The sequence below is a fragment of the Natrialba hulunbeirensis JCM 10989 genome (assembly GCF_000337575.1).
GTDB lineage: Archaea > Halobacteriota > Halobacteria > Halobacteriales > Natrialbaceae > Natrialba > Natrialba hulunbeirensis.
Map to the genome: position 1 here is coordinate 1 of NZ_AOIM01000017.1, position 104,409 is coordinate 104,409.

Genomic DNA, 104,409 nt, shown 5'->3' on the forward strand with positions numbered 1-104,409 from the left:
CCTCGCGCCATCAGAGATGTGTATAAGAGACAGGGGCAAACGGGCCAGACACTCCGTCATCCCGCCCAGAACTTGATCGACGACCTCGCTGACGCGGTCGTAGGCCTCCTCGTCGCCCTCCTCGAGTCCCTGCATGATGGCCTCGATTTCCGCTTCGGCGTCTTCGACCTCGTCCTCGGGACCATCCTCGAGGAACGCATTGCCCTTGCGGTAGTAGCGCACCAGATCGTACTCGATGCGGTCGCGCTCGGGTTCGTCCTCGAGATCCTCCTCGTCAAAGGTCTCGTAGGCCCAGGTGAACGTCGCGATCTGGCGACCCGCGTCGTTAACGTAGTAGTGGCGCTCCACGTCGTAGCCCGCGGCGTCGAGCAAGTTCGCGACCGCGTCACCGATGATCGGGTTGCGCGCGCGGCCGACGTGGACCGGCCCGGTCGGGTTCGCGCTCGTGTGCTCGACGACGACGGACTCCTCGCGGTCGTCGAGGTGGCCGTAGTCTGCCTCGGTCGCGGTCTCGAGTGTCGTCGCGAGATAGGCGTCACTCGGCAGGAAGTTCAGATACGGTCCCTGTGTCTGCACCGCTGCGACGTAGGTCAGTTCATCCGCGTCGATTTCCTCGGCGAGCTGGCCCGCGACCTGCGGTGGGGCCGCCCCCGCCTCGCCGGCGAGTCGGAACGCCACGCTCGATGCGAGCACGCTCTCGACGTCTTCCGGCGGTTCTTCGATCCCGAGGTCGTCCGTGGGGTACTCGAGTGCAGCGAGTGCGGACTCGAGTGCACCCTCGACCTCTTCGCGTAGGGCAAGGAACATACCCGCCCGTATTCAGGGCGCAAGTAAAGGAATGTCGGGTTTCGTTGCTGGCGGGTGCTGCGGTTGGGAGTGCTGTAGTTGGAGCGCCGTAGGTGGGGTTGCTGTAGCTGGGGGTGCCGTGGTTGGGGCAGTGCTGTAGCTGGAGTGCTGTGGTTGGGGTACTGTAGCTGGGGGTGCCGTGGTAGGGAGTACCGTAATTGGGAGTGAGAGCGAGAACGAGAGTGTAAGCACTGTGTCAGCGTAGCGCCCCTGTCTACACGGAGACGTATCTCTGCAGTGGTGTAGTGTGTTGGGAAAAGTAAACTTACACGCTATCGTCGGAAGACGACGTCGTGAAGTCGTACGTTAAACGTACTTATGCGCGAACGACGTTCGTTGCGCGGGGACCCTTTGGGGCCTGTTCAATGTCGAATTCGATTTCGGTCCCTTCCGTCAGATCCTCGCCGCCAACGTCTTCCATGTGGAAGAACACGTCGTCGTCAGCATCCTCTGTCTCGATGAAACCGTAGCCGCCTGTGTCGTTGAAGAAATCAACAGTACCGTTTGCCATTACGACTAAACAAATCCCCGGCACACGGGTAAACCTTCCGTATTCGTTTTTAGATTTGAGAACCCAGTATACGAATGTCCACACCATCCCGTATTTGGGGAATGCTTGTCTATCTGTGGTGCTATTCGAGTCATTGTCGCTGTTCCAGCAGAACGTGGCCTGACTTCTGACGTACCATCGGTTTGCTCACTACGACTGCACCGCTCTGCAAACAATATCAGCCGCAAAATGCGCGAAATCAGCACCCGATCGGCCGGCGGGTCGGCAACGTGATTACTCGGTTGGGTCCAGCGGCGAAACGGTGGACTCGAGTTCGTCGCGTTCTGCACGGGCGCGTTCCCGTGGTGTGTCCACTGCGTCGCCGTGCTCACCGCCGAGTTCGGCCTGCACCTTCTCGACGAGCAGGTCGACCGCCATCCGGTTCGCTCCCTCCGGAATTATCACGTCGGCGTCCTTCTTCGTGGGTTCGACGAAGCGCTCGTGCATCGGTTTCACCGTCTCGAGGTACTGATCGATGACGCCCTCGAGTTCCCGTCCGCGTTCGACCACGTCGCGTTCGATGCGCCGGAGGATGCGCACGTCCGCGTCGGTCATGACGTACACTCGCAGGTCGAGCAGCTCACGAATTTCGTCGTCGTGCAGCGCGAGGATCCCCTCGAGAACGATCACGTCGGTCGGCTCGACGCGGACGGAGTCGTCGGTGCGGGTGTGGCGCTCGAAGTCGTACTGAGGCATCTCGATGGGCTGGCCCATGAGCAACGACTCGAGGTGCTCTCGGAGGAGATCCCACTCGAAGGCGTCCGGGTGGTCGTAGTTGACGTCCGCGCGCTCCGCGCGGTCGAGATGCGAGAGGTCCTCGTAGTAGTTGTCGATCGGAATGCGGGTGACGGCTTCGCCGACGGTGTCGGCGACCGTTCGGGCGACGGTGGTCTTGCCGGCACCCGTACCACCGGCGATACCAATAGCGAACGAGGGGATACTCATCGTCCGTTGCTGGTCCGTGTTGGTCATTAATCCCGTGATTCGGACTGACTGCCCTGTGTCGGCAGTTCGGCGGTCCGAGTGCGGGTCGTCGACTGATCAAAAACGGCCGCCGCAGCGCGAAAGCGCTCCTCGTGAACCGGGCGGAACGTTTCCGCTGCCGCGTCGAACTCGCTGGGCGACCAGAACGCCGCGTCGGTCGCGTCGCTTCCCGCAGTTACGTCGCCGGTGGCCGCCGCGCGCTCGACCACGTAGTACGTCGTCATCACGTGCTTGCCGTTTCGTGGCGGGAGCGAGACCGCATCGAGAATCTCGAGCGCCGAGGGGTCGACCTCGAGTCCGGTCTCCTCGGCGAGTTCCCGCGCCGCGGCAGCCTCAGGGGACTCACCAATCTCCATGTGGCCGCCGGGAAGCGTCCACTCGCCGACACCGGGCGGGACCCCGCGTTCGACGCAGAGCACCGCCGATTCGGCGGTGTCGACGACCGCGACGGTCGCACAGGGGACGGGGTTGTGCCAGACGACGCGCTCGCAGTCGGGACAGTACTTTCGCTCACGGTCCTCGATCGTGGTCGTCTCGAGTGCATCGCCACACTGGGGACAAAACGCCGGCGGTCGACTGACCATCTACGCGGTCATCGGGGATGGGGGTTCAAAGCGTTTTCAGTCCGCTGCCGGTGAGCGGGACGACCACGTCGTCGTCTTCGGCGAGCGTGCCGTCCTCGCGGTACTGCTGGAGGGCCGCGGGGGCGACGGCGCTCGTCGGTTCGACGTAGAAGCCGTTTCGATGGAGGCGGTCGAGCGCGGCCTCGATCGGATCGTCGCCGAGCGCGATGGCGTCGCCGTCGGTCTCGCTGATGGCCTCGATAAGCTGATTCTGCCGCGCAGGGAGTTCGATCTGGATGCCGTCGGCGATGTTGGTTTCGCCGGCAGCATCGTCGTCCGCACCGCCCGTCGGATCGCCGCCCACAGCCTCGACGATGGGGGCGTGGCCAGCCGCCTGCGCGCCGAGCAGGCGTGGCATCTCGTCGACGATACCGGCCTCGTTCAACAGCGAGAAGCCGCGGTAGGCGCCGAGTAAGAGCGTTCCGTGGCCGACCGGAAGGACGACCGCGTCGGGGACGGTCCAACCTCGCTGGGCTGCGACTTCGAACGCGAACGTCATCGTCCCCGCGTAGAACGCGGGGTTCCAGGCGTGGCTCGCGTACCAGCCGTCGCCCGATTCGACCGCCTCGATACAGGCGTCGGTCACGTCCTGTCTGCTCCCCTCGATCCGGACCGGGCGGGCGTCGGCGCGCTGGATCGTCATCAGCTTCGACTGCTTGACGTCCGCCGGCACGTAGATATCCGCCTCGAGGCCGGCGCGAGCCGCGTACGTTGCGATAGCCGCCCCCGCATTCCCCGAGGAGTCCTCGATAATCCGGTCGACACCGAGTTCGACCGCCCGCGAGAGCGTCGTCGTCGCGCCGCGGTCCTTGAACGACCCCGTTGGAAAGACGTACTCGAGTTTGAACTGTGCGTCCCACTCGTCGTCGTCGACCAGTGGAGTGAACCCCTCGTGGAAGGTGACGTGGGGTTCGATCGGGAGGAACTCGAAAAAGGTCCAGAGCCCGTCGCTCGTGTCGAGTTGGGAGAGCGGAAGCGGGTCGCCTTCGGGGTGGGGACGCTCGCTGAACTCGAGTGCGCGGCCACAGTGGCAGCGCCACGGTTCGTCGGGACCGGCGTCGTACGTGGTTTCGCACGCGGGACAGATGAGGGTGGATGTCATGTGCGGTAGGTGGGGTAAGTGGGTTGGATGGACAGTAGCGAGTGTGAGTAGCTGTTGCCGACGCGAGTAATTAGTAGGAATCGATATCGGTGCCGACCGAGCAGACGTACTCACCGGTCGCGACCTGTGGGAGTCGGCGGGTGCGCCAGAGGATGCCCTCGTTGTCGGCGGTGACGGTCGCCTTGGTCTCGCCGAATGGGGTCGTCACCTCGAAGAGCGTGTCGCCGCGGACGACGCGGTCACCCAGGTCCTTTGCGAAGCTGACGAGGCCGCCGTTCGGCGAGCCGTACTGGTCGAAGCCGTTGGCGCGAGTCTGGCGCTCGAGTTCGACCGTCCCCTCGAGAAAGTCGTAATGGGTGAGCACGTTGAAGACCCCCTCGACGCCCTTCCGGATGCTGGTCTCGTCCCAGCCGACGCAGCCGCCGAGTTCGGGGTCGATGGTCGGAATCCCCTCGTCGGGGGCGGCACGAGCGAGCTGGCCGTCGGGGCCCTTCTGGTCGAGGACGTAGCCACAGCCGAAGGCTTTCGCGAGTTCCAGACAGTCCTGGTGGAGGCGGTGGCGCTTGCCACAGCGAACGCGGACCTCGTTCAGCATACGGCTGGTCGAGCCCTGGTGGAGGTCGAGCACGAGATCAGCGCGTGAGGCCACCTCGAAGGTGGTGGCGGCGATGCGTTCGCTGGAGGTCCCGTTCCCGTTGCCGGGGTAGGCCCGGTTCATCTTCGTGTCGTCGATCGGGTTCCGATGCTCTGCGACCTGAAACGCGTGATAGTTAACGATGCCGACGATCAGGATCGTTCCCGAAATCTCCGCGGGATCGAGTTGTGGGACGACCCGTTGTACCACGCCGACGCCGTTGAGTTCGTCGCCGTCGCTTACCGCCTGCATGTACAGCGTCTTCCCCGAGTGTGCGCCGTTGATGACGGCGACCGGTAGACCGATCGGGCTCCCATCCCGGGTCTCGCCGACCTCGAGACGGCCCGTATCGATCTCTCCGGGCCCTGCACTCGCCGTTCCGAGCGTCGTCGTCATGTCCCAGTCGACGGACCGGCCGGTCTTTATACTGTCCTTTGATGTCGACTGTCTGGGTGAGTCGAGTGAGAGACGGAGCGGCGGTTGGATGGCGAAACATAATTATACAGCACCTACTGTTCGTATACCAATGGGTTCTGGACAGGAATTGAGTGATCGTCTTGAGCTGGCAGGACCGATACTCGTCGGAATCCTGGCAGTCCTCTTCGTGTATCTGATACTGGCGTCGCGAACCGGCGGGATGCAGTGGGTGGTGAGCATCGCCTCGTTCGCGCTCACGCTCTTCGTCATCTATCTGTTCTACCGACTCGTAATCGCCGTCGAGGAAATCGCTGCGAAACTAGAGTAGCAGGTCGTAGTAGTATGGACTCACGAACCCCTCGATGATACCCGCGACCAGAAGCAGGAGTCCGACACCCACGAGTACCCAGAACGCCCGCTCGAGTTCGTCCGCAAACGCGACCCGCGTGGTCCGCCCGCGGAACGCCCGCCAGCCGGTGAGTCCCAGCGTGACCCCGACTGCGGTCGCGATGAAGATCGCCGGAATCTCGAAGATTCCGTGGGGAACGACGAAGGCCACGAGTTCCATCAGTTCGGCCTCTGTGCGGGCGATAACCCCCATGTAGACGCCGTTGAACACCAGCGAAACGATCGCCGGGATCACGAGTGCGAGGCCGCTGAACGCCGTCGTAATCGCGACCAGCCAGTTGTTCCCGAAGAACTCGAGTGCGGCCGCCGGCGCGATGTGGCCCTCGAGTCGGGCCGCGATCGAGGTCTCAATGCCGGCGTCGACCAGCGGCGCGCCAGCGCGCCAGCCGATCCAGAAGCTGGCGACCGCGAGAACGACGACTCCCGCGTGGAGCAGCGGGGTGTCGCGGACGTAGGCCACCATCTCGCGCCAGCCACGGCCGACGCCGCCGCGGAACTGGGTCCAGAGGGAGTGGTCGGGCATCTCGGGCGGCTCGAGTCGGCCACGGTAGTTGACGTACAGCGCCATTTTCAGCAGGTCGAGCGCCGGCAGGAGGACGATCATCGTCACGAGCGACGTGAACGCGACGACCTCGACGAGCAACAGGATACTCGAGAGAACCCCGACGACGAGGAACGACCCAATCGAGAGCGCGTAGTAGAACACTGCGTCGACTGGCCGGGCGCGGATGAAGCCGGCGGTACTCGAGAGCGACCCCAGCACGCCCGTGTCGTCGGCGACGACGGCGACCGGTGCGAACGCGAACAGCGCGCGGACTGCGGCCAAGAGGACGGCGACGACGAGGAGCGCGAGGAGCACGGCGGGGACGGCGACGACCGACGTGCCGGTGAGCGCCGAAACTGTGCCAACGGTGGCGACGAGACCGACGGTGGCCGCACCGAGGATGCCAATCCAGAGGACGAGTTCGAGCAGCACCAGCCCGAGCAGGCGCAGCCAGTAGCGACGAGCGCCTGCGAGGGCAGCAATCATCCCGCGGTCGTTGCGAGTGCGACCGTAGCAGGCACTGAGCTGTGCTGCCGTCGTGACCGCGTAAAGGACGAACGCGAGGACGACCGTGAGGATGATCGATCCGAAAATCAGGAGGACAGTCGTCGGCGTGAGCAGCAACTCGATGAGCGGTTCGAACTGACTGACCCACTGTTCGACGGCTTCCTCGCTGGCCTCAGGCCCGGGCATGGCTCCCGGGTCGGTTTCCTGGGCGAACGAGATGATGGACTCGAGTCGACCGCTGAGGCTGAGATACAGAATCCCGATCAGCGCGGCGATCATGGGTACGACTCGGATGATCGCGGGGAGTGCGGCCCCGAGGAAGTACACGGGAAGCAGATCCCCTGGGCGACGCCGGAGCGCTGCGACGACGGCGGTGACGGAGTCGGACAGTGACATCGCTATGGGCGGCTTTCGGACCAGTATCAGTTAAGTGAACCTGTCGGAACCGAACAGCGTGTCCGACAATCAGTTGAACGTGCGGTCCTCGAACCCGTCCTCGGACTCGGTGTCGTCGCGGTTGCCGGAGAGCCGCGGGGGGAACCCGCCCGTGAGGATAACAGCGACGACGATGAGCGCGGCCGCGAGAACGACGTAATCGGCGCTTGGCTCGTAGCCGGCGAGGCTAGCTCCGGTCGAAATGACGAACATTGTGACCGCGAAGACGACGGTTGCGATCAGACCGATGACGAGGATTCCGATAACGCTCGCGAGGAGGCCCTTCGTGATGGACTGGATGGATGCCATTGTGGGCCGATTTGGAGCCACCGTACGTAGTGATTGTGACATCCCGTGAGTTTCACGCAACGCAACAGTCGCCGAATCAGCGGCGAGCGTCTGCCACGGCGAGGTTTACAGGACTACTCCGCTTACCACCGCTATGGTCACCACACTCTCCGCCGAGCGTCTCGCGGAACTGCAAGACGCGGGCGAATCGTTCGCGCTCGTCGATACCCGCCCCGAAGATAGCTACGAGGCCTGGCGCGTGCCCGGTGCGCTCAACTTCCCGTTCGGCCCAGAGGAGGAACTCGACGAGAACGGCCAACTCGAGTCGTTCAAAGAAACAGTCGGCGACGCTGAGCGCGTAATCACCATCTGTGGAAAGGGAATCTCGTCGGGGAATCTCGCGACCCAACTCGAGTCCGCTACGGACGAGTACGAGGTGCAGACGGTCGACGGCGGAATGGAAGGCTGGAGCGGCGTCTACGACTACGTCGATCTGAGCGACGAGATTGAAGCGGACGGCCTTACGGTCGTGCAACTCCAGCGCCGCGCGAAGGGCTGTCTCGGCTACCTCGTCGGCTGCGTTGAGACTAACGAGGCCGTCGTCGTCGATCCCACCGCCGACATCGACGAGTTCGAAATCGCGGCCGGCGACGCCGGCCTCTCCATCGTCGGCATCATCGACACGCACGTCCACGCCGACCACATCTCGGGCGGCCGGGACCTCGCAGACAGCCTCGACGTCCCCTACTACCTCGGCGCGCGTGCCGAAGAGCGCGGCGTCGAGGTCGAGTTCACGGCGCTCGAGCGAAACGAGGTCCTCGAGGTCGGCTCCCTCGAGATCAAGGCACTCGCCACACCCGGCCACACCAGCGAGATGCTCACCCTCCTCGTCGACGCCGCTGCACTCCTGACCGCCGACACGCTGCACGTCGACTCGACGGGACGGACCGAACTCGAGTTCAACGAAGATAGCAAGGCGCAGCACGCTTCGGAGGATTCGAACGGTGAAACCGTGAGAGAGGGTGAGAAGGGCGCGCGGATGCTCTACGAGACGCTCCACCGAACGATCCTGGCGGAACCCGAGCGCCTCGCGGTCCTGCCGGGTCACGTGACCGTCACCGAGGAGGGCGAGTTCGAGCACGGCTCCCCTGGCGAGCCGATTATGACCACTGTCCGTGCGGCGCGGACCGGGATCGACCTACTCGATCTGGACGAGGAGGCGTTCGTCGAGCGCATGGCCGACGCCGGCGAGAAGCCAGCGAACTACGAGGAGATCATCGACCGCAACCGTGGAGAACTGGACCTGCCGCCCGAGGAGCGAGTCGAACTCGAGATGGGGCCGAACAACTGTTCGGCGTGAGGGTGGTGTCCCACCGTTATGGAACCCAAAGCGAACGGTCTGCAACCGGCTTCGAAGGAGAGTCAGTGGGAGAACGGATGCAGGCGATTTCAGACAGTTTCAGATGGTTTCAGAGGGTTCAGGCACACGCACTGATGTCCTGGCGAACCTCGTCTGAAAAGGCCATGTCGTGGTCGTACTCCCGAAAGTCGCCGGTGAGAGAGCCACCGTTGTGGCCAATCTCCGCAAGAACATAATAGCAGTCCCCGTCGTACGCATCAGAATACGCGGTTTCACCGTCACCGATTGCCGTCTCGGTATCTAGTGAACGTTCAAGTCCGTGTTCTGGGGCAGTGAATTTGAACGTGTACTCGGCAAAATCACCCAGCCAGTCCGCAACGAGATGAACGGAGCCGGCTGCGGGATAGCCGTGATCGGTCTCCTCCCCTGTCTGGAGCCGTTCGACGGTATGCACTTCGTTGTAGACCTCCGTTCCGTCTTCTGTTACGACCACCTGCAGATCGACTGCATCGTCACTGCGATTACCCAGAACGATCGCTGCCGGTGCCGCGACCGGGTCGGCGTCACCTGTGAACGGGAGAGAATCAAGACACCCTGCAACAGTCGGGACGACCGCGCAGGACGCGAGGACCGCTCGTCTATTCATAGACATATTGTAACCGCCCGTGGATCACATAGCTCTTTTGCTATTTCAGTTGTAGTAATGTGTCCTCTGTCGGTATCGAATCACACTGAGCTGGTTTCAAATCGCTATGGGGGTGCTATAGCGCGGACCAGCGGACTCTGGACAATAGTTCAACGCTACGACTCACCGATACTCGAGTCGCGCGAGTCGAGGTGGCGTGTGATCGCAGCGCTCGCCCCGATATAGGACGCGAGTCCGACGGCGACGAGAAACACCAGCGCGGCGAGCGTCGTATAACTGAAGACGAGTTCCGTTACCATGGTGGAGACAGCATGTCCGCGAACTAAAATTTTTGTACCACAGGGTCGTCTGAAACGACATGATCTCCCAGACGTGGTCCGACCGCATCCACCGGGTCCGGCTGTTCCTCGACGAGCATCCCGCGTTGCGCTGGTTCGCGCTGCCACTCGTCTTTATGGGCGCGGTGATCACCGCGCTCCTCTTGCTCGCGTCAGACGTTACGGCCGTCGAGGCCGGCCAGGTCACCGGCCTCTTTCTCCTCGGGTCTACCGGCGTCATCGCGCTCGGGCTTGGTGCCGAGCGTGCGTTTAGAGCCGTGTTCGCCTGAACGAACGCCCTAGCGAGAGTACGTCTCCAGACGCACCAGTCGCCCTTGCTCGCGGTCAACCGTGAAGAAATCCGCGAACTCGAACAACTCGCCGGACTCGTCGCACACTCGTCCGCGAGCCGCGACCGTGACCGGGGCCGTGAACTCGTCGGCACTCAAGTTCGAGTCCGCCTCCGACTCCAACTCACTTTCGTGCTCGCGCGCGTCGTGATCTGCGAGGACCAACTCGAGTTCGTGCGTCGTCTCCGGGTTCGGTCGCTCTTCCCGCATGAACTCGATGAACGCCGCGCGACCGTCGAAGGTGCGGTCGGGGCGGCGCTGGGTGAACGCCGGGGCGAGCACCGTCTCGAGGGCGTCGTAGTCGTGGGCGTCGAGCGCGTCGTAGTAGCGTCGAACGAGGCCGGTGGCGTCCATAGCGGGCTATTCTGGCTGGAGTGTGAAAAGGGTGCGCGCCTGCGGAGCGGGGTGGTGGGGCGGATTTCACTGGCCGTCAGGAGGTGTCTGAATCCCCCTGCAGAAACTGCTCGAGGAGCCAGAAGCAGACCGCCACAACGGTGACGAGCAACCAGGCGAGTCCCTGCGCAGTGCTGTCCAGAACGCCGGTTCCGAAGAGAACGAATCCGAGTCCGACGAGGAGGGCAACGGTGTAGCCGAGCGACCAGCGACCCATGGCTGGTGTGGTGTTCGATGCCTGAGACGATAGGTGTTCGGAGCAACAGGTGTGCAGCATCGCAACGCGATCGAGTGTCGAACTATCAGACCGCCTACCAAAATGGTGTTCAGCGAACACTTACACACTCCCCCGTCGACACGTCCGCTATGGCAACTGCTGACGAAGACCACTCAGACACCGAGTTCAGTCCGGCCGTCTCACTCGAGGCACTCGAGAAGGCCGGGCGCGAACTGATGAGCATCGACGGCACGCCGCTGGCGATCTTCGCCCACGACGGCGAGGTCAGGGCCGTGAACAACCGCTGTCCGCACATGGGGTTCCCACTGGTCGAGGGCACCGTCGACGACGGCATTCTCACCTGCCACTGGCACCACGCGCGGTTCGAACTCTCCTGTGGCGACACCTTCGACCCCTGGGCTGACGACGTCCAGACGTATCCCGTCGAGATCCGAGACGGGACGGTCTACGTAAACCCGAATCCAGAGCGAGACCTGCCACCCGCCGAGCACTGGGCGACCCGACTCGAGACCGGACTCGAGGAGAACCTGCGACTGGTCGCAGCGAAGTCCGCAATCGGGCTGCTGGATGCGGGCGTCGAACCCGAGGAACCGATCGGAACGACGCTCGCGTTCGGAACCCAGTATCGGGAGTCGGGCTGGGGGTCGGGACTCACGATCCTCGGCTGTATGACGAACTTGTTGGACGATGTCGAGCCCGAGGACCGAAAGCGGGCGCTGTACACCGGCGTTCGCCACGTCGCGGACGACTGTGCGGGCGAGCCACCGAGTTTCGACCAGCCCGCCTTCGACACGACGGAGGTCACCTTCAGCCGGCTAAAGTCCTGGTTCCGCGACTGCGTCGAGGTTCGAGATGCCGACGGCGCGGAACGCTGTCTACGAACCGCCGTCGCCGCGGACTACTCGGCGGCCGAGATCGCTGAACTCGTCGTCGCCGGCGCGACCGATCACCCCTACCTCTCGAACGGGCACGTTCTCGATTTCGCGAACAAGGCCTTCGAGAGCCTCGAGCGCACCGACTGGGAGCACGCCGAAACGACGCTCGCGGCACTCGTCGAACCGCTCGTCACCGCCGCCCGCAGCGACGAGCGCTCCTCGTGGCGACAGCCGATCGATCTCGTTGCGCTCCTCGAGGACACCTACGGTGGGAGCGTCACAGAAACGAGTGGACTCGAGTCCCTTGCTGCTGCGGGAGGGAAGACGGATACCGACGAGCCGTGGACACCACCCACAGACCTCCAGGAAACCCTTCTCGGCGACGATCCCGAAGCCATCGTCGACGCACTCGCCGAGGCGATTCGACAGGGAGCGACGACCGAGGACCTCGCGGGCGAGGTCGCTCACGCCGCTGCGACGCGCGTCGCCCAGTTCGGGACCGCGAACGAGTTCAGCGACTGGAATACCGTCCACCACACGTTCAGCTACGCGAACGCGGTCCACCAGTTCGCGCGCCGGACGGACGCCGTCGAGACCTACCGCGGCGTCTTCGACGGCGCGCTCTCGGTCTATCTCGACCGGTTCCTGAATACACCGCCTGCACCGATTCCGGCCCCCGGCGAGAACGACACCGGCCGCGATCCGGACGCCGTTCGCCAGGCGGTACTCGAGACGTTCGACGCTGAGGGCGAGGTGAACGAAGCGGGTCGACTGGTCTCCGAGTTCTTCGACTGCGGCGGCGATACCGCTGACTTGCGGCGAACGCTCGGCCACGGGTTGCTGCGCGAGGACGCCGGGTTCCACACGCTCCAGAACGTCGAGGCGGCGTTCCGGCAGGCCGAACTCGCGGCCGACTCGTCGGCAGGTCAGGTGGGAGATGGCGACGCGCGCGAGCAGCGCCAGCGCGTGCCGCTCATCGCGACGGCTCGCTATCTGGCGGCGCACTTCCCGACGCGCCGGGAGGCCGAACAGACGTTCACCATCGCTGCGCGGCTCAATCGGGGCGAAGCGATTCACGAGGCTGGGGACTCGAACTGAGAACAGCGGAACCAGCGCACCGACAAAATAGATCGAAGTCGAACGCCGCGTGCAGGGACAAGACCCAGGCGCAACTCCTCAGTCGCCCTGGATCGTGCCGCCGCCCTCCGGACCGTACCGCTCGGCGTCGTCGTACCGGACACACTTCGCCGTCTGTTCCGGTGTCACCTGATACGTCGTGATCTCGCCGCGTTCACAGGGCGAGGCGAACTCGGACTCGATTCGGTCGCGAGCCTGTTCGCGGCCACCTTCGGTCGCCGTCGTGAGTACGTCCGAGAGGACGCGTTCGGCCTCCGAATCGGCGAGTGTGGACGGAATGTCGTAGGACTCGCGAATCGCAGCAGGTGTCTCTTCCGCTTCCTCGCTCGTGAGCGTGAGATCGTCACGGAGCAGGTCCTGGCGGAAGTTCGCGACCGCGCGCCAATGATCCTGGTCCATGTCGTAGCCCTCGGGCTGGACAAGTTTCGGACAGCGCGGGTGGAACCGACAGCCGCTCGGCACGTCGACGGGGTCCGGTACCTCACCGACGAGTTCGATCCGCTCGCGCTCTTCGGTCGGGTCGATCCGCGGGACCGAGGAGACCAGCGCCTGCGTGTAGGGGTGCTTCGGATCGTTGATGATCTGGTCTGCTGGGCCGACTTCGACCAGTTCGCCCAGATACATAATCCCGATCCGGTCGCACATGTGCTTGAGCAGGGAGAGGTCGTGACTGATGTAGACCGCCGTCAGCCCGAGTTCCGTCTGGAGCTCCTTGAACAGGTCGAGGATGCTCGCCCGAATCGAAACGTCGAGCATACTCGCCGGCTCGTCGGCCAGCAGGAACGACGGCTCGAGTGCAAGCGCGCGAGCGATCCCGACGCGCTGGCGTTCGCCGCCCGAGAGCTCGCTCGGGTACTCGTCGGCGTAGGCCTCGGCCGGCCGGAGTCCGGCCTGTTCGATGGTCTCGTAGACGCGCGCGTCGCGCTCCTCGCTGGTGCCGACGTCGTGCACATCGAGGGGCTCTTTGACCCACTCGTAGACCGTGAATCGTGGGTTGAGCGACTTGTATGGGTCCTGGTGGATGATCTGCGCCTCGCGGCGGAACTCGTTGAGTTCAGCGCCGCCGACGTCGGTGATCTCCTTCCCGTCGAAGTGGATCTCACCGCCCGTCGGCTCGAGGAGTCTGATCGCGCTCTTGCCAAGCGTCGTCTTTCCACAGCCGGACTCGCCGGCGAGACCGAACGCCTCGCCCTCGCGAACGCCGAGCGAGACGCCGTCGACGGCCTTGACCGCGTCGTTGCTCTCTCCGTGCAGAATACGCGAGACGAGCCCCGTGTTGACCGGGAAGTGCTTCTCGAGCCCTTCGATGCGGAGCTTGTACGCTTCGTCGCGTTCGTCGACTGTGCCTGCGTCGGTCGATTCGGAGTCGGTCGCAGTGGCGTCGGACTCGGAGTCGAATCCAACCGTGTTCGGATCAGTCATCGAGTTCCACCTCCGCTTCCGCAGCCTGTTCGTCGGCTGTCTCGACCGGTTTGCGTTCGCCGAGGTCTTGCTCGCGCCAGGTTTCTTTCTTGCCGGCTTCCGCCTGCAGGTGCTCGATTTCGTCGGCGCGGTGGCACTCGACCTGGTGGCCGTCGCCGTAGGACTCGGGCTGGGGCGTTACCTCCCAGCACTCCTCCTCGGCGAACGGACAGCGGGGTGCAAAGCGACAGCCCTCGCCGGGGTCGACCAGTTCCGGCGGCGTGCCGGGGATGGAGATGAGCTCCTGGTCGTCGTCGCTAATGTCGGGGAACGCGTTTCGCAGTCCGAGCGTGTAGGGGTGGCGCGGGTTCGTGATGATCGTCTCGGCGTCCGCGAGTTCGACGATTCGGCCGCCGTAGACCACGGCGATGCGGTCGCAGGTTTCGCTGACGACCGACATGTCGTGGGTGATCATGATCATCGCGCTGTTCAGTTCCTCCTGCATCTCTTTGATCGTCTCCAGGATACGGTCCTGAATGACCACGTCGAGCGCCGTCGTCGGCTCGTCTGCGAGCACGAGCGACGGCGAGAGCGCGAGTGCAAGCGCGATCATCGCACGCTGGGCCATCCCGCCGGAGAACTGGTGGGGATAGTCGTCGATGCGGTCAGGATCGATCCCGAGGTCGTCGAACAGTTCGCGACCGCGCTCGCGGGCTTCTGCCTTCGAGGTGTCGTCCTCGTGGTGTCTGATCACTTCGACGATCTGGTCGCCGACGGTGTAGACGGGATCGAAGCCGTTCATCGCGTTCTGCGGAATCATCGAGATTTCCGACCAGCGGATCTGGCGTCTGAGCTCCCTATCGGAGAGTTCGGTAATCTCGGTTCCGTCGAACTCGATCGAGCCGTCGACAATTTCAGCATTGTCGGGCAGCAGCCGGATGATCGACTTCGCGAGTGTCGTCTTTCCGCTCCCACTCTCGCCGACCAGACCGACGGTCTCGCCGCGCTCGATCGACAGCGAGGCGTCGTCCGTCGCACGAACCCAGCCGTCGTCGGAACCGTAGTACGTCTTCAGTCCGTCAATATCGAGTAGCGTCATTATTGGTGGTTGAGTTCAGGGTTGACCTCTTTCTCGAGCGTGCGGCCGATGAAGAACACCGACATCACGAACAGCATGATGCAGATGCCCGGTGGGAAGACCCACCACCACGCCTCGCGGATCGCGTTCGCGGTGTAGACGTTGTAGATCATCTCACCCCACGAGAGCATGTTCGGGTCACCGAAGCCGAGGAACGAGAGGCTGGCCTCGGCGATCACTGCCCACGCAACTGCGAACGCCGCGTACAGGAACGTCAGCGGCAACACGTTCGGCAGGATGTGGCGGTACATGATCCGCACGTGGCCGGCACCGATGGCCTGTGCACTCTCGACGTACGGCCGTTGCTTGTGGCTCAACACCTGCGCTCGGATCACCCGCGCTGTCGAACGCCACAGAATCAACACGATCGCCGCAATGATGTTGACGATACTGCTGCCCAGGATCGCCACGAGAACGATCGCGAACGGCAGGAACGGCACACCGTAGACGATGTCGGTGATCCGCATCAGCACGTCGTCGACCCAGCCGCCGAAGTAGGCGCTGATGAGGCCGACGTTCGTGCCGATAAAGACGGCCATGAACGCCGCGAGACTGCCGACGATCAACGTCACGCGCGTCCCTGCAATAAGCTGGGAGAGCACGTCCCGGCCCATGTCAGTCGTTCCGAGCGGGTGCGCTGCCGAGGGGGACTCGAGTCGGTCGCCGACTGCGCGCTCACCTGGATCGTACGGTGCGAGTCCGGGTGTCGAGAACGTGAAGTCGAAGAGTTCGATCGTGTACGGCCGAGCGAAGATCCCGATGAAGATGAACAGCGCGAGGATCGCCAGCCCGATCTGACCGAGCCGGTCGCCTTCGAATACCTCGAATCGCTGTCGGAGAGATGCAAGTCGCTCGCCGGCGCTGGTCGTCGTGCTGTCGGTCGGTGACGGTTGTTCGGTGCTCATTCGTACTCCACCCTCGGATCGAGGTAGACGTAGGCGAGGTCAGCGACGAAGTTCATGATGATCACGACCGATCCCATGAGGAAGAACGCCGCCATCGCCAGCGGATAGTCGTTGTTGTTTACCGCACTCACCATCTCACGACCCATTCCGGGCCAGTTGAAGACGGTCTCGATGACGACCGAGCCACCCATCGCAGTGCCGGTCGCGATCGCTGCAACCGTCACGATCGGCAGGATCGAGTTGCGAGCGGCGTGCTTGTACAGCACCGTCCGCTCTGGCAGCCCCTCTGCCTTCTTGATCTCGATGAAGTCGGCGTTCAGGACGTCGAGCATCGTCGAGCGCATGAGCAGCGTCGGCGTCGCCAGATAGGCAATCGCGCCGGTCAGCGCCGGCAGGAACAGGTGACGCAGGAAGTCGAGCGAGCCGTATCGGGCGACGAAGCCGCCGCCGAGCTCACCACCCGTCGTGCGCATCCCACTCGAGGGGAACCAGCCGAGCCAGAAGACGAACACGGACAGCAAGACGATGCCGACCCAGAACTCCGGCGAGGAGCGGGCGACGAGCGTCACGACGATGCCGCCGCGTTCGAATCGCGAGTCGCGCCACCAGCCCATGAGGGCACCGAACGTGATGCCGATGATGTAGGCGAAGATGAGCGCCGTCGCCATCAGAACGATCGTGTTCATGAACCGGACGGCGATGATACTGGTCACCGGATCGTTATAAATGAACGACTGGCCGAAGTCGCCGGTCAGCAGCTGGCGAACGTATTCGATGTACTGTACGTGGAGGGGTTCGTTTAAGCCGAGCTCTGCGATCCGCTGTTCGCGCTGTTCGGGCGTCATGCCGTCCATGATGAACATCGACGTCGGATCGCCCGGCATCATCCGAAAGAGAACGAACAGGAGCGTAAAGAACGCCCAGAACGTGACGACGAGCTGGAGACATCGTCTCACGACGTAGGCTCTCAGTCCCATCGGTCACCACACCCAGTGTCGCTAATGAATATCATGTATCGTATCGTATAGTCGTTAAATACCGTAGTGGAGGGTCGCGCCGGTCGGTTACTGGTCTTCGCCGTAGTGGAGTTGGCCGTCGTCGTCCCAGCCATAGCCACCGTCTGCGAGCTCCTGACGTGCGGCGTCGAGATCCTCGTAGAACTCCTCGACGTCGGGGTTGTGCCAGAACTCGTTGTGCTCGGAGATGGTCGAGTGAGTCACCGTGCCCATACCGTCACGGATGAACTCGACGTACTCCTCCTTCGGGACACCGTAAGACAGTGCCCGGCGGACGTGGCGGTCACCGAACGGTTCGCGACGCGTGTTGTACTCGATCATCGCGTACCCGATGGCCTCGAACTCGGAGAGATCGAGGTCGTCGTCGTCTCTGACGCGGTTGACAGCCGTCGGCTGTGGCACCGCACCGACCATATCGAGCTGGCCGGCCTCGAGGTCGTTGACGAGCTGTGCGGTGTCTGCACCGGGGACGCGGATGAGGTTGTCCGCGTTCGGTGCCTCGAAATGGTCGTCGAACGCCGACAGCTGCAGTTCGGCCTGGCGCTCCCAGTCGACGAACTCGAACGGACCGCTGCCGATCCAGTCCTCGTCTTCGAAGTCGACGAGTTCTTCCGGAGCGACGTCGCCCCAGATGTGTTCGGGGAAGATGTACACCTGACCGAGGACGTTCGCGACGAACGGTGCGTACTCCTCTGCGAGGTGGAACGTGATCTCGTTTCCAGAAGTTTCGATCTCCTCGATGTCCTCGACGAGCGAACTGTAGGTCGGCGAGTCGGCGTACAGATTGTACGTAAACTCCACGTCGTCGACCGTCACTGGCTCACCGTCGTGGAAGGTGTGGCCGTCCCGAATCTCGACGGTGTAGGTCATCCCGTCGTCTTCGATCACCGGATCGTCCGTCGCCAGCCATGGCGTCGGCATCCCGTCCTCGCCGATCCGGTAGAGCTGATCGTAGAGGAGGCGGACGAACTGCCGGTCAGGCGTCGCCAGGTCCTGCATCGGGTTCAGCGAGATAATCTCGGATGGGTAGCCAAAGCGGACCGTGTCGTCGTCCGTCGGCGTCACCGACGTCAGGTTCCAGAACGAGTTCAGTCCTTCACCGAGCGTCGGGTTGATGTCCGTAACACGGGAACTCGCGTACGGCTCGTAGCCACCTTCGTTCGCGATGTACGTTCGCGGCTGCGCTTCCGCGATCATCTCTTGGGCCTCGTAGACAGTCTGCTGGCGCTCGTCTTCGTCGACCTGCGTCACCTGCAACTCCGCCAGTTCGTCGTACTCGTCGCTCTCCCAACCAGGCGTGTTTCGACCGCCCTCTCCCGTCGTCGAGGAGTGGTGCATGTCGAAGATGAACGTGTGCGGGTCGATCCGCTCCGGCGTGCCGCCCCAACCGAGCAGCGACGCGTCGTAGTCCTGCTGGACGACCACCTGATCGACGTGCGCGTTGAACTCGAGTTCCTCGAGATCCACGTCGAAGCCGATCTCTTCCCAGTTGTCAGCAACGATGTCCGCGAGTTCGTTGCGGAACGGGTTCGCACCGGCCGTCGGTGCGACGAGGTGAATCTCGGGCACTTCGTCACCGAGATTTTCCGCACCGTCGACATCCGATTCTCCATTCTGACTCACACAACCTGCGAGACTGGTCGTCAGTCCCGCTGCACTTGCAGCCCCAACACCCTTCAGCACAGTACGCCGCGATTTGCTATCGTCTCCCATTCTACAGCAGTACCTCTGATCAGAGATATATAAATATGTGTGATTCAAAAACAACAGAACAAGTAGCATACCATTTGCAAACGTTTCACTCTTTGTTGGATAGTCACATATTCACAAATAGGAGAACGTGGTAATTAGCAACTCTTACAGATTCTGGCACCCGCCATACGAGGAAGCTTCTTATATAGTGGGCGGCAGGTGTGACCTGTGGAGTGTCACGTCTACTACGAGGGTGATGACGACCCCAAAAAGTGCACCGCGCGCCGACTCGAGAAGTTCGACGAGGCGACGCTCTACCGGACAATGCGACAGGTGCCCTACGGCGTCGTGCTCAACCCCCACGCCGAGCAGGCGCTCTCACCGGCCGACGTCGACGACGGATTGGGCACACTTGTGGCCCTCGACTGTTCATGGGAGTCAGCAGAGGAAGCGGCGTTCAAGATGAACGGTGTTCACCGGGCACTCCCCTTTCTCGTTGCCGCGAACCCGGTCAACTACGGCCGGCCGTTCCAACTCACGACTGTCGAAGCGCTCGCCGCCGCCTGCTGCATCTTCGACGACTGGGACCGCGCCGAGGAACTGCTCGCTCACTTTCGCTGGGGCGAGACGTTCCTGACGCTCAACGAGGAGCCACTGCGCCGGTACAGCAACTGTGCCGACTCGACCGAGGTCGTCGCCGTACAGGAGGAGTATCTGGCCGACGAGGACGACGACGGCACAACAACCGAGTAGCCCGCCAGCGCACAGGACCACAGCGGTTATATGCACCACGGGCCAACGGAGCGACATGCCAAGTTTCGACGCCGCCGAAGACCGGATGCTCAACAAGATGATCTGCATGCGCTGTAACGCACGCAACTCCGCCGAGGCCAAGCGCTGCCGCAAGTGCGGCTACAAGAACCTCCGTCCGAAGGCGAAAGAGCCCCGCGCCGCATAAGACGACATTCGTCCGATTTGGCCACGCCAGCTCGTGGCCGGTGGACGACCCGTTTCTACTTCGCTTTCGATGTCGCTTAGTTGCATTTTTCTGGACCGGCACTGGCACCGTCCTCAGAACCGAAGGTTCTGATGGGGCACACGAGAACTTCGTTCTCGTAGACGCTGCGGGGCCTCGCTCTAGCTCGTCTAGAGACGTGGTTCCTGCAAGTGCCGTCGTTGACACAGGAAGCCCCACCCTCAAGGAGCGAACCGCGAACGCGGTGAGCGAGTAGGGTAGGGTAGTTCACTCTGGGACTTGTTGGCTACCTTTCCTACGCATCAGCGGGCCCTACGGCGATTCACCGAGACCTGCTACGAATCAAAGGGACTAATTAGATCGATTATCATTCACAACTATGGATAGGTCAATTTCCATGAGTGTACAGCTCGATAACTGGTCCAGACGACGGAGGGCAAACTGATGCACCCGCTGCTCGTCGACGCGCTTCGACTCGAGTTCGAATCGAGTGCCTACAGTGTGATCGAACTGCTCCCCTCGTTGCTTGCGGCAGTCCTGTTCGTCGCAGTTGGTATCTACGCGGGTCGGAAGATTCAGCCGGTCGTGAACGACGCTTCACAGCAGGCCGGTCTCGACGACCACGTCCGGGAAACACCGTTTGGAACACTGGTTCCAGACGACACAGCGGCAGTCTCGCGGGTAGTTGCCGTCCTCGGAAAGTACTACGTCGTCCTACTCGCCGTGTTCGGCGCCGGGTCGCAACTCGAGTTGCAGTTTGTCACAACCTGGAGCGAGTATCTCCTCATCACCGTTCCATCAGTCCTCATCGGAATCACCATCCTCGTCGTGGGTGTCTTCGTTGCCGACGCCGTCGGCGATATCGTCCACCAGTCAGGGCCGGTCCAGTCGTCCGGATACGCCTCTCTCATCGCTGGGGCGACGACGGCGCTCGTCTACTTTGTCGCTGCAGTCATCGGCCTCGACATGATGGGACTCAACGTCGCTATTCTCTACACGTTCGGGCAGGCGTTCGCCTTCGGTGCCGGCCTCGCCGTCGCCCTCGCCATCGGTATCGCGTTCGGGCTGGGTGGAAAGGAGTACGTCGAAGCGAACGCCGACGACTGGTTCGACGGGGCCGAGAAATCCACTGCCGATCCGACGCCTGCAGCCGACGACTGAACCGGTTCTAAGAACCACAACTCACCCATTCTTACCACCAGATCGTGACCGGATCAAAATGCGAGGAAGGGCACTGCGATTGTACCGGAAACGATGGACAGAAGGTTCGTATGCGCGTGTTGAGAACAGACTCGGCGCTGAGACGGAAACAGAAACGAAAGCGGCCGACGCGAAGAAATCGTGCGGTCAGTTGTCTGAATACTTCGGCTCGCGCTTCTCGGCGCGCCCGAGTGCCGTCTCGACGACGTCGCGAACGTCACCGTGGAAGACATCGCCGTGGCCCGCATACATGTGCTCGACGGTATCCGGGAACTGCTCGAGCAGGCGCTCGATACTCTCGATAAGCTGTTCGCGGGACTGGCCAGCCATGTCGGTGCGTCCGAAACTGCCGTAGTCGAACGCGCCGTCGTCGTGGACGACCACGTCACCCGAGAACAGCGTCGTCTCCGAGACGAACGAAACGTGATCGTCCGCGTGTCCCGGCGTGTAGACGATGTCGAACGTCTCGTCGCCAATCTGGACCGTGTCGCCGCCGTCGATCGAATGATCCCGCTGTGGGTGGTGGTCGTAGGCGTACACCGTCGGATCGAACGCCTCACAGACTGCGTCGAGTTGACTCACGTGGTCGCCGTGCTGATGTGTCAGAACGACAGCGTCGAGGTCGTCCGTCTGCTCGCGGATCGCATCGACGACGCCGTCCCACGCGCCCGCGTCGACCAGGGTCGTCTCCTCGCCGACCACGAGAAATGCGTTACAGGTGAACGTCTCCGCGTCTTCGGTGACGTGGTGTACCTCCATAGGAGTGTACTCGAGTGCCGGGATCAAAATCGTCCCGTCTGATTTCGTAGACCACCAGCCGGGAAACTGATCACGTGGCTGGCCAAAATCAGAATATCGTGCCGCAGAGACACTGTAAGTCCACTCTCACACAATTCATAAACGAATATAAACGAGTGACCACGGAATTTTTGAACGCCGGGGTCCAAGGAGATACTGTATGGGATTCGGAAGCTACGACGAATCCGAGCAGCAGGAAGTGGACGCTGATTTTGATGAGGATGACGCCGTAAAATCAGGGGAGAACAGCCACAATGGAACGATCGAGTTCGAAAACGGGGCGTCGAGCGACGAACTCCTCGACCGTCTCAAGGATATCAAGGACGAAGACGAAGCCGACAACGGCTAACACCGAACTCGATTTCGATCGCGGGCAGCGTCGATGAAATCCGGGGTACGGGCGCTGGGCATCGCCGAATCGTACCGCGGCCGGCGTGAGCACGAGCGACGAGGACAGTGCCGACATGGTCGGTGTGCGTGTACTCGAGACGCAGCCAGTGACGACGCTGCCCGAAGCACCGACAGCAGTGAAAGCGATGACAGGAGCAGTGCCGACGACAGCGAGGATGCTGTCCACCGGAACAGGAGCACCCTGGCTGGTGCCGTCGTCCGCGCCGATCGAGTCGTCGATGACCTCACCTACGGCCAGTGTACGGTCGGCGGAACCGACGCGACCGACGCCGTCATCTCGCTCCTGACAGACCTAGAGCGGCCGGACGTGCGGTACGTTCTGCTCGGTGCCATCGCCCCAGCCTGGTACAATATGCTCGACCTCGCGCGGATACACGAGGCCGCCGAGCGGCCGGTTCTCGCAGTTACCTTCGAAGCGAGTCCTGGACTCGAAGACGACCTTCGAGAGGCCTTTTCGGGTGAGGCGCTGCAGCGCCGACTCGCGGTCTATCGGAGTCTGGCGCCGCGAACGGAGGTGACGGTCAACGACGAAGCGGTCTACGCCCGGTGGCTCGGCTGTGCCCGCGAAGAGGCCGTCTCAGTGATTCGGGCGTTCACGCCGGTTGGCGGGCGACCGGAGCCGATTCGCGTCGCACGGCTCGCGGCTCGGGCTGGTGATGCCTACGAGCGGGCTTCGGGAAACGATCACGACGACTAAGACTTACGAAGACGCTGGCACCGTCTCCTCGAGATCGAACGCCAACACGTCGCCCTCGCTCACGTCGTGTTCTTCCGTCCACTCGTAGACTACCTCGAGGACGTACTGTCCGCGTCCGGGATACTCGTGGTCGGCACCGTCCTCGTCCGGGCCGGGTTCTGGCGCGTGGTGAATCTCGGTGATCGTGCCCTCGTCGTCGGCGTAGATGATGTCGATGCCGTAGTTCATCTCCGGCATGTAGAAGACGTGGTCGTCCACCTCGTCGAAGACGAACAGCATACCGTACGTCGGCGGCAGTGTTTCGGTGCCGCTGAGTCCCTGCGAGGCCTTCTCCGGTGTATCGGCGATGAGTGCGGTGACGGCCGCGAGTTCCGTGCCATCCGGGTCCTCCGCGCGGACCTCGGTCAGCTCGTAGTCGCCGTGGACCGTCACCCCGTCATCGGTGGTCGTCGTGTTGTCGTCGCCACTCGAGTCGGCAGTGTCGTCGCCATCGGAATCACCATTGCCACCGTCACCCTCGGACTGCTCCGTCTCAGAATCGTCAGTCGACTCGGGTTGCTCTTCGACGTCCGCGTCGAGACAGCCAGCGACTGCACACACGCCGGCGACGCCGAGCAGGTGTCGTCGGGACCACTCGCGAGACATACGGTGGGAGTCATCGGACCGGAGTAAGTGAGTTCTGTTCGTTCTCCTGAGAGTTTTTGAATGAACGTGTGATGGTCCGATCCGAAATCAAGTGGCAACGACCTCGTGTCATGCCCATTGCCAACATCAATCATACCGGGCGAAGAGTTACGTGTTCGCCGTCGAATCACACGGTAGCCAGTGAGTGACGGATGACCCAGTAATTCGCCTCGTTTTCCGGCCCTGCACCGCTTGCACACCGCTCCGTCACAACATACATGACAGATTATCCGACACGCGACGAACTGGACGACCAGTACACCTGGGACCTGACTCGTCTCTACGAGACGCCGGCCGACTGGGCACGCGCCGCAGACGAACTCGAGTCCCAGCTCGAAACGCTACACGACCACCAGCAGCCGACCGACTCACCCGCCGCGCTGGCAGCCGCACTCGAGTCCATCGAGTCTGTGCTGGTTGCCAAGAGCCGGCTGACCCTCTACGCGCAGTTACATCGAAACGAGCAGCCAGCAGATGAAGCGCGGCGCGACCGCCACAGTCGCGGACAGCGGCTCGCCGCCAGCGTCGACGAGGCCGTTCGCGGGCTACAGCGACGGATTCAGCGCGATGCGGCGAGCGTGCGCACCGTCCGCGAGGAGGGGGATGACGCACTGGACGGCTGGCACGCCTATCTCGACGACCTCCTCGCGCAAGCGCCCCACACCCGCGACGCCGACACCGAATCGGTCGTCGGCGCGTTTGCGCCAGTCGTCGAGGCCCAGACGGACACGATCGCCGCGATCAAGACTGGCGATTTCGACCCGCCGACCGTCGAGGGACCGAACGGCGATCCGGTCGCCATCGACCACGGCACGTATCGAGAAGTACTCGAGAACCCCGATCGGTCGGTCCGCCGACGAGCACACACGGCGTACATCGACGCGCTGGCCGACCACGATCACGCGCTCGCGGCGGCGCTCACCGAGAAGGTGCGCGCTCACGCGGCCCTTGCAGCGGTTCGAAACTACGACTCAGTCCGCGAGCTCGCGCTCTCGGAGCCCAGCTATCCCGACACCGGGATGCACACCTCGTTCACCGACGCCGCTCACGACGCGGTCCTCGAGAACGTCCGCGATCACCTCGAGGCGTATCACGGGCTACTCGAGAGCCGCCGCGACCTGCTCGGCGTCGAGACGTTGCGTCGGTGGGACGAACGGCTGCCGGTGGGTCCCGACGACGCGGACGCTCCCGAAATCACGTTCGAGGAGCTGTGCGACCACCTCCTGGCCGCGGTCGAGCCACTCGGTGACGAGTATCGGAACCGACTCGAGTCGGTGCTCGACGAGCGTCGGATCGATGTCTATCCAACGGCCCGCAAGCGGACGGACATTCCGGCCTACTGTCCCTCGAGTCCGGACGCCGGCCCGTTCGTGCTCGCGAACTTCCGCGAGGACGTGCGGACGGCGTTCTATCTCGCGCACGAACTCGGCCACGCGATGCATATCGAGTGTATGCGCGCAACCCAGCCGCCGCGGTACGTGAACAGCCCACGGCCGATCAGCGAGGTACCGAGTCTGGTTCACGAACTGCTGTTGGCCGACCATCTCCGTGAGGAGGGACGACCGGAACTCGTCCCGTTCGTCCGCGAGCGCCGAGCGCAGTTCCTCGCCGGCAACGTCTACGGCGCTGGCGAGAGCGCGACGTTCCTCCACGAGGTGTACCAAACAGCCGAGTCGGAGACCGACCTGACGCCGGATCGGCTCTCGGAACTGTACGCGGACGTCGCCGCCGAGTTTCGCTCGCCGGTTACGCCACCGGAGGGTGACACAGCTGCAGCGACGCGCGGCGCGTCCTGGCGACAGCAGGCCTTCACCCGCGATCCGTACCACAACTACCAGTACGTCACCGGCACCGTCGCGGCCGTCTCAGTCGTCAGGCGGCTTCAGTCGGGTGCGCTCTCGGCCGAGGCGTATCTCGAGTTCCTCCGGCACACGGGCCGGCGTGAGTCGAGTACGTCGTTCGACGCGCTCGGCGTCGACGTGACGGCGGCCGCGCCGTACGAGCGCGTGGCGAACGCACTCGAGTCGGTCCAAGCTGCTCGGCTGGGCTAACCCGGCTCCAGCCCTATCGCAGGGAGCGCCAACGGCGTGCACCTGCGACCCGAAAGACGTAGTAGGCGGCCGTCTGAGCCACACCTATGGGAGAGATGGAGGACCTCTGTGTCAGCGAGTGTACGCGCTGTCCCGCACTCGTCGACTCTCGTAGCCAGATCGTCAACGGCACCGGCCCCGAAGACGCCGACATCCTGTTCGTCGGTGAAGGCCCCGGCGCACAGGAAGACAGCCAGGGCGAGCCGTTCGTCGGCCGTAGCGGCTCCGTGCTCGACGACCAACTGCGAATCGTCGGGCTGGATCGCGACACCGTCCGTATCACCAACTGCGTGCGCTGTCGCCCGCCGGAGAACCGCGACCCGACGGCGGACGAACTCGAGAACTGCCGTGGCTACCTCGAACAGGAGATCGAACTGCTCGACCCCGACGTGATCGTCACGCTCGGGAAGGTTCCCACCGAACACCTGCTCGACCGTGACGTCGCGGTGACCAAGGAAGCCGGCTCCGTCGAGGACGTCCGTATCAACGGCACGCCCCGACGGCTTCTGATCTGTGTCCACCCCGCGGCGACGCTGTACGATCGAAGCCAGGAAGAGACGTTCGCGTCGGCACTCGAGCGCGCCGCCGAACTGGCGGGGGTCGACGGCAGCGAGAACGCGAGCGGGCAGACGCGACTCGACGGCTTCTGAACCCCTTCAGACTTCGTCTCGGTCCGTGAACGTATACCGCCGCGCAATCCGGCCGTCCTCGAGTTCGTGGAAATCTGCGAAGCCGAATTCGACGGACTCGCCGTGCTGGACGCCCGAGAAACTGCCGCGGACTGCTGCCGTGTTCGTCTGTTCGTTGACGACGACGTCGTGGACCTCGTGGCTGCCGTCCTCGAGAGGGCGGCCCTCGAGGTAGAACTCGCGGAGGGCCTCGCGACCGGTAATCGCGCCCTGTCCGGGGCGCTCGTAGCGGACGTCCTCGGTAAACAGTTCGACGAGGTCGTCGTAGCGTTCGTCGTCGACGGTGTCGTAGTACTCGCGAACGATGGACTCGGGGTCGTGATCGGGTGCTGTCATAGGTGGACGTACACGTGCGAGGCGTATATGCCTCCGTTCGCAGGCGAGATCTGCAGTCGGCGTTGGAACTTGCGTGTACGCCAGACCGAACACCGCGCGCAATTGCGCGAATGGCAATACACTTCAACGCGCCACCCCCAGAACCGGTATGAGCACCCTTGCTGCTGACGCGGAGCAATCTCTCGCCTCCGTCGTCGTCGTCGACTACGGGCTGGGGAACCTCCGAAGCGTGACGCGCGGACTGGAACGAGCGGGTGCCGACGTCGAGATCACCGACGATCCGGACGCGTTCGCCGACGCCGACGGTGTCGTTCTCCCCGGCGTCGGCGCGTTCCGCGAGGGCGTCGAGAACGCCGATCCGATCCGCGAGGACCTCCTCGCCGTCGCCGAGCGCGGCCAGCCGCTGTTCGGCATCTGTCTCGGGATGCAGATGCTGCTGACCGCGAGTGAGGAAGGGACGACCGACGGCGAATCGGCCGTCGAAGGACTCGACCTCATCCCCGGCACGAACGTTCGGTTCGACGACGGGCAAAAGGTCCCGCACATGGGCTGGAACGAACTCTCCGTCGAGCGCGATCACCCGTTAGTCGAGGGAGTCGACGGAGAGTACGCCTACTTCGTCCACTCCTACTACGCCGTGCCCGACGACGAAGCGAGTACAGTCGCGAACACCGACTACGAGCGCGAGTTCCCCTCGATCGTCGCCAACGAGGCAGGAAACGTCTTCGGCACCCAGTTCCACCCCGAAAAGAGCGGTGAGACGGGACTGCAGATTCTGCGGAATTTCGTCGAACTCTGTGCAGACCGCTGAGCCGTAGTCGTCGACCGACAGTCATCTGAGCAGTCCTTGCTCCGTTCTCGCTACTTCCGAGGCCACGACTACGACCACCATTTAGACGCTCCACGCCGTACCGTCCTACGAACACACCATGAGCCATCTCCAGCGCCAGATCAGTCTCGTTCTCGGCGCCGTCTTCTGTACAGTCTTCGGGCTCACCGTCGTCGGCGAACTGCTGGCACTCGAGTCCGGCGTCTGGACGGGTACCGGGACGGAGATGGAGACCGAGGACGGGACGCCACCCGAGACGACGGAACTTTCGCCGGTTTCGGTCGGTGGGACCGTGCTCGTGTTGCTTGGCTCGGCAGCGTTCGTGCTCGCAGGCGTTCGCGAGTCCGTCACGGTAGGAGGACGCGAAGTGAGCTGGTGGCAGCTGATGAATCTCGGGTTCTGTGTGATGGCCGTTGGCTGGATTGGACCGCTGGTGTCGACGATTCAGACAGCGCTCATGCCGGCGCTGATTCCGCTCGCTGTCGCCGTCGCCACACTCGGATTCGGACTCGTCCGACTCGGGCGCGAACAGCCGTCTGCGATCGACGACAGCGATCCGTTCCCGCTCGAAGTCGCGATGACGGTGCTCGTCGGCGGCATTCTGGTGATTTTCTCGATTATGTACGTGCAGTTGTTTTTCAGTTTGTACTAACGATCGAGCGACCACTCTCCGTGTCACAACCCACTACAGAAACTCGCGAACCTCGGAATACCACATATCGTGGTAATCGACGTGTCCCACGCGTCGTGCGATGGCAACCGCGAGGACGTGCCAGCAGAGTTCCGTCGGATCGTCCGCGTCGAGGTTGTACTCGCTGTCCTTGCAGGTACAGCCCTCGTTCTCGATGATGTACTCGTCGTCGTAGCCGACGACGATCGTAAAGTCTCGATAGGATTTGACGCGATTCTCCCCAACGGCCTCGATGGCCTGGACGCCGCGGTCACCGTGGAGGCGCGAGATCTGTTGAACCACATCGGGGGTCAACTCACCCGCCTCCTCGAGTTGGGCCTGCCAGCGCTCGACGGGAGTCACGTCCGGCACAGTCGTGACTGTGTCCCCGACTGTAAAATCGGTTTGGTTGTGGTCGGCGCAGGCGGGCGCTCTATACCACGGCGCTTTTCGTCCGCTACCGACGAGAGATGAGATAGACATGCGCATCACCGAGGGCGGGGTCGAACTCGAGGTCCCGGGTGAGCAGACGGATGGGGTCGAGGAATCTGTCTTCTACAACCCGCGCCAGGAACTGAACCGGGATCTGACGATCGCGACGCTGCGAGCCTACCGCGAGCGCGAGGAGCGCGCCGAGTCCTACCTGGATGCGATGACCGCGAGCGGTATCCGCGGCGTTCGGGCCGCCGCCGACGGCTGGGATGTCACCTGCAGCGACGTCAACGAGGACGCGATCGACCTCGCCCGGTCGAACCTCGCACGCAACGACTGTGCGGGAACTGTCGAACACCGCAACGTTAACGCGCTCATGCACGAGCAGGTGTTCGACGTAATCGATCTCGACCCCTACGGAACGCCGATGCCCTTCGCCGACGCGGCGTTCGCGAACTGCCGCGACCTGGTCTGTGTCACCGCGACCGACACGGCCCCGCTCTGTGGCGCCCACTTCAACAGCGGCGTCCGCTCCTACTCCGCGGTGCCGCGAAACACCGACTACCACGCCGAGATGGGCGTTCGCATCCTCCTCTCCGCGCTCGCCCGCAGCGCCGCCCGCTTCGATGTCGGCGTCGAACCGATCCTCACCCACGCGACCAGCCACTACGTCCGAACCTACCTCGAACTCGAGCATAAGGCCACCACAGCCGACGCGGCCATCGACGAACTGGGCCACATCCACCACTGCGAGGACTGTCTCTACCGCGAGCACGAGGGCGGCCTCCTTGCGGACCCGGTCGAGACGTGCCCCCACTGCGACGGAAACCGAATGCTCACAGCGGGACCGGTCTGGCTCGGCACGATTCGCGACACCGAGTTCGTCGCCGCGGTTCGCGAGGAAGTCTCCGCACCCGATGAGTTCGGAACAGCCGAGAAGGCCCGCGAGCTATGCGACGAACTCGAGTCCGAACTCGACGAGCCGACCCACTACGATCAGCACAAACTCTGTCGCAACTGGGGGCTGCCGGCGAACGCGATGGACGACTTTCTCGCCGACCTGCGCGAGGCCGGCTACGAGGCCTCGCGGGCACACTACGGCGGCACGACGTTCAAAACGGACGCGAGTGTCGGCGAGATCCGCGCGGCAACGGAAGAAAATCTCGTCTGAGAGACGGGCCGCCCGTATTTGGTTCCGCCCCGCGTCTAGTCACCCGTGCTCGAACGTAGGGACGACCACATCGAAACCGGCAAGCGGATCGTTCGCCTCGCGCGCACCGAACAGCTGACGCTGCTGTCGGCCGGCGTCGCCTTCTACGGCTTTATCTCGCTCGTCCCTCTCATGTTGTTGGCGCTCGGGATCGCCGCCTCCATCGGTGGCGAATCGCTCGCGGCCCGGCTCACCGCCGGAGCCGGCGACGTCCTCACACCGGCGGCACAGGAAGTACTCGCCGAGACCATCGTCGACGACACCGGTCGACAGAGCGCGACCGTCGTCGGCGCGCTGGGGCTCCTCTGGGGATCGAGCCGCGTCCTGCGCGGGCTCGACCGCGCGTTCTCCGAGATCTACGGCACCGCTGGCTCGAAATCCCTGCTCGACACCTTCTGGGACGCGACGATCGTCTTTCTCGCAATTTCGGCTGGCCTCGCGCTGGTCGGGGGACTCGAGTTGGTGATCCAGTTCGTCCCGATCGTGAGAGCGATCGGGCCGCTGTTCATCCTGCTCGCACTGTTCGTGACGTTTCTGCCGCTCTACGTCATCTTTCCTGGGAAGGACGTGAGTGTTCGAGAGGCGATTCCGGGGGTACTTATCGCTGCTGTGGGCTGGCTTGCACTCAGTCGTGCCTTTTCGCTGTATGCGAACGTCGCGACCGGCTACGCGCTGTATGGCGCGCTTGGTGCGGTCTTTCTGGTGTTAATCTGGCTCTACGCCGGCGCGATCATCCTCGTCTTCGGCGCGGTGTGTAACGCCGTTCTCGCCGACCGTGAAGTGGATCGGCAGCTACAAAGTCCCGGCGCTCGACAGGTTCAGACAGAAGCGATGACCGACGACGCCACGGGGGCCGACGAGGGGACGCCGACGGAGCACTCGGAGTCGTCTGGACCGTCCGATCCATCCGCATCATCAGACCCATCCGAACCATCCGAACCGTCCGAATCGACTACCTCGGACACACCGGATGCGTCAGGGACGGTGGACGAGCCAGGTGAGTCGACCGAGACGGATCGCGCGAGGAGTACCGGTCAGCGCCGAGCCAGCGCCCGCACTCGAGATCGATCCGACGACCCCGAGGTGCTCCGCGAGGAGATCGAGCGCCTGCGCGACCGCGTCGAGACCTTCGAGAAGAACGTCGAGCGCCGGACGGTCGAGAAGGAGTCACTCGAGAGCGAACTCAAACGTTACGTCCGCCGGCGCGTCCGCCATAGCCACGCTCACGGCTGGGGACCGTACCTCGTGTTGCTCTACGGGACGGCAATGGCGATCGCGGCGTTTTACTTCCTCAGCGGCGGCTGGGCAATTCTGGCGATGTTCGTCGTCTGGACGTCGACGCTCGGCGTCTACCTGCTGATGGTGCTGTTCGGAGCCGGCATGTCAGTGCTCGGCATTCCGGGGCGACTCCGTGATCGGATCGGCGACTGGCGGTCCTGAGCCTGTAGTCGGTGTCGTTCCACACTGTTTTGTTCCTGTTTTGGTATCGGTCTATTGTGCAGTTCCAAGCCGACAGTCCAGTTCCCAGTCGATAGTCCAGCTCCCAGCTCGGAGTCCAGTTCCCAGCAGATAGTCCTGTCCTCACACCAATTCAGACATCACACGGACAACACATCACAGCACGCGTGGCCAACATGGTGTATTCAATCTAACCAATCGGTGCTTATAACAACGCGTTGGGTGTAACGAGAGCCGATGTGGTTCGACCCCACCACCGTCGAAGCCGTCAGTGAGCTGTTCCCCGAGTGGACCGCCCTCCTCTTCGCGCTCCTCTCACACCTCGGGAGCGTCTGGTTCGTCGCCCCAGTCATCGTGCTCGCCTACTGGTTCGGCGACCGTGAGCGATTCGCACCCTGGCTCGCCATCGTGATGGGGGGTTACGCCGTCATGGTCGGACTCAAGGGACTGTTCGCGACACCACGGCCGGACGTCGCCCCGCCACTCTCCCCTGCGGCCCTTCCGATCGGTCTCGAGCAATTCTACGCCCCCGCCGTCGAGGTCGCCACCACCAGCTTCCCCAGCGGCCACGCCATCGCCGGCACCGTCATCTGGACCATGCTCGCACTCGAGTCCCCCGTCGGGACGCGCCGCCAGCGAGCCCTCGTCGCGGTGGTGATGATCACGCTCGTCTCGCTCTCGCGGGTCGTGCTCGGCGTCCATTTTCCGATCGATGTCATTGTGGGTGTTGCCGTCGCGCTCGGGTATCTCGCAGTCGCACTCGCCGTTCGATCCCGGGTCGGTACCCACAACCCACACGGCGCGGCGAGCGCGCTGTTCGTCCTCGCCGGCACAATCGCGTTGCTCGCGCTCGTGACCGGCAACCGACTCGACGGCGCGGCGCTACTCGGTGGCTCTGTGGGTGCACTTGTCGTCTGGCAGTACGCCCCGCCGCCGCGGACGCCGTGGCCAGTCACTGCAGGCGTGCTCGTGCGTGCCGCGGCGGGTGTTGGGGCGCTGGCACTCGCCGCGCTCGTGCTGGTGGTACTCGAGTCCCTGCTGGTCTGGTTCGCGGTCGGCGTCGCGGGTGGCGTGACGGTTGTCGGGTTGCCGGGACTCGTAACGGACGAGTCGTCGCCGCGGTCACAGGTCGGTGCTATTGAGCAGTAGCCCACGGCTCGTCCACGCTCAGTCCATACTCGGTTCACACTCAGGCAAATCGGGTCACATCCAAGCCCACACTCGGGCAAATCAGGCCACACGCAGGGCTGAAAAACACTAGACGTACGTTCGCGGTCTCAGAACGTCTCGAGATACCGGTCGAGTTCCCACTGGGAGACGTCGATCAGGTACTCCTCGAACTCCTGGCGCTTTGCCGTGACGAACTTCGAGCCGACGTGCTCACCGAGCGCATCGTAGACGACGTCGTCCTCCTCGAGTGCATCGATGGCGTCGCCGAGGTTCGACGGCAGCGTCTCGATACCGTGCTCCTCGCGCTTCTGTTCGTCGAACTCGTAGATGTTGTCACGCACTGGGTCAGGACAGTCGAGATCGTTCTCGATGCCGTTCAGTCCGGCGTGGATCATGACGGCGATGGCGAGGTACGGGTTACAGGACGGGTCGGGCGAGCGCAGTTCGACGCGTGAGGCGGCCGGGACGCGGGCGGCCGGCTTGCGGATCAGCGACGAGCGGTTGCGGTCCGACCAGGCGATGTACACTGGTGCTTCGTAGCCCGGCACGAGGCGCTTGTAGCTGTTGACCGTGGGGTTTGCGACCGCCGTGATGGCGGGTGCGTGCTCGAGAATACCAGCGGTGAAGGCTCGAGCCTCGTCCGAGAGGTCGAACTCGTCGCTCTCGTCGTGGAAGGCGTTCTCGCCGTCCTCGGTAAACAGCGAGAGGTGCGTGTGCATACCCGAACCGGCGATTTTCGCGATCGGCTTGGGCATAAATGTCGCGTGGTAGCCGTGTTCGGCGGCAATCGCGCGGACGACGGTACGGAACGTTGCAACGTTGTCCGCGGTCGCGAGGGCGTCGTCGTAGGTGAAGTTGATCTCGTGCTGGCCCTCTGCGACCTCGTGGTGGCTGGCCTCGATCTCGAAGCCCATGTCCTCGAGTCCGTAGATGATGTCGCGGCGAACGTCGCTCGCGAGGTCCTTCGGTGCGAGGTCGAAGTAGCCGCCGGCGTCGTTCGTTTTCGTCGTCGCACGTCCCTTCTCGTCCTCCTCGAAGAGGAAGAACTCGGGTTCCGGCGCGGCGTTGACCGTGTAGCCCATCTCCTCGGCGCGCTCGAGTGCACGTTTCAGCACGTAGCGTGGGTCGCCCTCGAACGGTTCACCCGTCGAGGTGTTCACGACGTCACAGATGAGGCGGGCGGACGCGCCCTCCTCGCGGTCGCGCCACGGGAGGATTGCGAACGTATCTGGATCGGGAGTAAGACGCATGTCCGACTCCTGAATTCGAACGAAACCCTCGATAGAAGAGCCGTCGAAGTAGATACCCTCAGCGAACGCCTTCTCGGCCTGTCGTGCCGGGATCGAGACGTTCTTGACGGTTCCGAGAATGTCAGTAAACTGGAGACGAAGGAAATCGATATCGTGCTCCTCGATCTCGTCGAGGACATCTTGTTCGGCAGCCGTGATGTTTCCGCTTGTCATCTTTCTCGTCGTGGTAGCCAAGTAACTCCCCGACTAAAACCCTACTGCTCCGAGCAATTCTCCGCTCACCGGAGTGGAATTGAATATTCGTAAATTTCTAAAGGCCTGGATGAGTGGGTGAACGTGATGACGTACGAAAATCTCGACGCAAAACTAGTGAATGCCCTCCTCGGGGACGGGCGCGCGAGCCTCCGCAGCCTCGCTGAAGAACTCGACGTGTCGGTCACGACGGTCTCAAACCACCTCTCGGACCTCGAAGACGAAGGCGTCATCGAGGGCTACACACCACGGGTCGACTACGATGCCGTCGGCTACGACGTGACCGCCGTTATCCAGCTCCAGGTCGAGGGGAACGCCCTGCCCGACATCACGGACACCCTGCGTGACCACCGCCAGATGATCAGCGTCTACGAGGTCACCGGCGACTACGACGTGATCGCCATCGGCAAGTTCAAAGACACCGACGGCATGAACGACCAGATCAAAGAGCTCCTGACCGACCCCGACATCAAGGCCTCGAACACCAGCGTCGTGCTCAACGCCGTCTCCGAGAACGAACAGTTCGAACTCGACATCGGCGACGACGCCTGATCGGGCCGCGAGACTGCCCGACAACGCAGATCGGCTCACGAGCACAACCGCAACTACAGCTCCAACGACAACGACAACGACAATCAGTTGGCTTGCGGCAACCCGAGACCACACTGTCTCCGCTCGCTTTCGATCCCCACTCGAGTACGTTCGACTCCATCCGACTGTACTGGACAGCACTCGAGAGAACGACCCGGCGTGACTGCGTGACGCCCAACGCAGCCGACTTACTCGAGTTCCTCCGCCACTGGCATCGATTCAAGATGACCAGCTTGTGCCTTCCAGAGGGCCGCGTAACGACCGTCAGCCTCCAGGAGGTCGTCGTGGGTGCCGCGTTCGACGACCTGTCCGTCGGACATGACCAGAATCGTATCGGCGTCCTTCACGGTCGAGAGCCGGTGGGCGATGGCGAGCGTCGTCCGGTCTTCGGTGAGCCGGTCGATCGACTCCTGAATCAGCCGCTCGGTTTTCGTGTCGACGGCGCTCGTCGCTTCGTCCAGAATCAGGACCGGCGGATCGGCGAGGACAGCCCGTGCGAGCGCGATCCGCTGGCGCTGGCCGCCCGATAGTTTCACGCCGCGCTCGCCGACCCGCGTCTCGTAGCCGGACTCGAGTTCGGCGACGAACTCGTGGGCCTGGGCGGCTTTCGCGGCCTCGCGAACGGCGTCGTCGCTGGCCTCGAAGTGGCCATAGCGGATGTTGTCGGCGATGGTGCCGTCGAAGAGGAAGGTGTCCTGACCGACGTATCCGACGGCGGATCGCAGGTCCGCGAGCGTGAGGTCGCGGATGTCGTGGCCGTCGAGCCGAATCGAGCCCTCCTGTACGTCGTAGAGCCGGAGGAGGAGTTTGAGCAGCGTCGATTTACCGGCACCCGTCGCGCCGACGAGCGCGACCGTGTCGCCGGAATCGGCCTCGAAGGAGACGTCCTCGACGACGGTTTCGGGATCCGTATCGTCGCCGAGTCGGGCGTTGGTTTCCCCGTAGCTGAACGAGACGTGATCGTACGTGACGCAGCCGTCGACGGCTTCAGGTTCGATGTCGACCGGGTCTTCGGGATCGTCGACGTAGACGGGGATATCCATCAGTCCGAAGACGCGCTCGCTCGAGGCCTTGGCGTTCTCGTACTGGTCGACGATGTTCGAGACCTCCGCGAGCGGGTCGACGATGCGCTGGGTGAGCATCAGGAAGACGACGAAGTCGCCCACGGAGAGGGAGCCGGTCAGCGGTCCCGGTGCGGTGCCGGTTGCGAGCCAGAGGCCGCCGACGAGGAAGGTCGCGGCGAAGGCGAGCCCCGCGAGCAGTTCCATTCCCGGCCGGTAGACGTAGGTGAGTTTGAGCACGTCCATCGTCCGGTCGAAGAGGTTCTTCGATGAGTCACTGACGCGGCTGACCTCGTAGGGTTCACTCGAGGAGGTCTTGGTAAGCCCCATCCCCGCGATGGCGTTCTCGAGGCGGGTGTTGAGTCGCCCGACGGCGGAGCGCTGGCGGACGTACCGGGGTTCGACGACGCGCATGAACCAGAGGGTAAAGAGCACCATCGCGGGCACCGCGAACAGGGTGACGAACGCGAGTTGCCAGTTCAGGTAGAACAGGACCCCGGCGATGCCGGCGACCATCACGATGAGGCGTGCCGAGTTCATCAGCGCGTTGTCGAGGAAGAGTTCGAGGTTCTGGGTATCGTTGTTGAGGACGGCCATGACCTCACCGGTCTGCTTGTCGTCGAAGAAGGCCATGTCCAGCCGTTGCATCTTCTCGAAACAGTCGACCCGGACGGTGTGCATCACGCTGTGAGCGAACAGATTTGCCGTGACGCCGTAGATCCAGGTGAAGACGGCGACCACGACGAACGAGACGGCGATGGCGATGATCGTGAACCAGAACTGGGCCATCGGTTCCGCCGGCAGCCAGGCGTCGGGGACGAGCGGCAGTTCGAACGCGCCGTCCGCGTCGGTGAAGATTGCATCGATGGCGACGCCGAGCAGGAGTGGTGGAACGAGACTCGCCATCCGCGCGACGAAGTTCGCGACCATCCCCGCGGAGAACCAGCCTAATCGACCCGGTGCGTACGACAGAAAGAGTCTCGAAATCGGCCGGTCGACGTCCTCGCGGTAGACGTCGAACGGCGTCTCGTCAGTCTCGGTAGTCACTGACACCCGCTATTGTTTCGAATCGTAAATTCACATCGATCGAATGCGCCGACGTGGCGCATCTCTCACGACACCCCACGACGCGTGTATACTTTTCCAACGGACGACTATACCCGACTCTCGGGCTTTATGCGGGCGCTTATCGTGATATTGTCCGTCATGCACGGATCGAGTGGGACTCGAGTACCCGAGCGGTGTGAACCCGAACGGGATACTGGGGGTGGACGGACCGACCGGAGCAAACGAGACCACGGGAGCGGGCGGGACAGGTGGAGCGGGAGCCGTCGAGGATATCTTGCCACGGTCGGGCTCGTCTCGGCGGGCGTGGTGAGTGGCTGTCTCGGGCTCGGAGACGACGAATCAGACGTGCTCGGAGATCCCACGTATCGGGAGGGACGACCGGATCCGGGTGGCGTCTCCATGGAGGAGATGCCGGACCTGAACGGGGACCTGACGATCTACTCGGGACGCAGCCAGCCGCGGATCGGCGAACTGATCGAGTACGTCGAGGCGCAGTACGACGACCTGACCATCGAGGTTCGGTACGACGATACGGCGGATCTGATCAGCACGATCGAGACGGAATCCGAGACGCCAGCGGACGTCTTCTACGGCAGCGAGACGCAGTCGATGACCCACCTCAAGGACGAGGGCTACACCGTCGAGTTGCCCGACGAGGTCGTCGAGCTGGTTGATACGGGTTCGGTCGATCCGGACGGTCACTGGACCGGTTTCACCCGCCGATTCCGCGCGGTGGCGTACAACAGGGACGCGTACGACGCGGACGAGCTACCGGACGATATCTTCGCCTATGCGGAGGACGAACGATTCCGGGGCGATATCATGTGGCCGCCGGACCAGGGCTCGTTCCAGGCGTTCATCACCTCGATGCGGCTGCTCCACGGCGAGGATGAGACCCGCTCGTGGATTCGGTCGATGATCGACGACCAGGACATCGAGGCCTCGCCGGGCGGCGACAGCGCGCTGGCACAGGCCGTCGGCGACGGCGAGGTCAGCGTCGGGCTGACGAACCACTACGTCGTCCGCGACCACGGCGGCGACTCCGTCGGCCTGGCGTTTACCAGCGACGACGCAGGGGCCATGTACAACGTCACCGGCGGCACGGTGATGGCCGACAGCGACGACACCGAGACCGCCGCGAACTTCGTCCGGCACATGCTCTCGGCGGAAGCACAGGAGTACTTCGCGACGACAACCTGGGAGTATCCCGTCATCGACGGCGTCGCCCCACTCGAGGAGCTTCCCGGCACGGACGAGTTCGAGCCACCCGAGTTCGATCTGAACGAACTCGACGACCCCGATCCGACGCTCGAACTCCTGCGCGAGGAGAACGTTCTCTGAGGTGGCGGGAAACAACATCCGACGTTCCGAGTGACGACATGAGACCAGATCCATTCCGGGCGGACGACACCGTAACAGCGCCGGCGAGCGCCGAGAAAGCGCACGCGGTAGCCTCCGAGGACGGGGCCGCTGCGGGCGAGGAGTCCGGAGACGACCAGCGCTCCCGACCGTGGGGACTCACCCTGCTGGCAGCCGCCGTCGCCGCCGTGATCGTCGTCCCCGTCGCCTGGATCGGCGTGATGGCGCTCACCGTCGATCTCGAGCGGGCGCTGTCGATCGTCTTCCGGCCGATGACGTTCGAGATCCTCACGAACACGCTCGTCCTGATCACGCTCGTCACCACCTTCTCGGTGCTCATCGGGGTGCCGCTCGCGATACTGACGGTGCTGACGGATCTCCCATTCAGGCGGTTCTGGCTGGCCGCACTCGCGCTCCCGCTCGTGATCCCGAGTTACACCAGCGCGTACGCCTTCATCTCCATCTGGGGACCGCACGGACTGGCCCAGTCGCTCGTCGAACCGCTCGGCATCACCTCGCTACCCGAACTCTACGGCATGCCCGGCACCGTCGCCATCCTCACGCTGTACAACTACCCATTCGTCTTCATCACCACCGTCGCGGCGCTGCGCGCGTTCGACAAGACGTACATCGACGCCGCTCGCACCCTCGAAAACAACCTATTCGGCGTCTTTCGGGAGGTCGTCCTCCCGATGACGAAACCCGCCATCGCCGCCGGCGCGCTGCTTGCCGCCCTCGAGACGGCCGGCGACTTCGGCGTCCCCGCGATGTTGCGACTCAACGTCTTCACGCGCCAGATCTACGTCGAACACAACGCCCTCTCTCACGACTACGCCGCGATGCTCTCCCTGCACCTCGTCGCGATCACGCTCGTCATCCTCGTCCTCGAGTACGCCGTGCGCGAGCACCGGACGATCCACGGCGGGAGTCGCGGCGGCTCGCGCTCGTACACGTTCCACCTCGGTGCCTGGAAGTGGCCGGCGCTGGCCGTCTGCGCCGCCATCGTCGGCCTCGCCGTCGTCCTCCCGGTGTCGGTGCTCCTGTGGTGGCTCGTCCGTGGTCCTGAGACCTACGTCGGCGCGTTCGGCTTCCGACTCGAGTACGCGCTGAACTCGGTGTCGGTCTCGCTGCTGGCCGCGCTCGCGGCGGTCGTGCTCGCGCTGCCGGTCGCGTACCTCTCTGCCAGATACCGCTCGCTCGCGTCGACGGTACTCGAGCGCGCGACGTACGTCGGCTTCGCCGTGCCCGGTGTCGTCATCGGACTAAGCCTGGTCTACTTCGGATCGGCCTACGCACCGACGCTGTACCAGACGATCCCGTTGCTCGTCTTCGCGTACGTCGTGCTCTACCTGCCGCTCGCGGTCGGTGCGGCCAGGACGGCCTTTCTCTACGTCAACCCGCGATTCGTCGAGGCCGCCCGGTCGCTCGGCTGTCCGCCGCGCACGGCCTTCCGCCGGGTGACGCTCCCGCTGGTCGTCCCCGGACTCGTCGCCGGTGGTGCGCTGGTCTTCCTCCACGGGATGAAGGAGTTGCCCGCGACGCTCCTCCTCCGGCCCGCCGGGTTCGACTCGCTCGCGACGTTCATCTGGATGGCCGAGCGCAACGCCTACTACGGCTACGCGGCGGTCCCCGCGCTCGTCCTCGTCTGCGTCTCGGCGCTGGCGATCGTCGGCGTGTTGCCGGGTGACGGCACCTCACTCTGGCGGCGCGTGCGTCGCCGTATCGGGACCAAACGTATGAATCCGACAAATCAGAACGAAGAGACGACCGAACGCGACGACACAGACCCGTTCAGCCGATCCGGTGGCCAACCCACACGGACACGGAGCGCGACCGACGGCGGAAACCCCGTTCGAGCCGACACACCCAATCGTTCGCGATCGGACAGTGAAGGGGCGCCCGTGCTCGAACTCGAGTGCGTCACGAAATCCTACGGCGCGCGACCCGCCGTCTCGGACCTCTCGCTTTCAGTTCAGGAGGGAGAACTACTCACGTTACTCGGCCCTTCCGGCTGTGGAAAGACGACGACGCTGCGACTGATTGCCGGCCTGGTGCGACCCGACAGCGGCACCGTTCGGATCCGTGAGAAGTCAGTCGCAGACGCCGCCGACGAGACGTTCGTCCCCTCCGAGGACCGCGACGTCGGCATCGTCTTCCAGGATTTCGCACTCTTCCCCCACAAGACGGTCGCGGAGAACGTCGCCTTCGGCCTCGGTGATCGTGATGGGGCCGGCGAGGATGGACAGCCTGCCGACGAAACCGTCGACGACCTACTCGAGTTAGTCGGGCTCAGCGACTACCGCGACCGGTTCCCGGACGAACTCTCCGGCGGGCAGAAACAGCGCATCGCGCTGGCGCGGTCACTGGCTCCGGAACCGGACGTGTTATTGCTCGACGAACCGCTGTCGAACCTCGACGCCGGCCTCCGCGTTCGGATGCGCGAAACCGTTTCGGAGATACTCGATCGGGTCGACGTGACGGCGGTCTGGGTGACCCACGACCAGACCGAGGCGCTCTCGGTCGGTGATCGGACTGCCGTGATGATCGACGGGGAGATTGCTCAGGCAGATTCCCCGCGAGCGCTGTTTATGCGCCCCGAATCGCGGGCTGTCGCCGACTTTCTGGGACAGGCGAGCTACCTCCCCGGACGCCAGAACGGCACCGGGGTCGTCGAAACGCCGATCGGAACGCTCGACGGAGACCGAATAGCACTGCAGTCCGGCGCTGAACGGGGCGGATATACGGATCGAGAGCAGCCACAGGAGCACAACGACAGTGGCAACGGTAGTGACAACGACGCCAGCAACAACAACGTTGCCAACGAAAGCACCTCCCTCGACCTCGACCTCCTCCTCCGCCCCGACGACATCTCCATCACCGACAGCACATCGGACAGCGCATCCGACAGCACACCCGACATCGCTGACGGCCGAATCGTCCACCGCCAGTTCACCGGCTCGACGGTCCGCTACCGGGTGGTACTCGAGTCCACGTCCGGGCTGGAAAATACACAGTCAGTTGGCCAAAGTGACGAGGATAACGCAGGTGGTGCGCCGGTACTCGAGTGTCGCTGCTCACACGAGACGTGGTACGAGGTCGGAACGCCGGTGTCGGTGTCGATTACGGCGAGTCATGCGGTGCCGGCGTTTCCACTGTAGAGTGCTGCGGACGTGGACGTGGACGTGGGCGTGGTGAGATAGCTGTCGCGCACCGAGCGGAAAATAGCCTCAGTCGGTCTCCGAGACCTCCGGCTCGGTCTGGTCCGCCTGCAACACGAACGTCCGCTCGGGCGGCGGCGCGAGGCGTAGCTCCACGGCCGCCGTCAACCGGTAGTACTTCCGATTCCCACGCATGTACCAGTCGACCAGGCCGGCCTCCTCGAGCGTCGAGAGGTGATGAACTGCCGTCTTGCCGTCCATTCCGACCGCCTCCGTCAGTTCCGAGACGTACTTCGGCTCACGGGACAGTTCGCGCAGGATCTCGAGTCTGGTCCCGTTGCCCAGCGCCTCGATGAGTGACATAGGAGGGGTGTCCACGGCCGCACACAGAAGCGTTGTGTAGGTACGAACACCTGACGTACCAGATTTCGTGGCTGTCGGCTCAGAATCAGGTCCAGGTTTATGGCCGTCCTCGTCGTAGTTCGAGGGCATGAGTGACCGGGTCAACGTACCGGACGACAGCGAGCGAACACAGCGGACGATCACGGACGGCTTCTTCGAACGCGAGGTCTACCTCTCCCGCCAGGAAACCGCCACCTTCCTCCGGGACCTCGCAGATCAGCTCGAAGCCGACACGAACGTCACCGTCGCCGGCTCAGAGTGGGAGATTCCCTTCGAGTACCGCGAACCGATCGAGGTGGAGATCGAGTTCACGAAACAGCGCGAGCGCGAACTCGAAATCGAACTCGAGTTCAGCGAGGCAACCGACGGCGGCGGGTCGGGACTGTCGGTGCGGTGAGCCAAGCGTGCAACAGCCTCAGGCACGCCGGCTCTCGAGTACACCGCCCTGAACGAGCGCCGCGCGGAGCCGTTGCCAGTCGTCGGGTGTGTGCCACCCCCAGCCGTGTTTCCGGACACCGTCGCTCCGGGTGAACCGATCGGTCGCGAGTCGAAGCGTTCGTTCGATTCGATCACGGGATTGCGCTTCAGCGACGCCGTCTCCGGCTTTCGTCGCCTGGTCAGCAATCACCGTCGCAACCGACGACGGCGAGCGCTGCACCCGCCCCCAACTGGCCGTCACCGCCGCAAGAAACGCCCGAACCTGAGCCTGGGTCGTGGGATCAGCGAGTCCCGCACGGCTGGCAACCAGCGCCGGCCCGTACACCGGATACTGTTCCGCGATCGAAATCACGTCGACGGCCGCGCCGTCGCGCTCGAGTCGCGACGCATCCGCCGCCACACCCGTAACCGCGTCAACGTCACCGGACTCGAGTGCAGTGCGTTCCTCGCCAGCCAGTTCGACGACGTCGACCGCATCCCGGACTCCCGCCTGGGAAAGCAAGAGCTGGCCGAGAAGGCCGGTCTCTGAGGCAGGCGGCATGCCAAGTCGACGGTCACGAAGCTGGTCGAGACGCTCGAACGGCTCGCCGAACGCGGACCGGGTCGTGTAGAGGACGACGGGTGAGCGTGGGAGAAGGACTGCAACTGGCACGACATCGCGGCCAGCGGCGCGCTCGCACAGCACCGTTGCTGCGCCTGCGACAGCGAGGTCCGTTTTCTCGTCCTCGGCGACCGTTCGGACGGCCGCACTCGAGCCGGCGCAGGCGTGGAACTCGAACTCGAGTTCGAGTCCAGGTTCAGATTCGGATCCGGTCGGACGACCGGGTGTATCTGGCTCGCCGTCAGCAGCCGCAACCGGACCGAACAACGCCCCGTGGAACCCGTTCGGATGCCAGTTGAGTGCGACACGCACCTGATCTGGGGGTTTGTCCCGGCGGCCCTGGTCGGAACAAGTGGAAGGATCAGGGAGGAGTGATAGCTGGGGTCGGTCCCGGCTCGAGTCCGAGCCGATCGGCGCCCCGTCCCCGTTCCTGTACCCGTCGTCGTCGAACCGCGCTACCTGCCGGAGCAATCGGTGGGCGTGCTCGTCGGCAACCTGCCGAGCGGTAGTCGTGAGTGAATCCACCGCGTACCACGCGTTCGGCGGCCGTCCCGGCGAGGAGGTCTGGACAGTCGTTTGCTCGACGAAGCCGCGCTTCTCGAGTCGGTCGAGACTCGTCCGGGCGGCGTTCTGGCTCAGACTCGTTCCGATGTGGATCGCGGTTAACGTCGCCGTGCGGTCGAGGTCGGTCTCCCGAATCCGACACAGCAGGTACGCGAGAACGCGGCCGGCGTCCTCGCCAAGGCCCGCCGCGAGCCGTGTGATGAGCGGCTCGTCCGCGTCCGTGAGCACCGGGAACGTTCGCCTGTCCATGATGTGGGAAGATGAGTGCCGAACTACCACGGCGGGGCGCACACAGTCGGAGCCGCCGATTCCGTCAGATCGCCGTGAGTCCGACCTGAGTCGCTCAACGGATGTACAGGACGAATATCCCCAGTGCGAGCAGGAGCAGCCCCCACCAGAGCGAGTCGCCAGGGAGCACTTTCAGGATGAGCGTGACGACACCCGAGGAGAACAGCGACCAGCCGATTGTCGTTTGATATGCCATACGGAACGAACGTGATCGAGACGCATAATTCACCAGCCTGCTGGGGGGCCGGCACTGACTCTCGGTACCGATACCGATCGCGAGAGCACTGCTGGCGAAACAGGCGATGCGTGGTGAACGAAAAATGAACGGCGGTACTCGAGTCCACTCTGTACTCGAGTACGACGGTGAGCGGACGATTCGTGTGGGGCTGTACCGGTGTACGGTGTACGGTGTACAGTGTACGAGGTACGGTGTCCGGGAGTTCGGATGTCCGGGAGCGCGGTTGAACGAGGGATGAGGGGTGTGTAACCTGAGCCGAGTTACATCATGCCGCCCATGCCGCCGCCCATACCGCCCATGCCGCCGGCACCTGGGGCACCGCCTTCGTCGTCGCCCTTATCGGTGGAGAGGTCACCGGCGGAGATGATGTCGTCAATCTTGAGCACGAGGTTCGCGGCCTCGGCAGCGGAGGTCACGGCCTGCTCCTTGGCGTGGGCTGGCTCGACGACACCGGCGTCGTAGGTGTCCTCGATGTCGCCCGTGAAGACGTTCAGGCCGGCCTCGACGTCGCCGTCGTCGTGTGCGGCGCGGAGGTCGACGAGCGTGTCGATGGAGTCGAGTCCAGCGTTCTCGGCGAGCACGCGTGGGACGAGCTCGAGCGAGTCGGCGAAGGCCTCGACGGCGAGCTGTTCGCGGCCCGAGACGGAGTCGGCGTAGTCACGCAGACGCGAGGCGAGTTCGACCTCGATGGCACCGCCGCCGGCGAGGGCGCGGCCGTCGGAGACAGTCTGAGCGACGACGTCGAGTGCGTCGTTGACGCCGCGCTCGAGTTCGTCGACGACGTGGTCGGTGGAGCCACGGAGCAGGAGGGTGACGCCGTGGGCGTCCTCGCCCTCGACGTAGAACAGTTCGTCCTCCTCGTCGCGAAGAACGTCGCCGTGGCCGAGGTCTGCGGCGGACGCGCTGCCGAGATCGGAGACGATAGCGGCGTTGACGACCTCCGAGAGGAACTCGAGGTCGGACTTCTTCGCGCGGCGGACGGCAAGGATGCCTTCCTTGGCGAGGTAGTGCTGTGCGAGGTCGTCGATGCCTTTCTGGCAGAAGACGACGTCAGCGTCGAGGTCAGCGATCTGCTGGACCTTCTCTTTGAGTTGTTCTTCCTCGCGGTCGAGGAACTGCTGGAGCTGGTCTGGGTCCGTGACGGAAACCTCGGTGTCGATGTCGGTCTCCTCGACCTCGATCGGCTCGTTCAGCAGCAGAATGTCGGCGTCCTCGGCCGACGTTGGCATGTTGTCGTGGACCGGGTCCTTGTCGATGATGCCGCCCTCGAGAAGGTCAGACTCGGAGACGCCGCGGCCGGTCTGGGTCTCGATGTTGAGGAACTCGAGGTCGACGACGTTGTTGCCCTCGGCGTCCTCGACGGTGACCTGGCGGACGGCCTCGACGATGAGGTTTGCGAGGTGTTCCTTGTTGACCTCGGTGCCCTTGCCGGTCATCGAGGTTTCGGCGACCGAGCGCAGGAGGTCTTCGTCCTCGGTGTCGACGTCGACGGCGATGTCGTTGATCTCTTCGCGAGCCTGCTCGCTCGCCATATGGAAGCCCTTGATGATCGCCGTCGGGTGGATGTCCTGCTCGAGGAGGTCCTCGGCGTTCTTGAGGAGTTCACCGGCGATGGAGACGGCGGTCGTGGTGCCGTCGCCAGCCTCGTCCTCCTGGGTCTCGGCGACCTCGATGATCATCTCGGCCGTCGGGTTGTCGATGTCCATCTCCTGGAGGATGGTGACGCCGTCGTTGGTGATCGTTACCGATCCCATCGAGTCGACGAGCATTTTGTCCATCCCTTTCGGGCCGAGTGTGGACTTGACGGACTCAGCGACCGCACGGGCGGCGCTGATGTTGTAGTCCTGCGCGTCCTTGTCCTTGACGCGCTGGGAATCCTCGCTCATCACGATCATCGGCTGTCCCTGCTGCATTCGCTGGCTCATAGTCAGCCGAATCATTGATTGTGATTCTACATAAAAGTATCGATTCGAAGAAAGCAGAGGATGGGACAGACCATCGGTAACAACGCAGGAAAACCACCGTAGTGCACCCCGATCCACTCAGAACGGGCGCGCACCGTCGCATTCACGAGAAGCCCTCACAGGACGCGACATCCCACCATCTTTAAGTATAGATTTTCGATTACGGCGACACCGGTTCGACCAGCGAAGCGGAGTCCACGCTCGGATCGTTGACCGCGGTCGAAACCGGATACGCACGCATCTCCGCGGCAGGATAGGGTGCGAGCAGATCCGCTGGATCCTCCCCTGAGAGCCACCGCTGCTCGTCGGCGGGGTCCAGAATAACCGCCATTCGGTGGTGGAGGTCCGCAACGAGGTCGTTCGGCTCCGTCGTGATGATCGTGAACGTCTCGAGTGGCCCCGGATCTGTCCCAGCACTATCGGCGGTCCCGCCGCCGAACGCGTCGAGGCCGGTCTGGGTCGTCTCGTCCTGTGGCCGCTCGCGGCGGACCCAGAGTCCCGCCAGCGCAAACGGCCGGTCGTCCTCGAAGGCGACCCGATAGGGCTGTTTGCCGTCGCCCGTCTCGACCCACTCGTAGAAGCCATCGGCGGGGACGAGACAGCGCCCGGCCGCGGGCGTCTTGCGACCGGTTACGTCCTGATCCATCTCTGCACTCTCTGCATCCGCAACCGTTGCCTGCCGATATGCGTCCCGAAAACTCGGCTTCTCGCCGACCGTCTCCGCACGCGCGTTGATGATTCCTCCGCTCGCATCGTCCGCCCACGCCGGCACCAGTCCCCACTCGAGTTCCTGGATCGTCGTGGGCGTCTCATCAGTGATCACGGGGAGGTCCTGGCCGGGAGTCATGTTGTATCGCGGGGAGAACTGCTCGCCATCCGATGCAAACCGCGCACCGAACCGGTCTTCGAGCTCATCCTGCGCGAGCATGAGTGTGTAACGACCGCACATACTGTCTTTCTCGCCCGGCGCGGGTAAAGCGTTGTCCGCTCGGGGGTCGACACGACAGGTGCGGATATGCGAATAACAGGAGGGAATCGAGAGCCACGGGGGCGATCGTTTCGATGTGTGAAACGACAGGCACGTACGTAACAGGTGGCTACCCACCAGTACGCAGCGCGTACTGGCCTGGCAGCCGGCCGTAGGCCCATCGTTACGATAGCGGTTCTCTTCGGAGTATGGCCTGGGCCACCAATGACGACAACCGGGTCAGACCGCTACGAAATGGTCGTGTGTCAGGACGGGAAACTCGAGATTCGAGACCGCGAGAAAGCGAACTGCTGGATTGCGACGGATTCACCGATCGAACTCGAGCGGTGAGGGTGCTGCGCTTCCAGTAGGCTGTGTCCGTCTATCGAGCCACGGATACTAGTGCTACTCGAATACGGGTAGGACTGACTGAACTCACCGTATTCTATCAATACGTGAGCCTGCAGACCCGAAACATCCTGGACAAGGTGTATCGACCCATTAGAAGCAGATCGCTCTCGAAGGTATTGCTTGTCGTGTGAACTGTAAGAAACGCCAGGACAGGGATTTGAACCCTGAATCCCAAAGGGAACACGCTTTCCAGGCGTGCGCCTTACCGTTCGGCCATCCTGGCTCACCTTATCGTAACCACGTCCCTCGTTTAACTCTTACTTTTAGTCGTCGCCAGCGTCAGTGTCAGCCGTCGCCAGTGCCAGTACGACGACCCGTGTCCGTCTCAGCGCCGTCCAACGACGCGCGAAGTCAGTCCTGCGTCCGCTCCGCCGCCCGCTTCGCCGACCAGGCCGCCACCCGGTACTCGAGTACGTACGCGCTCACAGCAGTCCCCACACCGACGAGGACTGCCACGACGAAACCCTGCACGATCGAGACCAGCGGCTCGACGGCCAGCGCGTAGCCCTGGACGAGGACCAGAAACGCCATGAAGCCGACCGCACCCCATAGCAGGGCGGATTTCGTTCGTGGATTCATTCGTCGTTCACTCAGGAGCGTGCAAAACGGCGCTTACTCGAGTGAGGCGATCGCTTCGATTTCGATGCCGACTCCCTTTGGGAGGGCGGCGACCTCGATAGCGCTGCGGGCCGGTGGCTCGTCGTCGAAGTAGCTGGCGTAGGTGTCGTTCATCGCGTCGAAGTCCTCGATGTCGTCGAGGAAGACGGTGACCTTGAGGATGTCCGCGGGGGTTGCGCCGGCTTCGTCGACGACGGCGACGAGGTTGTCGAGGGCCTGTTCGGCCTGGATGTCGATCGGTTCGTCGTCGAGGAGATCACCGTCGGGCGTCAGGGGGATCTGGCCGGCGGTAAACAGCAGGTCGTCGTTGGTTGCCGCCTGGCTGTACGCGCCGACTGCGGATGGCGCCTCGTCGGTGTCGATGATTCGCTTCATACCCGCTACTGCTTCCCGATTGGTCTTAAATGCAGGCGAAACACGATCGATTGTCGAGAATCAGAGTGCGGGTATGCCTCGTGGGCCGGTCAGGCCAGAATATCGACTACGTACCCCTCTTCACGGAGTGACTCCAGAAACGCATCGACGTGGTCAGGGCCGCGCATCTCGAGTTCGATCTCGACTTCCGTATCGCTCATCTCGACCTCGCGCGAGGTGCGGTCGTGGTGAATCGCATAGATGTTGACCTGATACTCGGTGAAGATCTCGAGCAGTTTCTCGAGTGCCCCCGGGCGATCCTTGAGCACGGTTCTGATCTTCAGATAGCGGCCGGTCTCGACGAGACCGCGGACGATGATGTTGGTGAGCGTGTTGAGGTCGACGTTACCCCCAGAGAGGATCGGCACGATCGTCTCGCCCGCGTCATACTCGAAGTGCTCGAACAGGAGTGCAGCGAGTGGCACCGCACCAGCACCCTCGACCAGCGTCTTCGAGCGCTCGAGCAGGTAGACGATCGCGACCGCGATTTCGGAGTCCGAGACCGTGACGACCTCGTCGACGTACTCCTGGATGTGGGCGAACGGCTTCTGCCCGACGCTCCGCGTCGCGATTCCGTCCGCGATGGTGTCGACGCCGTCGAGCGAAATTCGCTCGCCCTTCTCGAGTGAGGTCGCCGCGCTCGAGGCACCCTCGGCCTGGACACCGATCACGCGCGTCTCGGGTCGCTTCTCCTTGATCGCCGCGGCAACGCCGCTGATGAGGCCGCCGCCGCCAATCGGGACGACGACGGTGTCGACGTCGGGGCAGTCCTCGAGGATTTCGAGGCCGATCGTCCCCTGGCCGGCCATCACGTACTCGTCGTCGAAGGCGTGGACATACGTGCGGTCTTCCGTCTCCTCGAGTTCGTGTGCGCGCTGGGCGGCCTCGTTGTAGTCCGTCCCGTCGAGGACGACCTCCGCGCCGTAGTTGCGGGTCGCCTTGACCTTCGAGATGGGCGCGTGTTCGGGCATGACGATCGTCGAGTCGACGCCCGAGCGCGTGGCTGCGAGGGCGACGCCCTGGGCGTGGTTCCCCGCGCTTGCGGTGACGACTCCTGCGTCTTTTTCCGCTTCAGAGAGCGTCGCAACGCGGTTCGTCGCACCGCGAATCTTGAACGAACCCGTCCGCTGGAAGGTCTCGAGTTTGAGGTGGACATCGGCGTCGGTCATCGACGAATAGGTGTGTGAATATTCGAGCGGGGTGTGTCTGGATGTTGCGCGTACCCGGTCTTGGGCTTCGAGAACGTCAGCAAGTTCGATCATATGCGTGCCTATTCGGCAGATATTGTAAGACTGTCGGGGACGATCGAGCGGGCGGCGCCCCCCCCCCACTACCCCGACAGGAACAGGAACGTGCTGCCAGCGGCAACACGACAGGGATACAGGGAATGCACGGCGTGTGACGTGCGAGTGTAGACGGGCACGCAGACACCATAAAACCCACCCCTCCAGAGTGAAAGTGAAATCGCAAGCAGGCACCGGGTTCGAACCGTCGTCAGACGCCCGGCGGACGGCTGTCATTCGTCAGTCGAACGCCGACATCGTGTGCCTCGATATAGTCATGAATACTGCCCTGGAAGGGTGGCGCTCGGGGCCACTCGAGTGCCGACCCGATGCCAGGTTGATCGGGGTTGCCGATGTCGGTCTGGGCCGGCGGTTGCCTGCCCGCGTCTACTGGACGGTTGTGGCTGTCCGTGCCCGAGCACACGGTCCCGCCGTTCCCATATCCGACTCCGCGTTTACATTCGAATCCACGTTCACATCCATACTCGTGAGCCACGGAACACGGACACGAACGGAAAGTCCGTGCTCAACGTCTTCGTGCCGGTCGAGTCGTTCGGAACTCGAGTCATCCACACGGACCGTCAAAACGAAAAAAGCGACGAAGCTGTTCGCACTACGGCGTGGCGTTATCGCTCCGCAATCGGCACAAACTCCTGATCCTCCGGACCCGTATACCGGGCGCGCGGTCGAATCAGGCGATTATCATCCTGGTACTCGAGTACGTGTGCGATCCAGCCACCGGCGCGACTCATGGCGAAGATTGGGGTGTACATATCGATCGGGATGCCGAGCTGGTAGTAGACCGAGCCGGAGTAGAAGTCGACGTTCGGGGCGATGCCCTTCTCGACGAGACCCTTCTCCTCGGAGAGGTACTGTTCGATAGTGGTGGTGTAGTTGTACCACTTGTCGTCGCCGTTTTCGGCGAGTTCCTTGCTCCGTTCTTCGAGAATCTTCGCGCGGGGGTCTTTGACGTTGTAGACGCGGTGGCCGAAGCCGGGGATGCGCCGGCCTTCGTCGGTGGCCTGTTCGACCCACTCGCGGTGGTCGAGGTCACTCTCGTCGATTTCGATCAGGACTTCCATGACGTCCTGATTGGCGCCGCCGTGGAGCGGGCCGGAGAGTGCGCTAATGCCGCCGGTAACGGCGCTGTAGATGTCTGCCATCGTGGATCCGATGACCATCGAGGTGAACGTGGAGGCGTTCAGGCCGTGGTCGGCGTGGAGGATGAGCGCCTGGTCGAACGTTTCGGCGGCGATGTCGTCTGGTTGCTCGCCGGTGAGCATGTAGAGGAAGTTCGCGGCAAGCCCCAGATCGGGATCGGGATCGACCGGCTCCTCATCGAGTCGGTAGCGCTCGAAGGCGGCGAGTGCGGTCGGTATCTTGGCGGTGATTCGCCGGCCCTTGCGAAGCGTCGCATCGAGGTTTTCGGGGTCAGCGTCGGTCTCGGGTTCGGTTGCCGAGAACATCGAGACAGCGGTCCGAAGGGCAGCCATGGGCTGCTCGTCGGCGTCGGCGAGACGCTCCATCGTCGCGAGCACGTCGTCGCTGACGGTGCGTTCCTCGGTGAGTGCCTCGGTAAACGACGCGAGTTCGTCTTCGGAAGGAAGGTGGCCGTTCCAGAGGAGATAGAGGACTTCCTCGTAGCTCGCGCCACGGGCGAGGTCCTCGATCGCGTAGCCACGGTAGATCAACCGTCCCGCGTCACCATCGATCGAGCTGAGGTCTGACTCTGCGACCAGGACGCCCTCAAGCCCTTTTTTAAGGTCGTCTGCCATACCGTGGAATTTCAGTCGCCGATGGAAAAGTATTGTCGTTTTCTCGCCGTGATCTGTCAACAGACGGGAGTCGGTTCCTGGCCGCAGATTTCTGGCAGTGAAACGTGCTCACAAAGCGCACTTAGGAATCTATCTGTTCGACGAGTTCGACAACGTAGCCGTCGGGATCCTCGACGAACGCAACCCGGCAGCCGATATCCGCCATCGTCGTCGGCTCCATCTCGACGGGTGGGTCTACCTGAGCTACCAGTCGGTCGAAGACCTCGTCGGTACTCTCGATGCCGACGGCAACGTGAGCCATCGTGCCGGGATCAATCTCGGGACCGCCAGCCGAATCGTACTTGAACTGGAACTCCGCGTTCTCGCCGCCGATGTAGACGTTTTCGACGCCGTCGTCCGTCTCGAACGACCAGTTCTCCGTCAGTCCGAGCGCGTCGACGTAGAAGGCTCGCGTCTGCTCGAGATCCGATACCCAGAGTGCCGTGTGAATAACGTCCATGCTACCAGTGAGACGGACTGTTGTAAGTCAGTTCCGGCGCGAGGGCAGACAGACGCGGCCGTATCGGTCGAGGAGGAGAATATCGTTCGGTCGCCGTCTGGGGTCTCATCGAGGCGGGCCACACATTCGAACCCGTTCGCTCGTTCACATGAGCATCGGCGATTCTCGCGACGATGGAATGAGCCTGCGGCTTACCAGCACAGCCACCCGAATCACAGACGATGGAAATCAGTGAATTCCTCGACGGAGAGGTGTTAACTGGAACGCACGCAGCAATCATCTTCGCGCTGTGGCTCGGTCTTGTGACAGTCAGCGCATTCGTCCTCACGTTCGTCGTGTGACTCCCGCGGACTCCACCGACGTGCCACGGATCAGCGATCCAGGTGACAGTTTGGTAGTAAAACAACCACAGCGACCGAGACCCTGGCCCAGGAACAAGAACCGGAACCGGAACAGGAACACAGCGATACTGCCGGCGACCGCTACAACTGCTGGCCGAGTTTCTCGCGACTGATGTGCACACCAGTCGGCGTGATAATCATCTGATCCTCGCCCTTGCGGACGATGTCGCCGTCGACCTCCTGGGCGACCTGCCGGAGTTCGTCGACGATATGCTCGACAGTGCTATCTTCGGTTCGGAGCCGAGTGATATCCGCGATGACGATGTCGCCATCGTAGACGGCGTCTTTGATGTCGATCGCGTCCGCCTGACTGCCGACTTCCGCGATGTGTACCTGCATCGCCGCCGCGTCGGCCGAACTCGCCGAAACGTCGTCGAGATTCAGTTCGACGTAGTCCTCGGCAGTCCGCGACTGGTTGCCGCCGAGAATCTTACTCATCAGTCCCATTGCCGTTACCCCCCGGGGCCGCCAGTATAGTTCTTACGTCAGACGGACACTCCATCGATCGAGACTGTCGGACAACTGTCTCGTCTGCTGGTGTCGTTACACTACGCGATGACACCGGAGTTCCCTGCCTAAACTCCCACACCAGTCGCCCACGCATTGGCCGCTACCTCCATATTTTTTGACTCTCAGTCCGTCACCTCAGCCGATGACCTTCAGCATCTGCGTCCACGAATCCTACACCACCCCCGATGGCGAAGCACACGAGCGCTTCGGCGTCGCCGTCACAACCCGCCTCCCCGGCGTCGGCACTCTCTGTCCGTTCGTCAGCGAAAACGGTGCCGTCGCCACCCAGAGCCTCGTCAATATCGACCTCGGCCGCACCGGAATCGAATATATCGACGACGGTCTCGGCGTCGGCGACGCACTCGAGTCCCTCCTCAACGCGGACGAGGGGGCACCCCAGCGCCAACTCCACGGCGTCGACGCCGAGGAGACGTTCGCCTTCTCGGGCGCGGAGTGTGGCGACTGGTTCGGCCATCAGGAGGGAGCGCACTTCACGGTCGCTGGGAATCTGCTCACCGGCGAAGCAGTGATCGAAGAGACGGCCGCAATGTATGCGGATGCAGCGGTACACGAGACGACGGACGAGACGGACGGAAGTCCGCGCGAGGGCGACGGCCCCGCTCCGCTCGCGGAGCGACTGATCGACGCGCTGGCGGCGGGTCACGAGCAGGGCGGCGACAAGCGCGAGGGGCTGACGGTCCAGAGCGCGGCTGTGGTCGTCGAATCGACGGAGTCCCACGATGTGACGAAGCCGTACAACGACTTGCGCGTGGACGCGACCGAGACACCGATCGCGGACTTGCAGGAGACCTACGAGCTCGCGGTGGACGGCTACGAAGCCACACTCGAGCGGTATGCGGAGGCGTACGAACAGGATTCGCTCGACGAAGCCGCGGAGAGCTGAATGAGAGCCGGACAGAGACCTCAGTAGTTGAAAGTGATTATATTGTGACCTCCTCCTCGCCGTAAACGGAGAGGGATCGACGATTCCTCAGGCAGTCGGGCTGTGCCCGACGACGGCAAGGCTTCCCACGAGCCGAGGCCCGCTGCGGTGGGAACTTACGTTTGCATACCGACGGGGTGCTGGCGTTCACGAGAACGAAGTTCTCGTGCAGCCTCTTGGAGAGCAACGCTCTCCAATGGTCGGCGAATCGAAGATTCGCCTCGACATCAGAAATCACTGATTTCTGAGGATGTTGTGAACGACGGGATTCTCTCGCCTCAAGAAGATAGATGACGGTACTGATGAATCACAACAAGTGGAAGATCCAGTACCTTATCCCGACCCATGCCATATAATACCACAACAAGTGGTGGACATTCATGGGAAATGAAGACAAAAACGACCGAGAAACCAGCAAATCATCGAAGTCTGATAGTCCACGAGAGGAAAACTCGCTTGGAGCCGCTCTTGAAGCCACTCTGCAATCTGGGTTGCGGTCGGTGGCCGATGGATTACGGAAGGCAGTTAAAGGGGACACAAGTGGGACAACGCCCTCCAGAACACCGTCTCAACCACATCCGTCCGCTGATAGAAGGCAAACGAAGCAGAATCGGCGTGCAGACACCGTGAAGCGCAAGCGGAAGAAGCGGACGCACGAATCGAAATCTGAAGAGTGCTTACTCGACACTCGCTTCACCGACGACCAGTTCATCGTCACTGCAGATCTGTTTGGTGCCAGTTTAGACGACATTACGGTTGGTGTCAACCCGAGAACAAACGAACTCGTCATCGAGAAGACTGGAACTGTTGTTGGACGAGTTGACATTCCGTGGGCCTCGCCCGAAATGCAGAACGCGTGGTTCAAGAACGGCATCCTTGAAGTTCACATGAAATCGGACGATTCCGAACCGCTCACCAACTCACCATCCTAAATGATCAATTTTTAAATCACGTTATTGATTCGGGTAATAGTCTGTGAGTTGCTGGTTAACCGTCTTCCCTCCATCTGAACTGAGCGGGCGACGCCCTTCGTTAATTGACTCCGGCCGAGTCCGAGTGTCACATTCGTGCGCTGTATGCAGCACAATTTCGAAAGCCGACTACCGTTTGAGAATTTCAACAAGTCCGTCTGAGAGTGTGAACTACGTTACGCCGTAAATTCGTACAATTCGTCGCCGACGTGGTGCAACGAATCGACGACCTTCCCCTCGTTTCCGGCCATCTCCGAGCCCTCGACGCGAGCGCGGCCGATCGCCAGCACCTTGCCGTGGGACTCCTCCGCGATAACGACCAGATCGTCCGGCGAAATGTCCCCAGTTGCCTCGGTGATCCCCGGCCGCATCACGTCCGCCCCATCGCTGACGAACGAAATCGCACCGGCGTCGACCGTCACCAGTCGCTGTTCGGGTTCGTAGGCGTTCGCACCACGAACCGTCAGAAACGGCACCTCGTCGAAGAACGCAACCTGTGGCTCGCCATCGATCAGAATAACCTCGCGGTCCGCGTCCTCGAACTCGACGCGCTCGTACGTATCGCCGTCCGGCGTCACACCGAGCTTCTCTGAGAGATCGGACTCGAGTGCCGAGACGTCGTCGCTGCGAAGGTGGTGGCGAGATTTGACTTCCATACCGGTGCTACCGCACGAACCCATTTAATAGAATAGATTTCTCGTGGCCTGCGGACGACGAGAGACAGTGCCCGAACACAGATCCCTGCGAGTTGGCGATGCATAATCATGGTCTCGTCCGGTGTACGGCAGCTATGATCGACTCGCTCGGCGGCGAGGGGACGGACCGAATGGAGGGGTTGAGCGACGGGTTGTTCGCGATCGTGTTGACGTTGCTGGTGTTGCAGTTCGAGGTACCGGACGTCTCCGCGGGGGAATTGCCGGGAGCGATCGCGGATCAGGAGACACTGCTGTTCAGTTACCTGCTGAGCTACCTGGTAGTCGGCGTTTACTGGATCGTACACCACAATCTCTTTCGGAATATCGTCGACCACGATCGGATACTGCTGTGGCTGAACCTCCTGTTCTTGCTCTCGATTTCGTTTCTGCCGTATCCGACGGAGATCATGGGACTGTACGGAACGCAGTTCGCCTGGGTGCTGTATGCGACCAACATTATTCTGGTCGGGACGTTTCTGACGCTCGTCTGGAGCTACGCCGCACGGTCTGGCTTCGTTGCGGACGAGATCGACGACTGGACAGCCCGGTTGGTGACGGTTCGCGGACTGATCGCCCCCGCCGTCTTCGTGCTCTCGATTGGCGTGTCGCTTGTCAACATTTCGATCGCGTTCTTCGTTCCGATACTGATTGCGCCGTTGCAGTGGCTCTGGGTGTGGTACTATCGAGCCAACCGGTCCGATTGAGCGACCATTTCGAGCGTCGACTAGTTCGTCCGCCAACCGATTCTCTGCGTAGACACTCCCGCTAAAACGAACGTGTGACAATTGCTAAGTAACCACATAGCCTTGGGGTAGCTATGTGGCCATGGTCCTCCCGATCCCCGTCGGCGACGGTCACGTGTCTCGCCTGTGGCGATGGCATCTCACGGTCTGCTGCTCGAGAGTACGACAAGTACGGCAACCAGTGGGATCGCCGCGATAAGGAGTTCGAGCACCTCTGTCCGACCTGTCACAACGAACTCTGCCATCAGCCACGCGACGAACTCGAGGACATCCTCGTCGAACTGCAAGCCGGTGAGGAAGAGACCGAGACATTTCTGGCGAGCTATCTCGCGACAGTCGAGGACCGGTACGGACGCGTCGAGGAAGAATCCTAACTGCTGTGTTGCGGTCCCCGAACTCACCGGAACTGATCCAGCCCAGACTGCTGGCGGCGATGTCCCCTGGGTGACGCGCGCCAGGCCGTCTGTCGATCCCGTTCTGCATCGAGATCGACCTCGGGAGCGGCCGCTGACTCGTAGCCCGGGCAGTCAGGGCTGCAGTCTGCGTTTGCATCGACGAAATCGCCCGCCCACGTACAGTGGGGCAGCGTCGCACCTGCCCCGTTGGTCGCGACGCAGGACGCACAGTCGGGGAAGCCGTACGTCCGCCAGCCCTTGCCGTAGGCTCGTTCGGCGAGCCGACGGCGCGCTCGGGCCTTCGCAGCGGGTGAAACGGGCTCGATTTCGGTTCGGCCGGGTTCGAACGCGAGCGGTTCGATGCCTGGTTCAGTAGTCGGTAACGGCGTCGGCTCGCGGACGACTTCGATCTCGAGTGCCAGTGCCGACGGATCGTCACGATCCCGGGTTCGATGCACTCGCCAGACCCCAACCGGATCGGGGAGTCGGTGCAGGTGCGCCCGTGTGACGTAGCTCTCGGTCGCCAGAATGACCTCGTCGACCAGCGCCAGGCTCACGTCGGTCCGGAGTTGCATCTCGAGGTCGCCGGGTCGGCCGAGGTCGGGTTTGTTCTCGATGGCGACGATGCGGTCGTACCAGTCGGGGTAGCGCGCGACCTGTCGCACGTACTCGCGGCCGTTACACCGCTCGGATTCGAAGAAGCCGATCTCGCAGGCCCGCTCCATCGCTCGTCGTGCGCGGTTCGGATGACAATCGAAGGCGTCCTTCCAGTAGCGCGCTCGGCCAGGACCGACGGTAGATTCGATAGCAGCGTCCGGAATCTCCGCGTCCGTAATCGCGGTTCGCTCCCCGAACTCGGAGCCCGGTTCGACACAGACGACATCCAGAATTCGGCCGCCCGGGTCAGCGACGCTCCCGCCGAGCTGACGGGCGATAAGCGGGTCAGCGCCCGCTACCGGCGGCCTGCTGGACTGCTCGAGGTGCGCACAGAGCGCGAGTTCGAACGCGAACTCGGACACAGTCAAGCAAGGCACGCGACCGAGAAAAGCGGTTGGGTTCGCAGGTGTTGCGGCTGGTTGGCGATTCGCGTCTCTTGGTCTGGCAAGAGTACGTTCAGACCGCCCTCGCGTCGAACTGCCGCCTGACCCGTCTCACGGCGAGCAGGCCCGAAACGAACAGGAGGAGACTACCGAAAAATACGCCGGCAACGATCACAACGGGATGGTTCCCGACAGCGGTAGCGATCGTCAGCGCGACGAGCGCCGATGCTACGATCAGGAACGCTAGTCCGAATGCAATGATCGCGGCCGTGAGGAGCCCGTATTCGGAGAGTGGGTCGATCGGACGTGGAGCGATTGGTGTGTAGGTCATTGGTCGTCCGAGTAGAGGCATCGCTCCGTGGTAAGTATAATCTGAAAATCATTTCAGTAGGGGTGCTTACTGAAGCTCGTTTCAGTCGCTGACGGTACTGGTCTCGAGTACCGCGAGTTCGTCGTCCATCGTTACACGAAGTTCGTCACCTGCGAGCGGAAGCCGGACTTCGAACCGGTACGGGTCACGGTCGACGACGCGCGTGAACTCGTCGGAGACACACCATGGCAGCGTCCAGTAGGGTCGCTCGTCGAGCGAGACGCCGCGCTCGCGATGAAACGTGACCACCTCGGAGTGGTCGAGCAGGCGCAAGCCGGCGGCCGAGCAGAGCGTGTGGGCACACTGGCGACACTCGTGGTCGACGCGCAGACTGACGCCGAGACAGCAGTCGTCTTCCTCGACGAACCGAGTCTCCATCCGGCCGCTACACTCCGGACAGACACCGTCGGCGGCCAGACAGTGGAGGTGCCGAACGCGCTGGTCGAACGCGTCGGCGATTTCCGCTCGCGTCCGGTCGGCCAGGCCGCCAGGTGGAAACGCGTACTCGCCGTGGCCCTGACCGCAAGCCTGACAGTCGATGGCGAGTCGTTCGTCCTCGTATATCGCCGCCAGCGCCCCGTCACAGGCGAAACACGTGCCCTCGACTGAGAACGGGTCGATCGACGGGTGTTCGTTGAACGAGCCCGAGATCACCGAACGGACGACCTTCTCGCCGGCGTGTTTGAACGCGTAGCCCCCTTCCCGCTGGGTGACGAAGTGGCCCGTCAGCTTCTGCAGGTGATAGTTGAACTGCGCCGAATCGCGCATGCCGACCTCGCGACGCAGCGCCGAGAACGAAACCGGCAACTCGTCGGCGGCCCACAGGGCCTCGAGAATCGAGAGTCGAACCTCGTTGCCGACCAGCGCGAACGCCTCGGCAGGGTCGAGACAGTCGGTGCACTCGAGTATCCCCTCGGCGTCCGGTGGCTCACTCGCGGTGTTTGACTTGCTCATGGCGTGGTGTACGCGAGTACATACCAAAATCGTTCGCTCAAGTCAGATTCTGTAATCCAAATTGCATTTCGGGAGGGTCAGTTGATCAGTTGACCAGTTGGGCGGTCAGATGAGGAGGTCACCACTCGGGAGTCGTCGAGAACGGAAGCCGTCGCGCTCAGATAGAGATCATTGAAAGAGGTGCTCACCCCGGCAGTGACTGTTGCTACCTGCGAAATCGAGTGGATAAATCGCACGCCGAGACTACCAGACTGACGGAACGGTCACGGCGACGCAGACGCCTGCAGAACAGTAGGTTTATCAATCGCACGAGGGAAGGCCTACCTAAGATTACTCATCGTCTTATGGCAGGAACTCAACAACCGGAGGTGAACATCGGACTCGTCGGCCACGTCGACCACGGCAAGACGACGCTGGTGCAGGCGCTCAGTGGGTCGTGGACGGACCAGCACTCGGAGGAGATGAAGCGCGGAATCTCCATCCGACTGGGCTATGCGGACGCGACGTTCCGCGAGTGTCCCGATCTGGAGGAACCCGAGCGCTACACGGTCAAAACGGAGTGTGAAGACGGCTCGGAGAGCGAACCGCTTCGAACCGTTTCGTTCGTCGACGCACCGGGTCACGAGACCCTGATGGCGACGATGCTCTCGGGCGCATCGCTGATGGACGGCGCCGTACTGGTCGTCAGCGCGAACGAACCCGTCCCACAGCCCCAGACCGAAGAGCACCTGATGGCGCTCGACATTATCGGGATCGAGAACATCGTCATCGCCCAGAACAAGGTCGACCTCGTCGACGGTGACCAGGCACGACGAAACTACGAGGAGATTCAGGAGTTCGTCGAGGGTACCGTTGCCGAAGACGCACCCGTCGTCCCCGTCTCGGCCGGCCAGGAGGTCAACCTCGACCTGCTGATCCAGGCGATTGAAGAGGAGATTCCGACGCCCGAGCGCGATCCCGACGTCGACGCACGGATGCACGTCGCCCGCAGTTTCGACATCAACAAGCCGGGAACCAGCGCTGCTGACCTCACCGGCGGCGTCCTCGGCGGCAGTCTCGTCGCGGGTGAACTCGAGTCCGGTGACGAAATCGAGATCAAACCGGGCCGGGAGATCGAAGAGGGCGGCCAGACAGAGTACGTCCCGATCGAGACGACGATCCGCTCGCTGCAGGCGGGTGGCGAGACGGTCGACACCGTCACGCCGGGCGGACTGCTCGGCGTCGGAACGGGGCTCGATCCGGCACTGACGAAGGGTGACGCGCTGGCGGGACGGATGGCCGGCCCGCCGGGGTCGCTGCCGCCGACCTGGCAGCAGTTCACGATGGACGTCGACCTGCTAGAGCGCGTCGTCGGTACCGACGGCGGCGAGGTCGACGATATCAGCACCGGTGAACCGCTGATGATGACCGTCGGCACGGCCACCACCGTTGGTGCAGTGACGAGTGCCCGCGAAGGCGAGTGTGAGGTCAACCTCAAGCGACCCGTCACCGCCGAACCAGGCGCAAAGATCGCGATCAACCGCCGCATCGGCGCTCGCTGGCGGCTGATCGGTCTCGGAACGCTACAGGAGTAGCCGATACGAGAGAGACGAGACACGATGAGCACCCGGGTCGCCCTCGATACGAGCGCGCTAATGATGCCAGTCGAACTCGACGTGCGGTTGTTCGACGAACTCGATCGACTACTCGACTCGTTCGAACCGACGGCACCGCAGGCCGTCATCGAAGAACTGCGCCGCCTCTCCGAGAAGGGGGGACGCGAAGGCACTGCCGCAAACGTCGGTCATGATCTGGCAACCGAACGCTGTCTCGTCGTCGACACCGAGGCATCCTACGCCGACGACGCACTCGTCGAACTCGCCCGCGAGGGCACCGTCGACTACGTCGTCACCAACGACCGGCCGCTGCGCGACCGGGTACTCGAGGAGCACAGACCGGTAATTGCATTACGCGGGAGAAACAAGTTAGCGATCACTCAACCATAGATGTACAAACGGGTTAGATTGAAGGATACAGTGGAGGTACCGCCGGAGGAGCTCGGCGACGTGTCGCCGACGCTCGTCAAGCGACTGCTACAGGACAAACTCGAGGGACGCATGGACGAGGAGGTCGGAAGCATCGTCTCCGTCACCAAGGTGCGCGATATCGGTGATGGAACGGTGTTGCCGAATCGGCCAGGCGTCTACTACGAGGCCGATTTCGACGCTGTCACGTTCGACCCGCAGATGCAGGAGGTCGTCGACGGCACCGTCGTCGAGGTCGTCGAGTTCGGCGCGTTCGTCGGCATCGGCCCCGTCGACGGACTGCTCCACGTCTCCCAGATCAGCAACGAGTATCTGGCGTTCGACGCCGAGAACCAGCAACTCGCCTCGAACGAGTCCAACCGCACGCTAGGTGTCGGCGATTCGATCCGCGCCCGCATCGTCACCAAGAGCATCGACGAGCGCAACCCGCGCGACTCGAAGATCGGACTGACGGCGAAACAGCCCGGTCTTGGTAAGCACGACTGGCTCAAGAACGAACACGAGCAACAAGAAGCAACCGCAGGTGAATAACGATGGCAGCCGACCGTCTCGTCTGTCGCGAGTGTCACCGGGTCAACGACCCGGATAGCGAAACCTGTGATGCCTGTAACTCCTCGTCGCTGACCGAGGACTGGGCGGGCTACGTCGTCATCGCCCACCCCGAAGACAGCGAGATTGCAAGCGAGATGCAGGTCACCGAACCGGGCGCGTACGCGCTCAAGGTCCGGTAATCAGTCGATCGCTGTGACACTTGACGACACCAGTACGGGCGACGCGGACCGTGAGCGCAATCAGGAGTACGACCAGCTACTGGTTCTCCCCGACGACCTCCGCCACGAACTCAAAGAGCCGATGGGCCCGATCGAAACGGACGCCGAGCAGCTACTCGAGTCCGTCGACGGCCCGCTCATCGCCGTCGGCGATGTCGTCACCTACCACCTGCTGCAGGCCGGGCGCGTCCCCGACGTGGCGTTCGTCGACGAGCGAACCAAGCGTGACGCCGTCGACGAGGAGATCCGCGACGCCGTCGCGACGGAGCCGACCCACGAGGCCGTCAACCCGCCGGCCGAACTCTCCGGCGACGTGATCCGCGCGCTCCGCGAGGGACTCGACGACGAGGAACCGGCGACAGTGCTGGTCGATGGCGAGGAGGACCTCGTCGCCGTCCCCGCAATCGCCGCCGCACCCGCGGGCGCGAGCGTGGTTTACGGCCAGCCCGACGAGGGGATGGTCCACGTGCGCGTGACGAGCGAGCACCGGACGGAGATGCGAGAGCTACTCGAGCGCTTCGACGGCGATGTTGAGCGACTCTGGGCGTTGCTCGACCCAGATAGCTAACCGGATTTCCCCGACAAACGAAGTCTTGCGAACTGCCTATTCTGCTTCGACAACGGTGTGTTCGAGCACTCCAATGCCCTCGATCTCGAGTGCCACCGTATCGTCATCCTCGAGCCACTGGCGGAGTTCGAGGCCACAACCCTCGCCGACGGTGCCACTGCCGATGACGTCGCCGGGGTGGAGCGTCTCGGACTGGGAGACGTGTTCGATAATGTCGGCGAAGGAGTGGTACATCTCGTCGACGGTGCCCTCCGACCAGACCTCGCCGTTGACGCGGGCGGTCATCGGGGCCTCGAGTACGTCGATATCCTCGGCGGGGACGAGGTAGGGACCGAGCCCGTTCGCGAAGTCTTTCCCCTTCGCGGGGCCGAGTCGGGCCTCCATCTCCTCGCCTTGCGTGTCGCGGGCGCTGAAGTCGTTGAAAACCGTGTAGCCCGCGATGTACGCCTCGGCTTCCTCGGCGGGAATGTTGCGCCCGCGCCTGCCGATCACGGCGGCGATCTCGAGTTCGTAGTCCATAATCCGCGAGTAGTTGGGCCACCGGACGGTCTCGCCGGGTCGAACGACGCTGTCCGGATTGCCCTTGTAATAGACCGGCAGCTCGTACCAGACGTCGGCGATGTCGCCGTCCATGCTATTTTCGACGTGCTCTTCGATCGCCATGAAGTCGCGCAGCGAGTTCGGCCGCGGCAGCGGTGCGAGCAGGTCGTACTCGCCAGGTTCGTACTCAATTTTCGCACCGGCGGGGCCGCGTTCGGCGCGGGTCTCGGCGGCGTACTCGAGTGCCTCCCGGGCGTCCGCAATCGCGCGCTCGCCGCGTTCGAGAAAGGCGATCATCTCGGGTGGGACGTGGGCGTGTGCGAGGTCCGCGGGCGCGGGTTCGCCCTCGGACTCGAGTGCCGCGCCGTAGGCGGCGGTGAGGTCGACGAGAGTGGCCTCCCCGGCCCCATTGCTGTCTGGGTTGCTCGCCTCGGCGACGGCACCGATGCGCTCGACGGGGCCGACGGGGGTGTCGACTTCGAAGGTGGCCAGTTTCATGCATCCCTCCCATCGGGGTCGTCCTCGAAAAGCGCAACGGGGCGCACCCAGCCCGCGCTCCCGTTCTCGATTGTGATGGGGAACGCGACGAGCGGAATCTCCGTCCGCCGCGGGAGCGCGTCGAGGTTCGCCATCTTCTCGATCTGGCAGTACTCGACCTCCCGGCCCGCGAGGTGGGCCGGCCAGAGTTCGGCCTCGTCGCCGGTCTCCGCGTAGCGCTCGGCCATCGTCGAGAACGGCTTGTCGAAGCCGTAGGCGTCCGTCCCGATCACGCGCACGCCCTGCTCGACGAGGAATTTCGTCCCCTCGGCACTCATACCAGGAAATTCTGTGAGATACTCGGGGCTCCCCCAGTACTCGTCCGCACCGGTCTGGATGAGGACAATCTCGCCCGGCGAGAGGTCGTGATCCAGATCCGCGAGTTCGCTCTCAATTTCCGCGGCGGAAATCTCGCTGCCCGCCTCCTTCCACCGGAAGTCGAGAACGACTGCGTGACCACGACACCACTCGAGTGGTACCTCCTCGATGGTCTTCGCTGGCTCCCCGTCGACGTCGGGGCCGTAGTGTGAGGGTGCGTCGAGATGCGTGCCGGCGTGGGGGATCACCGCGAGTTCCTCCCAGGCCAGCCCCTGCCCGTCCGGAAAGTCCTCCGCCCCGATGTCGTAGCCCTGTTCCTGCAGCGTGGCGGCGAGTCGCTCGGCACCCGCCTCGTGATCGAAGGCGTCGATCTGGGGCGGCGTCGGTTCGCTCGGAACGCCGTCCTCGAGTCCGATACTGAGGTCGATCAGCGTCCCGTCGGTGGCCGTGATCGCGTCGTGCATACGATGGGAGACTGCGTCGGGGAACATAGTAGCCGGTGGTGTCTTCATATATCTTTTCAGAATGGTTCCACCGAGATACTACTATGTGCAAAGGGCTGAGTCAACGGCGAGAAACTCGCCCATCGTGCCCAAAACCCGACTGCAGTCACTCGCAAAGGCAGTCCTGCGTCCGAGTCAACTGAACAGTCTCGTCGTGGAGTTGCACTGCGAGCTCGTGAATCGTCCGTGCCCGGTATTCGCCGGCAACGCCGGTCCGGTAGTAGGATTCCGACCGGTTCTCGATCCAGAGTGCTTCAAGCCGATCAGCGACGCCTCTCGAGAAGAGCCCCGCCCTCACACCCAGGTCGTACACTTCGGTGTGGCGCTGACCGGCGACATCGTATCCCTTCTCCTCGACGTAGAACTGGATCGACCGCTCGATGGCGACAAAGGAACTCTCGATGATGACCGTTTGACATCCTCCACACGGCTGAAGCCGTGGGATTCCCCCGTTGGGATATTGTGGTTTACGACGTGATCTGTTCTTGAGGTGCAAACGCACCAGTTTCCTTGTCAAACAGGAACGTCGATGGCTGTGCCAACCAGCCGTTACTCCTATCTCCCCCATCACAAGCGAGACTCGGAGGTACTTTTTGTCGAATGTTTTCTGCACCGTTCACGTCCGCGTTCATCACTGCCCCGCAGTCATCGCACACGTACAAGCCACGTTCAACACGGTTTGCTTTGCGCTCCCGGCCACAGCACGAACACGACTTCGACGTATCTCGCTCGGATACGTACTTGACCGTGATGCCGTCCATCTCGGCCTTGTATTCGAACAGGTCGGTGAAGCGGTTGAACGCCCACGAATGCAAATCGAGGTTTCCATGTTTACCCCAGTCCTTTGATTCGCCGTTCTCCTCAACTTCGCGGATACCGGAGAGGTTACCCACCACAATCGTTCCAACACCCTCCTCGACACACCGCTCAACGATGTGTTTTGAGAGGGTGTGGAAGTAGTGGGTGCGGCGAGCCGACTTCTTCTGATGCAACCGATTCGCTTGCTTGGAGTCGGCGTCGTCGCACCGGGCAATCCGCTTGCTGAAGTAGTAGTCGTCCTGCTTCAGGCAGTTCAGCGGGTACAGCTCGGCATGGCCGTCTTCGTAGGCGAGTGCGGCGAAGTTGTTGATGCCGAGGTCAACACCCACGGTCTTCTCACCCGGTGCTTCGGACACGTCGACCTCGACTTTGCACACGAAGTGGAGTTCCCACTCCTTGCCAGTCCAGACTGCCCGTACTTGTTGGGCGCTCTCGACTGTGGAAAGGTCAACGTTGGGACGAGTCTGGTACTCACAGAGGATGAAGTCTGACCAGTACTCTTTCAGGTTCGACCCCTTTGAGAGTCGAACGCGGTCGTACTGGGTGTCGAGTTTGAAGCCAGCGGCTTTGAACGTGACCGTTGAACGCGGGTGTTTGTCGCCGTGTTTGCGGTAGCCGGGCGGGTTCGCTCGCGTGTCTCCGTTGCGTCGTTTGCCGTACCAGCCGTTAAACGCCTCAGCGAGTTCTTGAAGAACGCGCTGGCTTGACTGAGAATGGAGGTCATCGTAGCGTTCGTGCGACTTGAGGTACGCGGTGAGTTCGTTGTGTTCAGGGATGTAGTCGATTTCGTCCCAGACACGACTGATTGTCCACCGTCCGACGTTCCAGAGTTTACTGGCGGCGAACCCGAGCGAGTCAAGGTCGTCAGACACCTGTTGCTGGTTCCTGATGGAAGCAGTGTAGGTGCGAGTGACGACCTGTTTCGCCATACGTAACCTATGTAGAGAAACCTACTTGAAGGTATGGATCGTGCAACGTGGAATATCCGGCTTGTTGTGAAACGTGGAGCGATGCAGCAGTGGCGGCTTCATCCGCACGGCTAAAGCCGTGGGCTTTCGCCTGTACCTTCTGTAATGGCCGTTCCGTGCAAGCAGAAAGCTAGCAGCGTCGAGGAGCCGGCACGCCTTCCGCAGTTGCAGAACGGCCGGGTCGGAGACGTACTCGAGTCCAACCTCCGGCTGCTCGGGCTTTCGCTGGAACGCGCCTTCTGCGTCTGCGAGTGCTGCTTCGAGGTCCTTCGACGTCATCCGTCCACCCCGAAGACATCACGCTTCACCCGTCGGAGCGTCTCGCTCTCGACGAGGGGAATTCCCTCCTGCAGAATAGGACGCAAATCATCGCCGCGCTTGCGGGCGCTCTCGGGTGATTCGACGAAAACCTCGAACTCGTATCGATCACCGTCAATCGGTTCGGCTTCCAGATCTCGGACGACGTCCGAGACAGTCCGTCGCGCAGAAACCGGGTCTTCGTTTTCGCCAACGAGGACGAAAACGTCGATATCGCTCGCGCGGTCAGCCTCGCCGCGCGCTACGCTACCGAAGCAGAGGACTCCCGCGATTGACGGTACGTTGTCATCTACTCGCTTGACGAATCGTCTGAGCGGAGCGCGAAATTCTGTTTGCGGAATTTCGAGAAGCGGGTCGTCGGCGTCTCGGAGTCGACGTTCGTCGATGCGGTAGAGGGTCCGTTTCCCGGCGTCGCGCCTAACGATGAGTCCCATCGCCTCAAGGAGCGCAAGCGCCTTCGAGACGCTGGGACCGCCATATCCGGTCAGTCGCTGAAGCTCCCGGTTCGAGAACTCCTCGGTCGGGTTACGGGCGAGTATCTCGAGTGCCTCATCCATCGCCGCGTACCGAAAGACCTGCTCGTTCGGGAGCGGCAATCGTACTTCGACGGCCATTTGTTACATTCCATATAACGCGTTATACCACATATAACTATCATCTGCTAGTCGGAATATCGGTAGTGGGTGTGACAATCTGTTTGAACTCGAGACGGCAATGGAGAACGCACCTGATTGACCAAATCGAGACGTTCGACAGGATATTTACCGACCGCCGTGAACGTGACGGACATGTACGATTTCGTCGTGGTGGGCGTCGGCCCCGCCGGCGCGCGCTTCGCCCGACGGGCAGCCGAGAAGGGGTTCGACGTGCTCGCACTCGAGAAGGGCACCGTCGGCACGCCCCTTGCCTGTTCGGGACACGTCAGCACCGACATCTGGGAGTTCACCGGCCTGGGTGCACGCGAGAAACTCTTCCAGAACGAGATTTACGGTGCACGATTCCACGTCGGCGGGCCGAACAGCGACGAGTATCCCTTCTACAAGCGCGAGGTGGCCTCGAACGTCATCGACCGCGTCGGACTGGATCGCCACCTCGCTGACCTCGCGCGCGAGGCCGGCGCAGACGTTCGCGAGGAACACACCGTTACCGACGTCCGCGAGCACCACGACCGCGTCGAGGTCGACGTGAGCGGTCCCGACGGACCCGTTACCTTCGAGGCAAAGATGGTCGCTGGCTGCGACGGCCCACGCTCGCGGGTTCGGGGCGAACTCGGCCTTCCCGAACCCGACGAGTTGCTCCACGGGGTGCTCGCGTTTTCGGACGAGGCGGACGACCAGGACTTCGTCGACGTCCACCTCACCGCGCCGACGTTCTTCGCGTGGCGCATCCCGCGGGGTGACGCCGGCGTCGAGTACGGGCTCGCCGCGCCGCCAGGTGTGCAGGTCACGAAGCACTTCGAGGAACTGATCGACGGCTACGAAATCGACGTCTCACACCGCTGCTCGGGTGCGATTCCGATCGGCCCGCCGGATCGCGTGACGAGTCGCCGTGGCTTCCTCCTCGGCGACGCGGCTGCCCAGACCAAGCCCTTCACCGGCGGCGGCATCCTCTACGGCATGACGAGCGCCGACCACGCGGCCCGCGAGATCGACCCTGACCGGCCGACGACGCTCGCCGCCTACGAACGCGCCTGGCGCGACGATATCGAGCGCGATCAGGAACTCGGCCACTGGCTCCGGCGAGCGTACTCACTTCCCGAGCCGATCCAGCACCTCGGCCTCGGCGCGCTCTCGGGCGAAATCGGCGTTCACATGGACCGACCGACATCGCTGGTGTCGGCAAAGCACCTCAAGACGGTCTTCTCCTGGCGCTGATCTGACTGGGCGGACTGGCGAACTGGCGGACTGGCGGACTGGCGAACTCACTGGAACCACGACGAAACGGCAAACGACAGACCGAAGGAAGCAGTCCCGAAACCTCCTGTCGATGGCAGGGCGATACGCCGGCGTCGTCGCGTTCGTCGCGAGCGTGCTCGAACGTCTCGGAATCATCAGCGCCGAGCGCTTTCGCCCGACGATGGACCTCGCGTGGCCACGTATCGTCACCGGCTTCGCGATCATGTCGAAGCAGACGGCCGACCTGGCGATGGTCGGGCTGGCCGTCGGCGTCACCGGTACCGCGGGGATGGCCTACGCGCTCGCCTACTGGGAACTCGTGACGATGCTCGGCCTCGGACTCGCGGGCGGCACCGTTTCGCTCGTCTCCCAGAACTACGGCGGCGAGGAAACCGAGCGCGCCTCGCTCGTCGTCACACAGAGCGTCCTGCTCGCTGTCGTTTTCGCACTGCCGCTCATGGCCATCTTTCTCTTCGCTGCCGCACCCCTGATCGGGCTGCTCGGTTCGAACCCGGAGGCTATCGAGCACGGCAGCACCTATCTCGTCTTCGTCGCGCCCGCCGTCCTGTTCGAACTCTGTAACCTGATCGCCAGCCGGACCTACACCGGCGTCGGCGACACCTTCACCGAGATGGTCGCCCGCGCGGGCGGCGCGGTCCTCAACATCCTTCTGAGTGGCCTGCTGATCTTCAGCTTCGATCTCGGTGTCGCGGGCGCGGCGATTGGAACCAGCCTCTCAACTGGCTTCGTGACGCTCGTGCTCGCCTGGGGCATGACCGGCCGCTCGTACGGCCGACTCGGCATGGAACCGAGTCCAGTTCCGATCAGCCTGCGCGGGCCGTGGTTCGACCTCAGTGTCGTCCGCGAACTCATCGAGATTTCGACGCCCGAAATCGGCCGCCGACTCGCGGGCGGCGCGGTCGTCTTTCCGCTCCTCTGGATCGCCGGCACCTTCGGCCCCGTCATCGTCACCGCACTCGAGGTCGGCCGCCGCGTCCGGAGCCTGATCAACAGCGTGAACTGGGGCCTTTCCCTCGCGGCAAGCTCGCTCGTCGGCCAACACCTCGGTGCGGGTGACGAGGACGAGGCGGGTGCCTACGGCGCGTCGATCATTCGGCTCTCGACCGTGCTCTACGTCGCGATTGCGGTGCTCGTGATCGTGTTTGCAGAGCCGATCGCGAGCGTGTTTGTCGACGATGCGGGTGCAATCGAGGCCGCGGCGGTGTTCGTCGCCGTTGGCGCGGTGAGTTCGATCGGATTCGGAATCGACGGCGCGGCAGCGGGCGCACTGCTCGGTGCGGGCGACACCCGCCTCCCGTTCGTCGCCTCGCTGGTCGGCCGTTACGTCTTCGCGCTCCCGGTGGCACTGCTCGGCGTCGTCACGCCGCTCGACGTCGTCGCGCTCTACCTGGCGCTGTTACTCGAGACGTTCGTTCCGGGCGGGATCAACTACGCGCTGTTCAGGCGCGGGCGCTGGAAGGCGGTGAGCCGACGCTACCGGCCGTCGTCTTCGTCGGATCTCGACACATAGGAATATCGTGCCCGACGGCGAGAGTCCTCGTCAGTCCGCGGCGTTCGGAACGATCGCTCCGTTTCCGCGGAACAGGTTTGACGGGTCGTACGTCGACTTCACGTCCACGAGTCGATCGTAGTTCTCCCCATAGAGCATTTTTCCGGGATCCTCGTTCAGTCCTGGGAAGTTCCCATACCGACCCGAGGCGACCGGCAAGGCCTGCACGTCGGCGATTCCCTCGCGAGCCCAGGTCACGTTCACGTCGTCGTTCGCCGGATCCTCCCAGTTCGCCTCGAACGTGACCATGTACGGTTTGTCCCGGTGCCAGAACGCGGTTTCGTCCTGTGGCACCTCGGCGACCGCACCGTCGAGGTGCCAGATATCGACCGTCGAGAGCGCCGACGGTGCGGACTCGTTACACTGCAGAACGACGTCGACGAGGTCGTCAGTGATCGCCGTAACGTAGATCGACTTCCAGTAGTACCGGAGTCCGTCCGGGTAATCCTCGTCGAGCATCGACTGCAGGTCGGTGAACGCCATCGGCCTGCTAAAGTCGGCGACCGGCGTCAGGCCCGCTCGAAGCGACTCGAAAACGTGGTCGACATCCGCACGGTCGCCACGGGAAGAGCCGAGGAACGCGACCGCCGGGTCGCCCCACACAGATTCGGGGAACTCCTCGAGTTCGGGGACGTGCGCGGCGAACATGAGGACGCCCGCGTCTCGCGGTGCAGTCTCGACCCACTCGCGGTAGCGATCCACCGCCGTTGCTGCGTCGTCACCGGTGTACCAACTGAACAGTGTCTCTACGTCGGGACCGACTTCGTGAAGCGCGAACTCAAACGACGTGACGACACCGAACGCGCCGCCGCCACCGCGGAGCGCCCAGAACAGGTCCGCGTTTCGATCGGCGCTCGCCGTTCGAACCTCGCCGTCTGCCGTGACGACGTCGACGCTGACCAGGTTGTCCGCGGCCAGCCCGTACTGGCGGCTGAGGTGGCCGTAGCCGCCGTTGAGCGTCAGCCCAGCGACGCCGGTTTCCGAAACGGCCCCGAGCGCCGTCGCGAGGCCGAACAGTTGTGTCTCACGGTCGACGTCGCCGAGGGTGGCCCCGCCTTCGACGCGGACCGTTTCCGTCTCTCGATCGACCCGGACGCTGCGCATATTCGAGAGGTCGATGACGAGACCACCGTCCGTGACAGCCGTGCCGGCAACGTTGTGGCCGCCACCCCGAACAGCGACGGGCAACTCGTGCTCGCGGGCGAAATCCACCGCTGCGACGACGTCAGCGACGCCGGCACACTGGGCGATGATCGCGGGATACCTGTCGATCATCCCGTTCCAGATCCGTCTGGCCTCGTCGTACGCGCCATTGGATGGGAGCACGATCTCACCCGCAAATTCGGATTGAACGGTTCCGACGGCGTCGCGCGGGAGCCGAGCGAGCGATTCCTCGCCTGGAGACTTGTCAGTCGTTGCCATGGATACTCGTACGCTGCCGAACGAGATAACCAAGTCGCTGGTATCGCGCGTGACGGACTCTCTCGGCGCCTGACGGGTGTTTCTGGAAACGGACGTTCGTCACTCCGTCCCCACGAGACCGCAGGTGATCGAGGCTGGTTCGACCAATTCCGCACCGTCGACCGCATCCGGCGTCAACAAGAGCACAGTGTCGTCCGGTAGCTCCTCCTCGACTCGTACCGTCCGGCCGAGGGCATCCTCGAGTGCCTCCGGAGACGCGTCCGCCGCGAGATCCGTCGGTGGCTGTGGGAGGACGAATACGAGGTCGGCGGGTCGGTCGTGATCCGTTTCGGCCATCTCGAGGAGGTCGGCCAGCGCGTCAGTGTCGAGGGACTCGAGTGACCGGATCGTCACGCGTTCGGTATCGGAGCCGGGGGCGTCGGCGGACTGGGTGCGGACGCGGTCTGCGAGGTCGGCGAAGTCGGTGTTCTCGAAGGACATGTCCGTGGCTCCAGCGCCGGGTTCCGTAAGCGTGTGCCCGGCCAGTTCTGGTCGCGAGAATAGCACTGCCTGCTTTAGATCAGCAGGGACAGTCAAGCACTGTTGCAAACGGTCTCTAGATGGCAGCCATTGGAAGACGGGCGATATATTCAAGTGATAGTTCCCAGAATGAGTAGCCGTCATCTTGTGGCTGGAGCGGCAGGACTGTCACTCCAGCCGGTCGCCGCCCGGTAGCGGCTTCCAGATATGGACGACCAGATTGAGAAGATACTAGCACAGTATAGTACTGCAAGTAGCGTCATCCGTGAACTGCACGACGTTCCGCCGTACCGTGTCTACGAAGTCGAACTCGATACGCGGCGTGCAGTGGTGAAAGTCGACGATCATCCACGGGGACACGCAGCCGACGAAGGTCGTGTTCACGAGTACGTCGCAACGGAGACAACAGCTTCCGTTCCCGAAGTAATCACTGTTGGGTCTGACCACTATATTACAGCCTGGCGAGACGAGATTGCACGTTCAGCAACACAGATCAGCCCCGACTGGGCACACGCTGCAGGTATCTGGATGGCTACACTCCACGATGACACTGCCGGTGTGTTCGACGTGTTCGGTCAGCCTCGAAACGATGGCACGAGTCTTTCACTTGCAGCCCACGACACCTGGACTGACGCTGTCATCAAACGAATTAACCATCATCGTCAGTACCTCGCGGCGAAGGGCTACGCAGACGTTGCCGACGCTGTTGGACGGTTCTTTCGGGACAATCTCCGCGTTTTCGATGATGTCGGTGAGCCGGTGCTCTGTCACGGCGACGTTCATCCTGAACACCTCAGCCGAACGAGTGAGAACGGGTGCATCGCGATCGATTTCGAACACGCACTCGTTGCACCGGCGGAGTACGACTATTGGCGGACAGTGATGCCGTACTTCGAAGAGTCAGATACCGTTGACGAAACTGTTACGCGGGCGTTCCGGGACGGATACGGGTCTGTCCGACCGCTTCCCGATGGCTTCGAGGAGCGACGCCCACTATACAGATTGATCAACTGGGTTGCGTTCCTCGAATCACTCTACCTCCAACAGAACGTTGACCTAGACAAGCGCGAAGAGATCGGCAATTGGATGCGAAAACGTGTATCCGAGACACTTTCGGAGGTGAGAGAGACAGTCGACTAAGCAACCCGGAAAGACACAGAGCAACGAAGCAACGAGGGGACACCTCAGAAACGCAACTACGGTAACTACGAGTAGTCCGGCAGCCGATCCGACACGTCAGAGCCCTCGACGAACGGCAACTCAGTCCGCGTCGCCGGTACCTCCTCGCCGTCGACTCGAACCGTGAACGACTCGCCCTCGTGGTCGTACTCGAGTAGCGCCAGCGCGATGGGGGTCTCGAGTAGTGGGCTCAGTCCGGCGCGGGAGATTTCGCCGACGGAGGCGTCGCCGTCGAAGATGGCTGCGCCGGAGTTGGGGACGAGTTCGGCGGTGTCTGTGTCTGTGGCTGTGGCTGCCTCAGCGTCAGTCTCGGACGCAGCATCCGCATCGATCGTCAACCCAACTAACCGCCGACTCGGCTGGCCCCGGTTCTCGACCCGCGAAACGACCTCCTGACCGACGTAACAGCCCTTTTCGAAATCGAGTGCTGTCTTGAGACCGAGCACGTTCGGCACGGTGCCCTCGAGTTCGGTCTCGAACAGCGCCGACCCAGACTCGAGTGCGAGGCTGTCGCGCGTCCGGTAGCCGAAGGGGGCGGCGTTGAGGCCCTGGTTGAGGAGGACGTCGTAGACAGCTTCGGCGTCGTCGATTCCGCAGATGACCTCGTACGTCTCTTCGCCGGTCAGCGCGTCGGTTCGGATGACAGAGACGCCCGCGTCGCCCATCGTTCCACGGACGAAGCTGTAGCGCTCGTCGGGCGACGCTGCGCCGTTGAGTACGGACGCGACCTTTTCCGTGGCCTGCGGGCCGTGGATGCCGAAGATGGCGAACTCGTCGGTCGCAACGTCGATGTCGACATCCTGGATGAACACCTTCTCGGACCAGTCGGCCGCCAGTTCCTCGGCCTCGCCCGGCGGCGTGAATAACAGGATCCGCTCGCCCGCGTTGTAGATGTAGAGTTCGACTTCGATACGGCCCTGTGGGCCGAGTACCAGCGCGTAACAGCCCTTACCGTCGGCTTCGGGGACGTGGTTCGAAACCACGTTGTCGACGTAGTCCCGTCGGTCCTCACCAGTGACCGTGATCACGCCGTAGGCCAACTCGATGAGTCCGACGCCGTTGCGGACCGCGCGATGGGTACGCTCCGGGCGGCCGTAGTGTTCGACGATTGTTCGGCCGCCGCGCTCGCCGAACGTCGCACCGTGGTCCTCGTGAATGGACGAGATAACGCTCATGACGCTGTGAAGGGGCCAGGGATCCACAGGCGTTTCGATTCGAGGAAGGTGCAGTGTCGGGAGTCAGAAGGGGAATTGGTCGCGGAGCCACTCGCCGATCGACTGCTCGTCGTCCTCCTCGGTTGGATCGTCCGGGATCACGCGCTCGTCGGGTTTGATCAGCGTCTCGCTGCCATCAGTTTCGACGACGATGAGCCGATCCGCTTTCAGCGTCGAGAGAGCTTCCTCGAGATCGTCGATCTCGGCTTCGACCGCGGCCCGGAGCTCAAGGACGGACATCCCGTCGTCGGCGCGGTCGACGAGTTCGTCGAGGACCGCTACCTGGGTCCGTTCCCGGTTCCGATACTCCGGCTTTGCTTTCATCGATATGTTTCTTCGACGACCCGGGATTTGACGTTTGTCGTTCTCGAACCGGATGTCGATCGGCACTCAGCAGTCTGTGTTCTGTCCTCTCACCATCGGCGAGAGCCTATCCAGAGACTGACTCTTCCGGCTGAGTGAGCGTCCAGGTCCGAAACCGATCCGCGAAGATCTCAGGCATCAGATATGATATAGAACAGAACAATCCAGGCGGTACGTTTTTTATGGCCAGGCTCGGTACGATGGGACAATGGTCCTGCGATGTTCGCTGCTCGGACACGACTACGGGGAATCCGACGTCGAACGCGAGCGCGAAGAACGGGGCAGTGAAGTCGTCGTCACCGTCCAGGAGTACGAAGAGTGTGTCCGCTGCGGTGACAGACACGTCATCAGTGAGAACACTGAGGTGACGAGTCTCTCGGCCGTATCGGCGACCGAGACCGAACCGGACACCACAGACACAGCCGCACCTGACTCCAAGACGACTCCGACACCAGACCCCGACCTGTCCCACGACGACGTATCGACACCACCCGACGACTCACCGACCCACGCTACGGCCGACTCGAGTACAACCGAGATTGACGAGACGGACGGCGTCACCGACGATGGCATGATTATCGACGACGAGCCAGACGCGGCGGCCGTCGAATCCGGGCCCGAACCGGGACGCGGCGACGCCGATGTGGGTGGCGATAGCGGTGATGGTGATGATGGTGGTAGTGAGTACGGTGAACACGGTGAGCACGGAAAACACCGAGAACACCGCGACCACAGCGACCACAGCGACGAATTCGACGTCCCAACCGACGAGGACGGCAACCCCGTCACCGACGACGGCGAGATACTCGAGGACGAGCCGGCAGACGACCACACCGATCGCGAGCGCGACCGCGAACACGGCGAGTGGCCGGACTCTGACGATGTCGGCCCACCAGTCGACGACGCGGAAAGCGAACACGATGGGTGGCCCGACGCCGGCGAGCAAGCCGACGATGACGCAGTCGTCCTCGAGCACGACTCGACGGCGTACGAAGACGAGTCTGCGGTCGATGCCAGAACGGCAACCGTCGATTCGACCGAGCACACCCAGTTTGACGGGATGGAAGACACAGATGACGGGCACCAACAGCCCACGGCAGCTGCTGGCGAGTCAACTGCGAACTGGGCGTCCGGCTCCGAGGCCAGTGGGGACTCGAGTAGTAGTGTCGATGCTGGAGCCGACACAGCTCCCGAAGCAGAGACGACAGAGGCTGGGAGCGGTATCGAACGTATCGGTGATGCGCCAACTCCGGGTGACGCCGACCATCCGGGTGAGGACGTGCCGAGTGAGTTCTACTGCCCGCGCTGTGAGTTCGTTGTGACCAGTGACCGGGGCTCGCTCCGGGCTGGGGATATCTGTCCCGACTGTCGAAAGGGGTATTTGGGCGAACGGGCTCGACAGTAGTCGGTCGTCTGTAGTCGGTCGTCTGTAGGCCGCAACCCGCAGACCGCAGCCAGTAGTTGCAGAACGTGTTTTCGGTACCGTACCTGTCGTGTCTCTCCGTACTTTCCCTGCTGGCACAGGCGAATACGAGGCCGTTCCCTCGGCGATACTGCGGACCTGTTGGGTGCCCATACCGTCGGCTATGAAAAGAGGTAAACACTCCGCCGTGTATCTCCAAGCCATGAAGGAGTACAAGATGCGCCGCGGTGAATATCTCGAGGAGCGAATCCCCGACATGGAGTCGACCGTCGTGGACTACTTCGGTCCGATTACCGAAACGCAGGAGTTCAAGGGCAGCGACCTCTTCGTCATCGGTGAGCCTGACAACCCCGTCTTCGAGAAAATCGTCGCCGGTACCGTCGAATACTCCGGGAAGAAGGACAAACTCGCCGTCGAGTTCCACGAGCGCGACCCAACCGAACTCGAGCCGGACGAACTCGAGGCCGCCGCCGAGGCAGTCGATGCGAAGAACGACTTCCTGCTCGAGGCGACCGGTCGTGACGCCAAGGCTCGCCGCGATTCGCTGAAGCGCTCGGTCGAAGACGACCCGGACCACGACTTCTAACGCCGTTTCTGGCGGCAAACGGTCCGACGAATACGTGGGAAGCCTGCGATGAAACACAGTTCTCTGTTCTGACCGTCTCGAACGAGGAGCGGTCGCTCCGACCGGGAAACCAAGCACCGGGGACACGAGTCGAAAACCGGGCGTCGAGAAGCGAGGTTCGAAATCGCTATTTGGGTCACGTCGAAGCAACAGGTAATGGACATCGCTGCGTTCCTCCTCGCGACCGCGATCGCACACGCCGGCTTCGCAGTCTTCGTTGCCGCACACGCTCGGCTAACTGACCAACCGGCCGGAAACTGGCCGTATATTACGCTCGCACTCGGCCTGGCGGGACTCGCCGGCTACTTCTTCTACGACGAGAGCGGCGGCTCGATATAACTGGTCGCTCAGTCGTCCGTTGTGACCGACTCCTGGCCGAGTTCCGACGCTGGTCTATCGACCCACGTCCCCTCGGTGAAGTCGATCGCATCCGTCCACTTGCCGACCACCGACGAGACGGCAAGATCGCCGGTGACGTTGTTCGTCGTGGCGAGTCGACCGAGAATCGGATCGACCCCCGCGACGAAGCCAACGATCTCGAGTGGGAGTCCGAGTGCGCTCAGGATGACCGTGAGCATGATCAGCCCAGCGCCGGGGACGCCGGCGGTGCCGATGCTGATCAAAATCACGGTAAAGAGAACCAGAATCTGCTCGCCGAGGCCCAGCGAGATACCGACCAGATTCGCCGCAAAGACGGCCGTCACCGCCTGTCGAATCGCCGCACCGTCCATGTTGATCGTCGCGCCAAGCGGGAGTCCGAAGCCGTACACCGACTCGTCAATCTTGAGGTTCTTCTCGGCGTTCGTCACCGTCACCGGGAGCGTGCCACTCGAGGAGCGGATGGTAAACGCGGTCACCATGGCGTCCTTCGCGCCGTTCAGGAAGGCGATCGGCGACTGGCCGAGGATCCCGACCGTCATTACGCCGAGATAGGTGACCGTCATGTGGATCACGATCCCGATCCCGATGACGGCGACGAGCGATCCGAGCTGAACGATCGCACCGAGCCCTTCGGTACCGATCGAGGTGGCCATCAGTGCGAAGACGCCGATGACGCCGTACTCCATCACGCCCCAGACGATCTTGAACAGCGCCTGCGTGCCGGCCTCGATGAAGGCGAAGAAGCCGTCGATGGCGTCCGTGATCGACTCCTCGGTGGCCGCCTCCCGGACCATCGTCAGCGCGAGGCCGAAGACGATGACGAAGAAGATCGTCGCGAGAATGTCCCCTTCGACCATCGCTGCCAGTGGGTTTTCGGGGACGATACCGAGGAGTACTTCCGTGACCGTCGGCGGTTCGGCCTCCTGGGCCTCGCCGCCGGTGAACTCGACCGCGCTGCCGGGGTCGAACAGGTTCGCAACTGCGAGCCCTATCGTGGCCGCAATCGTCGTAGTGACGATGTAGAGGCCGACGGTCAGGCCGCCGACTTTGCCGAGCCGCGAGGGTGTGAGTTTGCGCATCCCGCCGAGCAGCGTGAAGACGATGATCGGGATGATCAGCATCTCGAGAAGCCGCAAGAAGATGTCGCCAAGCGGGCTGAGAACGCCGGCCTGTTCGCCGAGAACGGCGCCGAGGGCGGAGCCGAGGACGAACGCGGCGGCAATGCGGTAGATGATCGGCACGGAACGATACCGACGCCACGAGCGGCGCGCCAGTGAGTGAGTCTGCGACTGCGACGTCTCGGTCATCGCCCTCGCTTGGAACGACACTCACCAACCGGTGGCGGTTCCGGAGAGACTAACCGTCACCTATGACGGACTGACGGGTCTGATGGGCGTGAGCGGTTTGAAACAACGTCGGTCGAAAAAGAGCCGCGCCGTTCAGGCCAGGAAGACGTGTCGTGGTCGGTCGGCGAGTACGTCGCGACCGAACTCGACGGCCTCCGAGAACTCTTCGCTACGGAAGAACTGCATGGCATCCTCGCGGGAGTCCCAGCGACTGGCGATGAACATGTCGTTCTCGTCCTCGCGGTTCGCGAGCAGGTCGGTCTTTCGGTGGCCGTCCATCTCCGCCAGAATCTCGGCTGCATCGTCGAAGACGCCGACGAAGTCGCCGCGGTGTTCGGGCTTGACGGTGTAGAACATCCCCATCGTCCCCCAGGAGTCGTCCTCGTCGTCGCCAGCCTGACGGACGATATCCGGCAGGTCGGCGAGGAAGCCGGCGGCCGTGTTCGCCGCACGATCGGTTTCCCAGAGGCTGACGACTGCGGTTTCCGCGTCGGAGTCGTCGCTCTGGGACTCGTAGACGGCCGTCTTCACGTGCGTATCGTAGTGGTCGAAGTTCGTCCGTAGTCCCTCGACCTCCTCGAACAGTTCGTCGGCGTCGGCCGCGGAGTAGAGCACGACCGCGTGGACGTCCTCACCGTGTGGCTGGCCCGCGTAGACGCCGAGTTCTTCGAGTTCGCTGCGGACGCTTTCGTCGTCCTCGCTCTCGTCGCTGGTGTCGCCGTGTGGCCCGTCGGAGCCGTGGCCGTGGCCGTGGCCGTGACCGTGGTGAGCGCCGTCACTATCGCCGTGTCCATGACCATGCCCACCCGCGTGATGATGGTCGTGACCGGACTCTTGCTCCTGCGGAACCTCCTCGCCCGCTAGGAACGCCTCCAGGTTCGCCGGCGGGAACCGCCGCGCCGAGAGGAACCGACCGAACTCGGCGAACGCCGAACTCGAGGGATCGAAGCGCATCTCGGTGAGCAGTTCCTTCACGTCCGTCGGATCGTCCGCAAAGAGGGTTACGCCCCACTCGAAGTCGTCTAGGCCGACGCTGCCCGAGATGATCTGGGTCACATGCCCGGCGTAGTCCCGGCCGATGTCGCCGTGACTCGAGAGGTGGTCTGCGCGCTCGTCGAACGGCAGGTCGTACCAGTTGTGCTCCGGGCCGCGGCGCTTGTCCATCGGGTAGAAACTGACGAACTCGCTGTCCGGAATCGTCGGCTGCAGGCGGGACTCGATGTACCGTTTCGTGCCGGTGTCCTCGATCTCGCCGTCCTCCTCGAAGTACTCCTGGGACATGTAGCCCGAGACCTCGGTCACGGAGAGATAGGAGTCCGCACGTTCTGTGAACTCGGCGAGCGCGGTCTGCTCGAACCGGCGCTCGAGTGTGTCCAGGTCTGCGAGCGTCGGACGCAGGTGCAGGATCAGGAGGTCTGCCTTGTGACCGAGCACGGAGAACACTGCAGAGTCGCCCTCCTCGGCGTCCGCGACATCACTCGCGGCCGAGAGGTAGTCGATACCCTCCTCAAGTGCCCGCGAGCGGCGATGCTCGGGAGCGTTGCGCCAGGCGTCCCAGTCGATCGAGCGGAAATCGTGCAGGACGTACCAGCCTTCGTCGGTCTGTGGCGGTTGGCGTCGTTCCATACGCGCGAGTTGGGGCGGCGAAGTCAAGAAGGAACGGGTTTCGCTCGCGCGAGCGGAAGCGGGTGGGGAACGGAAACAGGAATGGGAACACGAGCGGGGACGGGAACGGGAACGGAAACGGGAGTGGAAACATGAGCGAAAGCGGAACGGCTGGCAACCTGAGACAAAACCGTCCGAGAAACCGGCCACCCAACCCGGCGACCGAAACCCTTTACGTATATCCGTTTATATCTCGCGTCATATGCGGAAAAGTGGACCGCCGAAGGGACTCATCGCTTACCTCGTTCTCGAGTTACTCGAGGAGAAGCCTCGATACGGGTACGAAATTCTCAAAGAAATTCGCGACATCAGCGGCGGTCACTGGGAACCATCCTACGGCTCCGTCTATCCCATCCTCTACAAGTTCGAAGAGAAGGGGTGGGCCGAGCGCATCGAGCGCGAGGACGAACCCGACCGCAAGTACTTCGAACTCACCGAGTCGGGCTACGAGGAACTCGAGGAGCGACGCGAGAGCAGCACCGAGAAGGCACGCGATTTCGCGGACGTGATCCTTGGTTTCTTCCACGTCTACGCGGCGTTTTCGACGGATGAACGGTTCGAGATACCCGACGTCGAGGGCGAGTGGCAGTTCAACGAGGACTTCAGCCGCTGGGTCGTCGAGCAGGTCGTCCGACACCACGAGCACTACTTCGAGACGGAGTTCGAGCGTATCGAGGCGACGCCGGAGGAGTTCTACGAGAGTCACGGAATCGAGACGGACGACGGGTAGGGACGACGAGTAGCGACGGCGGTCGCGATCGCGGACGGCGAGTAGCAGACTGCGGAAGGCAGTACGGCTATCGAGCGGAGCTATTCGTGAGGGAGTATCAAAACGCGAGAGTGCAGAGAAGTGACGAAAAAGCAGTGACTTCCTCCCCACCCTACTCGCTCACGGCTCGCGCCGTTCGCTCCTTGAGGGTGGGGCTTCCTGTTTCCACGACGCGCTTTGCAGGAACCGAATCGGTCCCCGTAGGGAGCGCAGTCTCCGCAGGCGTTCGAAAATCGTCTGCCGATTTTCGCAGCCCATCAGAATCTTTCGATTCTGAGGACGTTGATTCGGGACAGCCCGTCCCTACTTGCTTCAGTCCGCGCACCAAGATGTTGTAGGCCGCGTTCCAGTCCCTGTCGGACGTGAAACCGCACGACGGGCACGAGTGCTCGCGGACCCACAGCGGTTTGTCCGACTCGGCACCACAGGCCGCGCATTCTTTGGTCGTTCCGGCCGGATCGACAGCCACGAAGTGCGTACCTTCGCGTTCGCACTTGTACTCGAGCATTCGGAGGAACGTTCCCCACGCCGCCCCGGCACGGTTGCGGCTGTTCGACGGGAGTTCCATCAACCCCTTGGCGTCGAGGTCTTCGACGGCCACAAGGTCGTACTCTCGAGCGTAGTGGTTCGAGAGCTTGTGCAAGAAGTCCCGACGTTTCCGTTGCAGATCGGCGTGACGTTTGGCGACGGTACGCTGTTGCTTGCGGTAGTTCGCCGATCCGTGCTCTTTGCGTGAGAGTTTCCGTTGCTCGCGTTCCAGCCGGTCGCGTTCGTCCGAGAGGTCGGGACGTTCGACGGCCGTACCGTCGGTGTCGTGAGCGTACTTCAGGATTCCCACGTCGATCCCGACACAGTCCTCGAGCTTCTTGGGCTTCGACGGTGCGTCGTCCTCGGTTTCGATCCCGAGCACGGCGAACCATTCGCCGGTCGGCTCCTGCTTGACGACGACCTCTTTGATCGTGGCATCGTCGGAAACGTCGCGGTGGTAGACTATCGGAATATTGCCGATTTTGGAAAGAGAAAGCACAGTTCGGCCACTCGTGTTTTTGAGTTCGAAGCCGGTTTGACTGTACTTGATCGAGCGATATTCCTTCGGGGCCTTCCACTTGAGTTCGCCGACGCGGTAGCCGTTGTCCTTCCGACCCTTCAGTGTCGAGAGGTTGTCGTACAGCCGCTGTACGACCTTCTGTAGCACCTTCGAATGGACTTGTTTCAGGTCGGTCCACCAGTCCTTGAGGTCGGGGAGAATCGACTGCTCGGAGTATGCCGACGTGCCGTCCTCTCGGTTGAGTCGGTGGAGAAAGTGGTTGTAGACCTGTCGGCAGGTATCGACAGTCCACGCTAACCGTTCGTGGAGTTCGTCGGTCGGGTTGAGTCGATACCTGTAGTTGTAGCGCATGGTCTACTCGTCTTCGTCGGACGGATCGGTGACGCGGACGACTTTGACAGTGGCACCCCGCCACCGCTTGGGAACGAGTACGTGAGCACCATTGCCGGTTGGTTTGACTTCGGCTTCGCGAACTTCGTGCCCTTCGACCTCGTACCGATCCATTACCAATGTTTAAACTAAGTAGAAACATAAAGCTACCGATGGCGTGGGCCTGCGGGCCTGCTGTAGAACAGTCCAAGAAACACGAGCGGCGTTGACGAGACGCGAAGCGTCTCGTTCGCACACCAGAAATCGAAGATTTCTGGGGACGCTGTATCCCCTCCCTGCTCGCGCCTTCGGCGCTCGCTGAGGAAGGGGCATTAGCTCCTCGATTTAGGTAACAGTGACGATCAGCTCGCCAACCAGCCCTGCGCGAACAACATCGCGAGGAAGCTGATCAACATCGTCAGCCCGACTGAGGTCGTCACGATGCGAACCATCCCGCGGTTCGCCTCGATCGGCAGCCGGGAGACCACTGCCTCCGTGCTCGTCCGAAGGATGTGCCCACCGTCGAGCGGGAACGCCGGAATGCAGTTGAAGAAGCCGAGCTGGACGTTGATCCAGCCGGTCCAGAACAACAGGTTCGCGAGGATAAAGACTGTCCCGTCTCCCAGCGCAGCGAGCGACCCCTGCACCTCATAGAAGTTCTGCACACCGCCGGTGAAGCCCGCGAAGTTGAACGGGAGAATCCCGACGACGCCGATCAACGGCAACAGGAGTGCGAGACCGATCTTTCCGAGGAACGTGTCGGTCACCGCGCCGTAGCTGCTCTCGCCGCCACCACCGAGCACGGCGAGGTACTCTTCAGCCGGGTAGAGCTGCACACCGAGGTCGTTCAACTCGAGTCCGGACGTTCCCGGCGCGCCCCGGATTCCCAGGAACGCACTGCCGGGCTGTTGTGGGTGCTCACCGAGGGTGACTTCCGCCTCATCGCGGTCGCCGTCGGCGTAGCTCACGATGGACAGTTCGTCTCCGGGTTCGGCGTCTGCGAGCTGGGACTCGAGTGCGGCGTAGTCGTGGACGCGCTCGTCGCCGATGGCGGTGATGATGACGACGGTACCGGCCTGGCCGGTTGCGTCGTCGAGCGGTTCGCCGTCGGCGACCTCGACGGCTGCGCCGATCGGCACCTCGGTATCGGTTTGCTCGTCGTCGTCCGCCGGCTGGACGGTGAGTGATGCGGTGTGGTCGTCACCGACGGCATCGATGAAGGCCTGTTCCGTGCCGACATCGGTGCCGTCGACGGCGACGATTTGGTCGCCGGTCGAGAGGTCGACTGGACCGCCGTCGATTGCAGCGGTGACGAGCAGCGAGCGATCGACTGTGGTCGTCCGTTCACCGTCGAGTTCGACGGTGACTTCGTCGCTGTTGGGGTCGAGAGACGCAAGGAGGTCGTCGTTGTCGTCGACCGGCTCGCCGTCGATGGCGGTGATGCGGTCGTTCGGTTCGATGCCGGCGTCTTCGGCGGGTGAGCCAGGTGCGACGCCGCCGACGGCGGCACCGGGGGCGACGGCAATCGCGCCCGCAATTGGACCGAAAAGGAGTGCGAAGGCGATGATCGTGACGGCGAAGTTGTTCGTTACGCCGGCTGCGAACATCCGCGTCTGGCCGCCGCGAGAGGCGTCCTTGCTGCTCTCCTGGTCGGGTTCGACGAACGCGCCGAACGGGATAATCGCAAGCATTGCGATCCCCATCGAGTTGATGTCGATATCCTCGACGCGACAGAGCAGCCCGTGGCCGCCCTCGTGGACGACGAGACCGACGAGAAGGCCGACGACGATACCCGGCGTCGCAGAGAGCGGCAGGAAGTCGTTCACACCCGGGATGACGAGGACGTTCCGTGGCTGCTGGACGCCACCAGTGGGCTGTGGCGTCGTGAGGGCGGCGATCGCCGCGAGCAACAGGAAGACGAACATCGTCGCCATGACGACGACGGCGATCCCGATACCGATGTTCGCCCACGCTCGCCAGAACCGTTTCGGCCCGGAGAGCCAGTCGAGAAAGTCGCGACCGCGTTTCGTATGGAAGGTGAGAATCGGACCTTGAGCCCCGACGAATCCGGGGAGGAGGTCCAGCTTCCGAAGTGCGATAATCCCGGCCCAGTAGAGCAGGAGGCCCACGACGACCCACGTGAGCAGCTCCGACCCGAAGAGTTCGGGAACCGAGACGACAGCTGGCGTGCCGTAATCCATCGACAGTAATTCAGCGCGGTGTTCTCAAAGGGCTTTTGTCTGGCGTTGCCTCACCACATCTGATAGTTTTCACTGCGTTTGTGAAGAATCGAGCTGCCAGAATGGGTTGGCTCGTATTCGGATACCGTCGAGCGCTGTTGAGAACCGGCGAGCGCCGTCTAGCGCTCCCGTCGAAGCCGCGCGACGACGAACTCCTGATCGACCTTCGCCAGGAACGGCCCGAGCTTTGGACCCTGCTCCTCGTCGAAGAACAGCCGGTAGCCCGCACCGAAGAACTCGCCGATATCGACGTCGTTGCGCTTTGCCGTCTCGTAGATCTCGCCCTGGATCTCCTCGGGGTCGTGACCCGCCTCGATGAAGTCCGCGAGTTCGGCGAGGGCGTCCTCGGTCTCGGCGTCGAACTCGTGATCCGGAATCTCGGTGCGCTTCAATTCGTAGTCGAACTCGTTCTCGGTTCGGCGCGCCCAGTTGCGAGCGCGTTCGACTCGTGCCAGCGCCTGTTCGACGGCCCAGTCGGGCGCGTCGTCCGGAATGTGTCCCTCGCGGCGAGCGATCTCCTCGCGCAGGTCCGGATCGTCCGTCATGCCGAGCACCGCGGCGAAGGTGTAAGGCAGGCGGATCCGCTCCTCGCGAGGATCCTCTACGACGAGTGGATAGACGCGGTCGGCGAAGTCCTGTTCGTCCTCGGTTGCCTCCTCGACCTCGCCGAAGTACGTCGCCTCGAACCGGTCGAACTCGTCGACCAGTTGGTCGAGGCGTTCGATGCTGAAGTCCCGCGCTCGCGAGGGATCTTTCGCGAAGAAGTACCGGAGGACCTCCGGCTCCAGGAGCTCGAGGACGTCCGAGACGAGAATCACGTTCCCTTCGGAGGAGGAGAACGGCTCGCCGTCGAGGGTGAACCACTCGTAGACCATCGGAACAGGTGGCTCGATATCGAGGACATTGCGGGCGACGTCGTCGCCGCTGGGCCAGGAGCCTTCGGCGTGGTCCTTGCCGAAGGGTTCGAAGTCGACGTCGAGGACGCCCCACTGGCCGGGCCACTCGAAGCGCCAGGGCATCTTGCCCTCGCGGATGGTGGCGGTGCCCTCGTGGCCACAGCCATCGATGGTGCGGTCGCCGGCGTCCATGTCGGTACACCGGTAGTCGACGGTGGGGAGGTCGCCTTCCTCCGGCTCCAGTGTGACACCAGTCACCGTCTCCGTGATCTTGCCACACTCCTCGCAGATCGGGTTGAACGGGATGTATTCCTCGTCGACCTTGTCCTGATACTCGGAGAGCACGTCCCGTGCACGGTCGCGATTCGCAAGCGCGTGGCGGGTAACGTCGTCGAATGTGCCGTCCGCGTAAAGCTCGGTCGTCGAGACCATCTCGATCGGCACGTCGACGGCGTCGGCGCTGTCCTGGATGATCGTCGAGAAGTGGTCGCCGTAGGAGTCACAGCAGCCGAAGGGGTCCGGAATGTCGGTGTATGGATGGCCGAGGTTGCGTCCGAGCGCGCCCGCGTCGACGTCACCGAGGTCGACGAGGTCGCCGTCTAAGTCACAGAGCGTGCGCGGAAGCTTCCGTAGCGGGTCGCGGTCGTCGGCGGTGAAAACCTGCCGGACCTCGTGGCCCCGCTCACGCAGGACTTCGGCGACGAAGTAGCCCCGAAGGATCTCGTTGACGTTGCCGAGGTGGGGAACGCCGGAGGGCGAAATACCGCCCTTGATGACGATTTCCGGAGCGTCCTCGTCGGGATCGGAATTAGAATCGGAATTGGAACCGGACTGCTGGTCAGCGACGCGCGCTTCGACCTGGTCCGCGACGGTGTCGGCCCAGAAGGCGTGACGCGTCTCGTCGTCGTCCTGCTGGAGGGTGTAGGGACTGCGGCCCTCCTCAGTGTCGAGTTCGTCCTCACTCATCGTCGTCCTGTGCCCAGTAGGTCGGTTCCTCGCCTGCCCCCTCCGGAATGACATCCGTCCCGTCGTGCTCGCCGTAGCGAACCGCCTTCGCGATCCGGTCCGGATCCGTCCCATCGAGAACGATCGTCCGCATGCCAGAGCGCTCGATGATCTTCGCCGCGAGCAGGTCGACCGGTGCGGACGCGCCGGCGTTCATCTCGAGTCCGGCGATCACGTCGACGAGTTCGTCCGCGCGAAGGTCGTCGTACTTCGTCGCGTCGTCGTCTTCCTTCGGATCGGCGCTGTAGACGCCGGGGACGCTCGTCGCGTAGACGAGCAGGTCGGCGTCGATGTACTCCGCGAGCGCGGCACCGACGGCGTCTGTCGTCTGTGCCGGTGCAACGCCGCCCATAACGGAGACGTCGCCACGACGAAGTGCCTCACCGGCCTCGTCGTAGTCCTCCGCGGGCGCGGTGACGGCGTCCTCACCGAGCGCGGCGATAAGCAGCCGCGCGTTGAGCCGCGTCACGTCAATACCGAGCTGATCCAGTTCGATCTCGTTTGCCCCAAGTCCGCGAGCGGCGCCGATGTACTCGCGTGCGACACCGCCGCCCCCGACGACGGTTCCGACGCGACAGCCGTCCGCGACGAGGTCCTCGACGACGGCCGCGTGTTCGGCCACCCGATCGGTCCCGAGTTCCGGGACGAGCACGCTACCGCCAATAGAAACGACCACTTTCATGCTAACCCGGTGTAACCGGGTTGCTATCTTAAGGGTTGCCAACTCCGCGGCAACCGTGCGGTGCCAGCACCGCGAACGCGTCGGTATTCCGACGGTTTCAGCCCCCCCAGTGCCGACCGCGCTACGAACCCGCCGGAAGTCCCCACGGCGACAGCTACAAAGTCAGACCGGACCATACGTCGACCATGCACGTACTCGGGATTCTCGGTCGCGGCGTCGACGAGACGACGCTCGACGGTGTCGTCGATCGAGCCGTCGACGAACTCGCACAGGACGGCCGCGTCGGCGTCATCCGCTACGACGCAACGATTGCGGATGGCACCCACGAGACACTCACTATCGGTGGGGACGTCACCTACGGCCTCGGTGCTGACGGCGACTGGACCGCAACCGGCACCGGACTCTCCGTGCAGGACGCCATCGACCAGCTCGCGACCAACTGCGACTACGGCGTCGTCGTCGGTGTCCCATCGCTTCAGCGGCGGTATCCAACGCTCATCGTCGGCAGTGACGCGGACACGGACAGGGCCGAGAGCAACGACAGGGCACACAGCCTCGACCACGCCCAAAACACCCTCGCAACCATCGACTCCCCTACCGACCTCGACACACTCGCACTCACCACCGCACTCGAGTCCACCGAGCCACACCGGACACTCGAGTCCCTCGTCAGCGAGGTCAAGCACTCACCCCAGGCACCTCGCGCCGGTGCGATTGCGACGTTCACGGGTCGCGTCCGACAGAAGGATACCGAAGACGACACGCCGACGGAGTACCTCGAGTTCGAGAAGTACGAGGGAGTGGCAGACGAGCGCATGGCTGCACTCGAGTCGGAACTCGAGGCGCGCGAGGGTGTATTTGCGGTCGAACTGTACCATCGAACGGGTGTTGTCGAAGATGGCGAGGATATCGTGTTCGTCGTTGTGCTCGCGGGACACCGCGAGGAGGCGTTTCGAACGGTCGAGGACGGGATCAACCGATTGAAAGACGAGGTGCCGTTGTTCAAAAAGGAAGTGACGATCGAAGACGAGTTCTGGGTGCACGAACAGTCGAAATCACATCATGAGTAGTGGTTTCGTATGGCACACGTACAGGCGGTGAATTGAGTTCAGTCGGTGGTAGAATAGCGTTCTAAACTATCAACGAGGGTGACTGTTTTGCTGAATTATTCCGAATGGAGATAACACGTTAGAATCCGTTGTAAAATTTCTAATCGTATCTCAGCCCGTCTCTGGTCAAGTTGGTGAACCGCGATAAAACGTTACATCGGGGGGGTGATTGCTGAACGCAATCGAAATTTCGCTAACCATCCACCCTTTATAACATGTTACCGGAGATAGTGGTTTCTGTCGATGAGCACGACAGCACAACCCTCCACGGAAAGCAAAGAACACCGCCTGAAGCGATACCTTCGCGAGCGCGCCGAAGACGGCGAGCTCTACTTCAAAGGGAAGTTCATCGCCGACGATGTCGGCATGTCCCCGAAGGAAATCGGCGCGCTCATGGTCAAGCTCTCGGACTCGGCAAACGATCTCGAGATCGAGAAGTGGTCCTACACGAGCGCGACTACGTGGCGTGTCGAACCTGCCTAAGTCGATCCCCGTCGACACAGCGGCCATCCGGTGCCGGTTCGGGACGGGTTTCGCTCGGAGTTCGGTCCCCGTCTCCGACGTATTCCCCCGCTTCACACCCGTCCGCCGTGACTCTCGCGGCTCGATTCCGACATTGGATGGCCACACTGGGCAACCACACCCGTTTGGGCTGCAGACTCCCCACAGACACACCATCAACCCGTCGCGTGCCCCCAACAGACGCACCCCAGACGTGAGTCAGATCGAGTCCGACGACTCAGGTCCGGGCTCGCGTCACCCGTCGAAGATGAGACACGGCTAACAGTAACTGACCAACTGCAGTCGATTTATACGAACCCGTGATGAATCACTGGTGATGGACGACCGCGCTTCGTCCGAGCCCAACTCCAACCCTGGCCCCACTCCAACACGCCGAGCGACGGCTACCGACGAACGGACCGTCGACGGCCCCCCAATCGAACGCATCGAGTCCGTATTCGCGGTCTACGACGTTCACGTCGACGGCGACCAACTCGTCTACTACGGCGATCCCCTCGAGCCGCCCGAAGCGTTACTGCAGGAGCTGTGGCCCGTCTTCCGATCACACGGCTACGAGCCGCGCTTTTCGACCCGCTACGGCGAGTACGTCCTCGTCGCCGAGCCGACGAGTGTTGGTATCGACGGCATCCCGTGGACGAACATCCTGTTATTGCTCGCGACCATCGTTTCCACCCTCTTCGCCGGCTCGATGTGGTACCACATCGACCCCATCTCGAATCCCACAGAGATGTGGCGCGCCTGGCCGTTTACCGTCGCGATTCTGGGCGTCCTCGGCGTCCACGAGATGGGCCACTACGTGATGAGCCGCTACCACGAGGTCGACGCCTCACTTCCCTACTTTATCCCCGTCCCGACACTCATCGGGACCATGGGTGCGGTCATCAAGATGAAAGGCCGAATGCCCGACCGCAAGGCCCTGTTCGACATCGGTGTCGCCGGCCCGCTCGCCGGACTGATCGCCACCATCGGCATCACCATCGTCGGCCTCCACCTCCCGCCGACGGTCGCCCCCGATAGCGTCGTCCAGGACCCCAACGCGATCCAGATCCAGCTCGGCTACCCGCCGCTACTCGAGTTACTCGCCGCTGCCTTCGACCAGCCGTTGTACCGCGACGACCCGGCGATGGCGGTGAACCCGGTGGTTATCGGCGGCTGGGTCGGCATGTTCGTCACGTTCCTGAACCTGATTCCGGTGGGCCAGCTCGACGGGGGGCACATCCTGCGTGCGATGACCGGCCGATTCCAGGAGACGATCGCGGCGCTGGTTCCGGGCGTCCTGTTCGGCCTCGCGGCGTACCTCTACTACGTCAGCGGCTACAGCGGGAACTCGGTGCTCATCTGGGCGGTCTGGGGGCTGTTTACGGCGGTGCTCGCCTCCGTCGGACCCGCCCATCCGGTGCGTGACGACTCGCTCGGGACTGGCCGATTCGTCCTCGGCCTCATCACGTTTGTCCTCGGCGTGCTCTGTTTCATGCCGGTTCCGATCGAGATCATCGAGTGAGGCGGCTGCTGTTGGCACTGTGTGCCAGCAGAAACGCAGTATCTCATCGTTTAACCCAAAGTAGTATTCCTATCATCTACCCAAAACTAACCTCAGCCGTGCGTAAAGCCCCGATCCGGCAACGGCTCTCCATCCATCGTGATCCCGTCCTCGTGTGGAACCACCGACCCGAGCACCGAGATTGGGACCGGCGTGGCCTTGCGAACCGCCTCTAGCGCCCCCTCTGGAATCGTCACGACGAGTTCGAAGTCCTCGCCGAACGTCGTCGCCCGCTCGAGGGCTTCGTCGGCGGTTTCGGTAACGTCGCGCAGCGACTCCGCGATCGGAACGTGGGACGCATCGACTTCGAACCCGCATCCGCTCGCCTCTCCCAGCTGGTGCAGCGAGCGCGCGAGTCCATCGCTCGAGTCCATCATCGCCGTGGCGTGGGGAGCCAGCGCGCGCCCGGCCTCGATCCGCGGCTCGAACTGGAACAGTTCGTTCGCGCGCTCGTTGTTGTTCTCGTCTTTACCTTCATCTTTGCCTTCGTCTCCGCCTCCGCCTCCATCTTGGGCAAGAGCGAAGTACTCGAGTGCAGCGGCGCTGCGGCCAAGGGTGCCGGTGACACAGAGGAGGTCACCCCGCGTCGCACCGCTGCGCGGGACTGGATCGTTCTCGAGGCGGCCGATCGCAGTCGTCGTCACCGTAAACTCGTCGTGGCCGTCGAGGTCACCGCCGACGTAGTCGGCACCGACGAGGTCACAGACGTCGCGCGCGCCGCGAACGAAAGCGAGGAGGTCCTCGCCGTCGAACTCGGGAGCAGCGTAGGCGGCGACCGCAACAACCGCCTCAGCGCCCATCGCGGCCACGTCCGAAAGCGACGCACCGACGGCGCGCCAGCCGGCTGTGTAGCGGGTCGTCCCTGCCGGGAAGTCCGTCGTCTCGTGGAGCATGTCCGTCGTCACCACGAGGTCGTCGACCACGGCGGCGTCGTCGCCGGCGTACTCGAGTTCGTCCGCGAGTAGCGCCAGGGCGGCGCGTTCGTCCATACGCCTCATTTCAACTCGAGTGCGAAAAACCGTCCGGGTTCCGGGTCCGCGCTCGGATCGGATACGATGGTCTTAAATGCCGCGACAGGGAACCAAACGGCAATGGCTACGATGTATGACGTTCCGGCGGACGACCTCATCGAGGCGCTCGCCGAGGACCTCGCGGACCGACTCGACGAACCGGACTGGGGAGAGTTTGCAAAGAGCGGCGTCGACCGAGAGCTGCCACCAGAGCAGGAAGACTTCTGGGCGACCCGTGCTGCAAGCCTCCTTCGCAAGGTCGCAGACCGCGGCCCTGTCGGTGTCGAGCGACTCTCGACGGAGTACGGCGGCGGCAAGAACGGCTCGAACCGCTATCAGGTCGCACCGGACAAGCGCGCCGACGGCTCGAAGAACCTGATCCGAACGATTCTCCAGCAGTTAGAAGAGGAGGATCTCGTCGAGACCGCAGAGGGTGAGGGTCGCCGAATCACCGCCGAGGGCCGCAGCCTGCTCGACGACACTGCCGGCTCCGTTCTCGAAGACCTCGACCGTCCGGAACTCGAGCGCTACGCGTAAGTACGGTTTGCGCTGATCGAGATTTTTGTAGCCCAGGGTGAAGTTGTGAGCGGACGCTGTGGCTTCCGAACTGCGGCTGTGCTGTCTCTCTGCGTACGATCGGGAGACGCAACGAAACCGGACCGCACCGAACCGCACAAACGCCGCATCAGCGGCCGCGTCCGAAATCATTTTCCACCTTGCAGGACAAGATGTTCGTATAGCTATGAGCGGCTCACCAGACGAGGAGAAACTCGAGGAGCTTCGCCAGAAGAAGATGGAACAGCTCCAGGACCGCGCCGATTCCCAGCAAGGGGGCGAAGAACAGGAAGCCGCCCGCCAGCAGGCTGAAGCCCAGAAGAAGGCCGTCCTGCGCCAGCATCTGACCGACGACGCCCGCAAGCGGCTCAACACGGTCAAGATGAGCAAACCCCAGTTCGGCGAACAGGTCGAACGCCAGGTCATCAGTCTCGCCCGCAGCGGCCGCCTACAGGGCAAGATCGACGACGAGAAGATGAAACAGCTCCTGCAGGAACTCAAGCCCGACTCGAAGAGTTTCGACATCCAGCGCCGCTAACCGTCGACCTGGAATGAATCTCGGATTGCTTTACAGCGGAGGGAAAGACTCGACGCTCGCTGCGCTTCTCCTCGACGAGTTCTACGACGTCACCCTCACCACGGCACACTTCGGTATCAGCGACGACTGGAAACACGCCCGCGAGACCGCCCACGCCACCGGCTTCGAGTTCGAACGCCTCGAACTCGACCCCGATGTCGCGCGCGAGGCCGTCGACAGAATTCGGGAGGACGGCTTCCCGCGCAACGGCATTCAGCACGTTCACCAGCACGCACTCGAGACGCTCGCCGCGGGCCGGTTCGATGCGATCGCGGACGGGACTCGACGCGACGATCGAGTCCCCACTGTCTCGCGCGCACAGGCCCAGAGTCTCGAGGATCGCCACGGCGTCGACTATATCGCGCCGCTGTCGGGCTTCGGCCGCACGGCCGTCGATCGACTCGTGGAGGCGCGCCTCGACGTGACGGTAGGGCCGAGCGAGGAGATCGACCGCGCCGACTACGAGGCAGAGCTTCGGGAACTCATCGCCGCGGAGGACGGTCCGGCAGCGGTTGCGGACGTGTTTCCGGATCACGAACAGACGTACGTGACTGATTTGCGGTAGGCCGTACTCGAGTACACCCGGCACAATGGAACTCGCAAATCGAACCCTCCGTGATCGAGTCGTGCAGGCGCTCGTCGTCGGACTCGTCTTGCTGGCGTTTCAGTACTACCGTGGTGCGATCGACATCGGCTACATTCTGTGGGTGTCTGTTCTGGTCGCACTCATCGTGCTCGCTCTCGATCTTGCGAAACAACGTGTGGCCGACTGAGGTGTGGAGATTGAGGTGTGGAGTACGAGATACGAGGCCACGATCGAAGAACGAGACCAACTCACCGCAGCTCGCACCGCTACGGATTGCCGAGCAGCGAGCGCAAAAGCATACAGAAACGAAAGGATAGAAGTCCGCCCTCGGCGAACCACCAGTCATGTACGACCGGATCAAGGGCTTTCGTGACTTCTACCCCGGCGAGATGGCCGCCAGACGGGCGACCATCGACACGCTGGAGGACACCGCCCGCGGCTACGGCTTCCGCGAGATCGGCACGCCCGCACTCGAGCGCGCGGAGATGTGGACCGACAAGAGCGGCGACGATATCGTCGACGAACTCTACGCCTTCGAGGATCAGGGTGGCCGCCACGTCACCCTGACCCCCGAACTGACGCCGACAGTTGCGCGGATGGTCGTCGCCAAGCAACAGGAACTCTCGAAACCCATCAAGTGGTTCTCGACGCGCCCGTTCTGGCGCTACGAGCAGGTCCAGCAGGGCCGCCAGCGTGAGTTCTACCAGACCAACGTCGACATCTTCGGCTCCTCGGAACCCGAAGCCGACGCCGAGATCCTCGCCTGGGCTGCAGACGCAATGACCAACCTGGGGCTCACCGGCGAGCACTTCGAGTTCCGCATCTCTCACCGCGATATTCTGGGCGGCGTCCTCGAGAGCTACGACGCCGACGTCGACACCGAGGACGCGATTCGCGCGGTCGACAAGTCGGACAAACTCTCGACCGTGGAGTACCACGACCTGCTGATCGGTGCAGGCCTGACGGCCGACCAGGCCGTCGAGTTCGACGACCTCATCGCCGGCGGCGACTTAGAGGAAGTCCGGGAGTTCGCGAACACCGAGCGCGTCGACGCCGCGGTCGACAACCTGCAGAACGTCCTCGCGGCGGCTGAGGACTTCGGGGCGCGCGAGTTCTGTACGATCTCACTCGAGACAGCCCGCGGACTGGACTACTACACGGGCGTCGTCTTCGAGTGCTTCGACTCCGCGGGCGAGGTCTCGCGGTCGATCTTCGGCGGCGGCCGCTACGACGACCTGATCGAGAGCTTCGGCGGCCAGCCGACGCCCGCGGTCGGCGTCGCACCAGGGCACGCAACGCTACCGCTGCTTCTCCAGCGCGCCGGCGTCTGGCCCGCAGAAGAGGTTACGACCGACTACTACGTTCTCCAGATCGGAGACACTCGAACGGAAGCGGCCCGAATCGCGCGCGACCTGCGCGAGCGCGGTCACGTCGTCGAGACGGACGTTGCCGGCCGCTCGTTCGGCTCCCAGCTGAACTACGCGGACTCGATCAACGCCGAGACGGTCGTCATCGCGGGCGAGCAGGATCTCGCAAACGACGAGGTGACGATCAAGGATATGGCGTCGGGCGACCAGTTGCAGGTGCCGGTCGAGTCGTTCCCCGGCGAGCACGAGCGGCCGACGCTCGGCGACTTCGAGTAGGCCTCGAGTAGCAAGTCCGGGAGCGACACGAACGGGATTCTCTCTTCCTTCGAGGCGGCTGTTACTTGCAGCGAGTTGTCGGATAAGCAAGGGAGGATTGCTGTCAGGTACCTGCTAGACCACCGCAAAAGCAAGAGTTACGTACCCAATTTCCGAAGGCAGGAACAGTACCCAATGGTGCGCAACCAGTACGACGTGATCGTTGTCGGGGGCGGGATCGCGGGCTGTTTCGCGGCGGCGACCGCAGCCGCGGAGGGGATCGACGTGGTCCAGTTAGAGCGCAAACCCCGCGAACAGGGCGGCTTCATCGCCTGTGGCGATGCGATCAAGAGCCCTCGCGATCCGCAGAACTACCCAGGGCCGATCGATATGGACGCGATCGCCGACGACGAGGCCGTCCTCGTCGACAACAACATCGACCAGATCGAGTACTGGGACGAAGAACTCGACGTACGGAAGGTCTTACCCTACGAGGACAGCAGCAACGTCGTCGACCGCTACGAGTTCGGCCAGCGCCTGCTCAAGCAGGCAGCCGACTGCGGCGTCGAGCAACACTACGACACGGTGGTCAACGAGGTGACCCAGAACGGACAGGTCACCGGCGTCAAAGCGGTCCGGGACGGGGAGCCAGTCAGCTACGAGTGTGACGTGCTGATCGACGCCGCAGGCGCACAGTCGATCCTGCAGGACATGGTCAGCTTCGAGGACCTCGATACCCCCGGCGACCCGACGTTCGAGGTGCCCCACTACACCCACTTCGGGTCGGCCTACCGCGAGATCATCGAAACCGAACAGCCGGTCGAGTACCACAACGCCATCGTCGGCAAACCCCTAGAGGAGATGGGCTACATCTGGTACTTCCCGCGAACGCCGACCCAGATCAACGTCGGCCTGGGATTCCAGATGAACAAGGAGCCGGTCCCACTCGCCGACCGCCTGCGCCGCGATATCGAGCACCGACACGAGTATCAGGGGGCGACCGTCGCCGAGCGATTCGGCAATACGAACAAACTCGGCGCTGCGATTGCCCTCCGCCGACCGCTCGACTCGATGGTCGCCCCCGGCTACCTGGCGACGGGCGGTGCAGCAGGGACGACCCACCCGATCACGGGCAAGGGCATCCGCGGTGCGGCCTACTCCGGCTACTCCGCCGGCCGTGCCGCCGCCCAGGCTATCGAGGACGGCGACATCTCGGAGGCCGGGCTCTGGGAGCACAACCGTTGGCTCTACCGCGAGCACGGCGAGGCCGCAAAGCTCGCCTCGTGGGACGCGTACAACGTCGCCGCGAGCACCCTCGACGTAGACATCCTTCGGGCCGTCGCTGCACTCCTCCCCGAGGCCGAAATTCGAGAGATCGTCGGCACCTCCACGGAGGTTGACAGCCTCAAAAGCAAGTTCCTCGTCGGTACCGGGGTCCTGAAGAATTTCGTCTCCGAGTATCGCAAGGACTCCTTCGACACCCTCGGCGTGAGCAAACGCGACCTACTCGAGTCCATCCGCACCGTCAGGAAGACGCGAAATCACGTCGCCAGATACGAACGGCAGTACGAGGCCTATCCGACGGATCCGTCGACGTTCGACACGTGGCTCGCAGAACGGGACCGGATCGATCAGGCGTTCTACGACGATCTCGGAATTCCGCCGAGCGAGCAGAAGTACTGACTGCCTCGCGTCAACACAAGAATCGACTACAGACGACTGCGTTCCAGTCAGCAGTGATTGGTGCTCAAAAGAGCTGGCTGTGGCTCCCCATCACCCGTCACCCGAGAGCTGTTACTCGAGTTCAGTCTGCGCTGTTGCATCCACGATCGCGTCGTCCTCGTGGTGCTCGTCGTCAGGTTCGACAGCAATCGGCTCGACCAGATCGGCGCGTTCAATCGGCGAGTGACCGGTGTCGACGTGGTGGTCGATCATCGCGAGATCGAGGTCGGTCGTCTCCTCTGCCGTGACGGTGTGCGTCCACTCACACTCCCCACAGTATGCGGTTGGCACGAGTGAGGACTCGAACTGCGTTCTAATGAGGGTGCGGGTTCATACGCAGCGCGTTTAAAACAGGGTTTGAATCGGCGAGCGGGAGCCTACCGGCAAAAAGCAAGTCTCACCATTAACTGCCCGAGCGGTGTAGCACTCGCGATGGCCGACGCCGACACCCGACCGAACGTCCTGCTCGTGCTCACGGATCAGGAGCGCTACGACTGCAGCGCCCTCGACGGGCCGGTCGCCGAAACGGTCGAAACGGAGACGATAGACCACCTCTCGGCAACCGGCATGCACTTCGAGCGCGCGTTCACCCCGATCAGCATCTGCTCAAGCGCTCGCGCGTCGCTCCTGACCGGTCGGTTCCCCCACGGCCACGGTATGTTGAACAACTGCCACGAGGACGACGCCCTCCGGCCGAACCTGCCGCCAGACATGCCAACATTTTCGGAGGTACTCGACGACGCCGGCTACCACCTGACCTACACCGGGAAGTGGCACGTCGGCCGCGATCAGACCCCTGAGGACTTCGGCTTCTCCTATCTCGGCGGCAGCGACAAACACCACGATGACATCGACGACGCGTTCCGCGAGTACCGCGCCGAACGCGGGACGCCCCTCGGCGAAGCTGACCTCGAAGACGTTATCTACACCGGCACCGACCCGCGAGACGACAGCAGCGGCACGTTCGTCGCCGCCACGACCTCGGTCGACATCGAAGAGACCCGCGCCTGGTTCCTGGCCGAGCGTACTATCGACGCGATCGAGGCACACGCGAACGGCGACCGTGACGCACCCTTCTTCCACCGGGCAGACTTCTACGGCCCCCACCACCCCTACGTCGTCCCCGAACCCTACGCTTCGATGTACGACCCCGAGAGCATCGACCTCCCCGAAAGCTACGCCGAAACCGACGCCGGAAAGCCGCAGGTCCACGCGAACTACCGCTCCTACCGCGGCGTCGAGCAGTTCGACCGAGACATCTGGAGAGAAGCCATCGCGAAGTACTGGGGCTTCGTCACCCTGATCGACGACCAACTTGGTCGGATTCTGGATGCACTCGAGTCCACCGGCCTCACGGACGAGACGGTAGTCGTCCACGCCTCGGATCACGGCGATTTCACCGGTGGCCACCGCCAGTTCAACAAGGGGCCGCTGATGTACGACGATACGTATCACATCCCGCTGCAAGTGCGCTGGCCGAGCGTCACGGAGCCGGGATCGGTGTGCAAGAAGCCGGTGCATCTCCACGATCTGGCGGCGACGTTCCTCGAGATGGCCGACGTGGCGATCCCCGAGGGGTTTGATTCGCGCAGTCTCGTGCCGTTGCTCGAAGCTGACGAGTCGGAACAGGAAGCCGAATCATCGGCGTGGCCGGACTCCGTCTTCGCCCAGTACCACGGCGACGAGTTCGGGCTCTACACCCAGCGGATGGTCCGAACGGATCGGTACAAGTACGTCTACAACGCGCCGGACGTAGACGAGTTGTACGACCTCGAGGCGGATCCGGCGGAGTTGCAGAATTTGATCGACCATCCCGACTACGCAGACGTTCGCCACGAGCTTCGAACGGAACTGATCGACTGGATGGAGGAGACCGACGATCCGAATCGGCAGTGGGTGCCGGACGTGCTGCGGGCGGCCGAGGGGTCGTGACGGGGTGCACGCAAGGGTGCAGACCACCCAGACAGGCACAGCGTCAGCCGCAGGACACGGAGTTTATACGCCGACCACGGCAATGTCCTCGTATGAGCGCGCCACTCCCGACTGGGACCGGAACTGGACACAGAATCGGAGCCGGAAATCGGCGGGTGATGCGATGACTGCTGCCGGTGGCAACGACGACGACATGACTGCCGAGGAGTACGAGGAACTCGCCATCGCACTCGAGAACCTGATCAAAGAACTGCGCGACGAGCCGATCAAGGACTCCCGACTCGAGGGGCTGTTCGACGAGGCGACGACGAGCGACCCGCGCGTCTGGAACACGGTGACGGCGTTCATCGACGTCGAAGACGGCGAGGCGGTCGTCACCGACGAGTCGAAGTTGGCACAGGGGAAGTGGGCCCCGGAAATCGTTGCGGGCTGTGATACGATGGTGACGATTGACATCCAGCGCGGGCTGATGCCGGACGATTTCAAGTACCTCGTCGGCAAAAAGCTGAGCGAGCAGGCCGAGGAGTTCAGAGAGCAGGCGGCAGACGAAAGCGGGAGTGCGGATTCGAAGTAGCGTCGGTGTAGCACCAGTGTAGCATCGGTGTAGCGCCGGTGTAGCGTCGGTGTAGCGTCGGTGCAGCACCAGTGTAGCGCCGGTGTAGCGTCGGCGCAACGCTGGCGTCACAAGAACAAAACTGCACCCCGATCACGTGCTCGAATTCGCGACTCGAACTCAGCGATTTAGCCAGTCTTAGCCACTCAGTATGACGTTCCCGACATTTCAGTGTCACCCCAACTACAGCTTTTTCTGCGAGGCGACCGAAGCGAATCCATGCGCCTCTCCACGAAAGTACTCATCGTCGGGCTGCTCCTGATCGTGATCCCGATTCCGGTCCTTCCGCCGTTTGTCGGGGCGATCATCGGTTTCGGCGTCCTGCTGCTCGGGTTGTTCCTCCGATTTATGGACCTGTAACGGCGGTTGGAAGCGAACCGGACGTCAGGAAACGATTCGCTCGCGTTCGAAATAGCCGCCGGACTCACTTCGAGTGTCCACAGCACCACTCGACCGCCACCGCCACGACCCCACCGCGAACGGCTCGAGTGAAACGATCACGTACGAACGATCCGGCCAGGTCGCCGCCTCAACGTCCGTCTCGCTCGGTCGCGACGGCCCGTTCGGATGGGAGTGATAGAAGCCGACGATCTCCTCGCCCGTCGCCTCGAGTCGCTCGAAGCACTCGAGTTGCTCCTCGGGATCGATCCGGTAGCGCGTCCGTGGGGTGTCGGCGACGTTGGTCGCAGGGTAGGCGGAGGAGACCTGACTTCGGTCTGAGTCGAACGTGCCGCCCAGAATGCCACAGATTTCCTCGGGTGTGCCGGCGCGGGCGTGCTCGCAGAGTTGCGTTCGGATTTCGTCGGGGAGGACGAGCGTCGGGTCGTCCTCGTCGGTGGCTGCGTCGCTGGAAGGACGAGCGCCAGTATCCGACTCGCGAGTCACGACTCCACCTGCGCCGGTGCTCGATCCGTCTCGAGTACGTCGAGCGGGACGACGAACTCGTCGGCTGGCGCTGGGTCGGACGAATCACCGAACAACGCCGGCCGAATGACCGGTGCAAGCGCCTCGAGCGTGTCGACCAGTCGCGGCCCGGGGCGGTTCAGATAGTGATTGCCGTCCATCACCCAGATGCGGTCGTTCTGAACCGCAGTCAACTCGTCCCAGCCCTCGCGCTCGGTGACCTCTCTGATGTTCGCGGCCGTCTGCTCCAGTCCGAACCCACAGGGTGCCACGACGAGACACTCCGGGTCGTACTCGAGTACCGACTCCCACTCGCGCGGGCGGGAGCGCTCGCCGACGTCGGCCATGCCGTACTCGCCGCCGGCCCAGTCGATGAGTTCGGCGGTCCAGTGGCCGGCGACCATGACGGGGTCGGTCCAGTCGAAGATAGCGACTCGCGGGCACTCCTCTGGGGTGCAGTCCTGGGTGCGCTCTCGAACGCGATCGATCCGGGACTCGAGTTCGGCTCGCACCTCGGCGGCACGTTCCTCGCGACCGGCGGCGCGGCCGATGCGCTCGAGATCGGAGAGAACGTCCGCCATGCTGTGCGGGTCGGTCGTCAGCAGTTCAGGATCGGCCGGGATGGACTCGAGTGCGTTCGTGATGGCAATGTCGTTGACGGCGCAGACGTCGCACATTCCCTGCGTGATGACGAGGTCGGGGTCGAGGGCGGCGAGTGTGTCGGTGTCGATGTCGTAGACGCCGGGTGTGTTGCCGGTCTCGTCATCATCGCCGGCCGTATCACTCTCATTGTGAGTGTCCTCGACCACATCGAGCACCTGCTGGTCGATCTCGCTGCTGGAGCCGTCGGTGTCGATCCGCGAGCAAGTAATCGACGGGACCGACTCGACCCGCGGCGGCCAGTCGCACTCGTGGGAGACGCCGGCGGGCTCGAGTCCGAGCGCGACGACCAGTTCGGTCGCCGAGGGGAGCGTCGTGACGATTTGCATGGCTGGTCGTACACAGCGCGTGAGTAAAAACAGCGGCCCCGGTGAGCAGGATAGCAGTCTGTGTTCCGAGACCGTGTTCCGTTCTCGGGGACAGAGGGAATCGGACAGCAGTTAGCGTTCGTTACCGGTGTCGTACCTGTCAGTGTCGGGTTCGTCGTCTGAGCTTCCCGAGTCGTCAAACCCGTCAGATCCGTCGAAGCCATCGGACTCGCCATCGTCCGTTCCGAACTCCTCGTCCTCATCCTCGTCGAACTCGTCGAACTCCGTGCCCATGATCGAATCGTCCCTCTCGAAGTCGGCATCAGTCGTCCGATCGTCGGTGTCGAACTCGTCGCCAGTATCGGCCGCTCGGTCGTCGACATCGAACTCGTCCGTCTCGAGTTCTTCCCCGTCGGCGACGACGCTGCCGTCCCGAATCTCGATCGTGACACCGTCCTGCGGCTGTGTCTGGCCGAGCAGCGAACTCGTTGCGGACTCGACTTCCTGGTTCACCGACCACGCGAATCTGAGGACGGACTCGAGTTCGGTGCCGGCCTGGCGGGCGTGGCGGTCCGTGGAGAGTTCACCGAGGCTCACCGCACTCTCGGGGTGGAGATACTGAATGGGGTGGTCGTTCGGGACTTCGTGGAGGTCGACGTTGAACGACCAGAGGTACGGCAGCGCCTGAATCGCGTACCCCTTCGGTTTCGGTGCGCGACGACCGGCGGTGGACATGAGCGTTGCAATCGCCGTGGTCCCCGCGTCAGTGTCGTAGTAGACGCCGGGAAGGCCCGGAATGGAGAGTCGCATACCGGACCGTGGGGTTCGTTCGGGGAGAGTGTAGGCCTGGCAGTGCCAGCCCGCTTTTATACTCTTGGGAAACGCCAGCCGTGAACGAATCGGAACTCGAGTATGCCCGGTAATCGCGGTCAGGCGAACGCGTTCGAGAGCACCAGCCAGAGGATGACCATCCCGACGACGTACGGCGTTCGGTGGCCGAGCACGGCGCGGGTCGGCAAGAGCGTGCCCTTGTTGAGCCAGTTGACGGCCGTCTTGGCCATCATCACCGGTTTGAAGAGGTCACGTCGGCGAACCGGATCACAGACTGCAAGCAGATCGTCGATCCACGCACGGAACGGCTCGATACGTCCATCCTGCATCGACTCACCCTCGACATAGGCGCTCAGTTCGAGGTTCTGCTCGAACGCGACCTGTGTGAGGTTTGCCGAGCCGACGATCACGGCCGGGTTCTCGCCCTCCCGGAGGTAGAGCTTCGCGTGCAGGAAGCCGTCAGGGTACTTGTAGAGGCTGACCTGCTCGTTTTCGTCGAGGTCCCGCAGGTCGCGTGCGATCGTCGCGGAGAACTGGTCCGCGGCCGCGCCGACGACGATCACGAGTTCGTTCGTTTGTTCCCGCGAAAGGAACGCCTCGATATGGGGGCGCATCGCCCGGTAGGCGTTGTGTGTGAAGAAGCCAGTGACGAGGTAGATCGTCCCATCGCCCTCGAACAGCCGCGTTACCTGTTCCTCGACGTTCCGGTCACCCCAGCGGTTGTTAACGAGTTCGATGTCGGTCATTTTCGTTCCTCTTCGATCACTCACAGAATCGGACGAGTATCGCTATATGCTTTCCGTCATTCCCGGCGTTTCAGCACCTGTGGGAACTGTGTGCACGCAGCACGATATTCGGAGAGACAGACACCGAGTCGCGAGCGCCGGCCGACTGCTCACCCACTCACGTACCGCTCCGGAACGTACCGACGGACCCGCGCCGGCAAGAATTGAACCCCCCACCGCGCGACGCACTCGAGTCGCTTTCTGGCCACCGTATAGACGACCGACACGCCGAGCAGGGCGACAGTCAGCAGTTGCCAGCGCCACTCGAGTACCGCCGTTAACGGAACGGCGAGACCGACAGCGAGCGCGAGATCCTCGGGCGCGCCGTCGTACCGGATCCATCGTCTGGGCGGAATCCATCGACCGCGGTAGTGGTCGTAGACGGAGCGCTCGGAGCGGTTGTGCCAGGGGCGAGCACCGAGTCCGCAGGAGACGATGTCGCCGGCGTTGTGGAGGGCCGCCGCGAGGAAGAACGCGAGGGTGGCAAACGTCGCAGGCGTTGGTACAGCGAGTGCGAGCACGAGCGCGACGCCGGCCGCAACGGTGCCGTATGTCGGTAGGTGGAGGGTCTTTCGGTGTGTTGCGAGCACGTCGAAGTCGGGGGCGATACCGCCGACAACGCCCGCTACGAGTACCGCCGTAGCGTGGTCGGGCGCGAACACTGCCAGCGGGAGGGCGACGAGGAGGCCGACAAGTGCGTGCGTCGTCACCATCATCGGATCACGCTGGTAGGATGAGAACGATGATAAAGTCGCGGCCGGCACGCGAGCGGACTGGCAAGCGGACAAGGAAACCGGAAACGGCGGGCAGTCTCAGACGGCTCGTTGTCACGTTGTCGTTCTGTACCGGTGACGCTCCGGCGACTCGCGATCGCTCCGACGGGCTGGCGATCACCGGTAACACGCTACGACGAACCGTATCAGTAGCCGTCCAGTTCGTACAACTCGCCGTANCTCGCGATCGCTCCGACGGGCTGGCGATCACCGGTAACACGCTACGACGAACCGTATCAGTAGCCGTCCAGTTCGTACAACTCGCCGTACTTCGACTCGACATAGTCGAGGAAGTACTCGGCAGTGAGCGGTTCGCCCGTCGCGACCTCGATCAGTTCTTCGGTCGGATAGCGCTGGCCGTAGCGGTGGACGTGCTCGGTCTGCCACTCCCAGAGCGGCTCGAACTCGCCCTCGCGANCGATCAGTTCTTCGGTCGGATAGCGCTGGCCGTAGCGGTGGACGTGCTCGGTCTGCCACTCCCAGAGCGGCTCGAACTCGCCCTCGCGAATCAGGCCGTCTACGTCCAGATCCTCCCGGATTGCGGCATCGAGCTGGGCGGCCAGCACGCTGCCGACGGTGTAGCCCTGGAAGGCCGCGAAGCTAGCGGACCAGTGGGTATCCTGCAGACAGCCGTCGGTGTCGGTCTCGGGGACGACGCCGAGGTAGTCGTCCATTTTCTCGTTCCAGACGCGCGGGATCTCGGAAACGTCGAGGTCGCCCTCGACGAACGCCCGGTCGATCTCACACCGGAGGATGATGTGGAGGTGGTAGGTGAGTTCGTCCGCCTCGACGCGGATCAGGTTCTCCGGATAGATTCGGTTCACCGCGGCGTAGGCTTCGTCGACGGTGACGTCTTCGAGATGTGGGAAGTGCTCTTTCATCGTCGGCAGGAAGAACTCCCAGAACGGCTTCGTGCGGCCGATGTGGTTCTCCCAGAAGCGCGACTGCGACTCGTGGACACCCGAGGAGAGCGACTCGCCCAGCGGGTTGCCGTACTCTCCTTTCGGCAGACCGAGCTGGTAGGTCGCGTGGCCAAACTCGTGAATCGTCGCCATCAGTGCGTCGGTCGGATCGTGTTCCCGGAATCGGGTCGTGATCCGAGCGTCGAACTGGTTGCCGGACATGAACGGGTGTGGCGCGGTGTCGAGCCGGCCGTGCTCCTCGGGGTAGCCGAGCAGGTCCACGACCTCCTGCGAGAGCGCCATCTGGTCGTCCTCGTCGTAGGTGTGGCCCCTGAACACCGACGGCAGCTCGCGACCGTCGGTTTTGATCTCCTCGATCAGCGGCACGAGCCCCTCGCGAAGTTCCTCGAAGATTCCCTCAACCGTCTCGAGTGGCAGGTAGGGAAGCCGGTCTTCGTAGAGCACTCGGTATGGGTTCGCGTCGGGGTCGATGGCAGCCGCGCGCTCGCGGTGCAGGTCGATCAGTTCCTCGAGGTTCGGCGCGAAGTGCGCGAAGTCATCCTCGGCCTTGGCCTCCTGCCAGACCTGCTGGGTTTCGGCTTGGTGGGACGCGACGCGTTCGACCAGTTCGGCCGGCATGTCGGCAGCGCGGTCGTACTGGCGGCGAAGCTCGCGGACGACGGCGGCCTGCTCGTCGGTCAGCTCGGCGGACTCGAGTTCGCCCAGCCATGCACCGACATCGTCGTCGACGAGCAGGTCGTGGCTGAGCCCCGAGAGCGTCGAGAGCTGACCGGCTCGAGCGGG

112 protein-coding genes and 1 tRNA gene are annotated in these 104,409 nt (G+C 63.1%); 49 read left to right on the plus strand and 64 right to left on the minus strand.

What is annotated here, in order from left to right:
* The 6 genes from argS to C483_RS06835 all read right to left on the minus strand — a co-directional run.
* A partial coding sequence (argS, locus tag C483_RS06810) for an arginine--tRNA ligase domain-containing protein (RefSeq protein WP_006652622.1) occupies nucleotides 1-807 on the minus strand: 807 nt, incomplete at its 3' end.
* A gap of 355 nt (nucleotides 808-1,162) precedes the next feature.
* Entirely contained in the window at nucleotides 1,163-1,357 is a 195-nt protein-coding gene (locus C483_RS06815; RefSeq protein WP_004268146.1) for a cold-shock protein, read from the minus strand.
* Nucleotides 1,358-1,630: 273 nt separating this feature from the next.
* Entirely contained in the window at nucleotides 1,631-2,341 is a 711-nt protein-coding gene (gene udk / locus C483_RS06820) for a uridine kinase (protein WP_049912488.1), read from the minus strand.
* A 26-nt stretch (nucleotides 2,342-2,367) separates the two neighbouring features.
* Nucleotides 2,368-2,964: an NUDIX domain-containing protein gene (locus C483_RS06825; protein WP_006652624.1), complete on the minus strand. Its 597-nt coding sequence runs from the start codon at nucleotides 2,962-2,964 to the stop codon at nucleotides 2,368-2,370.
* A 25-nt stretch (nucleotides 2,965-2,989) separates the two neighbouring features.
* Nucleotides 2,990-4,105 carry a pyridoxal-phosphate dependent enzyme gene (locus C483_RS06830; protein ID WP_006652625.1) on the minus strand — a complete coding sequence of 372 codons (1,116 nt, stop codon included), beginning with the start codon at nucleotides 4,103-4,105 and terminating at the stop codon, nucleotides 2,990-2,992.
* A 70-nt stretch (nucleotides 4,106-4,175) separates the two neighbouring features.
* On the minus strand, nucleotides 4,176-5,135 hold the full coding sequence (locus tag C483_RS06835) for a succinylglutamate desuccinylase/aspartoacylase family protein (protein WP_006652626.1): 960 nt from the start codon (nucleotides 5,133-5,135) through the stop codon (nucleotides 4,176-4,178).
* A 130-nt stretch (nucleotides 5,136-5,265) separates the two neighbouring features.
* Between C483_RS06835 and C483_RS06840 the strand changes: the two genes are divergently transcribed.
* A complete protein-coding gene (locus tag C483_RS06840) occupies nucleotides 5,266-5,484 on the plus strand; it encodes a hypothetical protein (protein ID WP_006652627.1) in 219 nt (72 codons plus the stop codon).
* Here C483_RS06840 and C483_RS06845 read toward each other — a convergent pair.
* Together C483_RS06845 and C483_RS06850 are read right to left on the minus strand one after the other, a co-directional pair.
* The gene (locus C483_RS06845; protein WP_006652628.1) at nucleotides 5,476-7,011 is read right to left on the minus strand and encodes a stage II sporulation protein M; all 1,536 of its coding nucleotides are present in this window, start codon (nucleotides 7,009-7,011) and stop codon (nucleotides 5,476-5,478) included. The two genes, C483_RS06840 and C483_RS06845, sit on opposite strands and share 9 nt — an antisense overlap.
* A 69-nt stretch (nucleotides 7,012-7,080) precedes the next feature.
* Complete coding sequence (locus C483_RS06850) at nucleotides 7,081-7,359, minus strand: hypothetical protein (protein WP_006652629.1); 279 nt, start codon at nucleotides 7,357-7,359, stop codon at nucleotides 7,081-7,083.
* Nucleotides 7,360-7,492: 133 nt separating this feature from the next.
* Between C483_RS06850 and C483_RS06855 the strand changes: the two genes are divergently transcribed.
* Nucleotides 7,493-8,698: an MBL fold metallo-hydrolase gene (locus tag C483_RS06855; protein ID WP_006652630.1), complete on the plus strand. Its 1,206-nt coding sequence runs from the start codon at nucleotides 7,493-7,495 to the stop codon at nucleotides 8,696-8,698.
* 118 nt (nucleotides 8,699-8,816) lie between these two features.
* On the opposite strand, the gene C483_RS06860 is transcribed toward C483_RS06855, so the two are convergent.
* A complete protein-coding gene (locus tag C483_RS06860; RefSeq protein WP_006652631.1) occupies nucleotides 8,817-9,344 on the minus strand; it encodes a hypothetical protein in 528 nt (175 codons plus the stop codon).
* 155 nt (nucleotides 9,345-9,499) lie between these two features.
* A complete protein-coding gene (locus C483_RS20385) occupies nucleotides 9,500-9,643 on the minus strand; it encodes a hypothetical protein (RefSeq protein WP_006652632.1) in 144 nt (47 codons plus the stop codon).
* Nucleotides 9,644-9,702: 59 nt separating this feature from the next.
* Here C483_RS20385 and C483_RS06865 point away from each other — a divergent pair, with 59 nt between their 5' ends.
* Nucleotides 9,703-9,951 carry a hypothetical protein gene (locus tag C483_RS06865; RefSeq protein ID WP_006652633.1) on the plus strand — a complete coding sequence of 83 codons (249 nt, stop codon included), beginning with the start codon at nucleotides 9,703-9,705 and terminating at the stop codon, nucleotides 9,949-9,951.
* A gap of 9 nt (nucleotides 9,952-9,960) precedes the next feature.
* Here the strand turns inward: C483_RS06865 and C483_RS06870 are convergent, their stop codons facing one another.
* Together C483_RS06870 and C483_RS06875 are read right to left on the minus strand one after the other, a co-directional pair.
* On the minus strand, nucleotides 9,961-10,365 hold the full coding sequence (locus C483_RS06870) for a nuclear transport factor 2 family protein (RefSeq protein ID WP_006652634.1): 405 nt from the start codon (nucleotides 10,363-10,365) through the stop codon (nucleotides 9,961-9,963).
* A 76-nt stretch (nucleotides 10,366-10,441) separates the two neighbouring features.
* A complete protein-coding gene (locus C483_RS06875; protein ID WP_049912484.1) occupies nucleotides 10,442-10,621 on the minus strand; it encodes a hypothetical protein in 180 nt (59 codons plus the stop codon).
* Nucleotides 10,622-10,770: 149 nt separating this feature from the next.
* On the opposite strand from C483_RS06875, the gene C483_RS06880 reads away from it, so the two are divergent.
* A complete protein-coding gene (locus C483_RS06880; RefSeq protein WP_006652635.1) occupies nucleotides 10,771-12,615 on the plus strand; it encodes a Rieske (2Fe-2S) protein in 1,845 nt (614 codons plus the stop codon).
* A gap of 78 nt (nucleotides 12,616-12,693) precedes the next feature.
* Here C483_RS06880 and C483_RS06885 read toward each other — a convergent pair whose 3' ends face one another.
* The 5 genes from C483_RS06885 to C483_RS06905 all read right to left on the minus strand — a co-directional run bounded on the left by C483_RS06885 (nucleotide 12,694) and on the right by C483_RS06905 (nucleotide 18,827).
* Entirely contained in the window at nucleotides 12,694-14,076 is a 1,383-nt protein-coding gene (locus tag C483_RS06885) for an ABC transporter ATP-binding protein (RefSeq protein ID WP_006652636.1), read from the minus strand.
* Nucleotides 14,069-15,154: an ABC transporter ATP-binding protein gene (locus C483_RS06890; protein WP_006652637.1), complete on the minus strand. Its 1,086-nt coding sequence runs from the start codon at nucleotides 15,152-15,154 to the stop codon at nucleotides 14,069-14,071. Before C483_RS06890 ends, C483_RS06885 begins: the two co-directional genes overlap by 8 nt.
* Nucleotides 15,154-16,098 carry an ABC transporter permease gene (locus tag C483_RS06895; protein WP_006652638.1) on the minus strand — a complete coding sequence of 315 codons (945 nt, stop codon included), beginning with the start codon at nucleotides 16,096-16,098 and terminating at the stop codon, nucleotides 15,154-15,156. The genes C483_RS06890 and C483_RS06895 overlap by 1 nt, the downstream gene beginning before the upstream one ends.
* Nucleotides 16,095-17,075, minus strand: coding sequence for an ABC transporter permease (locus C483_RS06900; protein WP_006652639.1), 981 nt, complete (start codon nucleotides 17,073-17,075; stop codon nucleotides 16,095-16,097). Before C483_RS06900 ends, C483_RS06895 begins: the two co-directional genes overlap by 4 nt.
* Before the next feature lie 87 nt (nucleotides 17,076-17,162).
* Nucleotides 17,163-18,827, minus strand: a complete 1,665-nt coding sequence (locus tag C483_RS06905; RefSeq protein WP_241431479.1) for an ABC transporter substrate-binding protein — start codon at nucleotides 18,825-18,827, stop codon at nucleotides 17,163-17,165.
* A 207-nt stretch (nucleotides 18,828-19,034) separates the two neighbouring features.
* Between C483_RS06905 and C483_RS06910 the strand changes: the two genes are divergently transcribed.
* From C483_RS06910 to C483_RS06920, 3 genes are all read left to right on the plus strand, one after another.
* Nucleotides 19,035-19,559 (plus strand): DUF367 family protein, encoded by a 525-nt coding sequence (locus C483_RS06910; protein WP_006652641.1) that lies wholly within the window; start codon nucleotides 19,035-19,037, stop codon nucleotides 19,557-19,559.
* A 55-nt stretch (nucleotides 19,560-19,614) separates the two neighbouring features.
* Nucleotides 19,615-19,764, plus strand: a complete 150-nt coding sequence (locus C483_RS06915) for a 50S ribosomal protein L40e (RefSeq protein WP_004217246.1) — start codon at nucleotides 19,615-19,617, stop codon at nucleotides 19,762-19,764.
* Between the two features lie 462 nt (nucleotides 19,765-20,226).
* On the plus strand, nucleotides 20,227-20,943 hold the full coding sequence (locus C483_RS06920) for a hypothetical protein (RefSeq protein ID WP_006652642.1): 717 nt from the start codon (nucleotides 20,227-20,229) through the stop codon (nucleotides 20,941-20,943).
* A 186-nt stretch (nucleotides 20,944-21,129) separates the two neighbouring features.
* Here the strand turns inward: C483_RS06920 and C483_RS06925 are convergent, their stop codons facing one another.
* Nucleotides 21,130-21,741 carry an MBL fold metallo-hydrolase gene (locus tag C483_RS06925; protein ID WP_006652643.1) on the minus strand — a complete coding sequence of 204 codons (612 nt, stop codon included), beginning with the start codon at nucleotides 21,739-21,741 and terminating at the stop codon, nucleotides 21,130-21,132.
* Nucleotides 21,742-21,940: 199 nt separating this feature from the next.
* Between C483_RS06925 and C483_RS06930 the strand changes: the two genes are divergently transcribed.
* Nucleotides 21,941-22,129, plus strand: coding sequence for a DUF5786 family protein (locus C483_RS06930; RefSeq protein ID WP_006652644.1), 189 nt, complete (start codon nucleotides 21,941-21,943; stop codon nucleotides 22,127-22,129).
* A gap of 33 nt (nucleotides 22,130-22,162) precedes the next feature.
* Nucleotides 22,163-22,888, plus strand: coding sequence for an endonuclease dU (locus C483_RS06935; protein WP_006652645.1), 726 nt, complete (start codon nucleotides 22,163-22,165; stop codon nucleotides 22,886-22,888).
* 3 nt (nucleotides 22,889-22,891) lie between these two features.
* Here the strand turns inward: C483_RS06935 and C483_RS06940 are convergent, their stop codons facing one another.
* Nucleotides 22,892-23,533, minus strand: coding sequence for a DUF192 domain-containing protein (locus C483_RS06940; protein ID WP_006652646.1), 642 nt, complete (start codon nucleotides 23,531-23,533; stop codon nucleotides 22,892-22,894).
* Nucleotides 23,534-23,790: 257 nt separating this feature from the next.
* On the opposite strand from C483_RS06940, the gene C483_RS06945 reads away from it, so the two are divergent.
* Both C483_RS06945 and C483_RS06950 read left to right on the plus strand, forming a co-directional pair.
* Nucleotides 23,791-25,623: a M3 family oligoendopeptidase gene (locus tag C483_RS06945; protein ID WP_006652647.1), complete on the plus strand. Its 1,833-nt coding sequence runs from the start codon at nucleotides 23,791-23,793 to the stop codon at nucleotides 25,621-25,623.
* Nucleotides 25,624-25,709: 86 nt separating this feature from the next.
* Nucleotides 25,710-26,312: a uracil-DNA glycosylase gene (locus C483_RS06950; protein WP_006652648.1), complete on the plus strand. Its 603-nt coding sequence runs from the start codon at nucleotides 25,710-25,712 to the stop codon at nucleotides 26,310-26,312.
* A gap of 6 nt (nucleotides 26,313-26,318) precedes the next feature.
* Here the strand turns inward: C483_RS06950 and C483_RS06955 are convergent, their stop codons facing one another.
* Nucleotides 26,319-26,687 carry a nuclear transport factor 2 family protein gene (locus C483_RS06955; RefSeq protein ID WP_006652649.1) on the minus strand — a complete coding sequence of 123 codons (369 nt, stop codon included), beginning with the start codon at nucleotides 26,685-26,687 and terminating at the stop codon, nucleotides 26,319-26,321.
* Between the two features lie 148 nt (nucleotides 26,688-26,835).
* On the opposite strand from C483_RS06955, the gene hisH reads away from it, so the two are divergent.
* Together hisH and C483_RS06965 are read left to right on the plus strand one after the other, a co-directional pair.
* Nucleotides 26,836-27,498, plus strand: coding sequence for an imidazole glycerol phosphate synthase subunit HisH (gene hisH / locus C483_RS06960; RefSeq protein WP_006652650.1), 663 nt, complete (start codon nucleotides 26,836-26,838; stop codon nucleotides 27,496-27,498).
* Nucleotides 27,499-27,616: 118 nt separating this feature from the next.
* Entirely contained in the window at nucleotides 27,617-28,168 is a 552-nt protein-coding gene (locus C483_RS06965) for a hypothetical protein (protein ID WP_006652651.1), read from the plus strand.
* Nucleotides 28,169-28,201: 33 nt separating this feature from the next.
* Here the strand turns inward: C483_RS06965 and C483_RS06970 are convergent, their stop codons facing one another.
* Nucleotides 28,202-28,558 (minus strand): zinc finger SWIM domain-containing protein, encoded by a 357-nt coding sequence (locus C483_RS06970; RefSeq protein ID WP_006652652.1) that lies wholly within the window; start codon nucleotides 28,556-28,558, stop codon nucleotides 28,202-28,204.
* A gap of 109 nt (nucleotides 28,559-28,667) precedes the next feature.
* Here C483_RS06970 and C483_RS06975 point away from each other — a divergent pair, with 109 nt between their 5' ends.
* The 3 genes from C483_RS06975 to C483_RS06985 all read left to right on the plus strand — a co-directional run bounded on the left by C483_RS06975 (nucleotide 28,668) and on the right by C483_RS06985 (nucleotide 32,435).
* Nucleotides 28,668-29,789 (plus strand): tRNA (guanine(26)-N(2))-dimethyltransferase, encoded by a 1,122-nt coding sequence (locus tag C483_RS06975; protein ID WP_006652653.1) that lies wholly within the window; start codon nucleotides 28,668-28,670, stop codon nucleotides 29,787-29,789.
* A gap of 45 nt (nucleotides 29,790-29,834) precedes the next feature.
* The gene (locus C483_RS06980) at nucleotides 29,835-31,268 is read left to right on the plus strand and encodes a YihY/virulence factor BrkB family protein (protein WP_006652654.1); all 1,434 of its coding nucleotides are present in this window, start codon (nucleotides 29,835-29,837) and stop codon (nucleotides 31,266-31,268) included.
* Between the two features lie 255 nt (nucleotides 31,269-31,523).
* Entirely contained in the window at nucleotides 31,524-32,435 is a 912-nt protein-coding gene (locus C483_RS06985; protein ID WP_006652655.1) for a phosphatase PAP2 family protein, read from the plus strand.
* Nucleotides 32,436-32,563: 128 nt separating this feature from the next.
* Here C483_RS06985 and glnA read toward each other — a convergent pair whose 3' ends face one another.
* Entirely contained in the window at nucleotides 32,564-33,919 is a 1,356-nt protein-coding gene (glnA, locus tag C483_RS06990) for a type I glutamate--ammonia ligase (protein ID WP_006652656.1), read from the minus strand.
* A 126-nt stretch (nucleotides 33,920-34,045) separates the two neighbouring features.
* Between glnA and lrp the strand changes: the two genes are divergently transcribed.
* A complete protein-coding gene (gene lrp / locus C483_RS06995) occupies nucleotides 34,046-34,510 on the plus strand; it encodes an HTH-type transcriptional regulator Lrp (protein WP_006652657.1) in 465 nt (154 codons plus the stop codon).
* Nucleotides 34,511-34,737: 227 nt separating this feature from the next.
* Here the strand turns inward: lrp and C483_RS07000 are convergent, their stop codons facing one another.
* Nucleotides 34,738-36,657 (minus strand): ABC transporter ATP-binding protein, encoded by a 1,920-nt coding sequence (locus C483_RS07000; RefSeq protein ID WP_006652658.1) that lies wholly within the window; start codon nucleotides 36,655-36,657, stop codon nucleotides 34,738-34,740.
* 159 nt (nucleotides 36,658-36,816) lie between these two features.
* Here C483_RS07000 and C483_RS07005 point away from each other — a divergent pair, with 159 nt between their 5' ends.
* Both C483_RS07005 and C483_RS07010 read left to right on the plus strand, forming a co-directional pair.
* Nucleotides 36,817-38,019, plus strand: a complete 1,203-nt coding sequence (locus C483_RS07005) for an extracellular solute-binding protein (protein WP_241431480.1) — start codon at nucleotides 36,817-36,819, stop codon at nucleotides 38,017-38,019.
* A 38-nt stretch (nucleotides 38,020-38,057) separates the two neighbouring features.
* Nucleotides 38,058-41,195 (plus strand): ATP-binding cassette domain-containing protein, encoded by a 3,138-nt coding sequence (locus C483_RS07010; protein ID WP_006652660.1) that lies wholly within the window; start codon nucleotides 38,058-38,060, stop codon nucleotides 41,193-41,195.
* Nucleotides 41,196-41,264: 69 nt separating this feature from the next.
* Here the strand turns inward: C483_RS07010 and C483_RS07015 are convergent, their stop codons facing one another.
* The gene (locus C483_RS07015; RefSeq protein WP_004217273.1) at nucleotides 41,265-41,558 is read right to left on the minus strand and encodes an ArsR/SmtB family transcription factor; all 294 of its coding nucleotides are present in this window, start codon (nucleotides 41,556-41,558) and stop codon (nucleotides 41,265-41,267) included.
* 127 nt (nucleotides 41,559-41,685) lie between these two features.
* Between C483_RS07015 and C483_RS07020 the strand changes: the two genes are divergently transcribed.
* Nucleotides 41,686-41,994: an amphi-Trp domain-containing protein gene (locus C483_RS07020; protein WP_006652661.1), complete on the plus strand. Its 309-nt coding sequence runs from the start codon at nucleotides 41,686-41,688 to the stop codon at nucleotides 41,992-41,994.
* A gap of 18 nt (nucleotides 41,995-42,012) precedes the next feature.
* Here C483_RS07020 and C483_RS07025 read toward each other — a convergent pair whose 3' ends face one another.
* The 4 genes from C483_RS07025 to C483_RS07035 form a co-directional block, all read right to left on the minus strand.
* Complete coding sequence (locus C483_RS07025) at nucleotides 42,013-43,449, minus strand: ABC transporter substrate-binding protein (protein WP_006652662.1); 1,437 nt, start codon at nucleotides 43,447-43,449, stop codon at nucleotides 42,013-42,015.
* Nucleotides 43,450-43,543: 94 nt separating this feature from the next.
* Complete coding sequence (locus C483_RS20390) at nucleotides 43,544-43,684, minus strand: hypothetical protein (RefSeq protein WP_006652663.1); 141 nt, start codon at nucleotides 43,682-43,684, stop codon at nucleotides 43,544-43,546.
* A gap of 302 nt (nucleotides 43,685-43,986) precedes the next feature.
* Complete coding sequence (gene thsB, locus C483_RS07030; protein ID WP_049912489.1) at nucleotides 43,987-45,639, minus strand: thermosome subunit beta; 1,653 nt, start codon at nucleotides 45,637-45,639, stop codon at nucleotides 43,987-43,989.
* Nucleotides 45,640-45,850: 211 nt separating this feature from the next.
* Entirely contained in the window at nucleotides 45,851-46,639 is a 789-nt protein-coding gene (locus C483_RS07035; protein ID WP_049912485.1) for an SOS response-associated peptidase, read from the minus strand.
* 243 nt (nucleotides 46,640-46,882) lie between these two features.
* Here C483_RS07035 and C483_RS21070 point away from each other — a divergent pair, with 243 nt between their 5' ends.
* On the plus strand, nucleotides 46,883-47,008 hold the full coding sequence (locus C483_RS21070; protein ID WP_006652666.1) for a hypothetical protein: 126 nt from the start codon (nucleotides 46,883-46,885) through the stop codon (nucleotides 47,006-47,008).
* A gap of 202 nt (nucleotides 47,009-47,210) precedes the next feature.
* Here C483_RS21070 and C483_RS07040 read toward each other — a convergent pair.
* The 7 genes from C483_RS07040 to C483_RS07075 all read right to left on the minus strand — a co-directional run bounded on the left by C483_RS07040 (nucleotide 47,211) and on the right by C483_RS07075 (nucleotide 52,505).
* Nucleotides 47,211-47,291: transfer RNA gene (locus tag C483_RS07040), tRNA-Ser, on the minus strand.
* Nucleotides 47,292-47,419: 128 nt separating this feature from the next.
* Nucleotides 47,420-47,647 (minus strand): hypothetical protein, encoded by a 228-nt coding sequence (locus C483_RS07045; protein ID WP_006652667.1) that lies wholly within the window; start codon nucleotides 47,645-47,647, stop codon nucleotides 47,420-47,422.
* A gap of 33 nt (nucleotides 47,648-47,680) precedes the next feature.
* Nucleotides 47,681-48,061, minus strand: coding sequence for a Rid family detoxifying hydrolase (locus C483_RS07050; protein WP_006652668.1), 381 nt, complete (start codon nucleotides 48,059-48,061; stop codon nucleotides 47,681-47,683).
* An 89-nt stretch (nucleotides 48,062-48,150) separates the two neighbouring features.
* Nucleotides 48,151-49,362, minus strand: a complete 1,212-nt coding sequence (ilvA, locus tag C483_RS07055; RefSeq protein ID WP_006652669.1) for a threonine ammonia-lyase — start codon at nucleotides 49,360-49,362, stop codon at nucleotides 48,151-48,153.
* 647 nt (nucleotides 49,363-50,009) lie between these two features.
* On the minus strand, nucleotides 50,010-51,158 hold the full coding sequence (gene citZ, locus C483_RS07065) for a citrate synthase (protein ID WP_006652670.1): 1,149 nt from the start codon (nucleotides 51,156-51,158) through the stop codon (nucleotides 50,010-50,012).
* 121 nt (nucleotides 51,159-51,279) lie between these two features.
* On the minus strand, nucleotides 51,280-51,657 hold the full coding sequence (locus C483_RS07070; RefSeq protein WP_006652671.1) for a VOC family protein: 378 nt from the start codon (nucleotides 51,655-51,657) through the stop codon (nucleotides 51,280-51,282).
* Between the two features lie 482 nt (nucleotides 51,658-52,139).
* Complete coding sequence (locus tag C483_RS07075; RefSeq protein ID WP_004217285.1) at nucleotides 52,140-52,505, minus strand: cell division protein SepF; 366 nt, start codon at nucleotides 52,503-52,505, stop codon at nucleotides 52,140-52,142.
* A gap of 205 nt (nucleotides 52,506-52,710) precedes the next feature.
* Between C483_RS07075 and C483_RS07080 the strand changes: the two genes are divergently transcribed.
* Complete coding sequence (locus tag C483_RS07080; RefSeq protein WP_006652672.1) at nucleotides 52,711-53,472, plus strand: DUF1028 domain-containing protein; 762 nt, start codon at nucleotides 52,711-52,713, stop codon at nucleotides 53,470-53,472.
* A gap of 419 nt (nucleotides 53,473-53,891) precedes the next feature.
* Entirely contained in the window at nucleotides 53,892-54,443 is a 552-nt protein-coding gene (locus C483_RS19900; RefSeq protein WP_152419846.1) for a gas vesicle protein GvpH, read from the plus strand.
* 215 nt (nucleotides 54,444-54,658) lie between these two features.
* Here C483_RS19900 and C483_RS07090 read toward each other — a convergent pair whose 3' ends face one another.
* Nucleotides 54,659-55,138: an RNA-binding protein gene (locus tag C483_RS07090; RefSeq protein ID WP_006652674.1), complete on the minus strand. Its 480-nt coding sequence runs from the start codon at nucleotides 55,136-55,138 to the stop codon at nucleotides 54,659-54,661.
* 134 nt (nucleotides 55,139-55,272) lie between these two features.
* Here C483_RS07090 and C483_RS07095 point away from each other — a divergent pair, with 134 nt between their 5' ends.
* Nucleotides 55,273-55,881 (plus strand): TMEM175 family protein, encoded by a 609-nt coding sequence (locus C483_RS07095; RefSeq protein ID WP_006652675.1) that lies wholly within the window; start codon nucleotides 55,273-55,275, stop codon nucleotides 55,879-55,881.
* Between the two features lie 113 nt (nucleotides 55,882-55,994).
* Nucleotides 55,995-56,294, plus strand: coding sequence for a DUF7562 family protein (locus tag C483_RS07100; RefSeq protein ID WP_006652676.1), 300 nt, complete (start codon nucleotides 55,995-55,997; stop codon nucleotides 56,292-56,294).
* A gap of 23 nt (nucleotides 56,295-56,317) precedes the next feature.
* Here C483_RS07100 and C483_RS07105 read toward each other — a convergent pair whose 3' ends face one another.
* The 3 genes from C483_RS07105 to C483_RS07115 all read right to left on the minus strand — a co-directional run bounded on the left by C483_RS07105 (nucleotide 56,318) and on the right by C483_RS07115 (nucleotide 58,679).
* Nucleotides 56,318-57,334: a DUF5787 family protein gene (locus C483_RS07105; protein WP_006652677.1), complete on the minus strand. Its 1,017-nt coding sequence runs from the start codon at nucleotides 57,332-57,334 to the stop codon at nucleotides 56,318-56,320.
* 94 nt (nucleotides 57,335-57,428) lie between these two features.
* Nucleotides 57,429-57,686, minus strand: a complete 258-nt coding sequence (locus tag C483_RS07110; RefSeq protein ID WP_006652678.1) for a hypothetical protein — start codon at nucleotides 57,684-57,686, stop codon at nucleotides 57,429-57,431.
* Nucleotides 57,687-57,767: 81 nt separating this feature from the next.
* Complete coding sequence (locus C483_RS07115; protein ID WP_006652679.1) at nucleotides 57,768-58,679, minus strand: winged helix-turn-helix domain-containing protein; 912 nt, start codon at nucleotides 58,677-58,679, stop codon at nucleotides 57,768-57,770.
* Between the two features lie 344 nt (nucleotides 58,680-59,023).
* Between C483_RS07115 and C483_RS07120 the strand changes: the two genes are divergently transcribed.
* From C483_RS07120 to C483_RS07140, 5 genes are read left to right on the plus strand one after another with little or no spacing between them, the layout of a single operon-like run.
* Nucleotides 59,024-60,253 (plus strand): translation initiation factor IF-2 subunit gamma, encoded by a 1,230-nt coding sequence (locus tag C483_RS07120; RefSeq protein WP_006652680.1) that lies wholly within the window; start codon nucleotides 59,024-59,026, stop codon nucleotides 60,251-60,253.
* A 24-nt stretch (nucleotides 60,254-60,277) separates the two neighbouring features.
* Nucleotides 60,278-60,664, plus strand: a complete 387-nt coding sequence (locus C483_RS07125; protein ID WP_006652681.1) for a PIN domain-containing protein — start codon at nucleotides 60,278-60,280, stop codon at nucleotides 60,662-60,664.
* Nucleotides 60,665-61,234, plus strand: a complete 570-nt coding sequence (locus tag C483_RS07130; RefSeq protein WP_006652682.1) for a DNA-directed RNA polymerase — start codon at nucleotides 60,665-60,667, stop codon at nucleotides 61,232-61,234.
* A gap of 2 nt (nucleotides 61,235-61,236) precedes the next feature.
* A complete protein-coding gene (gene spt4, locus C483_RS07135; protein ID WP_004217297.1) occupies nucleotides 61,237-61,434 on the plus strand; it encodes a transcription elongation factor subunit Spt4 in 198 nt (65 codons plus the stop codon).
* Nucleotides 61,435-61,447: 13 nt separating this feature from the next.
* Nucleotides 61,448-62,041 carry a GTP-dependent dephospho-CoA kinase family protein gene (locus C483_RS07140; RefSeq protein ID WP_006652683.1) on the plus strand — a complete coding sequence of 198 codons (594 nt, stop codon included), beginning with the start codon at nucleotides 61,448-61,450 and terminating at the stop codon, nucleotides 62,039-62,041.
* Nucleotides 62,042-62,077: 36 nt separating this feature from the next.
* Here C483_RS07140 and C483_RS07145 read toward each other — a convergent pair whose 3' ends face one another.
* From C483_RS07145 to C483_RS07170, 6 genes are all read right to left on the minus strand, one after another.
* Nucleotides 62,078-63,079, minus strand: coding sequence for a fumarylacetoacetate hydrolase family protein (locus tag C483_RS07145; protein ID WP_006652684.1), 1,002 nt, complete (start codon nucleotides 63,077-63,079; stop codon nucleotides 62,078-62,080).
* The gene (locus C483_RS07150; RefSeq protein ID WP_049912490.1) at nucleotides 63,076-63,900 is read right to left on the minus strand and encodes a cyclase family protein; all 825 of its coding nucleotides are present in this window, start codon (nucleotides 63,898-63,900) and stop codon (nucleotides 63,076-63,078) included. The genes C483_RS07145 and C483_RS07150 overlap by 4 nt, the downstream gene beginning before the upstream one ends.
* 145 nt (nucleotides 63,901-64,045) lie before the next feature.
* Complete coding sequence (locus tag C483_RS19425; protein WP_241431481.1) at nucleotides 64,046-64,435, minus strand: hypothetical protein; 390 nt, start codon at nucleotides 64,433-64,435, stop codon at nucleotides 64,046-64,048.
* Complete coding sequence (locus C483_RS07160; RefSeq protein WP_006652687.1) at nucleotides 64,407-65,687, minus strand: RNA-guided endonuclease InsQ/TnpB family protein; 1,281 nt, start codon at nucleotides 65,685-65,687, stop codon at nucleotides 64,407-64,409. Before C483_RS07160 ends, C483_RS19425 begins: the two co-directional genes overlap by 29 nt.
* A 21-nt stretch (nucleotides 65,688-65,708) precedes the next feature.
* Nucleotides 65,709-66,005 (minus strand): hypothetical protein, encoded by a 297-nt coding sequence (locus C483_RS07165; RefSeq protein WP_006652688.1) that lies wholly within the window; start codon nucleotides 66,003-66,005, stop codon nucleotides 65,709-65,711.
* Nucleotides 66,002-66,658 carry a nucleotidyltransferase domain-containing protein gene (locus C483_RS07170; RefSeq protein WP_006652689.1) on the minus strand — a complete coding sequence of 219 codons (657 nt, stop codon included), beginning with the start codon at nucleotides 66,656-66,658 and terminating at the stop codon, nucleotides 66,002-66,004. Before C483_RS07170 ends, C483_RS07165 begins: the two co-directional genes overlap by 4 nt.
* Nucleotides 66,659-66,832: 174 nt before the next feature.
* On the opposite strand from C483_RS07170, the gene C483_RS07175 reads away from it, so the two are divergent.
* Nucleotides 66,833-67,918: a geranylgeranyl reductase family protein gene (locus C483_RS07175; RefSeq protein WP_006652690.1), complete on the plus strand. Its 1,086-nt coding sequence runs from the start codon at nucleotides 66,833-66,835 to the stop codon at nucleotides 67,916-67,918.
* A gap of 112 nt (nucleotides 67,919-68,030) precedes the next feature.
* The gene (locus C483_RS07180) at nucleotides 68,031-69,470 is read left to right on the plus strand and encodes an MATE family efflux transporter (protein ID WP_006652691.1); all 1,440 of its coding nucleotides are present in this window, start codon (nucleotides 68,031-68,033) and stop codon (nucleotides 69,468-69,470) included.
* Nucleotides 69,471-69,500: 30 nt separating this feature from the next.
* Here the strand turns inward: C483_RS07180 and C483_RS07185 are convergent, their stop codons facing one another.
* Both C483_RS07185 and C483_RS07190 read right to left on the minus strand, forming a co-directional pair.
* The gene (locus C483_RS07185; RefSeq protein ID WP_006652692.1) at nucleotides 69,501-70,931 is read right to left on the minus strand and encodes an FAD-binding oxidoreductase; all 1,431 of its coding nucleotides are present in this window, start codon (nucleotides 70,929-70,931) and stop codon (nucleotides 69,501-69,503) included.
* A gap of 99 nt (nucleotides 70,932-71,030) precedes the next feature.
* Nucleotides 71,031-71,411, minus strand: coding sequence for a hypothetical protein (locus C483_RS07190; protein ID WP_006652693.1), 381 nt, complete (start codon nucleotides 71,409-71,411; stop codon nucleotides 71,031-71,033).
* A gap of 246 nt (nucleotides 71,412-71,657) precedes the next feature.
* Between C483_RS07190 and C483_RS07195 the strand changes: the two genes are divergently transcribed.
* Nucleotides 71,658-72,590: an aminoglycoside phosphotransferase family protein gene (locus C483_RS07195; RefSeq protein WP_006652694.1), complete on the plus strand. Its 933-nt coding sequence runs from the start codon at nucleotides 71,658-71,660 to the stop codon at nucleotides 72,588-72,590.
* 65 nt (nucleotides 72,591-72,655) lie between these two features.
* Here the strand turns inward: C483_RS07195 and ygfZ are convergent, their stop codons facing one another.
* Both ygfZ and C483_RS07205 read right to left on the minus strand, forming a co-directional pair.
* A complete protein-coding gene (ygfZ, locus tag C483_RS07200; protein WP_006652695.1) occupies nucleotides 72,656-73,804 on the minus strand; it encodes a CAF17-like 4Fe-4S cluster assembly/insertion protein YgfZ in 1,149 nt (382 codons plus the stop codon).
* Nucleotides 73,805-73,867: 63 nt separating this feature from the next.
* A complete protein-coding gene (locus C483_RS07205; RefSeq protein ID WP_006652696.1) occupies nucleotides 73,868-74,167 on the minus strand; it encodes a DUF6432 family protein in 300 nt (99 codons plus the stop codon).
* Nucleotides 74,168-74,414: 247 nt separating this feature from the next.
* On the opposite strand from C483_RS07205, the gene C483_RS07210 reads away from it, so the two are divergent.
* The 3 genes from C483_RS07210 (at nucleotide 74,415) to C483_RS07220 (ending at nucleotide 76,593) form a co-directional block, all read left to right on the plus strand.
* On the plus strand, nucleotides 74,415-75,611 hold the full coding sequence (locus C483_RS07210) for a DUF7093 family protein (RefSeq protein ID WP_006652697.1): 1,197 nt from the start codon (nucleotides 74,415-74,417) through the stop codon (nucleotides 75,609-75,611).
* Between the two features lie 220 nt (nucleotides 75,612-75,831).
* A complete protein-coding gene (locus C483_RS07215; protein WP_006652698.1) occupies nucleotides 75,832-76,215 on the plus strand; it encodes a DUF5611 family protein in 384 nt (127 codons plus the stop codon).
* A 195-nt stretch (nucleotides 76,216-76,410) separates the two neighbouring features.
* Entirely contained in the window at nucleotides 76,411-76,593 is a 183-nt protein-coding gene (locus C483_RS07220; protein ID WP_006652699.1) for a hypothetical protein, read from the plus strand.
* Nucleotides 76,594-76,601: 8 nt separating this feature from the next.
* Here the strand turns inward: C483_RS07220 and C483_RS07225 are convergent, their stop codons facing one another.
* Nucleotides 76,602-77,942, minus strand: coding sequence for a dicarboxylate/amino acid:cation symporter (locus C483_RS07225; RefSeq protein WP_006652700.1), 1,341 nt, complete (start codon nucleotides 77,940-77,942; stop codon nucleotides 76,602-76,604).
* A 132-nt stretch (nucleotides 77,943-78,074) separates the two neighbouring features.
* Nucleotides 78,075-79,607, minus strand: a complete 1,533-nt coding sequence (locus C483_RS07230; protein WP_006652701.1) for a heme-binding protein — start codon at nucleotides 79,605-79,607, stop codon at nucleotides 78,075-78,077.
* Between the two features lie 241 nt (nucleotides 79,608-79,848).
* Here C483_RS07230 and C483_RS07235 point away from each other — a divergent pair, with 241 nt between their 5' ends.
* Nucleotides 79,849-80,376 (plus strand): PadR family transcriptional regulator, encoded by a 528-nt coding sequence (locus C483_RS07235; protein ID WP_006652702.1) that lies wholly within the window; start codon nucleotides 79,849-79,851, stop codon nucleotides 80,374-80,376.
* A 151-nt stretch (nucleotides 80,377-80,527) separates the two neighbouring features.
* On the opposite strand, the gene C483_RS07240 is transcribed toward C483_RS07235, so the two are convergent.
* The 5 genes from C483_RS07240 to pyrH all read right to left on the minus strand — a co-directional run bounded on the left by C483_RS07240 (nucleotide 80,528) and on the right by pyrH (nucleotide 86,655).
* Nucleotides 80,528-81,814, minus strand: coding sequence for an RNA-guided endonuclease InsQ/TnpB family protein (locus C483_RS07240; protein ID WP_006652703.1), 1,287 nt, complete (start codon nucleotides 81,812-81,814; stop codon nucleotides 80,528-80,530).
* A gap of 3 nt (nucleotides 81,815-81,817) precedes the next feature.
* On the minus strand, nucleotides 81,818-81,967 hold the full coding sequence (locus tag C483_RS19905; protein WP_006652704.1) for a DUF2080 family transposase-associated protein: 150 nt from the start codon (nucleotides 81,965-81,967) through the stop codon (nucleotides 81,818-81,820).
* A 227-nt stretch (nucleotides 81,968-82,194) separates the two neighbouring features.
* Entirely contained in the window at nucleotides 82,195-84,033 is a 1,839-nt protein-coding gene (locus C483_RS07245; protein WP_006652705.1) for a site-2 protease family protein, read from the minus strand.
* Between the two features lie 158 nt (nucleotides 84,034-84,191).
* The gene (gene lysS / locus C483_RS07250) at nucleotides 84,192-85,934 is read right to left on the minus strand and encodes a lysine--tRNA ligase (protein WP_006652706.1); all 1,743 of its coding nucleotides are present in this window, start codon (nucleotides 85,932-85,934) and stop codon (nucleotides 84,192-84,194) included.
* Nucleotides 85,927-86,655 (minus strand): UMP kinase, encoded by a 729-nt coding sequence (gene pyrH, locus C483_RS07255; RefSeq protein ID WP_006652707.1) that lies wholly within the window; start codon nucleotides 86,653-86,655, stop codon nucleotides 85,927-85,929. The genes lysS and pyrH overlap by 8 nt, the downstream gene beginning before the upstream one ends.
* 185 nt (nucleotides 86,656-86,840) lie before the next feature.
* Here pyrH and C483_RS07260 point away from each other — a divergent pair, with 185 nt between their 5' ends.
* The 3 genes from C483_RS07260 (at nucleotide 86,841) to C483_RS07270 (ending at nucleotide 89,787) form a co-directional block, all read left to right on the plus strand.
* A complete protein-coding gene (locus tag C483_RS07260) occupies nucleotides 86,841-87,725 on the plus strand; it encodes a molybdopterin synthase (RefSeq protein WP_006652708.1) in 885 nt (294 codons plus the stop codon).
* A 282-nt stretch (nucleotides 87,726-88,007) separates the two neighbouring features.
* Complete coding sequence (locus C483_RS07265; protein WP_006652709.1) at nucleotides 88,008-88,247, plus strand: DUF7123 family protein; 240 nt, start codon at nucleotides 88,008-88,010, stop codon at nucleotides 88,245-88,247.
* A gap of 355 nt (nucleotides 88,248-88,602) precedes the next feature.
* Nucleotides 88,603-89,787, plus strand: coding sequence for a site-2 protease family protein (locus C483_RS07270; protein ID WP_006652710.1), 1,185 nt, complete (start codon nucleotides 88,603-88,605; stop codon nucleotides 89,785-89,787).
* Nucleotides 89,788-89,879: 92 nt separating this feature from the next.
* Here C483_RS07270 and thiL read toward each other — a convergent pair whose 3' ends face one another.
* Complete coding sequence (thiL, locus tag C483_RS07275; protein ID WP_006652711.1) at nucleotides 89,880-90,815, minus strand: thiamine-phosphate kinase; 936 nt, start codon at nucleotides 90,813-90,815, stop codon at nucleotides 89,880-89,882.
* A 102-nt stretch (nucleotides 90,816-90,917) separates the two neighbouring features.
* On the opposite strand from thiL, the gene C483_RS07280 reads away from it, so the two are divergent.
* From C483_RS07280 to C483_RS07305, 6 genes are all read left to right on the plus strand, one after another.
* On the plus strand, nucleotides 90,918-91,373 hold the full coding sequence (locus C483_RS07280) for a 30S ribosomal protein S19e (protein WP_006652712.1): 456 nt from the start codon (nucleotides 90,918-90,920) through the stop codon (nucleotides 91,371-91,373).
* Between the two features lie 205 nt (nucleotides 91,374-91,578).
* Nucleotides 91,579-91,929 carry a DNA-binding protein gene (locus tag C483_RS07285; protein WP_004217347.1) on the plus strand — a complete coding sequence of 117 codons (351 nt, stop codon included), beginning with the start codon at nucleotides 91,579-91,581 and terminating at the stop codon, nucleotides 91,927-91,929.
* 13 nt (nucleotides 91,930-91,942) lie between these two features.
* Complete coding sequence (locus tag C483_RS07290) at nucleotides 91,943-92,533, plus strand: DUF7411 family protein (RefSeq protein WP_006652713.1); 591 nt, start codon at nucleotides 91,943-91,945, stop codon at nucleotides 92,531-92,533.
* A 25-nt stretch (nucleotides 92,534-92,558) separates the two neighbouring features.
* Complete coding sequence (locus C483_RS07295; protein WP_006652714.1) at nucleotides 92,559-92,741, plus strand: hypothetical protein; 183 nt, start codon at nucleotides 92,559-92,561, stop codon at nucleotides 92,739-92,741.
* Nucleotides 92,742-92,898: 157 nt separating this feature from the next.
* On the plus strand, nucleotides 92,899-94,197 hold the full coding sequence (gene hisS / locus C483_RS07300) for a histidine--tRNA ligase (protein WP_006652715.1): 1,299 nt from the start codon (nucleotides 92,899-92,901) through the stop codon (nucleotides 94,195-94,197).
* A 174-nt stretch (nucleotides 94,198-94,371) separates the two neighbouring features.
* Nucleotides 94,372-95,859 carry a geranylgeranyl reductase family protein gene (locus C483_RS07305; protein ID WP_006652716.1) on the plus strand — a complete coding sequence of 496 codons (1,488 nt, stop codon included), beginning with the start codon at nucleotides 94,372-94,374 and terminating at the stop codon, nucleotides 95,857-95,859.
* A 111-nt stretch (nucleotides 95,860-95,970) separates the two neighbouring features.
* Here C483_RS07305 and C483_RS07310 read toward each other — a convergent pair whose 3' ends face one another.
* Nucleotides 95,971-96,189 (minus strand): hypothetical protein, encoded by a 219-nt coding sequence (locus C483_RS07310; RefSeq protein WP_006652717.1) that lies wholly within the window; start codon nucleotides 96,187-96,189, stop codon nucleotides 95,971-95,973.
* A gap of 141 nt (nucleotides 96,190-96,330) precedes the next feature.
* Between C483_RS07310 and C483_RS07315 the strand changes: the two genes are divergently transcribed.
* The 3 genes from C483_RS07315 (at nucleotide 96,331) to C483_RS20395 (ending at nucleotide 98,803) form a co-directional block, all read left to right on the plus strand.
* Entirely contained in the window at nucleotides 96,331-97,830 is a 1,500-nt protein-coding gene (locus C483_RS07315; RefSeq protein ID WP_006652718.1) for a sulfatase-like hydrolase/transferase, read from the plus strand.
* A gap of 163 nt (nucleotides 97,831-97,993) precedes the next feature.
* Entirely contained in the window at nucleotides 97,994-98,404 is a 411-nt protein-coding gene (locus C483_RS07320; protein ID WP_193787501.1) for a hypothetical protein, read from the plus strand.
* Nucleotides 98,405-98,662: 258 nt separating this feature from the next.
* The gene (locus C483_RS20395) at nucleotides 98,663-98,803 is read left to right on the plus strand and encodes a hypothetical protein (RefSeq protein ID WP_004217371.1); all 141 of its coding nucleotides are present in this window, start codon (nucleotides 98,663-98,665) and stop codon (nucleotides 98,801-98,803) included.
* Between the two features lie 24 nt (nucleotides 98,804-98,827).
* Here the strand turns inward: C483_RS20395 and C483_RS07325 are convergent, their stop codons facing one another.
* The 6 genes from C483_RS07325 to C483_RS07350 form a co-directional block, all read right to left on the minus strand.
* A complete protein-coding gene (locus C483_RS07325) occupies nucleotides 98,828-99,328 on the minus strand; it encodes a desampylase (RefSeq protein WP_006652720.1) in 501 nt (166 codons plus the stop codon).
* Entirely contained in the window at nucleotides 99,325-100,335 is a 1,011-nt protein-coding gene (locus C483_RS07330) for an ABC transporter substrate-binding protein (RefSeq protein ID WP_006652721.1), read from the minus strand. The genes C483_RS07325 and C483_RS07330 overlap by 4 nt, the downstream gene beginning before the upstream one ends.
* A gap of 111 nt (nucleotides 100,336-100,446) precedes the next feature.
* Nucleotides 100,447-101,124: a hypothetical protein gene (locus C483_RS07335; protein ID WP_006652722.1), complete on the minus strand. Its 678-nt coding sequence runs from the start codon at nucleotides 101,122-101,124 to the stop codon at nucleotides 100,447-100,449.
* 119 nt (nucleotides 101,125-101,243) lie between these two features.
* A complete protein-coding gene (locus tag C483_RS07340) occupies nucleotides 101,244-101,891 on the minus strand; it encodes a phospholipase D family protein (RefSeq protein WP_006652723.1) in 648 nt (215 codons plus the stop codon).
* A gap of 149 nt (nucleotides 101,892-102,040) precedes the next feature.
* On the minus strand, nucleotides 102,041-102,643 hold the full coding sequence (locus tag C483_RS07345; protein WP_006652724.1) for a hypothetical protein: 603 nt from the start codon (nucleotides 102,641-102,643) through the stop codon (nucleotides 102,041-102,043).
* A gap of 296 nt (nucleotides 102,644-102,939) precedes the next feature.
* Nucleotides 102,940-104,409: carboxypeptidase M32 (locus tag C483_RS07350; RefSeq protein ID WP_006652725.1), on the minus strand; the 1,470-nt coding region annotated here is incomplete at its 5' end.

Coding starts and splice junctions, on each gene's coding strand:
- C483_RS06815 (WP_004268146.1), bottom strand. CDS start 1,357: ATGGCAAACGGTACTGTTGATTTCTTCAACGACACAGGCGGCTACGGT.
- udk (WP_049912488.1), bottom strand. CDS start 2,341: ATGAGTATCCCCTCGTTCGCTATTGGTATCGCCGGTGGTACGGGTGCC.
- C483_RS06825 (WP_006652624.1), bottom strand. CDS start 2,964: ATGGTCAGTCGACCGCCGGCGTTTTGTCCCCAGTGTGGCGATGCACTC.
- C483_RS06830 (WP_006652625.1), bottom strand. CDS start 4,105: ATGACATCCACCCTCATCTGTCCCGCGTGCGAAACCACGTACGACGCC.
- C483_RS06835 (WP_006652626.1), bottom strand. CDS start 5,135: ATGACGACGACGCTCGGAACGGCGAGTGCAGGGCCCGGAGAGATCGAT.
- C483_RS06840 (WP_006652627.1), top strand. CDS start 5,266: ATGGGTTCTGGACAGGAATTGAGTGATCGTCTTGAGCTGGCAGGACCG.
- C483_RS06845 (WP_006652628.1), bottom strand. CDS start 7,011: ATGTCACTGTCCGACTCCGTCACCGCCGTCGTCGCAGCGCTCCGGCGT.
- C483_RS06850 (WP_006652629.1), bottom strand. CDS start 7,359: ATGGCATCCATCCAGTCCATCACGAAGGGCCTCCTCGCGAGCGTTATC.
- C483_RS06855 (WP_006652630.1), top strand. CDS start 7,493: ATGGTCACCACACTCTCCGCCGAGCGTCTCGCGGAACTGCAAGACGCG.
- C483_RS06860 (WP_006652631.1), bottom strand. CDS start 9,344: ATGAATAGACGAGCGGTCCTCGCGTCCTGCGCGGTCGTCCCGACTGTT.
- C483_RS20385 (WP_006652632.1), bottom strand. CDS start 9,643: ATGGTAACGGAACTCGTCTTCAGTTATACGACGCTCGCCGCGCTGGTG.
- C483_RS06865 (WP_006652633.1), top strand. CDS start 9,703: ATGATCTCCCAGACGTGGTCCGACCGCATCCACCGGGTCCGGCTGTTC.
- C483_RS06870 (WP_006652634.1), bottom strand. CDS start 10,365: ATGGACGCCACCGGCCTCGTTCGACGCTACTACGACGCGCTCGACGCC.
- C483_RS06875 (WP_049912484.1), bottom strand. CDS start 10,621: ATGGGTCGCTGGTCGCTCGGCTACACCGTTGCCCTCCTCGTCGGACTC.
- C483_RS06880 (WP_006652635.1), top strand. CDS start 10,771: ATGGCAACTGCTGACGAAGACCACTCAGACACCGAGTTCAGTCCGGCC.
- C483_RS06885 (WP_006652636.1), bottom strand. CDS start 14,076: ATGACTGATCCGAACACGGTTGGATTCGACTCCGAGTCCGACGCCACT.
- C483_RS06890 (WP_006652637.1), bottom strand. CDS start 15,154: ATGACGCTACTCGATATTGACGGACTGAAGACGTACTACGGTTCCGAC.
- C483_RS06895 (WP_006652638.1), bottom strand. CDS start 16,098: ATGAGCACCGAACAACCGTCACCGACCGACAGCACGACGACCAGCGCC.
- C483_RS06900 (WP_006652639.1), bottom strand. CDS start 17,075: ATGGGACTGAGAGCCTACGTCGTGAGACGATGTCTCCAGCTCGTCGTC.
- C483_RS06905 (WP_241431479.1), bottom strand. CDS start 18,827: ATGGGAGACGATAGCAAATCGCGGCGTACTGTGCTGAAGGGTGTTGGG.
- C483_RS06915 (WP_004217246.1), top strand. CDS start 19,615: ATGCCAAGTTTCGACGCCGCCGAAGACCGGATGCTCAACAAGATGATC.
- C483_RS06920 (WP_006652642.1), top strand. CDS start 20,227: ATGCACCCGCTGCTCGTCGACGCGCTTCGACTCGAGTTCGAATCGAGT.
- C483_RS06925 (WP_006652643.1), bottom strand. CDS start 21,741: ATGGAGGTACACCACGTCACCGAAGACGCGGAGACGTTCACCTGTAAC.
- C483_RS06930 (WP_006652644.1), top strand. CDS start 21,941: ATGGGATTCGGAAGCTACGACGAATCCGAGCAGCAGGAAGTGGACGCT.
- C483_RS06935 (WP_006652645.1), top strand. CDS start 22,163: ATGAAATCCGGGGTACGGGCGCTGGGCATCGCCGAATCGTACCGCGGC.
- C483_RS06940 (WP_006652646.1), bottom strand. CDS start 23,533: ATGTCTCGCGAGTGGTCCCGACGACACCTGCTCGGCGTCGCCGGCGTG.
- C483_RS06945 (WP_006652647.1), top strand. CDS start 23,791: ATGACAGATTATCCGACACGCGACGAACTGGACGACCAGTACACCTGG.
- C483_RS06950 (WP_006652648.1), top strand. CDS start 25,710: ATGGGAGAGATGGAGGACCTCTGTGTCAGCGAGTGTACGCGCTGTCCC.
- C483_RS06955 (WP_006652649.1), bottom strand. CDS start 26,687: ATGACAGCACCCGATCACGACCCCGAGTCCATCGTTCGCGAGTACTAC.
- hisH (WP_006652650.1), top strand. CDS start 26,836: ATGAGCACCCTTGCTGCTGACGCGGAGCAATCTCTCGCCTCCGTCGTC.
- C483_RS06965 (WP_006652651.1), top strand. CDS start 27,617: ATGAGCCATCTCCAGCGCCAGATCAGTCTCGTTCTCGGCGCCGTCTTC.
- C483_RS06975 (WP_006652653.1), top strand. CDS start 28,668: ATGCGCATCACCGAGGGCGGGGTCGAACTCGAGGTCCCGGGTGAGCAG.
- C483_RS06985 (WP_006652655.1), top strand. CDS start 31,524: ATGTGGTTCGACCCCACCACCGTCGAAGCCGTCAGTGAGCTGTTCCCC.
- glnA (WP_006652656.1), bottom strand. CDS start 33,919: ATGACAAGCGGAAACATCACGGCTGCCGAACAAGATGTCCTCGACGAG.
- lrp (WP_006652657.1), top strand. CDS start 34,046: ATGACGTACGAAAATCTCGACGCAAAACTAGTGAATGCCCTCCTCGGG.
- C483_RS07005 (WP_241431480.1), top strand. CDS start 36,817: ATGCACGGATCGAGTGGGACTCGAGTACCCGAGCGGTGTGAACCCGAA.
- C483_RS07010 (WP_006652660.1), top strand. CDS start 38,058: ATGAGACCAGATCCATTCCGGGCGGACGACACCGTAACAGCGCCGGCG.
- C483_RS07015 (WP_004217273.1), bottom strand. CDS start 41,558: ATGTCACTCATCGAGGCGCTGGGCAACGGGACCAGACTCGAGATCCTG.
- C483_RS07020 (WP_006652661.1), top strand. CDS start 41,686: ATGAGTGACCGGGTCAACGTACCGGACGACAGCGAGCGAACACAGCGG.
- C483_RS07025 (WP_006652662.1), bottom strand. CDS start 43,449: ATGGACAGGCGAACGTTCCCGGTGCTCACGGACGCGGACGAGCCGCTC.
- C483_RS20390 (WP_006652663.1), bottom strand. CDS start 43,684: ATGGCATATCAAACGACAATCGGCTGGTCGCTGTTCTCCTCGGGTGTC.
- thsB (WP_049912489.1), bottom strand. CDS start 45,639: ATGCAGCAGGGACAGCCGATGATCGTGATGAGCGAGGATTCCCAGCGC.
- C483_RS07035 (WP_049912485.1), bottom strand. CDS start 46,639: ATGTGCGGTCGTTACACACTCATGCTCGCGCAGGATGAGCTCGAAGAC.
- C483_RS21070 (WP_006652666.1), top strand. CDS start 46,883: ATGACGACAACCGGGTCAGACCGCTACGAAATGGTCGTGTGTCAGGAC.
- C483_RS07045 (WP_006652667.1), bottom strand. CDS start 47,647: ATGAATCCACGAACGAAATCCGCCCTGCTATGGGGTGCGGTCGGCTTC.
- C483_RS07050 (WP_006652668.1), bottom strand. CDS start 48,061: ATGAAGCGAATCATCGACACCGACGAGGCGCCATCCGCAGTCGGCGCG.
- ilvA (WP_006652669.1), bottom strand. CDS start 49,362: ATGATCGAACTTGCTGACGTTCTCGAAGCCCAAGACCGGGTACGCGCA.
- citZ (WP_006652670.1), bottom strand. CDS start 51,158: ATGGCAGACGACCTTAAAAAAGGGCTTGAGGGCGTCCTGGTCGCAGAG.
- C483_RS07070 (WP_006652671.1), bottom strand. CDS start 51,657: ATGGACGTTATTCACACGGCACTCTGGGTATCGGATCTCGAGCAGACG.
- C483_RS07075 (WP_004217285.1), bottom strand. CDS start 52,505: ATGGGACTGATGAGTAAGATTCTCGGCGGCAACCAGTCGCGGACTGCC.
- C483_RS07080 (WP_006652672.1), top strand. CDS start 52,711: ATGACCTTCAGCATCTGCGTCCACGAATCCTACACCACCCCCGATGGC.
- C483_RS19900 (WP_152419846.1), top strand. CDS start 53,892: ATGGGAAATGAAGACAAAAACGACCGAGAAACCAGCAAATCATCGAAG.
- C483_RS07090 (WP_006652674.1), bottom strand. CDS start 55,138: ATGGAAGTCAAATCTCGCCACCACCTTCGCAGCGACGACGTCTCGGCA.
- C483_RS07095 (WP_006652675.1), top strand. CDS start 55,273: ATGATCGACTCGCTCGGCGGCGAGGGGACGGACCGAATGGAGGGGTTG.
- C483_RS07100 (WP_006652676.1), top strand. CDS start 55,995: ATGTGGCCATGGTCCTCCCGATCCCCGTCGGCGACGGTCACGTGTCTC.
- C483_RS07110 (WP_006652678.1), bottom strand. CDS start 57,686: ATGACCTACACACCAATCGCTCCACGTCCGATCGACCCACTCTCCGAA.
- C483_RS07115 (WP_006652679.1), bottom strand. CDS start 58,679: ATGAGCAAGTCAAACACCGCGAGTGAGCCACCGGACGCCGAGGGGATA.
- C483_RS07120 (WP_006652680.1), top strand. CDS start 59,024: ATGGCAGGAACTCAACAACCGGAGGTGAACATCGGACTCGTCGGCCAC.
- C483_RS07125 (WP_006652681.1), top strand. CDS start 60,278: ATGAGCACCCGGGTCGCCCTCGATACGAGCGCGCTAATGATGCCAGTC.
- C483_RS07130 (WP_006652682.1), top strand. CDS start 60,665: ATGTACAAACGGGTTAGATTGAAGGATACAGTGGAGGTACCGCCGGAG.
- spt4 (WP_004217297.1), top strand. CDS start 61,237: ATGGCAGCCGACCGTCTCGTCTGTCGCGAGTGTCACCGGGTCAACGAC.
- C483_RS07145 (WP_006652684.1), bottom strand. CDS start 63,079: ATGAAACTGGCCACCTTCGAAGTCGACACCCCCGTCGGCCCCGTCGAG.
- C483_RS07150 (WP_049912490.1), bottom strand. CDS start 63,900: ATGCACGACGCGATCACGGCCACCGACGGGACGCTGATCGACCTCAGT.
- C483_RS07160 (WP_006652687.1), bottom strand. CDS start 65,687: ATGGCGAAACAGGTCGTCACTCGCACCTACACTGCTTCCATCAGGAAC.
- C483_RS07165 (WP_006652688.1), bottom strand. CDS start 66,005: ATGACGTCGAAGGACCTCGAAGCAGCACTCGCAGACGCAGAAGGCGCG.
- C483_RS07170 (WP_006652689.1), bottom strand. CDS start 66,658: ATGGCCGTCGAAGTACGATTGCCGCTCCCGAACGAGCAGGTCTTTCGG.
- C483_RS07175 (WP_006652690.1), top strand. CDS start 66,833: ATGTACGATTTCGTCGTGGTGGGCGTCGGCCCCGCCGGCGCGCGCTTC.
- C483_RS07180 (WP_006652691.1), top strand. CDS start 68,031: ATGGCAGGGCGATACGCCGGCGTCGTCGCGTTCGTCGCGAGCGTGCTC.
- C483_RS07185 (WP_006652692.1), bottom strand. CDS start 70,931: ATGGCAACGACTGACAAGTCTCCAGGCGAGGAATCGCTCGCTCGGCTC.
- C483_RS07190 (WP_006652693.1), bottom strand. CDS start 71,411: ATGTCCTTCGAGAACACCGACTTCGCCGACCTCGCAGACCGCGTCCGC.
- C483_RS07195 (WP_006652694.1), top strand. CDS start 71,658: ATGGACGACCAGATTGAGAAGATACTAGCACAGTATAGTACTGCAAGT.
- ygfZ (WP_006652695.1), bottom strand. CDS start 73,804: ATGAGCGTTATCTCGTCCATTCACGAGGACCACGGTGCGACGTTCGGC.
- C483_RS07205 (WP_006652696.1), bottom strand. CDS start 74,167: ATGAAAGCAAAGCCGGAGTATCGGAACCGGGAACGGACCCAGGTAGCG.
- C483_RS07210 (WP_006652697.1), top strand. CDS start 74,415: ATGGTCCTGCGATGTTCGCTGCTCGGACACGACTACGGGGAATCCGAC.
- C483_RS07215 (WP_006652698.1), top strand. CDS start 75,832: ATGAAGGAGTACAAGATGCGCCGCGGTGAATATCTCGAGGAGCGAATC.
- C483_RS07220 (WP_006652699.1), top strand. CDS start 76,411: ATGGACATCGCTGCGTTCCTCCTCGCGACCGCGATCGCACACGCCGGC.
- C483_RS07225 (WP_006652700.1), bottom strand. CDS start 77,942: ATGACCGAGACGTCGCAGTCGCAGACTCACTCACTGGCGCGCCGCTCG.
- C483_RS07230 (WP_006652701.1), bottom strand. CDS start 79,607: ATGGAACGACGCCAACCGCCACAGACCGACGAAGGCTGGTACGTCCTG.
- C483_RS07235 (WP_006652702.1), top strand. CDS start 79,849: ATGCGGAAAAGTGGACCGCCGAAGGGACTCATCGCTTACCTCGTTCTC.
- C483_RS07240 (WP_006652703.1), bottom strand. CDS start 81,814: ATGCGCTACAACTACAGGTATCGACTCAACCCGACCGACGAACTCCAC.
- C483_RS19905 (WP_006652704.1), bottom strand. CDS start 81,967: ATGGATCGGTACGAGGTCGAAGGGCACGAAGTTCGCGAAGCCGAAGTC.
- C483_RS07245 (WP_006652705.1), bottom strand. CDS start 84,033: ATGGATTACGGCACGCCAGCTGTCGTCTCGGTTCCCGAACTCTTCGGG.
- lysS (WP_006652706.1), bottom strand. CDS start 85,934: ATGAGTGAGGACGAACTCGACACTGAGGAGGGCCGCAGTCCCTACACC.
- pyrH (WP_006652707.1), bottom strand. CDS start 86,655: ATGAAAGTGGTCGTTTCTATTGGCGGTAGCGTGCTCGTCCCGGAACTC.
- C483_RS07260 (WP_006652708.1), top strand. CDS start 86,841: ATGCACGTACTCGGGATTCTCGGTCGCGGCGTCGACGAGACGACGCTC.
- C483_RS07265 (WP_006652709.1), top strand. CDS start 88,008: ATGAGCACGACAGCACAACCCTCCACGGAAAGCAAAGAACACCGCCTG.
- C483_RS07270 (WP_006652710.1), top strand. CDS start 88,603: ATGGACGACCGCGCTTCGTCCGAGCCCAACTCCAACCCTGGCCCCACT.
- thiL (WP_006652711.1), bottom strand. CDS start 90,815: ATGGACGAACGCGCCGCCCTGGCGCTACTCGCGGACGAACTCGAGTAC.
- C483_RS07280 (WP_006652712.1), top strand. CDS start 90,918: ATGGCTACGATGTATGACGTTCCGGCGGACGACCTCATCGAGGCGCTC.
- C483_RS07285 (WP_004217347.1), top strand. CDS start 91,579: ATGAGCGGCTCACCAGACGAGGAGAAACTCGAGGAGCTTCGCCAGAAG.
- C483_RS07290 (WP_006652713.1), top strand. CDS start 91,943: ATGAATCTCGGATTGCTTTACAGCGGAGGGAAAGACTCGACGCTCGCT.
- C483_RS07295 (WP_006652714.1), top strand. CDS start 92,559: ATGGAACTCGCAAATCGAACCCTCCGTGATCGAGTCGTGCAGGCGCTC.
- hisS (WP_006652715.1), top strand. CDS start 92,899: ATGTACGACCGGATCAAGGGCTTTCGTGACTTCTACCCCGGCGAGATG.
- C483_RS07305 (WP_006652716.1), top strand. CDS start 94,372: ATGGTGCGCAACCAGTACGACGTGATCGTTGTCGGGGGCGGGATCGCG.
- C483_RS07315 (WP_006652718.1), top strand. CDS start 96,331: ATGGCCGACGCCGACACCCGACCGAACGTCCTGCTCGTGCTCACGGAT.
- C483_RS07320 (WP_193787501.1), top strand. CDS start 97,994: ATGACTGCTGCCGGTGGCAACGACGACGACATGACTGCCGAGGAGTAC.
- C483_RS20395 (WP_004217371.1), top strand. CDS start 98,663: ATGCGCCTCTCCACGAAAGTACTCATCGTCGGGCTGCTCCTGATCGTG.
- C483_RS07330 (WP_006652721.1), bottom strand. CDS start 100,335: ATGCAAATCGTCACGACGCTCCCCTCGGCGACCGAACTGGTCGTCGCG.
- C483_RS07335 (WP_006652722.1), bottom strand. CDS start 101,124: ATGCGACTCTCCATTCCGGGCCTTCCCGGCGTCTACTACGACACTGAC.
- C483_RS07340 (WP_006652723.1), bottom strand. CDS start 101,891: ATGACCGACATCGAACTCGTTAACAACCGCTGGGGTGACCGGAACGTC.
- C483_RS07345 (WP_006652724.1), bottom strand. CDS start 102,643: ATGGTGACGACGCACGCACTTGTCGGCCTCCTCGTCGCCCTCCCGCTG.